The organism is Oricola nitratireducens (genome assembly GCF_014904745.1).
In the GTDB taxonomy this organism is placed as follows: domain Bacteria; phylum Pseudomonadota; class Alphaproteobacteria; order Rhizobiales; family Rhizobiaceae; genus Oricola; species Oricola nitratireducens.
Window position 1 is genome coordinate 1 of sequence record NZ_JACZCS010000052.1, and the last position, 104,640, is coordinate 104,640.

86 protein-coding genes are annotated in these 104,640 nt (G+C 60.9%); 45 read left to right on the top strand and 41 right to left on the bottom strand.

Annotated elements, in window-relative coordinates; genetic code table 11:
- The 5 genes from IG169_RS22745 to IG169_RS22765 all read right to left on the bottom strand — a co-directional run.
- A partial coding sequence (locus IG169_RS22745; RefSeq protein WP_193178569.1) for a 2-dehydro-3-deoxygalactonokinase occupies nucleotides 1–935 on the bottom strand: 935 nt, incomplete at its 3' end.
- A gap of 67 nt (nucleotides 936–1,002) precedes the next feature.
- Complete coding sequence (locus IG169_RS22750; protein ID WP_193178570.1) at nucleotides 1,003–3,075, bottom strand: alpha-galactosidase; 2,073 nt, start codon at nucleotides 3,073–3,075, stop codon at nucleotides 1,003–1,005.
- Nucleotides 3,076–3,101: 26 nt separating this feature from the next.
- On the bottom strand, nucleotides 3,102–3,950 hold the full coding sequence (locus IG169_RS22755) for a carbohydrate ABC transporter permease (RefSeq protein ID WP_193178571.1): 849 nt from the start codon (nucleotides 3,948–3,950) through the stop codon (nucleotides 3,102–3,104).
- A 3-nt stretch (nucleotides 3,951–3,953) separates the two neighbouring features.
- Complete coding sequence (locus IG169_RS22760) at nucleotides 3,954–4,772, bottom strand: carbohydrate ABC transporter permease (RefSeq protein ID WP_428982281.1); 819 nt, start codon at nucleotides 4,770–4,772, stop codon at nucleotides 3,954–3,956.
- Nucleotides 4,773–4,997: 225 nt separating this feature from the next.
- On the bottom strand, nucleotides 4,998–6,239 hold the full coding sequence (locus IG169_RS22765; protein ID WP_193178573.1) for an ABC transporter substrate-binding protein: 1,242 nt from the start codon (nucleotides 6,237–6,239) through the stop codon (nucleotides 4,998–5,000).
- A 229-nt stretch (nucleotides 6,240–6,468) separates the two neighbouring features.
- Here IG169_RS22765 and IG169_RS22770 point away from each other — a divergent pair, with 229 nt between their 5' ends.
- From IG169_RS22770 to IG169_RS22780, 3 genes are all read left to right on the top strand, one after another.
- The gene (locus tag IG169_RS22770; protein ID WP_193178574.1) at nucleotides 6,469–7,254 is read left to right on the top strand and encodes an IclR family transcriptional regulator; all 786 of its coding nucleotides are present in this window, start codon (nucleotides 6,469–6,471) and stop codon (nucleotides 7,252–7,254) included.
- Between the two features lie 28 nt (nucleotides 7,255–7,282).
- Nucleotides 7,283–8,359 (top strand): ABC transporter ATP-binding protein, encoded by a 1,077-nt coding sequence (locus IG169_RS22775; protein ID WP_193178575.1) that lies wholly within the window; start codon nucleotides 7,283–7,285, stop codon nucleotides 8,357–8,359.
- Between the two features lie 77 nt (nucleotides 8,360–8,436).
- Nucleotides 8,437–9,396 (top strand): LysR family transcriptional regulator, encoded by a 960-nt coding sequence (locus IG169_RS22780; protein WP_193178576.1) that lies wholly within the window; start codon nucleotides 8,437–8,439, stop codon nucleotides 9,394–9,396.
- Here the strand turns inward: IG169_RS22780 and IG169_RS24470 are convergent.
- Nucleotides 9,284–9,514, bottom strand: a complete 231-nt coding sequence (locus tag IG169_RS24470; RefSeq protein WP_428982282.1) for a helix-turn-helix domain-containing protein — start codon at nucleotides 9,512–9,514, stop codon at nucleotides 9,284–9,286. The genes IG169_RS22780 and IG169_RS24470 overlap by 113 nt on opposite strands.
- Between IG169_RS24470 and IG169_RS24160 the strand changes: the two genes are divergently transcribed.
- The 9 genes from IG169_RS24160 to IG169_RS22825 all read left to right on the top strand — a co-directional run bounded on the left by IG169_RS24160 (nucleotide 9,419) and on the right by IG169_RS22825 (nucleotide 19,234).
- A complete protein-coding gene (locus tag IG169_RS24160) occupies nucleotides 9,419–9,634 on the top strand; it encodes a hypothetical protein (protein ID WP_246717533.1) in 216 nt (71 codons plus the stop codon). The two genes, IG169_RS24470 and IG169_RS24160, sit on opposite strands and share 96 nt — an antisense overlap.
- A gap of 112 nt (nucleotides 9,635–9,746) precedes the next feature.
- The gene (gene chvE / locus IG169_RS22790) at nucleotides 9,747–10,811 is read left to right on the top strand and encodes a multiple monosaccharide ABC transporter substrate-binding protein (RefSeq protein ID WP_193178578.1); all 1,065 of its coding nucleotides are present in this window, start codon (nucleotides 9,747–9,749) and stop codon (nucleotides 10,809–10,811) included.
- Between the two features lie 92 nt (nucleotides 10,812–10,903).
- Nucleotides 10,904–12,424, top strand: coding sequence for a multiple monosaccharide ABC transporter ATP-binding protein (gene mmsA / locus IG169_RS22795; RefSeq protein ID WP_193178579.1), 1,521 nt, complete (start codon nucleotides 10,904–10,906; stop codon nucleotides 12,422–12,424).
- A gap of 18 nt (nucleotides 12,425–12,442) precedes the next feature.
- On the top strand, nucleotides 12,443–13,645 hold the full coding sequence (gene mmsB, locus IG169_RS22800) for a multiple monosaccharide ABC transporter permease (protein ID WP_193178580.1): 1,203 nt from the start codon (nucleotides 12,443–12,445) through the stop codon (nucleotides 13,643–13,645).
- A 39-nt stretch (nucleotides 13,646–13,684) separates the two neighbouring features.
- Entirely contained in the window at nucleotides 13,685–15,427 is a 1,743-nt protein-coding gene (araD, locus tag IG169_RS22805; protein ID WP_193178581.1) for an L-arabinonate dehydratase, read from the top strand.
- A complete protein-coding gene (locus tag IG169_RS22810) occupies nucleotides 15,424–16,368 on the top strand; it encodes a Gfo/Idh/MocA family protein (RefSeq protein ID WP_210326169.1) in 945 nt (314 codons plus the stop codon). The genes araD and IG169_RS22810 overlap by 4 nt, the downstream gene beginning before the upstream one ends.
- A gap of 7 nt (nucleotides 16,369–16,375) precedes the next feature.
- Nucleotides 16,376–17,356 (top strand): 2-dehydro-3-deoxygalactonokinase, encoded by a 981-nt coding sequence (locus IG169_RS22815; RefSeq protein ID WP_210326163.1) that lies wholly within the window; start codon nucleotides 16,376–16,378, stop codon nucleotides 17,354–17,356.
- Nucleotide 17,357: 1 nt separating this feature from the next.
- Entirely contained in the window at nucleotides 17,358–18,275 is a 918-nt protein-coding gene (locus IG169_RS22820) for a dihydrodipicolinate synthase family protein (RefSeq protein ID WP_193178583.1), read from the top strand.
- Between the two features lie 32 nt (nucleotides 18,276–18,307).
- Nucleotides 18,308–19,234 carry an SMP-30/gluconolactonase/LRE family protein gene (locus tag IG169_RS22825; RefSeq protein WP_193178641.1) on the top strand — a complete coding sequence of 309 codons (927 nt, stop codon included), beginning with the start codon at nucleotides 18,308–18,310 and terminating at the stop codon, nucleotides 19,232–19,234.
- A gap of 31 nt (nucleotides 19,235–19,265) precedes the next feature.
- On the opposite strand, the gene IG169_RS22830 is transcribed toward IG169_RS22825, so the two are convergent.
- Complete coding sequence (locus IG169_RS22830; RefSeq protein WP_193178584.1) at nucleotides 19,266–20,051, bottom strand: DeoR/GlpR family DNA-binding transcription regulator; 786 nt, start codon at nucleotides 20,049–20,051, stop codon at nucleotides 19,266–19,268.
- A 233-nt stretch (nucleotides 20,052–20,284) separates the two neighbouring features.
- On the opposite strand from IG169_RS22830, the gene IG169_RS22835 reads away from it, so the two are divergent.
- From IG169_RS22835 to IG169_RS24395, 8 genes are all read left to right on the top strand, one after another.
- Nucleotides 20,285–21,259 carry an ABC transporter substrate-binding protein gene (locus IG169_RS22835; RefSeq protein WP_193178585.1) on the top strand — a complete coding sequence of 325 codons (975 nt, stop codon included), beginning with the start codon at nucleotides 20,285–20,287 and terminating at the stop codon, nucleotides 21,257–21,259.
- A 93-nt stretch (nucleotides 21,260–21,352) separates the two neighbouring features.
- Complete coding sequence (locus IG169_RS22840) at nucleotides 21,353–22,372, top strand: quaternary amine ABC transporter ATP-binding protein (protein ID WP_193178586.1); 1,020 nt, start codon at nucleotides 21,353–21,355, stop codon at nucleotides 22,370–22,372.
- 3 nt (nucleotides 22,373–22,375) lie between these two features.
- A complete protein-coding gene (locus tag IG169_RS22845) occupies nucleotides 22,376–24,403 on the top strand; it encodes an ABC transporter permease (protein ID WP_193178587.1) in 2,028 nt (675 codons plus the stop codon).
- Nucleotides 24,400–25,287, top strand: coding sequence for a phosphotransferase (locus tag IG169_RS22850; protein WP_193178588.1), 888 nt, complete (start codon nucleotides 24,400–24,402; stop codon nucleotides 25,285–25,287). Before IG169_RS22845 ends, IG169_RS22850 begins: the two co-directional genes overlap by 4 nt.
- Nucleotides 25,284–27,725: a GcvT family protein gene (locus tag IG169_RS22855; protein WP_193178589.1), complete on the top strand. Its 2,442-nt coding sequence runs from the start codon at nucleotides 25,284–25,286 to the stop codon at nucleotides 27,723–27,725. Before IG169_RS22850 ends, IG169_RS22855 begins: the two co-directional genes overlap by 4 nt.
- A gap of 2 nt (nucleotides 27,726–27,727) precedes the next feature.
- Nucleotides 27,728–30,148 (top strand): GcvT family protein, encoded by a 2,421-nt coding sequence (locus IG169_RS22860; RefSeq protein ID WP_193178590.1) that lies wholly within the window; start codon nucleotides 27,728–27,730, stop codon nucleotides 30,146–30,148.
- Nucleotides 30,145–31,047: a phosphotransferase family protein gene (locus IG169_RS22865; protein WP_193178591.1), complete on the top strand. Its 903-nt coding sequence runs from the start codon at nucleotides 30,145–30,147 to the stop codon at nucleotides 31,045–31,047. Before IG169_RS22860 ends, IG169_RS22865 begins: the two co-directional genes overlap by 4 nt.
- A gap of 606 nt (nucleotides 31,048–31,653) precedes the next feature.
- Nucleotides 31,654–32,343, top strand: coding sequence for a LuxR C-terminal-related transcriptional regulator (locus IG169_RS24395; RefSeq protein WP_193178592.1), 690 nt, complete (start codon nucleotides 31,654–31,656; stop codon nucleotides 32,341–32,343).
- Between the two features lie 18 nt (nucleotides 32,344–32,361).
- Here IG169_RS24395 and IG169_RS22875 read toward each other — a convergent pair whose 3' ends face one another.
- Entirely contained in the window at nucleotides 32,362–32,853 is a 492-nt protein-coding gene (locus tag IG169_RS22875; RefSeq protein ID WP_193178593.1) for a hypothetical protein, read from the bottom strand.
- A 100-nt stretch (nucleotides 32,854–32,953) separates the two neighbouring features.
- Nucleotides 32,954–33,640, bottom strand: a complete 687-nt coding sequence (locus tag IG169_RS22880; protein ID WP_246717540.1) for a helix-turn-helix transcriptional regulator — start codon at nucleotides 33,638–33,640, stop codon at nucleotides 32,954–32,956.
- Nucleotides 33,641–33,991: 351 nt separating this feature from the next.
- Between IG169_RS22880 and IG169_RS22885 the strand changes: the two genes are divergently transcribed.
- The 4 genes from IG169_RS22885 to IG169_RS22900 all read left to right on the top strand — a co-directional run bounded on the left by IG169_RS22885 (nucleotide 33,992) and on the right by IG169_RS22900 (nucleotide 37,848).
- Nucleotides 33,992–34,840 carry a CsgG/HfaB family protein gene (locus IG169_RS22885; protein WP_193178595.1) on the top strand — a complete coding sequence of 283 codons (849 nt, stop codon included), beginning with the start codon at nucleotides 33,992–33,994 and terminating at the stop codon, nucleotides 34,838–34,840.
- Nucleotides 34,837–35,958: a hypothetical protein gene (locus tag IG169_RS22890; RefSeq protein ID WP_193178596.1), complete on the top strand. Its 1,122-nt coding sequence runs from the start codon at nucleotides 34,837–34,839 to the stop codon at nucleotides 35,956–35,958. The genes IG169_RS22885 and IG169_RS22890 overlap by 4 nt, the downstream gene beginning before the upstream one ends.
- Before the next feature lie 109 nt (nucleotides 35,959–36,067).
- Nucleotides 36,068–36,457: a hypothetical protein gene (locus IG169_RS22895; protein ID WP_193178597.1), complete on the top strand. Its 390-nt coding sequence runs from the start codon at nucleotides 36,068–36,070 to the stop codon at nucleotides 36,455–36,457.
- Between the two features lie 230 nt (nucleotides 36,458–36,687).
- Complete coding sequence (locus tag IG169_RS22900) at nucleotides 36,688–37,848, top strand: acyltransferase family protein (RefSeq protein WP_193178598.1); 1,161 nt, start codon at nucleotides 36,688–36,690, stop codon at nucleotides 37,846–37,848.
- Between the two features lie 350 nt (nucleotides 37,849–38,198).
- Here IG169_RS22900 and IG169_RS22905 read toward each other — a convergent pair whose 3' ends face one another.
- The gene (locus IG169_RS22905; protein WP_193178599.1) at nucleotides 38,199–38,339 is read right to left on the bottom strand and encodes a hypothetical protein; all 141 of its coding nucleotides are present in this window, start codon (nucleotides 38,337–38,339) and stop codon (nucleotides 38,199–38,201) included.
- A 19-nt stretch (nucleotides 38,340–38,358) separates the two neighbouring features.
- Between IG169_RS22905 and IG169_RS22910 the strand changes: the two genes are divergently transcribed.
- On the top strand, nucleotides 38,359–39,465 hold the full coding sequence (locus IG169_RS22910) for an acyltransferase family protein (RefSeq protein WP_193178600.1): 1,107 nt from the start codon (nucleotides 38,359–38,361) through the stop codon (nucleotides 39,463–39,465).
- A 182-nt stretch (nucleotides 39,466–39,647) separates the two neighbouring features.
- On the opposite strand, the gene IG169_RS22915 is transcribed toward IG169_RS22910, so the two are convergent.
- Both IG169_RS22915 and IG169_RS22920 read right to left on the bottom strand, forming a co-directional pair.
- On the bottom strand, nucleotides 39,648–41,054 hold the full coding sequence (locus IG169_RS22915) for a polysaccharide biosynthesis/export family protein (protein WP_193178601.1): 1,407 nt from the start codon (nucleotides 41,052–41,054) through the stop codon (nucleotides 39,648–39,650).
- A 14-nt stretch (nucleotides 41,055–41,068) separates the two neighbouring features.
- A complete protein-coding gene (locus IG169_RS22920; protein ID WP_193178602.1) occupies nucleotides 41,069–41,941 on the bottom strand; it encodes a glycosyltransferase family 2 protein in 873 nt (290 codons plus the stop codon).
- Between the two features lie 327 nt (nucleotides 41,942–42,268).
- Here IG169_RS22920 and IG169_RS22925 point away from each other — a divergent pair, with 327 nt between their 5' ends.
- Nucleotides 42,269–43,450, top strand: coding sequence for a glycosyltransferase (locus IG169_RS22925; RefSeq protein ID WP_343225706.1), 1,182 nt, complete (start codon nucleotides 42,269–42,271; stop codon nucleotides 43,448–43,450).
- Here IG169_RS22925 and IG169_RS22930 read toward each other — a convergent pair.
- Complete coding sequence (locus IG169_RS22930; RefSeq protein WP_193178603.1) at nucleotides 43,401–44,585, bottom strand: glycosyltransferase family 4 protein; 1,185 nt, start codon at nucleotides 44,583–44,585, stop codon at nucleotides 43,401–43,403. The genes IG169_RS22925 and IG169_RS22930 overlap by 50 nt on opposite strands.
- Nucleotides 44,586–44,919: 334 nt before the next feature.
- Nucleotides 44,920–46,446 carry an oligosaccharide flippase family protein gene (locus IG169_RS22935; protein ID WP_193178604.1) on the bottom strand — a complete coding sequence of 509 codons (1,527 nt, stop codon included), beginning with the start codon at nucleotides 46,444–46,446 and terminating at the stop codon, nucleotides 44,920–44,922.
- Between the two features lie 701 nt (nucleotides 46,447–47,147).
- Between IG169_RS22935 and IG169_RS22940 the strand changes: the two genes are divergently transcribed.
- Nucleotides 47,148–47,894, top strand: coding sequence for a Crp/Fnr family transcriptional regulator (locus tag IG169_RS22940; RefSeq protein WP_193178605.1), 747 nt, complete (start codon nucleotides 47,148–47,150; stop codon nucleotides 47,892–47,894).
- A gap of 20 nt (nucleotides 47,895–47,914) precedes the next feature.
- On the opposite strand, the gene IG169_RS22945 is transcribed toward IG169_RS22940, so the two are convergent.
- Complete coding sequence (locus IG169_RS22945) at nucleotides 47,915–49,363, bottom strand: O-antigen ligase family protein (RefSeq protein ID WP_193178606.1); 1,449 nt, start codon at nucleotides 49,361–49,363, stop codon at nucleotides 47,915–47,917.
- A gap of 330 nt (nucleotides 49,364–49,693) precedes the next feature.
- On the opposite strand from IG169_RS22945, the gene IG169_RS22950 reads away from it, so the two are divergent.
- On the top strand, nucleotides 49,694–49,960 hold the full coding sequence (locus IG169_RS22950) for a hypothetical protein (RefSeq protein ID WP_193178607.1): 267 nt from the start codon (nucleotides 49,694–49,696) through the stop codon (nucleotides 49,958–49,960).
- Nucleotides 49,961–49,968: 8 nt separating this feature from the next.
- Here the strand turns inward: IG169_RS22950 and IG169_RS22955 are convergent, their stop codons facing one another.
- The 3 genes from IG169_RS22955 to IG169_RS22965 all read right to left on the bottom strand — a co-directional run bounded on the left by IG169_RS22955 (nucleotide 49,969) and on the right by IG169_RS22965 (nucleotide 53,987).
- The gene (locus tag IG169_RS22955) at nucleotides 49,969–50,637 is read right to left on the bottom strand and encodes a sugar transferase (RefSeq protein ID WP_428982283.1); all 669 of its coding nucleotides are present in this window, start codon (nucleotides 50,635–50,637) and stop codon (nucleotides 49,969–49,971) included.
- Nucleotides 50,638–51,115: 478 nt separating this feature from the next.
- On the bottom strand, nucleotides 51,116–53,074 hold the full coding sequence (locus IG169_RS22960; protein WP_193178609.1) for a GumC family protein: 1,959 nt from the start codon (nucleotides 53,072–53,074) through the stop codon (nucleotides 51,116–51,118).
- Nucleotides 53,075–53,678: 604 nt separating this feature from the next.
- A complete protein-coding gene (locus IG169_RS22965; RefSeq protein ID WP_193178610.1) occupies nucleotides 53,679–53,987 on the bottom strand; it encodes a hypothetical protein in 309 nt (102 codons plus the stop codon).
- A gap of 752 nt (nucleotides 53,988–54,739) precedes the next feature.
- Between IG169_RS22965 and IG169_RS22970 the strand changes: the two genes are divergently transcribed.
- Nucleotides 54,740–55,354: a LuxR C-terminal-related transcriptional regulator gene (locus tag IG169_RS22970; RefSeq protein ID WP_343225700.1), complete on the top strand. Its 615-nt coding sequence runs from the start codon at nucleotides 54,740–54,742 to the stop codon at nucleotides 55,352–55,354.
- Between the two features lie 362 nt (nucleotides 55,355–55,716).
- Entirely contained in the window at nucleotides 55,717–56,655 is a 939-nt protein-coding gene (locus IG169_RS22975; protein WP_343225701.1) for a glycoside hydrolase family 16 protein, read from the top strand.
- 99 nt (nucleotides 56,656–56,754) lie between these two features.
- Here IG169_RS22975 and IG169_RS22980 read toward each other — a convergent pair whose 3' ends face one another.
- Nucleotides 56,755–58,092, bottom strand: a complete 1,338-nt coding sequence (locus tag IG169_RS22980) for a glycosyltransferase family 4 protein (protein WP_193178612.1) — start codon at nucleotides 58,090–58,092, stop codon at nucleotides 56,755–56,757.
- Nucleotides 58,092–59,564, bottom strand: coding sequence for a lipopolysaccharide biosynthesis protein (locus tag IG169_RS22985; protein ID WP_193178613.1), 1,473 nt, complete (start codon nucleotides 59,562–59,564; stop codon nucleotides 58,092–58,094). The genes IG169_RS22980 and IG169_RS22985 overlap by 1 nt, the downstream gene beginning before the upstream one ends.
- Nucleotides 59,565–60,505: 941 nt before the next feature.
- Between IG169_RS22985 and IG169_RS22990 the strand changes: the two genes are divergently transcribed.
- Nucleotides 60,506–61,486: a class I SAM-dependent methyltransferase gene (locus IG169_RS22990; RefSeq protein WP_193178644.1), complete on the top strand. Its 981-nt coding sequence runs from the start codon at nucleotides 60,506–60,508 to the stop codon at nucleotides 61,484–61,486.
- The gene (locus tag IG169_RS22995) at nucleotides 61,483–62,469 is read left to right on the top strand and encodes a glycosyltransferase family 2 protein (protein WP_193178614.1); all 987 of its coding nucleotides are present in this window, start codon (nucleotides 61,483–61,485) and stop codon (nucleotides 62,467–62,469) included. The genes IG169_RS22990 and IG169_RS22995 overlap by 4 nt, the downstream gene beginning before the upstream one ends.
- Before the next feature lie 17 nt (nucleotides 62,470–62,486).
- On the opposite strand, the gene IG169_RS23000 is transcribed toward IG169_RS22995, so the two are convergent.
- The 7 genes from IG169_RS23000 to rfbF all read right to left on the bottom strand — a co-directional run bounded on the left by IG169_RS23000 (nucleotide 62,487) and on the right by rfbF (nucleotide 71,131).
- A complete protein-coding gene (locus IG169_RS23000; RefSeq protein ID WP_343225702.1) occupies nucleotides 62,487–64,508 on the bottom strand; it encodes a DNA-binding protein in 2,022 nt (673 codons plus the stop codon).
- A 112-nt stretch (nucleotides 64,509–64,620) separates the two neighbouring features.
- Entirely contained in the window at nucleotides 64,621–65,595 is a 975-nt protein-coding gene (locus IG169_RS23005) for a glycosyltransferase family 2 protein (protein WP_193178615.1), read from the bottom strand.
- Nucleotides 65,592–66,734, bottom strand: coding sequence for a glycosyltransferase family 2 protein (locus tag IG169_RS23010; protein WP_193178616.1), 1,143 nt, complete (start codon nucleotides 66,732–66,734; stop codon nucleotides 65,592–65,594). The genes IG169_RS23005 and IG169_RS23010 overlap by 4 nt, the downstream gene beginning before the upstream one ends.
- 77 nt (nucleotides 66,735–66,811) lie before the next feature.
- Complete coding sequence (locus IG169_RS23015; RefSeq protein WP_246717535.1) at nucleotides 66,812–68,002, bottom strand: class I SAM-dependent methyltransferase; 1,191 nt, start codon at nucleotides 68,000–68,002, stop codon at nucleotides 66,812–66,814.
- Between the two features lie 30 nt (nucleotides 68,003–68,032).
- The gene (locus tag IG169_RS23020) at nucleotides 68,033–69,286 is read right to left on the bottom strand and encodes a class I SAM-dependent methyltransferase (RefSeq protein ID WP_246717536.1); all 1,254 of its coding nucleotides are present in this window, start codon (nucleotides 69,284–69,286) and stop codon (nucleotides 68,033–68,035) included.
- 21 nt (nucleotides 69,287–69,307) lie between these two features.
- Nucleotides 69,308–70,357 carry an NAD-dependent epimerase/dehydratase family protein gene (locus IG169_RS23025; RefSeq protein WP_193178618.1) on the bottom strand — a complete coding sequence of 350 codons (1,050 nt, stop codon included), beginning with the start codon at nucleotides 70,355–70,357 and terminating at the stop codon, nucleotides 69,308–69,310.
- 3 nt (nucleotides 70,358–70,360) lie between these two features.
- Nucleotides 70,361–71,131 (bottom strand): glucose-1-phosphate cytidylyltransferase, encoded by a 771-nt coding sequence (gene rfbF / locus IG169_RS23030; RefSeq protein WP_193178619.1) that lies wholly within the window; start codon nucleotides 71,129–71,131, stop codon nucleotides 70,361–70,363.
- A gap of 68 nt (nucleotides 71,132–71,199) precedes the next feature.
- Here rfbF and IG169_RS23035 point away from each other — a divergent pair, with 68 nt between their 5' ends.
- The 4 genes from IG169_RS23035 (at nucleotide 71,200) to IG169_RS23050 (ending at nucleotide 76,483) form a co-directional block, all read left to right on the top strand.
- Nucleotides 71,200–72,060 (top strand): PIG-L deacetylase family protein, encoded by an 861-nt coding sequence (locus tag IG169_RS23035; RefSeq protein ID WP_246717537.1) that lies wholly within the window; start codon nucleotides 71,200–71,202, stop codon nucleotides 72,058–72,060.
- 40 nt (nucleotides 72,061–72,100) lie between these two features.
- Nucleotides 72,101–74,326: an FG-GAP repeat domain-containing protein gene (locus IG169_RS23040; protein ID WP_210326164.1), complete on the top strand. Its 2,226-nt coding sequence runs from the start codon at nucleotides 72,101–72,103 to the stop codon at nucleotides 74,324–74,326.
- 215 nt (nucleotides 74,327–74,541) lie between these two features.
- Complete coding sequence (locus IG169_RS23045; RefSeq protein WP_246717538.1) at nucleotides 74,542–75,267, top strand: FkbM family methyltransferase; 726 nt, start codon at nucleotides 74,542–74,544, stop codon at nucleotides 75,265–75,267.
- A 154-nt stretch (nucleotides 75,268–75,421) separates the two neighbouring features.
- On the top strand, nucleotides 75,422–76,483 hold the full coding sequence (locus IG169_RS23050; RefSeq protein ID WP_193178621.1) for an acyltransferase family protein: 1,062 nt from the start codon (nucleotides 75,422–75,424) through the stop codon (nucleotides 76,481–76,483).
- Here IG169_RS23050 and IG169_RS23055 read toward each other — a convergent pair.
- Together IG169_RS23055 and IG169_RS23060 are read right to left on the bottom strand one after the other, a co-directional pair.
- On the bottom strand, nucleotides 76,458–77,588 hold the full coding sequence (locus IG169_RS23055; protein ID WP_193178622.1) for an NAD(P)/FAD-dependent oxidoreductase: 1,131 nt from the start codon (nucleotides 77,586–77,588) through the stop codon (nucleotides 76,458–76,460). The two genes, IG169_RS23050 and IG169_RS23055, sit on opposite strands and share 26 nt — an antisense overlap.
- Nucleotides 77,588–78,028: a hypothetical protein gene (locus tag IG169_RS23060; RefSeq protein ID WP_193178623.1), complete on the bottom strand. Its 441-nt coding sequence runs from the start codon at nucleotides 78,026–78,028 to the stop codon at nucleotides 77,588–77,590. Before IG169_RS23060 ends, IG169_RS23055 begins: the two co-directional genes overlap by 1 nt.
- Nucleotides 78,029–78,341: 313 nt before the next feature.
- Between IG169_RS23060 and IG169_RS23065 the strand changes: the two genes are divergently transcribed.
- The gene (locus IG169_RS23065) at nucleotides 78,342–79,583 is read left to right on the top strand and encodes a polysaccharide biosynthesis/export family protein (protein WP_193178624.1); all 1,242 of its coding nucleotides are present in this window, start codon (nucleotides 78,342–78,344) and stop codon (nucleotides 79,581–79,583) included.
- A 72-nt stretch (nucleotides 79,584–79,655) separates the two neighbouring features.
- On the opposite strand, the gene IG169_RS23070 is transcribed toward IG169_RS23065, so the two are convergent.
- From IG169_RS23070 to IG169_RS23110, 9 genes are all read right to left on the bottom strand, one after another.
- Entirely contained in the window at nucleotides 79,656–80,900 is a 1,245-nt protein-coding gene (locus tag IG169_RS23070) for a phenylacetate--CoA ligase family protein (protein ID WP_193178625.1), read from the bottom strand.
- 31 nt (nucleotides 80,901–80,931) lie between these two features.
- Nucleotides 80,932–81,756 (bottom strand): ABC transporter ATP-binding protein, encoded by an 825-nt coding sequence (locus IG169_RS23075; protein WP_193178626.1) that lies wholly within the window; start codon nucleotides 81,754–81,756, stop codon nucleotides 80,932–80,934.
- Between the two features lie 81 nt (nucleotides 81,757–81,837).
- Nucleotides 81,838–83,136, bottom strand: a complete 1,299-nt coding sequence (locus IG169_RS23080) for an ABC transporter substrate-binding protein (protein ID WP_193178627.1) — start codon at nucleotides 83,134–83,136, stop codon at nucleotides 81,838–81,840.
- An 88-nt stretch (nucleotides 83,137–83,224) separates the two neighbouring features.
- Entirely contained in the window at nucleotides 83,225–84,301 is a 1,077-nt protein-coding gene (locus IG169_RS23085; RefSeq protein ID WP_193178628.1) for a branched-chain amino acid ABC transporter permease, read from the bottom strand.
- A gap of 5 nt (nucleotides 84,302–84,306) precedes the next feature.
- Nucleotides 84,307–85,308 carry a branched-chain amino acid ABC transporter permease gene (locus IG169_RS23090; protein WP_343225703.1) on the bottom strand — a complete coding sequence of 334 codons (1,002 nt, stop codon included), beginning with the start codon at nucleotides 85,306–85,308 and terminating at the stop codon, nucleotides 84,307–84,309.
- Between the two features lie 45 nt (nucleotides 85,309–85,353).
- Nucleotides 85,354–86,166: an ABC transporter ATP-binding protein gene (locus IG169_RS23095; RefSeq protein ID WP_246717545.1), complete on the bottom strand. Its 813-nt coding sequence runs from the start codon at nucleotides 86,164–86,166 to the stop codon at nucleotides 85,354–85,356.
- Between the two features lie 20 nt (nucleotides 86,167–86,186).
- Nucleotides 86,187–88,166 carry an AMP-binding protein gene (locus IG169_RS23100; protein ID WP_193178630.1) on the bottom strand — a complete coding sequence of 660 codons (1,980 nt, stop codon included), beginning with the start codon at nucleotides 88,164–88,166 and terminating at the stop codon, nucleotides 86,187–86,189.
- A 223-nt stretch (nucleotides 88,167–88,389) separates the two neighbouring features.
- Nucleotides 88,390–89,106, bottom strand: coding sequence for a response regulator transcription factor (locus IG169_RS23105; protein WP_193178631.1), 717 nt, complete (start codon nucleotides 89,104–89,106; stop codon nucleotides 88,390–88,392).
- Nucleotides 89,103–91,184 carry a PAS-domain containing protein gene (locus IG169_RS23110; protein WP_193178632.1) on the bottom strand — a complete coding sequence of 694 codons (2,082 nt, stop codon included), beginning with the start codon at nucleotides 91,182–91,184 and terminating at the stop codon, nucleotides 89,103–89,105. The genes IG169_RS23105 and IG169_RS23110 overlap by 4 nt, the downstream gene beginning before the upstream one ends.
- Nucleotides 91,185–91,301: 117 nt before the next feature.
- Here IG169_RS23110 and IG169_RS23115 point away from each other — a divergent pair, with 117 nt between their 5' ends.
- Nucleotides 91,302–91,883: a peroxidase-related enzyme gene (locus IG169_RS23115; protein WP_193178633.1), complete on the top strand. Its 582-nt coding sequence runs from the start codon at nucleotides 91,302–91,304 to the stop codon at nucleotides 91,881–91,883.
- 10 nt (nucleotides 91,884–91,893) lie between these two features.
- Here the strand turns inward: IG169_RS23115 and mobB are convergent, their stop codons facing one another.
- Both mobB and mobA read right to left on the bottom strand, forming a co-directional pair.
- A complete protein-coding gene (gene mobB / locus IG169_RS23120) occupies nucleotides 91,894–92,397 on the bottom strand; it encodes a molybdopterin-guanine dinucleotide biosynthesis protein B (RefSeq protein ID WP_343225704.1) in 504 nt (167 codons plus the stop codon).
- Entirely contained in the window at nucleotides 92,385–92,978 is a 594-nt protein-coding gene (gene mobA / locus IG169_RS23125; protein ID WP_343225705.1) for a molybdenum cofactor guanylyltransferase MobA, read from the bottom strand. The genes mobB and mobA overlap by 13 nt, the downstream gene beginning before the upstream one ends.
- 201 nt (nucleotides 92,979–93,179) lie before the next feature.
- On the opposite strand from mobA, the gene IG169_RS23130 reads away from it, so the two are divergent.
- The 6 genes from IG169_RS23130 to IG169_RS23155 all read left to right on the top strand — a co-directional run bounded on the left by IG169_RS23130 (nucleotide 93,180) and on the right by IG169_RS23155 (nucleotide 100,495).
- Nucleotides 93,180–93,695, top strand: a complete 516-nt coding sequence (locus tag IG169_RS23130) for a DUF2478 domain-containing protein (protein WP_193178634.1) — start codon at nucleotides 93,180–93,182, stop codon at nucleotides 93,693–93,695.
- A gap of 335 nt (nucleotides 93,696–94,030) precedes the next feature.
- Nucleotides 94,031–94,711 (top strand): L,D-transpeptidase, encoded by a 681-nt coding sequence (locus tag IG169_RS23135; RefSeq protein WP_210326166.1) that lies wholly within the window; start codon nucleotides 94,031–94,033, stop codon nucleotides 94,709–94,711.
- Between the two features lie 311 nt (nucleotides 94,712–95,022).
- On the top strand, nucleotides 95,023–96,378 hold the full coding sequence (locus IG169_RS23140) for a TolC family protein (protein WP_193178635.1): 1,356 nt from the start codon (nucleotides 95,023–95,025) through the stop codon (nucleotides 96,376–96,378).
- A 32-nt stretch (nucleotides 96,379–96,410) separates the two neighbouring features.
- Nucleotides 96,411–98,579, top strand: a complete 2,169-nt coding sequence (locus IG169_RS23145; protein WP_193178653.1) for a type I secretion system permease/ATPase — start codon at nucleotides 96,411–96,413, stop codon at nucleotides 98,577–98,579.
- Nucleotides 98,576–99,859: an HlyD family type I secretion periplasmic adaptor subunit gene (locus tag IG169_RS23150; RefSeq protein ID WP_193178636.1), complete on the top strand. Its 1,284-nt coding sequence runs from the start codon at nucleotides 98,576–98,578 to the stop codon at nucleotides 99,857–99,859. The genes IG169_RS23145 and IG169_RS23150 overlap by 4 nt, the downstream gene beginning before the upstream one ends.
- Nucleotides 99,860–100,495: a ribbon-helix-helix domain-containing protein gene (locus tag IG169_RS23155; RefSeq protein ID WP_193178637.1), complete on the top strand. Its 636-nt coding sequence runs from the start codon at nucleotides 99,860–99,862 to the stop codon at nucleotides 100,493–100,495.
- Here the strand turns inward: IG169_RS23155 and IG169_RS23160 are convergent.
- Nucleotides 100,488–101,477, bottom strand: a complete 990-nt coding sequence (locus IG169_RS23160; RefSeq protein ID WP_193178638.1) for a transglutaminase-like cysteine peptidase — start codon at nucleotides 101,475–101,477, stop codon at nucleotides 100,488–100,490. The genes IG169_RS23155 and IG169_RS23160 overlap by 8 nt on opposite strands.
- A gap of 264 nt (nucleotides 101,478–101,741) precedes the next feature.
- On the opposite strand from IG169_RS23160, the gene IG169_RS23165 reads away from it, so the two are divergent.
- Nucleotides 101,742–104,640: T1SS-143 repeat domain-containing protein (locus IG169_RS23165; RefSeq protein WP_193178639.1), on the top strand; the 2,899-nt coding region annotated here is incomplete at its 3' end.

Genomic DNA, 104,640 nt, shown 5'->3' on the forward strand with positions numbered 1-104,640 from the left:
ACGGATCTGTTTTTCCAGAGTGCCGAGGCAGCGCCGGTCAGGCCTGCTATCACCAGGGCGTCACCGTCATGCGACCGGTATTGGACACCGGCAATGGCAAGTGCCTCGGCGTAGACGGTGCCCGGCATGTTCCCCGCCACGAGATCGATCTTCTCCGTCGTGGAAAAACGGGGCAGCGCGCCGGCAATTTCCTGGCCAATCAGGCAACCGGACAGCGACGCCCGCGCGTCGGCCGGCGAAAGATTGTGCAGGAGCCCGGCCGCACGGATCGAAAACAGGCGCGCGAGAAAGTCGGCCGGAGAATTCAGGCTCGCCTCGACGGCTGTCTTGAATGCGGATGATTTCGGATCGACGGGACCGGCCGACAATGAATGATGCAGTACCGAATGCGCGGCCATCACCGCATACATGTCGCCGGTGATGAAACTTGCGAAATCGATTACGGACCTGCCTTCCATATGCACCCATTTGGAATGGGTTCCCGGCATGCATACGATGCGTTTCATGTCGTCCGCCACGGGCGAAAGCCGGCTCAGACCGAACAATTGGGTCTCCTCGGAACGCATCACGTCGGGCGCGGCAAGGTCGGTTTTGGAGAGGCCGGGGAGGATGCGAATGTCGCGGGCGACGCCATCGACGGGCGCCGCATTGCCGGGGATGCGGTCGAGCGAGACGGGTACCGGAAGGTAGCCTGCCTCGACCCAGCCCTGACGCGAGCCCACCATGCCGCACATGATGACCGGGATATCCGCGGAGACCGCCAGCGCGTCGAGATGCGTGTCCAGTATGGACTGGAAATGCTCGCGTGGTGTTGCTGCCATACCCTGATCGGAGCGGCGTTCCGCCAGAACCGAGCCGTCGGCGGTCAGAAGCCACACCCGCAAATGTGACGTGCCCCAATCCACTGCGACAAACGCCGCCGATCGATGTGCCATCACCGTGTTCCTCCGCCCGCAATCCGGACGGACGCATCATTCAGGCTTTCCTGGATCTGCCGTCCGGTCATCCCTGCGTCCTGATTCCTTCGACGACGGTCATCGTCGCCGGGAAGGCGTTGGGAAGCGGAAGTCCGGACTGCATCAGCGCGCGGCCGGATAGCGCGAGAGGTTCGCCGCGCATGAAATCGGTTGCCGTATTTCTGTTCAGTATTTCCGGAGTGTCCTCGTGATTTGCGAGCCTGACCGTGTAACGCGCATCGGGATCGAGACCGGCAAGCGCGAAGGGCCGCGCGGCAACAGCGCGCGACGTGCCTGCCTGTCCCTTGAACAGGACAAAACGATCGCGTTTGTCGTCGATGTGAATTTCCGCGAAGACTTCCGGATCGTTGCTTTCGAGCAGGTATTGCCGCGCGGAAAAGAGAAATTCGCGGTTGGCTTTCCACCAGGCCGTGGCCCTTTTCAGAATCGCGGCCTCGTCATCGGTCAGTTCTCGCGGGTCCATTTCGAAGCCCATGTGCCGCTGCGCGGCCACCCAGGCGCGGAACGCCATCGACAGGACGCGCCCGGACGTGTGGCATCGGCGCGGGCCGACATGGCTGCCGACGAATTCCGGCGGCAGGAAACGCGCGGCCTCGTGCTGCATGTGCAATCGCTCCAGCGCATCGTTCGAATCCGAAAGCCATACGCGCGTAGCCCTGGAGAGGATGCCGTAGTCGATACGGCCGCCACCCGACGCGCAGCTTTCGAACTGGACATCGGGATGCGCCTCGCGCAACCGGTCGAGCAGGCCATAGAGCGCGCGCGTCTGGCACGCGGTTCCTCCCGTCAGGATGCGGTTGTGATCCCATTTGACGTAGTCGACCGGATACTCGGACAGGACCGCGCCGATCCTCTCGTAAAGATAGTCGGCGACGCCGGGATGCGCGAGGTCCAGCACATGCTGGTGACGCCCGGACGGCTGCCGCTCCGGCCCGAGGATCCAGTCCGGGTGGGCGCGGCACAGATCACTGTCCTTGTTGACCATTTCCGGCTCGAACCAGATGCCGAAACGCATTCCGAGCCCGGTGACATGGTTGGCGAGCGGATGCAGCCCGTGCGGATACTTGGCCGGATCGACCGTCCAGTCTCCCAGGCTCGTCGTATCGTCGTTGCGGCCCTTGAACCAGCCGTCGTCCAGGACGAAGCGCTCCGCTCCCAGATCGGCGGCGATCGACGCGATCTGTTTCAGCTCTTCCAGATCATGCCGGAAATAGACCGCTTCCCAGCAATTGTAATGCACCGGACGAGGCACCGGCCGGGTGTGCAGGCGGCGGACATGCGCCTGGAAGGCGCGGGCGATTCCGTTCAGCCCATTGTCCGACCAGGCGACCAGCATTTGCGGTGTGTTTCCATCTCCCGGAAACGCGCCGGCCTGGACCTGACGGCGGCCGTCGGGCAGTTCCTCCGCCAGGACGCGGTGTCCGCCCGACCAGGCGAAACTGACGGCGAGCGCGGCGCCGGAATTTTCCCCGCAGGTCTCCTCCATGAAGGTCATCGCCGGAAAATGGGCGTGGCCCGTGCGGCCCTCGCGGCTCTCGCGAACATGGGCCCCGGTGACGAAACGCGTCTCCTGACGCTGGAACTCGCCGCACCAGCGCCCGCCGTGATCCATGATGCGCGGCATCGAGCCCGGCACGGGGACAGCGCCCGCCGCCAGCCAGGCGACCGTCAATCCGGGAGCCGTCTCCGCCCGCATGGAGAGAGCGAGCAGACCGGTGACCGGATCGACTTTCGCCTCGCCGGCGAGCTTCAGATCCCCGTCGGCGGTGGCGCATTTCCAGCGAAGCTCTCCGCCCGCGGCGGCCAGGTCGGCGGCAAGGCGCAGATCGGCGACGATGTCCACGCCTGAGGCGTCGGTCGCGGTGAGTCCCGGATGGCCCTGCCAACCGGTCGACGCGAGAGGGCAGAGCGTCAGTGGAACAAGCGGATCGAGCTGGCCGGCAGAGACACCCGGTATGTTCGCCAGCGCCAGCGTCTGCAGGTCCTCGTCCGGCGGGAGTGCCGGTCCAAACCAGACGAGCGCCGGCACGCCGCGCGCGAACGCGGCAAAGACGGCGCTCCGCCCGCCGCCATCGAGGCGGCAGCAGTCGACTGGCATGAGCTCGGCACCGGGCTGTCTCATCATCAGCCCTTGGTCGCGCCGAGCGTCAGGCCGGCGATGAAATGGCGCTGCATCAGGAAGAACATCAGAACAGGCGGCATCGCCGCGACGATCGAGCCGGCGGAAACGAGCTGCCATTGCGCGATCCACTGGCCGTTGAGCGAATAAAGACCGGCCGTCACCGGCTGCGTCTCGGCGCTTGTGGTCAGCACCGTCGCCCAGAAATAGTCGTTCCAGATGAACGTGAAGATGAGCACCGAAAGCGCGGCAAGCGCGGGCCGCATCAGCGGCAGCACGATGTACCAGAAGATCTTGAACTCCGACACGCCTTCGACGCGTGCCGACTCGATCAGTTCAAAGGGCAGTCCCCTGATGAAATTGCGCATGAACAGCGTGCAGAAGCCGGACTGGAAGGCGATATGGAACAGCGCCAGGCCGGTAATCGTGTTGTAGAGGCCCGTCTGCACCGTCAGGTCGCGAACCGGCACCATGAGGATCTGGAACGGCACGAAATTGCCGGCGACGAACATGAAGAAGACCAGCAGATTGGACCGGAAGCGGTAGACGGCGAGTGCGAAGCCCGAAAGGCAGGAGAGCGCGACGGCGCCGATCACCGTCGGGATCGTCACCTTGAAAGAGTTCAGGATGTAGCTGGCGATCGGCGAATTCCTGAAGACGTCGAGATAGTTCGAGAAAGCGAGATAGCTCGGCGGTCCGAAATAGTTGCCGGCGGCAAGATCGCTCGACGGCTTTAGCGACGTCATGGCGACGCCGAGCAGTGGCAGCAGCCACAGGACAAGCGCAACGGGCAGGGCGACCTTGTAAAGGACCTGGATGGGGGGGGCGGTCTTCTCTATCGGTTTTGGAAACATTGCTCAGCCTCCCTGCTCGTCGCGGACCATCTTCCAGATGAAGCCGGAGATGAAGACCATCATGATGGCGAACAGGACGACCGCGATCGCCGCGCCGTAGCCCATGCGGTATCCGTATTCCGAGAGAGCCTGCTCGTACATGTAGAAGGACAGGACCCGGCTGGAGCCGTAGGGGCCGCCGTCGGTCATGATCGAGACGAGGTCGAAGGAGCGCAGCGCGCCGATGACCGTGACGACGACGGCGATGAAGGTCGCCGGGCGCAACTGCGGCACGATGACGAACCAAAGCATGCGCCAGCCCTTGGCGCCATCGAGGCGGGCGGCCTCGATCTGATCGGGCGAAACGTTGTTTAGGCCGGTCAGATACAGAATCATGCAATAGGCGATCTGCGGCCATAGGCCCGCGGCGATGATGCCGTAGGTGACATAGCGGTCGTCGGCGAGCACGGCGACGCCGGTGCCGGTCAACCACTCGATCAAATGGTAGAACAGGCCAAAATTCGGTGCGTAGAACCACGAAAAGATCAGGCCAACCACGACCTGGCTAATCACGAAGGGAAAGAAAAACAGCGACTTGTAGATGCGGATTCCGCGCACCGTCTGGTTCAGGAACAGGGCGATGAACAGCCCTGCGGGAACCGCCAGCATGTAGAGAACGAGCCAGAGAATGTTGTTTTTCAGCGATGTGTAGAACGCGTCGTCATCGAACAGTTCCCGGTAGTTTTCCAGCCCGATCCAGGCCTTCGCGCCGAGTCCGTCCCAGTCGTAGAAGCTCAGCCACATCGATTCGACGATCGGGTAGATCACGTAGAGCAAAAACATCGCGATGCCGGGAGCGAGAAACAGCCATGGCGCCAGCTTGCGCTGGTTGCGCCTCCAGTAGCTCCGGTTGACACTGGTCGCCTCGGCACTGGCGGCTATCGCTGAATCGGTCATGGTCTCCTCCCGTTCGCATGCCGCCCGGCGGACGGATCGAACCCGTTTCCCGCCGAACCCGCCAGGCAATTCCGGTGCAGCCGGGCGGTCGGAGCCGCCCGGCCGCGATGCTTACTTGTAGATACGCTGGCGCGCCTTTTCGAGCCGGGCGAGGATCGAGTCGACCTTGTCCGGCTTGACCATGAATTCCTGGAAGCCTTCCATGCCGATCTTGGCCATTTCGGCCGGCGCGTCGCGGTCGAAGAACTGGGCGATGCCGCCCGGCGTCGTCGACAGGAGCTTGAACCCGGCCTGGAGGAACGGATCGTCACCGACCGAGGAGCCCGAGTTGATGGGCAATTGCCCCAGCGCCTCGTTCAGCTTGGTCTGCACGTCGGCAGTGGCAAGGTAGGCGAGGAACTTCTTGGCGTCCGCGACGTTCTTGGCGCCCGCCGGAATATGGACCGTGTCGGTCGGCGCTTCCTCGGCGCGCGGTACATCGGGATTGATCGTCGGGAAGGGCATGAAGCCGAGGGTGTCATTGGTCATCCCGCCATCCTTGAAGACGGCGACGGCGAAGTTGCCCATGACGTAATTGGCGGCCTTGCCCTGCACCAGAAGCGATGCGGCGTCCTGCCATTCAAGCGCTGCGTGGTTGGCCGTCACGTAGCCGGGCTCGACGAGCTTGGCCCATTCCGCGAAGGTCGCCTTTACGCGATCGTCGGTCCAGGCGACCTTGCCGGCGGTGAGATCCATGTGGAACTCGTAGCCGTTGGTGCGCATGTTGAGGTAGTCGAAGATGCCGGCTCCCGGCCACAGCGCCTTCGTGCCCGTGGTCACGCAGTCGATACCGGCGGCCTTGAACTTGGCGCAGTTGGATATGAATTCATCCCAGGTAGCAGGCACTTCGACGCCGGCCTTCTTGTAGGCGTCCTTGTTGTAGTAAATGCCCCACTGATAATAGGTATAGGGGATACCCCACTGCTTGCCGTCGATTGTCATCGAGGCGAGCGCCGAGCCGAGCGACTTGTCGAGTCCGTTTTCGGCCCAGACATCCGATATGTCCATGAACTGCCCCGAGTTGACGAAGGGCGCCATCCGGTTGCCGGCATACCAGTTCGCAAGGTCCGGCGCGTCGGCGGTCAGGAAGTTGCGGATCGCCGTCTTGTAGCCCTCGTGGTCGAAATTTTGCAGGACAACATCGATGTCGGGATTGGCTGCCTCGAAATCGGCGATGGCGGCCTCGAAGGCAGCCAGCGGCGCGGGATCGAAGTCGGCGTAGTAATTCAGCGTGCGCTGCTGGGCGATGGCGGTCGATGACATCAGAGCCGCCGTCGCGATGCCCAGCATTGCGGATTTCGAAATTGGTTTCATGGCTTGGTAATCCTCCCGTTGCATGGCGGCCTCCACCGCCGTCGACACATTCCCTGACGCCCGCTTGCGCGGGCACGGGTCGCAGCCCTTGTACAGTCCAGCTGCGAGCGACAAGTCAAAGTTCCATTATATGGAACAGCGTTTGACTATTCAGAACTATTTGTCTATAAGACCCAAAAGTCAAGGGCGTGCGCGTCGCCGGACCGCATGGAGCATCGGCAGGAGGATCATGAGCAAGACGTTAGCCGAAAGCGGAACCGGAACGCTTGGAAAAGCAATGGATGTCCTGGAGGTCGTGGCGAGTGCCAAAAGCCCGTTGCGGTTCAAGGACTTGTTGGCGACCGTCGACCAGCCGCGCGGGACCCTTCACCGCCAGATCACCAACCTGATCGATGAAGGCCTGCTGCAGGTCAACGCTGATCATTCCTATGCCCTTGGCCTTCGGCTTTTAAAATTTGCCTCAAACGCATGGGCGGGAAACCGCTTCCGCGAGATCGCCGAACCGCATCTGCAGATGCTGCACGAAAAGGTCGGAGAGACGATCCATCTCGGCGTGCTCCAGGGCGTTGAGGTGATCTATCTCGATAAAGTGGAATCGCGCCAGTCGGTGCGCATGCACAGCCAGATCGGCAACGCGTCGCCCGCCTTCTGCACCGGCGTCGGAAAGGCAGCGATGTCGCTCTTGTCCGACGAGGAACTCGAGGAGCGAATTGCGCGTGTTCGTTTCCACACCTATACGCCGAACACGCTTCGCGACGCGGACGCCTTTCGGCGCGAAATCGCCGACATACGCGAAAAGGGCTACGCGCTGGACCGCGAGGAACACGAAGCCGGGATCCACTGTATCGCCGCGCCGATCGCCTCGTTGGAGCGCTCATTCTATGCAGGAATTTCGATCACCGCGCCGGTCTACCGGATCTCCATGGACCAGTTGGAGGACTGGGCCGACGACGTGCGCCACGCCGCCGCGGCGATCATGGACGACATGAAGGTGAAGCTCGGCCCGCGCGGCTGACGACCGGTTTTTCAAAGGGAGGATGGCAATGGCAAACGTCGAAGTAAAACAACTCAGGAAGTCCTTTGGCAGCGTCGACGTTATCCATGGCGTCGACCTGTCGATCGACTCTGGAGAATTCGCGGTCTTCGTTGGCCCGTCGGGCTGCGGCAAGTCCACCCTGCTGCGTCTCATCGCCGGCCTCGAAGATGCGACCTCCGGGACTATCCATATCGGTGACGCCGATGTGACCCGTATCGAGCCGGCCGACCGTGGGGTCGCCATGGTGTTCCAGTCCTACGCACTCTATCCGCACATGTCGGTCGAGGAGAACATGGGGTTCGGCTTGCGCATGACCGGCACCGACCGGGCGGTCATCACGGAACGCGTCAACAAGGCGGCTCAGATCCTGCATCTCGACCAGCTCCTCGAACGCAAGCCGAAGCAATTGTCTGGCGGCCAGCGCCAGCGCGTTGCCATCGGCCGGGCCATCGTGCGCGAACCAAAAGTGTTTCTCTTCGACGAGCCGCTGTCGAATCTTGATGCCGAACTGCGGGTGCAGATGCGCCTGGAAATCGCCAAGCTGCACAACGACCTTGGCGCGACGATGATCTATGTCACCCATGACCAGGTCGAAGCGATGACGCTCGCCGACAAGATCGTGGTGCTCCGTTCGGGGCGGATCGAACAGGTTGGCGCGCCGCTGGAGCTCTACGGTGATCCCGACAACATCTTCGTCGCGGGCTTCATTGGCTCGCCGAAGATGAACTTCCTGCCCGCCATTGTTGAAAGCACATCGGGCGATGCGGCAACGGTGCGGCTCAGGGAGCTCGGCAGCGCGCCTTTTTCGGTCCCCGTCCAGGCGCCGGCGGGAGCGGAGGTGATCGTCGGCATCCGGCCAGAACACTTCGACAGCAACGGTACGGCCCATATCGAGGCCAGGATTGACGTGATCGAACATCTTGGTGGCGTGTCTTACGGGTATGCCGCCGCGAGCGGCGACGAACCGTTGACGATTGCGCTTGCGGAAAATACGGCAGCGAAAGCAGGCGCGGTGTTTACAGCCCGCTTTGACCCGGCGCGCGCCTTCCTGTTCGATCCCGAAACGGGGCTGCGAATTCGCTGACGAACCCGGTTTCCGGCAGATTGATCGATGCGAGGAAATACATCCCTGCATCTCGCGAGAGCGGATAGAGTGATAATATGCCCAATCTGGCCAACCGCCTGCAACTCAGGGATTTTCGACTGATCCAGGCCATCCGGGAAACCGGGCAGCTGGCACTGGCGGCCGAGCGCCTGGCGATGACGCAGCCGGCCGCATCGCGCATGCTCGCCGGTATCGAGCGCATGATCGGAACACCGGTCTTCATCCGCCATCCCAAGGGCATGACGCCGACTCCGGTCGGCGAGACACTGGCACGCAATGCCGACGGCCTGCTCAACGGACTGGACCGGACGCTGCGCGAAGTGGAGGCTGTCGGTTCGGGCCGCGCCGGCACCGCCCGCGTCGGTTCTGTGACCGGCGGTGCGGTCGCCTTTGTCGTGCCGGCGATCCAGCGGCTCAAGAAGACCGCTGCGGGCGCCGACATCCATGTCGACGTCGCCCCGAGCGACGCGCTCATCGACGGCCTTGTCCGCGGCGAATACGACTTCGTGCTTTCACGCATCCCGGCGGGAACGGATGCGCGCCAGTTCACGATCCGGCGCGGGCGGGTGGAACTGATCCGTTTCCTCGTGCGCGACGGTCATCCGCTGGCGGGGCGCGGACAGATCAATCTGGGCGACCTGGGCGGCTACGAGTGGGTGATCCAGGCGCCGCACACGCCGATGCGTCAGGCGGTGGAAGAGGCCTTCGTCTTCCAGGGCATTGCGCTGCCGAACGAGATCGTCAACACCACGTCGCTTCTGGTGATGATCGCCTATCTGGCCTCGACAGACGCCATCGCGCCGATCACACGCGAGGTGGCGGACCTGCTCGCTCCCGAGGTAGCCGGCAGCGGTCTGGTGGCACTCGACCCGGAAGAGCCGATTATCATCAACCCGTATCACCTCATTTCGCGCCGGAACCAGTTGATGAGCCCATTGGCGATGCAATTGCGCGAGCTCGTTTTCGCGGGATTGTCGGGCGAAACCGACGAAGCCGGCCGGACACCCGGCATTTGATCGATTCAAGAGTGGGGATGGGATGGCGGATGAAAACCGGTGTGCCGACCATGCGCTCGATACCGGCAAGCATGCGCGATATGCCCGGCTGCGTCATCGCCAGTCGCTCGGTCGCCAGCTGTCCGGTTTCCCGGATGGCCTGGATCAATCGAAAATCCCTGAGTTGCAGGCGGTTGGCCGGATGGGGCATTTCCGACTTATCAATCTTGTTATGCAGCCTGCCAATTTAATCATTTGAATTGCAATCTGCGAAATCCGTAACGTGAGGGCAGGATCAGGAGGATCCGTCACGCGTGTTGCTCGCCTTAAACGGAGGCGACGGCAGCACATCTACCTTTCGGGAGGAATTTATGAGGAAACTGATTTCCGTACTGGCCTCGTTTGCGCTCGGCGCGGGGCTTATGGCCGCACCTGCATTGGCACAGGACAAGGGAACCGTCGGCATCGCGATGCCGACCAAGTCGTCGGCGCGCTGGATTTCCGATGGCAATTCGATGGTCGAGCAGTTCGAGAAGGCGGGTTACGCCACCGATCTGCAATATGCCGAGGACGACATTCCCAACCAGCTCGCGCAGATCGAGAACATGATCACCAAGGGCGTAAACGTCCTCGTGATCGCTGCCATCGACGGCACGACGCTTTCCAATGCGCTTGAAAACGCCGCGGCGTCCGACATCAAAGTCATCGCCTATGACCGGCTTATCCGCGACAGCGGCAATGTCGACTACTACGCGACGTTCGACAACTTCAAGGTCGGCGTGCAGCAGGCGACCTCGCTGGTCAACGGCCTGAAGGAACGCTTCGGCGACGGACCGTACAATGTCGAGCTGTTCGGCGGTTCGCCGGACGACAACAATGCCTACTTCTTCTACAATGGCGCGATGAGCGTGCTGCAGCCGCTGATCGACGATGGCACGGTCGTCATCCAGTCCGGCCAGATGGGCATGGACACCGTCGGCACGCTGCGCTGGGATGGTGCGGTTGCCCAGTCGCGCATGGATAACCTTCTGTCCGCCCACTACACGGACAAGCAGGTCCAGGGCGTGCTTTCGCCCTATGACGGGCTGTCCATCGGAATCCTGTCCTCGCTCAAGGGCGTCGGCTACGGCTCCGGCGATCTGAAGATGCCGATCGTGACCGGTCAGGACGCCGAAATCCCGTCGGTCAAGTCGATCCTTGCGGGCGAGCAATACTCGACCGTCTTCAAGGATACCCGCGAACTGGCGCGCGTGACCGTCGGCATGGTCGACGCCCTGCTGCAGGGCGGCGAACCGGAAATCAACGACACCAAGACCTATGACAACGGCGTCAAGGTCGTCCCGTCCTACCTGCTCGAACCGGTCTCGGTCGACAAGTCGAACTGGGAAGACGTGCTGATCGGTTCCGGCTACTACACGATGGACCAGATCAAGTAAGCTGTCTGCTTCGTGACATTCCCGTCCGCGCCGATCGTGCGCGGGCGGGGTGTTCACCGACCGCGCGATTCACGGCATATCGAGGCACGGCAATGACACCTTTGCTGGAGATGCGCTCCATCACGAAGACCTTTCCGGGCGTCAAGGCGCTCGACGCGGTGAACCTCACCGTCATGGAAGGCGAGATTCACGCGCTTGTCGGCGAGAACGGCGCAGGCAAGTCGACCCTGATGAAGGTCCTGTCCGGCGTCTATCCTGCGGGCAGTTACGACGGCGAAATTCACTATGACGGCAACGTCGCCTCCTTCGGCGGGATCAGCGACAGCGAAGCTGTCGGCGTCATCATCATTCACCAGGAACTGGCGCTCGTGCCGCTTCTGTCGATTGCGGAGAACCTGTTCCTCGGCAATGAATGCGCCAAGGGCGGCGTCGTCAACTGGCGCGAAACCTTCCAGCGCACCGAGGGGCTGCTGAAGAAAGTCGGGCTTTCGGAAGCGCCGTCGGTGCTGGTCGACCGTCTCGGCGTCGGCAAGCAACAACTGGTCGAAATCGCCAAGGCGCTGTCGAAGGACGTGCGCCTGCTGATCCTCGACGAGCCCACGGCGGCCCTGTCGGAAAGCGACAGCCAGGCGCTGCTCGACCTGCTTCTGGAACTCAAGGCCCAGGGCGTCACCTCGATCATCATCAGTCACAAGCTCAACGAGGTGCGCCGGATCGCCGACCGGGTGACCGTCATCCGCGACGGCGCGACGATTTCCAGCATGGATGCGCGCACCGAGGAGATCACCGAAGACCGGATCGTACGCGACATGGTCGGGCGCGACATGGCGCATCGCTATCCGGAGCGCGAACGGCGCGCCGGTGAAATGCTGATGGAAGTGCGCAACTGGAACGTCTGGCATCCGGAACACTCCGAGCGCCAGGTGATCCATGACGCCAACCTGACGGTTCGCGCCGGCGAGGTCGTCGGCATTGCCGGGCTGATGGGCGCCGGGCGCACCGAACTGGCGATGAGCATTTTCGGGCGCAGCTACGGCCGCAAGATTTCCGGCGAGGTGCTGATGCACGGCGCCCCGGTCGACGTGTCGCGCGTCGACAGGGCGATTGCCGCCGGGCTGGCCTATGTCACGGAAGACCGCAAGACGCTTGGCCTGATCCTAGACGACACCGTCGAGCGCAACATCACGCTGGCCAATCTGCCGGCGGTATCATCACGGGGGGTCATCAGCGAGGCCCGGGAGACCGGCGTGGCGGAAAAATACCGCGCGGCGATGAATATCCGCACGCCGTCGGTTTTCCAGAAGACCGTCAACCTGTCGGGCGGCAACCAGCAGAAGGTCGTGCTGTCGAAGTGGCTCTTTGCTGGGCCGGAGGTCCTGATCCTGGACGAGCCGACGCGCGGCATCGATGTCGGTGCGAAGTTCGAGATCTACGGCATCATCAACGAACTGTCCGCAGAGGGCAAAGGGGTCATCATGATCTCGTCCGAGATGCCGGAAATGCTCGGCATGTGCGATCGTATCTACGTCATGAACGAAGGCGTGCTCGTCGGTGAACTCACCGCGGCGGAAGCCAGCCAGGAGCGCATCATGTCGCTCATCGTCACGGATTAGGGGGCGGAGGAAAAACAAATGGAAGTGGCACAGACCAGCACGGGCCGGACCGGGACGATGAACGGGATTGGCGCTTATCTCGCCAGGCACATGCGCGAATACGGGCTGCTGTTCGCGCTCATCGCGATCATGGTGTTTTTCCAGATCGTGACCGACGGTACGCTGCTGCGTCCGGTGAACATCACCAACCTGTTCCTGCAGAACAGCTACATCATCATCATGGCGCTCGGCATGCTGGTCGTCATCGTGTCGGGCAACATCGACCTGTCGGTGGGCTCGGTCATGGGGTTCATCGGCGCCCTGGCTGCGGTGATGATCGTCCACTGGGACTGGTCGGTATACCTTGCGATCCCGGCTTGTCTGCTCGTCGGCATCGGCATCGGCGCCGCTCAGGGCTATTGGGTCGCCTACTGGAAAATACCCTCCTTCATCGTGACCTTGGCCGGCATGCTGGTATTTCGCGGACTGTCGCTCTGGCTGCTGGAAGGCCAGTCCGTCGGACCGTTTCCCAAGGGCTTCCAGGTCCTGTCGACCGGCTTCATTCCCGACTATTTCGGTATCGGGCGGCCGAACGGCACGGCGATCGCGGCCGGTCTGGTCGCCGTGGCGCTCATCATCTGGGTAGGGCTGCGCGACCGGGCGCATAACCGCAAATACGGCATCGAGGGCGAACCGGCCGCGTTCTTCTACGGACGCAACATCATCGTGGCCGGCGCGCTTCTGTTCGTCGCCTACAAGCTGTCGACTTTCCGCGGACTGCCGAACGTCCTGATCTCCATGGTGGTGCTGACCGTCATCTATGCCTTCATCACCGAGAACACGACGCTTGGCCGGCGTATCTACGCGCTGGGCGGCAACGAGAAGGCTGCGAAGCTGTCCGGCATCAAGACCGAACGGCTGACCTTCCTGGCCTTCGTCAATATGGGAATGCTCGCCGCTCTTGCCGGCCTGATCTTCGCCGCTCGCCTCAATACCGCGACGCCGAAGGCCGGATTTGCCGTGGAGCTCGACGTGATCGCAGCCGTCTTCATCGGCGGGGCCTCAATGTCGGGCGGTGTCGGCAAGATCGTCGGCGCGGTCGTCGGCGCCTTTATCATGGGGGTCATGAACAACGGCATGTCGATCATGGGCATCGGTATCGACTATCAACAGGTCATCAAGGGCCTTGTCCTGCTCGCGGCCGTGGTCTTCGACGTCTACAACAAGCAAAAACAGGGCTGATGGCACGCCGTCGAGCCGTTCTCCCTTTGAGGAATTCAAATGAGTTTCAAGCCCGCTAAGTGGCCGCGCAAATTGCGGTCCCAGGAATGGTTCGGCGGAACCGGCCGCGATCAGATCTACCATCGCGGCTGGATGAAGAACCAGGGCTTCCCGCACGACATGTTCGACGGCCGGCCGGTGATCGGCATCCTCAATACATGGTCGGAACTGACGCCCTGCAACGCGCATCTGCGCGATCTCGCCGAGCGGGTGAAGAACGGGATCTACGAGGCGGGCGGCTTCCCGGTCGAGGTGCCGGTCTTCTCGGCGGCGGAAAGTTCGTTCCGTCCGACGGCGATGATGTTTCGCAACCTCGCCGCACTCGCCGTCGAGGAGGCGATGCGCGGCCAGCCGATGGACGGCGCGGTGCTTCTCGTCGGCTGCGACAAGACCACGCCGAGCCTCCTGATGGGCGCGGCGTCGACAGATCTGCCGTCGATCGTGGTGACGGGCGGGCCGATGCTGAACGGGTATTACCGCAACGAGCGCGTCGGCTCCGGCACGCATCTGTGGAAGTTCTCGGAGGCCGTGAAGGCCGGCGAGATGACGGCGGACGAGTTCCTCGAGGCCGAGGCATCGATGTCGCGCTCGCCCGGTTCCTGCAACACGATGGGAACGGCCTCGACCATGGCCTCCATGGCCGAGGCGCTGGGCATGGCGCTTTCCGGCAATGCGGCGATCCCCGCCGTCGACAGCCGGCGCCGCGTGATGGCGCAACTCTCCGGCCGGCGCATCGTCCAGATGGTCAAGGATGATCTGAAACCCTCCGACGTGATGACCAAGCCAGCCTTCGAAAACGCGATCCGCACCAATGGCGCGATCGGCGGCTCGACCAATGCCGTGATCCATCTGCTCGCGATCGCCGGCCGCGTCGGCGTCGACCTGACGCTCGATGACTGGGACCGCTGCGGCCGCGACGTCGCGACGATCGTCAACCTGATGCCGTCGGGCGAATATCTGATGGAGGAATTCTTCTATGCCGGCGGTCTGCCGGTCGTGTTGAAGCGGCTCGGCGAGGCCGGATTGCTGCACAAGGATGCGTTGACGGTTGCTGGCGAACCGATCTGGGACCAGGTCAAGGATGTCGTGAACCACAACGAGGACGTGATCCTGCCCGTCGAAAAGGCGCTCACCGTGCAAGGCGGCATCGCTGTGCTGAAGGGAAATCTCGCGCCCAGCGGCGCGGTGATCAAACCATCGGCGGCCTCGCCGCAACTGATGAAGCATCGCGGCCGTGCCGTGGTCTTCGAGGACATCGACGACTACAAGGCAAAGATCGACGACGATGCGCTGGACGTGGACGAGACATGTGTCCTGGTGTTGAAAAACTGCGGGCCGAAGGGTTATCCGGGCATGGCCGAGGTCGGCAATATGGGCCTGCCGCCCAAGGTCCTGAAGAAGGGGATAACGGACATGGTGCGGATTTCGGATGCGCGCATGTCCGGCACCGCCTACGGAACCGTCGTGCTGCACACCTCGCCGGAAGCGGCGACAGGCGGCCCGCTGGCGGTCGTGCGCGACGGCGACATGATCGAGCTCGACGTTCCGGCACGACGCCTTCATCTCGACATTTCGGATGAGGAACTGGCGGCCCGTCTTGCCGAATGGGCTCCGCAGACCGAACAGCCGACATCCGGCTATGCCTGGTTACACCAGACCCACGTACAGGGCGCCGATACGGGCGCCGACCTCGATTTCCTCAAAGGCTGCCGCGGCGCGCCGGTTGGACGGGATTCGCACTGATGAGCATGAAAATCGCACTCGCCGGCATCGGCAAGATCGCGCGTGACCAGCATGTCCCGTCGATCAATGCGTCGGCCGACTGGGACCTCGCCGCGACCGTCTCGCGCCACGGGACCGTGGATGGCGTGGAGGCTTTCGACGATTTCGCGGCGCTTCTCGCGGCGCGCCCGGATATCAAGGTCGTATCGCTCTGCCTGCCGCCGGTGCCGCGGTTCGATTACGCGGCCGCCGCATTGAAAGCCGGCCGGCATGTGATGCTGGAAAAGCCGCCGGGGGCGACGCTGTCGGAATGCCACGCGCTCGCAGCGATGGCGCGCGAGGCGGGCGTCTCGATCTACGCCACATGGCATTCGCGGGAAGCGGCGCAGGTCGCGGCGGCGAAGGCATGGCTGAAAGGCAAGCGCCTGTACCGCCTCAAGGTCACCTGGAAGGAAGACGTGCGCCGCTGGCATCCGGGGCAGGCATGGATCTGGCAGGCGGGAGGCCTCGGCGTTTTCGATCCGGGTATCAACGCGCTGTCCATCCTGACCGAAATCCTGCCGGATCCTGTCCATCTCACCGGGGCTACGCTGGAGTTTCCGGAAAACCGCGAAACGCCGATCGCGGCCTCCCTGCGCTTCTTTCACCCGCATGGCGGCGATGTCTCTGCGGTCTTCGACTGGCGGCAGGACGGCGACCAGATATGGACCATCGAGGCGGAAACGGACGGCGGCAACCTGCTTCTCGCCGACGGCGGGGCGAAACTCGCCATCGACGGCCATTGGCAGGCGGAGACACATGATGACGGCAATCCGCTGCATGGCGAGTATCCGCGGCTTTATTCCAGAATGGCCGCGCTGGTGCGCTCTGGCGACATCGACATGGACCTGTCGCCGATGACCCATGTCGCGGACGCTTTCCTGCTCGGCAAACGCGTCACTGTCGACCCTTTCGACGAGTGAGGTGGCAGTGAGTGCATACGGGCCCATTGCGGATACGGACTGGATCGCCGTCGACTGGGGCACCAGTTCGCTTCGCGTGTGGGCTGTTGGGCGGGACGGCAGGGTTCTCGCCAAGGCGGCGTCGCAGGACGGAATGGGAACGCTTGCGCCCGATGGTTATGAACACGCGCTTTTGAAACTTGCGGGAAGCTTTCTGCCGGACAATCCGGAAAGGCCCGTGCCGGTGGTCGTCTGCGGCATGGCGGGCGCGAAACAGGCCTGGACGGAAGCAGCCTATCGCGCGGTCCCCTGCGAACCGGTTGCCGCGGGGCAGATGATGCCGGTGCCGACGCGCGATCCGCGACTTTCGGTGTCGATCGTCCCCGGCCTCTGCCAGATGACGCCGGCCAATGTCATGCGTGGCGAGGAAACCCAGCTTGCGGGTCTGGTGTCGCGGCTTGGTGCCGTCGACGCGACCGTCTGCATGCCGGGCACGCATAGCAAATGGGTGCAGCTGGAAGCGGGCAGGGTCGCGTCATTTTCGACTTTCATGACCGGTGAACTGTTCGCGGTCATCTCCGCCGACACCATCCTGTGCAAGACCATCGCCGCGCAGGGAGAGGACAGGGAGGCCTTCCTCGGTGCGGTCAATGAAATGCTGGACAATCCCGGCGGTCTGACCGGTGCGCTGTTTTCGGTCCGCGCGGGCGCACTGCTGACGGGACTGGACGGCGCCGCCGCCCGCTCGCGGCTTTCCGGTCTCCTGATCGGTGCGGAGCTTGCCGCGACGCGGGCGCAGTGGGCGCGCCGGACGGTCCATCTCGTCGGCTCGGGGCCGCTCGCAGAAGCTTATTCGGTCGCGCTGGAATCGGCCGGCGCGAAACCGGTGCAGGAAGACGCGGAGGCACTCACCCTTGCCGGCCTCGCGCAAGTGCGCGGCCTGATGAGCCGAACGATACCGCGGGACAAGACGCAGCGCCTGCCGAGACGATTGAGTGAAAGGACATGAGATGAAACACAGACTTGCCGGCATCCTGCCCGTGGCGCCGACGCCCTTCCATGCCGACGGCCGCGTCGACGAGGAAGGCATGCGCCGGGTCATCGACTGCATGATCGACCAGGGCGTCGACGCCATCTGCATTCTCGCGAACTATTCCGAGCAGTTCCTGCTGTCGGACGAGGAGCGCGCGCTGCTGATGCGCCTCAGCCTCGAGCACGCGGCGGGCCGCGTACCGGTCATCGTCACGATCAGCCATTTCTCGACCGATATCGTCGTGCGCCGCGCCACGGATGCCGAGACGATGGGCGCCTCGATGGTGATGATGATGCCGCCCTATCACGGGTCGGGCCTCTATCCCGCGCCGCAGGGGATCTTCGAGCATTTCGAGGCCGTCGACGCGGCAATCTCGATCCCGGTCATGGTGCAGGATGCGCCGCTGTCAGGTGTGCCGCTTTCGGTCGATCTCCTGGCGCGGATGGCGCGCGAACTGGAAAATGTCAGCTATTTCAAGATCGAATGCCCGTTTGCCGCCGACAAGCTGGCGGCATTGATCGAGGCGGCGGGCGAGCATATCGCCGGGCCGTTCGATGGCGAGGAGGCCGTCACGCTGCTCGCCGATCTCGACGCGGGCGCCACGGGGACGATGACCTCGGCGATGTTCCCGGAAAAGATACGGCCCATCGTGACCGAATACCGCGCGGGCAATACCGATGCGGCGCTGTCGCAGTGGAAATCGTGTCTGCCGCTGATCAATCACGAGAACCGCCAATGCGGGCTGCGGGCGGCAAAAACCATTTTCATGGAAGGCGGCGTCATCGGCAGTGATTTCGTCCGGCACCCCCTGAAGCCGATGTCGGCGCGCACGCGGGGGCGCCTTGTGGAACTCGCGCGCGACCTGGACGTGCTCGCGCTTCAGTGGGGCAAGTGACGTCCGGCAGACGAGGAGCGGCATTCGTGACGATGGCCAAGGCAAGTACGCAGCGACTGCCGGCCGCTCGCTGCGAGTTGGGCGAAGGACCGCATTACGATCGGGCGACCGATACCGCCTGGTGGTTCGACATCGTCGGCCAGAAGCTTTTCGAACACCGCTTCGATACGGACGAGACGCGCATGCACGGCCTGCCGCGCATGGGCTCCGTGGCCGCGCGCATCGACGATGACCGTCAGCTCCTCGGCATGGAGGACGGGCTGTATCTGCGCACGAAAGCGGACGGCGTGCTGGCGCTGCTGGCGCCGCTCGAAGCGGACAATCCGGCGACGCGCTCCAATGATGGCCGCGTACACCCCTCCGGGAGGCTGTGGATCGGCACCATGGGCAAGAACGCCGAACGGCAGGCCGGCGCGATCTACTGGTTCGACGGTTGCACGGTGCGCACGCTTTTTCGCACGGTCACCATCCCGAACTCGATCTGCTTTTCGCCGGATGGCAGAACCGGCTATTTCGCCGACACGGCCGTCAACACGGTCTGGCGCGTGGCACTCGATGCCGCGACGGGTCTGCCGTTGGGCGAACCGGAATCCTTTCTGTCGGCGAAGGACCTGCCGCTGGGCGGCTATTTCGACGGGTCGGTCACGGATGCCGGCGGCGTACTGTGGAACGCGGCCTGGGGCGGCGGATCGGTTTCCGGTTTCGCGCCGGACGGCATGCTGATCCGGACATTCGAAGTGCCTGCCGCCCAGACGAGCTGTCCGTGTTTCGTCGGCCCAAAGCTCGATCGCATGCTGGTGACATCCGCCTGGCAGGGCTATTCCGATGCCGCGCGCGCGGCAGATCCCGGGGCCGGTTTCACCTATGTGATCGACGGCGGTTTCGACGGACATGCCGATTGTGCCTTCCGGCTCGACGCGGAAACCCGATCGGGCGACCCCAAGGACAGGGCGACCTGACCGACAGTCCCCTCAATCGGACTAATCCAGATTAATATTGCGAGGTCCCGGATCGTTTGGACACCGAAACCACCGTCAGTTCGGTTTCCGCGTGCTTCAAGGCCTCGACGATTTCCTCGGGCGGAGCGCTATCGGTGATGAGTTCGTCTATGGCGTCGAAGCCGCAGACGGTGACAAGGCCGCGGCGGCCGAATTTGGTATGGTCGGTGACAACGACCTTGCGCTCGCCGCAGGACAGCACCATCCGGGCAAACTCCGCTTCTTCCAGGTCGAAATCCATGACGCCGTTTTCCCCGACCGCACCGGTGGAGATCACGGCGTGGGCGACGGTGAAGCGGCTGATGAATTCAATCGCGGAAGCGCCGAAGGCGGCGCCGGAGTCGCTGCGCAATTCTCCGCCAGCCATGTAGACGCGGTTGCCGTTGACGGTCGCGAGCGTGCGGGCGACGTCGGAGGAATTGGTCACGACGGTCAGGCGGCGATGGCCCATCAGTTCGCGCGCGACGAAGCTCGTCGTCGTGCCGGTATCGAGCATGACGGAATCGCCGTTGCGGATCGTCGAGGCGAGGTGACGGGCAATCAGCTGCTTCGCGCTCGCGTTTTCGCGCATCCGGCGCTGGAACGGCGCTTCACCGATCTGGCCGGCAAGGCCGACCGCACCGTGAATTTTCAGGACGCTGCCGCTTTCGGTCAGCGGCTTGACGTCGCGGCGCACGGTTTCGAGCGATACGCCGAGCCGGGAAGCGAGCGCCGAGATGGTGACGCTTCCTTCCTCGTTCAGGATACGCAGGATTTCCGCGTGGCGCTTGGAAAGCATGGCGCTTGGCTCCGGATGTTGCCTATTCGATAGGCGCTGTCTGCTGTTTTTGCAATCAAATCCACAAATTCGGTCATAAAGGACACAAAAAACCACAAAACGTGATTGACAGGGCGTGAGTTCTCACGCGTTAATTTCGATCAGGACTAGGGTGTGGAGCAATGGCCGACCTGAAAAGGCCTGCGAATTGCGATCATCACGGGTCCCGGAACAGGGTGCACAGGGAGCTCGACATGAAAGCAATCGGATTCAAGACAAGGACGGTCGCCGCAAGCCTCGCGGTATCGGCAATCGCGATAATGGCCAGCTCGTTTTCGGCCACGGCGCAGGAATCGCAGGACCCCATCAAGCTGACGCTGCACGACTGGACCGGCCAGTTGATCACGACGCAGATCATGGGCGATGTGCTGCAGAAGGCCGGCTATAACGTCGAATATGTCCAGGCGGACTATCTCGCCCAGTTCGCGGGGCTCGAGACCGGCGACCTGGATGTCGCCATGGAAATGTGGGAGACGACCGGCCGCGAAGCGATGGATGCGGCGACGGCCACCGGCAAGGTCGAGAATTTCGGCCCGACCGGCATGAAAGCCAAGGAAGAGTGGTGGTATCCGTCCTACATGAAGGAGAAATGCCCGGGCCTGCCGAACTGGGAAGCATTGAAGGATCCGGCCTGTGCCGAGGCCTTCTCGACGGCGGAGACCGCACCGAAGGGCCGGTATCTCGGCGGCCCCGTCACATGGGGCGGCTTTGACGACGAACGCGTCGAGGCCCTCGACCTGCCGTTCGAGGTTATTCACGCGGGTACCGACGCGGCGCTGTTCGCGGAGCTGGAAAGCGCCTATCAGCGCAAGGCGCCGATCCTGCTGTGGATCTACGCGCCGCACTGGGCGCCGGCGAAATACGAAGGCGAGTGGGTCGATTTCCCCGAATATACGCCCGAGTGCTATAACGATCCGTCCTGGGGCATCAATCCGGACATGGCCTATGACTGCGGCAAGCCGCATGGCGAGATCTGGAAGGTCGGCTGGGCCGGCGTGAAGGACAAGTGGCCAGGCGCCTACGCGGCGATCAAGGCGTTCACCATCAACAATGACGAGATGGGCAAGATGATCACCGACGTCGACCTGAACGGCAAGACCGTGGAAGCGGTGACCGACGACTGGATGGCCGCCAACGAAGACCGCTGGATGACGTGGATCGGCAAGTAGTCTCGCCCCGAGCGAAAGCCGGTTGCGCCGCCGTCGACCTTTTAGCGACGGCGGCGTCCTTCCCCTGATACGATCCCATCTGCCGAGGCTTTGATGTCGCCGCCGGAAGCCAAACTCGTCTGCCGCAATATCTGGAAACTGTTCGGGCACGGCGCCCAGGAGTTTCTGGAGAAGTCCGGCGGCAACCCGACATTCGAACAGCTATCCGACGCGGGGCTCGTCAGCGCGGTGCGCAGCGTCGACCTGAGTGTGCATGAGGGCGAGATCTTCGTCATCATGGGACTGTCCGGGTCCGGCAAGTCGACGCTGGTGCGGTGTCTCTCGCGCCTCATCGAACCGACGGCGGGCGAGATCCTGTTCCATGGCGAGAACCTGCTGGCGGCAAGCGACGCCAAGATGATCGAGATCCGCCGCCACAAGATGGGCATGGTGTTCCAGCATTTCGCGCTGCTGCCGCACATGACGGTGCTCGCCAATGTCGCGTTTCCGCTGGAAGTGCAGGGTGTCGGCCGGGCCGAACGCGAGGAGCGCGCCCGGCAGATGATCTCGCTCGTCGGGCTGAACGGCCGCGAGGAGGCCTATCCGCGGCAATTGTCGGGCGGCCAGCAGCAGCGCGTCGGCATCGCCCGGTCGCTCGCCGTCGAGCCGGAGCTCTGGTTTCTCGACGAACCGTTTTCGGCGCTCGATCCGCTGATCCGCCGCGAGATGCAGGATGAGTTCATTCGCCTGCAATCGGTCCTGAAGAAGACCATCGTCTTCATCACCCACGATTTCGACGAAGCGATCCGCCTGGCCGACAGGATCGCCATCATGAAGGACGGAGAGATCGTCCAGGCCGGCACGCCCGAGGACATCGTGCTCAATCCGGCCACGGACTATGTGCAGGAGTTCACCCGCGCCGTACCGCGGGCCAAGGTCGTGCGCGTTCGGTCGGCGATGCAGCCGGTCGGCGGCGACGCACCGACGGCTGCGGTATCCGCCCATGCGACCATCGCCGAGGCGGCGCCCCTGTTCCTCCAGGGGGCGGAACGGCTGCGGGTGACAGGAGCGGATGGCGAGACGCTGGGTGAATTGCGCCGCGCCGACGTGATCGATCTCGTATTGCAGGGCTGAGCGATGACGGATGTGCCCGCAGCCAGCATAGGAAAGCCGCCCGCCTCGGTCATGCGGCACGGCGCGGTCGCGCTTGGCATCGCATTGGCCGTCTTCATTCTCTTCTGGAAGTTCGGCGAGGACCTCGCGCCCTGGGCGTTCGATTACCCGAAGGCTCAGATCGTTCCGGCGGCACGCTGGATCACCCAGTTCACGAAATGGCTGATCAACGACGCGACGTTCGGCCTGTTCACCTTTACCGACCTGACCCGCTTCATCGCGGCCGTCATCAACTTTCCCTATCAGCTTGTGCTCAGCCTGCTGGAGACCGGCGTCATGTCCGGGCGGGGATCAAATGCGGTGCAGTATCTGCCGCCGGTCTCGTGGATCGCGGTGACGGCCATCGTCACCCTGATGGGGCTTTATGCCGGCGGGCGGCGGCTGGCGGTGATCGTGGCGCTTTGCTTCCTTTTTCTTGCGGTGTTCGGGCAATGGTCGAGCGCCATGGTGACGCTCGCCTCGATCCTCGTCGCGGTGCCGCTGGGCGTCGTTGGCGGCTTGCTGCTCGGCATCGGCGCCTATCGCTGGCGCTGGCTGGAGCGGGCGCTTTTGCCGGTCCTCGACCTGATGCAGACGATCCCGGTTTTCGCCTATCTCGTGCCGATCCTGTTCCTGTTCGGCTTCGGGGCTACCGCCGCCGTCGTGGCGACGCTGATCTACGCCATGCCGCCGATGACGCGCGTCACCATGCTGGCGCTGCGCCAGGTGCCGCCGGACGTGCGCGATCTCGGTAACATGATCGGCTGTACCCGCCATCAGATGACCTGGCGCGTGCTGGTGCCCTCGGCCAAGGACAGCCTGCTGGTCGGCATGAACCAGGTGATCATGCTGTCGCTGAACATGGTCATCATCGCCTCGATGATCGGCGCGGGCGGCTTGGGTTTCGACGTCCTCGCCGCATTGCGCCGGCTCGATTTCGGCGCCGGGCTGGAGTCGGGCTTCGCCATCGTCGCGCTTGCCATCGCGCTCGACCGGTTGAGCCAGGCCTTTGCCAACCGCACCGCGAAGCCGGTGCCGGAAACGAAACCGCGCGGTTTCGTCGCGCGCCATCCCTACCTGCTGGCGGCGCTCGTCTTCGTGGTCATAACGGGCGTCGCCGGCCTTTTCTTTCCAGCGATCCAGGCCTATCCGGAAGGCTTGCAGCTATCGACCGGGACATTCTGGTCGCGCGTCGTCGAATGGATCAACGTCAATTTCTTCGACGCGCTGGAAGCGTTCAAGAACGCGCTGCTGCTCAATGTTCTGATCCCCTTCAAGCGCTTCCTGCTCGGACTGCCCTGGGCGGGCGTGGTCGCGTTTCTGGCGGTCGCCGGCTGGGTGCTGCGCGGACCGGGCCTGGCGCTGCTCGTCGCCGGGCTGACCTTCCTCATCGCCGCCACCGGCCAATGGGAAAAGGCGATGATCACGACCTATCTGTGCGGCATTTCCGTGCTGTTCGCCTCGCTGATCGGCGTTCCGATCGGGATCGCGGCAGCGGAAAAAGACCGGTTGTGGCGCGTTGTGCAGGTCGCCATCGATACGCTGCAGACGCTGCCCTCATTCGTCTACCTGATGCCGGCGGTGATGCTGTTCCGCGTCGGCGACTTCACCGCGATGATCGCGGTCGTTGCCTATTCGATCGTCCCCGCGATCCGCTATTCCGTACTCGGTATCCAGCGTGTCGATCCGCGTCTCGTCGAGGCGGGCAAGGCGATGGGCTGCACGGAATGGCAACTGCTGACGCGCATCAAGCTCAAGCTAGCCATGCCGGAGATCATGCTCGGGCTGAACCAGACGATCATGTTCGCGCTGTCGATGCTTGTGATTACCGCGCTGGTCGGGACGCGCGATCTCGGCCAGGAAGTCTATATCGCATTGACAAAGGCCGATCCCGGCCGCGGTCTCGTCGCCGGCCTCGCCGTCGCCTTCATCGCGATCGTCTCCGACCGCCTGATCTCGGCCGGTGCGGCCCGCACCCGCGCCCGGCTCGGGATTGCGGAGGAAGTGCGATGAGTGCCGTCGACCGGATTGCCGCTCTGCCCTGCTGGACGGGCGGCATCGACATGGAGCCACTCACCGGCGGGTTGTCGAACGAGAGCTGGCTGGTTACCGATGGCGCGGGAAAGCATGTGGTGCGCTTCGGAAAGGATTATCCGTTCCACCATGTCATCCGCGAGCGCGAGATTATGGTCGCCCGCGCCGCCCATGCGGCAGGGTTTTCGCCGGAGGTCGAATATGCCGAGCCAGGTATCATGGTCTCGGCCTTCCTCGATGCACGGACCTGGACGGAAGAGGACATGCGCGCCGAACCGGAGCGCATCGCCCGACTGCTTTTCGATTTCCATCACAGGATGCCGGCGGAAGTGTCCGGTCCCGGTTTCATGTTCTGGGTTTTCCACGTCATCCGCGATTATGCGCGTACGCTCGAGAAAGGCGGCAGCGACCATGTGCCGGACCTGCCGCGCTTTCTCGCGCTGGCCGAAGAGCTGGAGGCGGCGCAGGTGCCGTTGCCGATCGTCTTCGGCCACCACGATCTTCTGCCCGGCAACTTTCTCGATGACGGCAAGCGCCTGTGGCTGATCGACTTCGAATATGCCGGCTTTTCCACCGCGATGTTCGATCTCGCCGGTGCGGCGTCGAATTCCGGCATGGACGACACGACGGCGGAAAGACTGCTCACCACCTATTTCGGCAGGGCTTCCGACGAGGCGCTGAAACGCTCCTTCGACGCGATGCAATGCGCCTCGCTGTTGCGCGAGGCGATGTGGGCGATGGTTTCCGACCTGCATCTCAACGCGCCCGGCGTCGATTATGCCGCCTATGCGCGCGAAAACCTCGCGCGGCTCTCCGCCGCGCTCGACCGCTATCACTCCAAACACGGAAAGACCGCATCATGACGCTTCCCCATCAGGCTCAGATCGTCGTCATCGGCGGCGGCATCATCGGGTGCTCGACAGCCTATCATCTGGCGAAGGATCACAAGGCCGATGTGGTGCTGCTGGAGCAGGGGCAGCTTACCTCCGGCTCGACCTGGCATGCGGCCGGTCTCGTCGGGCAGTTGCGCTCGTCGGCCTCGATCACCCGCGTGCTGAAATATTCAGTCGATCTCTACAAGGGGCTCGAAGCAGAGACCGAACTGGCGACCGGCTGGAAGATGACCGGCTGCCTGCGGCTCGCCACAAACGAGGACCGCTGGACCGAATATCGCAGGCTTGCGACGACGGCGCGCAGCTTCGGCATGGAAATGCACCTGCTTTCGCCGGACGAGGTGAAGGCGATGTGGCCGCTGATGGACACGTCCGACCTCGTCGGCGCGAGTTGGCTGCCGACCGACGGGCAGGCGAGCCCGTCCGACATCACCCAGTCGCTTGCCAAGGGCGCGCGCATGCATGGCGCGAAAATCCACGAGAATGTGCGCGTCACCGGTTTCGCGATGGACGGCAACCGGATCGTGAGCGTGAAGACGAATCTGGGTGACATCGCCTGCGAGAAGGTCGTCAATTGCGCCGGACAGTGGGCGCGCCAGGTCGGCGACATGGTCGGCATCAACGTGCCGCTGCAGCCGGTCAAGCACCAGTATATCATCACCGAGAAGATCCCCGGGCTTTCCGCCGATGCGCCGACGATCCGCGATCCCGACAGGCGAACGTATTTCAAGGAGGAGGTCGGCGGCCTCGTCATGGGCGGTTACGAACCGAACCCGCAGCCCTGGACGACGGGCGACGTCCCCAATGACTGGGAGTTCCGGCTGTTCGACGACGATTTCGATCATTTCGAGCAGCACATGGAACAGGCAATGGCGCGCATTCCCGCGCTTGCCGAGGCCGGCGTCAAGCAGATGATCAACGGGCCGGAGAGCTTCACGCCGGACGGCAATTTCATCCTCGGCACCGCGCCGGAATGTTCGAACATGTATGTCGGCGCCGGTTTCAACGCCTTCGGCATCGCGGCAGGCGGCGGCGCCGGCTGGGTGCTTGCCGAGTGGACCATCTCGGGCGAGGCGCCGCTCGACCTCTGGGTGGTCGACATCCGCCGTTTCTCGGAGATGCATCGCGACCGGCAATGGGTCTGCGACCGGACGCTGGAAGCCTATGGCAAACACTACACGATCGGCTTTCCGCATGAGGAATACGAGAGCGGCCGCCCGCGCATCGTCTCGCCGCTCTACGAACGCCTGAAGGCGCATCGCGCGGTGTTCGGTTCGAAGCTCGGCTGGGAGCGGCCGAACTGGTTCGCGCCCGTGGGCATGGAGGCGCAGGATGTCTATTCCATGGGCCGGCAAAACTGGTTCGGTCCGGTCGGTGAGGAACATGCGCATGTGCGCGAGAAGGTCGGCATTTTCGATCAGTCCTCCTTCGCCAAATACGAACTGACCGGTCCCGACGCAATGAAGGCGCTCGACTGGATTTGCGCCAACGATGTCTCGAAACCTGCCGGGCGGCTGACCTACACGCAATTGCTGAACAGCCGCGGCGGTATCGAAGCCGACCTGACGGTGGCCCGGATCGCCGAGGACCGGTTCTATATCGTCACCGGCACCGGCTTCCGCACGCATGACCTTGCCTGGATCGCTGACCACATTCCGAACGGGTGCGATGCGACGCTCACGGATATCACCGAGGAGTGGGGCACGCTGTCGTTGATGGGACCGAAGGCGCGCGACGTACTGGCCAAGGTGACGGACGCGGATGTCTCCAACGAAGGTTTTCGGTTCGGCCATGTCCGCGAGATCGAGATCGCCGGGCACACGGCGCGGGCGCTGCGTGTCACCTATGTTGGCGAGCTTGGCTGGGAGTTGCATGTGCCGATCGGCGCGACCGGCGAGATCTTCGATGCGCTAATGGTGGCGGGAAAGGCGGAGGGCATCCGCCCGATCGGCTATCGGGCGCTGGAAAGCCTGAGGCTGGAGAAAGGCTACCGTGCCTGGTCGTCCGACATTACGCCGAACGACACGCCGTTCGAGGCCGGCCTCGGATGGGCCGTCAAGCTGAGGAAAAACACGGATTTCATGGGCCGCAAGGCGCTGGAGGCGAAGGCCGGGAAGCCGCTGTCCAAGCGGCTTGCGGGCTTCACGCTGGACGACCCGGACGTGGTGCTGGTCGGTCGCGAGACGATTCTTCGTGACGGCGAGACCGTCGGTTACCTGACCTCCGGCGGTTACGGCTACACGATCGGCAAGAGTGTCGGCTACGGCTATGTGCGCAATTCCGATGGCGTCAGCGATGACTTCCTCGTTTCCGGCTCCTACGAACTCGTCGTCGCCAATGAGCGTGTCCCGGCGAAAATCGGCATGGAGCCCTTTTTCGATCCCTCCAATTCCCGGGTGAAGGCCTGATCATGACATTTGCTGCCGACCGCCATGCGCGCATCGTCATCATCGGGGCAGGCGCCATCGGCTGCTCGCTCGCCTACCATCTTGCCCGCGCCGGCGAAAAAGACGTGCTCGTGCTTGAAAAGGCACAGATCACGCATGGCTGCACGTGGCATGCGGCAGGGCTTGTCGGCCAGTTGCGCGGCAAGAAATCGCTGACCCAGCTGATGCAGAATTCCGTCGCCGTGTTCGACCGGCTGGAGGGTGAGACCGGCCAGGCAACCGACTGGAAGAAGGTCGGTTCGCTGCGGCTGGCCTCGAGCGAGGACCGCTGGAGTGAAATCCGCCGTTCCATGCAGCTTGCCAAGAGCTTCGGCTTCGAGTGCCACAGCCTGGGCGCGGCGGAAGCGCGCGACAGGTTTCCCTTCATCGATCCCGACGGCGTGGTCGGCGCGGCCTTCATTCCGTCGGACGGCTATATCGATCCCTATGCGGTGACGCAGGCGTTTGCCTATGCCGCGCGGCAGAACGGCGCGAAGATCGAGGAGGGCGTGTGCGTCGAGGAGATCGTCGTCGAGAACCGGAGGGCCGTCGGTGTGGTGACGGACCATGGCACGATCGGCTGCGACATCCTCGTCAACTGCGCCGGGCTCTGGGCAAAACGGATCGGGGAGATGGCCGGTGTGGCGCTCGCCGCCGGCGTCGTCGAGCACCAGTATTTCGTCACCGAGAAGGGGCTGGAATATCCCGACGACCTGCCGACGTTGCGTGATCCGGACAAGAATTTTTACCTGAAGCCGGATGTCGGCGGGGCGTTCGCCATAGGCGGCTGGGAAGACGGCACCGAAGGCTGCTGGGAGCAGCGCGCGCCGTTTGACTTCGGCCGCCAGCTCTTCCCGGCCAATATGGATCGGCTGGAACTGTTCGCGCTGCCGGCCGCCGAGCGTCTGCCGGTGCTGAACGAGATCGGTATCCGCACCGTGATCAACGGACCGATTCCAGTCTCCGCTGACGGCGAACCGATCATGGGCTTGGCCCCGGAGCTCGACAATTTCTTCGTCGCCTGCGGCTTCACAGCCGGTATTGCCGCATCCGGCGGGGCTGGCGAGGCGATGGCCAACTGGATTATGCATGGCGATCCCGGGCTCGATCTCTGGCCGTTCGATGTTCGGCGTTTCGGCGCGCCTCATTCCCAGGCGCACTATCTGCAGGAACGCGCGATCGAGGCCTATGGCGCTTACTACAAGATCCATTGGCCGGGCGAAGAGCCGGATGCCGGGCGTGGGCTCAGGCGCTCGCCACTGCACGTGGCACTTGCGGCAAATGGTGCGCAATTCGGCTCGAAATTCGGCTGGGAGCGGCCAAACTGGTTCGCGGTGCCCGGAACGACCTCGATCGAGACGCCGAGCTTTGAGGGCAAGCCCGGCTGGTTTGATGCCGTCGGCGAAGAAACCAAAGCGATCCGCGAGCGGGTGGCGCTGATCGACCAGACCTCGTTTTCGAAATTCGAGATCTCTGGTCCGGGCGCACAGGATGCGCTGAACGCGATTGCCGCCGGCGATCTCTCCGGCGCGCCGGGCAGGGCGGTCTACACCCAGCTCTGCAACGAGAAGGGCGGTGTCGAGGCCGATGTGACGCTAATCCATGTTAATTCTGACTGTTTCATGCTGGTGACCGGCTCCGGCTTCGGCGTGCGTGACTCGGCCTGGGTGCGCAGGCATCTGCCCGACGGCGTCGCGATGCGCGAGTTGACGAACAGCCATGCCGTCATCAACATCTGCGGGCCGAAGGCGCGCGAGGTTCTGCAGTCGGTCACGGTTGACGATGTGTCGAACGCGGCGTTTCCGTTCCTGGCGGCCCGAACGATCGAAATCGGTCTTGCGACGGCGCTGGCGGTGCGCATCGGCTATGTCGGCGAACTGGGTTTCGAACTCTACGTGCCGCAGGAATATGCTGCCCATGTCTACGAGACGCTGAAGGCGGCGGGCGAGCCGCACGGCATCGCCGACGCGGGCTACCGCGCCATCGAGAGCTGCCGGTTGGAGAAAGGTTACCTTTATTGGTCCGCCGACGTGACGCCGGAGACCACGCCGTTCGAGGCCGGGCTCGGTTTCGCCGTGGCGCTCGACAAGGGCGATTTCATCGGCCGCGAGGCATTGCGTGCGGCCAAGGCGGAAGGTGCGAAACGCCGGCTCGTCACCTTTACCGTGGACGGCTTCGCGCCGTTCCTTGGCGGTGAGACTGTGCTGTTCGATGGCAAGTCGGTGGGCTCGCTGTCGAGCGCCGGATACGGTCATCACCTCGGCAAGACGATCGGCTTCGGCTATCTGCCGGTCGAGATCGCCGGCGCCGACGGTTTCACGATCGAGGCTTTCGGCAAGGCCTATGACGCGGCGCCCGGCCCGCGCTGCCTGTACGACGCGAAAATGGAGAGGCTGAAGGCATGACGGACGGACTTGACGAGGCAAGGAAAGTCATCGCGGGCATCCCGATCCTGTCGAATGCGGGAGAGCCGCAACGGCTCGGCGGACTGACCAACCTCGTTTTCCGGATCGGCGACTACTGCCTGCGCATTCCGGGCAAGGGCACTGAGGAATACATCGATCGTGCCAATGAGGCGGTCGCGGCCAAAGAAGCGGCCAGGGCCGGCGTCAGTCCGGAGATGCTGCATTTCGATCCGGAGACCGGCGTGATGGTCACGCGCTTCATAGAAGGTGCCGCGACTATGACGGCGGAGGGCTTCAAGGCGCGCGACGGCGCGCCTGCACGCGCGGGCGAGGCGTTCCGACGGCTGCATCTGTCCGGCGCGCAGTTTCCGTTTCGCTTCGAATTGTTCTCGATGATCGACGATTATCTCGGCATCCTTTCGACCAAGAATGTCGCGCTACCGGATGGCTATCACGATGTGGTCAAGGAAGCCGAAGCGGTTCGCAAAGCGCTGGCTGCCAATCCCGTCCCGCTCGCCGCCTGCCACTGCGATCCGCTGTGCGAGAATTTCCTCGATACCGATGAACGCATGTGGATCGTCGACTGGGAATATTCCGGCATGAACGATCCGATGTGGGATCTTGGCGACCTCTCTGTCGAGGGCGGTTTCGATGCCGCCCAGGACGAAGAAATGCTGACCGCCTATTTTGGCGGCGAAGCGTCGCCGCATGATCGTGGCCGGATGGTGATCTACAAGGCGATGTGCGACCTTCTATGGACGCTGTGGGGGCTGATCCAGCTTGCCAACGACAATCCGGCCGACGATTTTCGCGTCTATGCGGACGGGCGTTTCGCGCGCTGCAAAGCGTTGATGGCGACGCCGGATTTCGCCGGACACCTGAAGGCAGTGGGAGGCTGACTTCATTTTCCGGCGATCTTTGTTCGCACGCGTCACGGGCAAATTTCTGAAGCGCTGAATCCGCTAACACCACCAAAAGCGGTAGGTTCCGGAAAAAACCATTTGCGTTCGAGACTTAGACGGAAAGCGCCGTAAACATGGTGATTTGATTTAAATTTTATCATTGCGAGCGCCGGCAAACTTTGGCAGTTTGACGTAGAGGAAGTCTAACCGGAAAAACCAGGATATTTGCCGCGGGATGCCCACAGGGGCTTGCTTCGGGCGGTTGGCTTTTTCAGGAGGGGAAAATCGGGATCGGGCTGCAAAGCTGCACGCAATCCAAATAAAACAATCTCCTGCTGTTCATGCGCGCTCTTGAAGTAGAGTCCGCGTCGGCGTGCTGATGTCTGCCATTATACTATTTCTATCAAAATACTTATCCACAGAGTTGTTGCCAATTGGCAACAAATGCTTCCCGAGATGATGTCTTTTTCATTCGTCGATAGGAAATCCATTCCCGCCATACTAGGCTGGAATCTTACTAATATAGATTAATATCAGTCGCAGAGGCTTTAATAGATATCCGATCGCAGGCTTGGGGCACAGAGCTAAGGGTGGGGAAGTGACGTGACCAGGACATGCCTTGTAAGCGAGAGCAATCTCTTTCGAGCCGGTCTCAAACATATACTGGCCGAATCCGAATTCGATGTCGCCTTTGAAGCAGGCTCATTGTGCGAACTGGATTTCGACGAGATTTGTGGGAATGGCGCCGAATCCTGCGAAACGCTTGTGCTGGTGCGCAAGCCGCCGGACATCAGAACCATCGAACCCGAAATTGTGCAGTTGAAGCAGAAGCTGACGGATTGCCGGACGGTTATACTCGCCGGGACCCTTGCCACCGAGCAAATGGCGATCAGCTTCGCAGCCGGCGCCGACGGATATCTGCTCGAGGAGATCTCCAGCGAAGCGTTACTGGAGTCGCTGACGCTCGTGATGCTTGGCGAGAAAGTCTTTCCAAGCCGCCTTGCCGCCATGCTCTCGGGCGCATCGCACGCGGCATCGCCCAGCCAGGCTCAATCCATGCCGCTTATCGATAATGACCTGCTGTCGCGACGCGAACTGGAAGTCGTGCGTCGACTGGCAGGCGGCATGTCGAACAAGCTTATCGCCAGGGAGTTGGAAATCTCAGAGGCGACGGTAAAAGTTCACCTGAAAAGCATCCTGAAGAAGCTGGGCGTAACCAATCGGACCCAGGCCGCCATCTGGGCGCTCAACAAGGGCGTGACCGCGCTACCGCAGGTCGTCAGGTTTCAGTGAGCCCGGACGGACCGTCGCTCACCAATAAACCATATCGGTCCATACATCGACCGAGCTTCTGGAGCTAGCAGAGGAACCGCCGAAGACCTGGTTGGTCCAGGCGCTCACGGTATCGGTCGAACTGACGCTCACGTCGAACGAAACGTCGTTGTCACGGGAACCGAAGAAATAGGGATTGAAGGCTCCGGCTTGCCACCCCGTGTCGGCGGTGATGCTCCTGCCGCGATAGCTCGGGATAATTTCGCCGCCCGGCGTCGTCACGATCGCGAGTTCTCCGGGCGCTTTCGAAACGCCCAGAAGGCGGCCGTCCGGGCTCTTGAGGAGTACATCCGGTGTCGATCCGAACAGCTTCTGATTCATGATAGCCTGTTTGCCCGCGACGCTCATACCGGCACCCTGGCCGGGCGAGCCGAATGAATACGGCTTGTTGCTCATTTGCGCCGAAGCGGCGGTGGGCAGCAGGAAAACGGCACTCAGAAGCAGGCAGGCTTTAAAAGTCTTACCGGTCATGGAAAGGGCCTTTTTGCAGACAAAACGATAGTGTTACCACCAAAGGGTAGCACCGTTTCCGTACCACAAATGACCCGGTTCGTGTGACTAATCTGCCCGATTAACTCTCCTTGCGTGTTGGCCCGTCGAAAGGGGTATCCAGTGCCGGATCGTCCGCCAGGAAGGCCGCCGCGAACAATCCGGCGTCGGTCCGGTTGCGGAATCCGAAATGATCGATGATCTGGCGGACGCGTTCCTTGACGTTTGAAACCGTGAGGTTCAGCCGGCTGGCGATCTGGCTGTTGGCGCTGCCGCGGCTCAATTCGACCAGGACCATGCGCTCCCGGTCCTGCAGATCGTTGAGGATCGACAGCTTCTCGTTGACGCAGACATGGCCCAGATCGGCGGGACTGACGATCAGTCCGAGCCGGTATCTGCTGAGTCTGATAATGCTGGGCAGCCGGTGGAGATTCCTGTCGGCAACGGCAAAAGTGTCAGCGGCCATAAGGCTCTGGCGCTGCAAAGGCAGCTCGTCATAATCGAGGATGAGGACGACCGGAATGCGCCGCGACATGTCGGGCCGCAGCTGGCAGCGGTAGTTATGGAACCGCTCCGTGTCCGCCAGGACGCAATAATAATCGCCGCCTGGCCAGTGGCCGGTTTCATTTTGCATCTTCGTGAATCTGATCAGGGCGTAGGAACTCGAACTCAGGGTTCGGCGAATCTCGTCGGTCAGGCCGTCATCCTCAACGGCCATTCCGATCAGTTTTCGATCGGCTGAATCGGCTAATGCATCGTTCGTCGCCATGCCCTGCACCTTCTCGTTCCGGTCATCCGAAACCCGCCAATCACGTCCGTGGTTGAACGAACCCGATGATAGGCGTTCCGACGCCGGATGCAGATAACCAAGGCATCTAAAATCATAGTTATTACGGAGTACCCCTGATTTTCTCTTTATAGCCAATAAGTCAAAAATACCTCCAAAACAATAACTCCTATTGGTTGTTACTATACTTAATATCCAATCCATATACAGAATAGTGACACATCCGCGAAAAGCGGACGGTATGATTTGCCTGCAAAAGAAAAGAAAAAGTATTCAATGCCGTGAGCCGAAAGGTTTGACGGACAAATGAAGCGAGTAGCGAAGGATGGGATCATGCGCTACGTATCTCTAGCAGGCACCGCGCTTGCCGCCATGATGATCGGCGGATGCGCGTCCATACCGCCGGACTACAGTTCGGCCGGCGTCAAGGCTCTGACCAGTTACGCCGTTACCAACAACGAGACCCCCTACAGCCAGTGCCTGGAGGAGCTGAACCGCTTCCAGGTCGAAAAGAAGCCGGTGTTTTCGGTCGGTGAAATCGCCGACAAGACCGGCCAGTGGGATCCGGACAATAACGGGCATGCGCTCAGCCAGGGCGCGTCCGAAATGGTCATGAGCGCGTTCTACAAGACGGGCAAGGCGCATCTCGTCGAGCGCCTCGACCTGCGCATCCCGCTCGCGGAGGTCAAGCTGGCGGAGCAGAAGCGCCTGTCGCGCAGCTCGCAGCAATACGGAAAGCTTCCCGCCAGCGATTTCATCGTCGTCGGCGCCCTGACCGAGCTCAACTACAATATCGTCTCGGGCGGCGCCCGCGTCTTCGTGCAGGGCATCGGCGGCGGCGCGCGCTCGGTGATCATCAATGTCGCGATGGATCTGCGCGTAATCGACGCGCGCAACTTCGCGATCCGCTACGTAACCAGCCTGCAAAAGCAGATCCTCGGTTACGAGGTCGAAGCCAATGTCTTCAAATTCTTCGGGAATACGCTCGTCGAGCTCGACGCCGGCGCGATTCGCAATGAACCGCTCCAGCTTGGCGTGCGTTCCGTCGCTGAGATGGCCGTTTACCAGATCATGACGGACTTCCTCGGTCTCCCCAAAACAGATCACTGCAAACTCGTGGAGACCGACCACCAGGCGTCACAACTGAGCAAGCTCGAAAAACCTAAAGGAGAGCAATCATGAGTATCAGGAAAACAGGGCTTTGGGCGGCTACAGCCGCGGCCGCTCTGATGGCGATGCCGCCGACCGCGGCCTTCGCGTTCGACGAAGTCGACTGGAACTGGGACAAGGATGTCAAAGAAAAGGTCAATATCAACATCGACATCGCCAATCAACTCGTTCCAACCGGCATTGTCGAAATCGAGAAACTCCAGGCGCATTTCGGCGACATCAAGGCCACGTCGACGATTGACGGCGTGACCAATAATCCGCCCGGTGTGACGAGTGACGGCGAGCCATACACCATCGAAGCTGATGTCGGAGGCAATATCCAATGGGAAGACGGAGGCCCTCCTGAATTGAATCCCGTGACAGGTGGCAGCTATAGCCCGGACAATTCGGATGTTGTGGTCACTCCCCTCGACGGCGGAAATGCTGATGAGGCAAACGATGAGGCCGACTTCGGATTCCACGTCGCTGTAACAGTCACGCCGGAAAACCTGCCGGGCATTCAGGACGCGCGTGATCTGCCCTCGGTTGAAAACGCCGCCACGGCGGTCGCCAACAACCAGAGCATAACGAGCGCTTCGGGCGTTTATCTGCATGATGGGCAGTTCGCTGCCGGTGACTTCAATGCGCTCGATTGCGGGGATCCAAACAGTACTGATGGAGGGGCTAGTGCGGGTTGCGCCGATGCGTTCCTCGGTGGTGCCGAGCTGATCGCCGGTGTCGACGGCGAACTCGACGGCACGAATGTCCACACCACGCTGGCGGCTCTCGCCACGCTTGGGGCGGCAACCGGCTTCCTCACGCCGGCGGAAGTCAAGGCGAATGCAACCGTCTACGACATCCTGAATGCAACCGTCGACAATTCGGCGACGGCCGTCACCAACAACATGGCGGTCGAGATCAACGCGGCGAATGCGGCTGATGCCACGATGATCGCCGACATCACGCAGTGGGGTTACGCGAATGTAACGGCGACAGCGTTGCTGGATTCGTGTCATGGCGGGTGCGACAATCCGGCGGTCACGATCGACAACTATGCCAATCTTCGCAAGATTGACGGTCCGATCGTCAGCAACACTGCAACAGCAGTGGGCAACAACCTGAGCATCAAGGTCAATGCACCTGATACCTAATCGCTGTCGTCTGACGACGGCTTAGGCAAGTCAAATGCTTGAGTTGCAAGCCCTCATTGGGGAGGCGGCCCCATCCCGCCTCCCCATACCGAAACCGGAGACGAGTGACATGACGAGAATTTTGAAAACGACGCTGGTCTGCCTGGGTGTCTTCGGCATTGCCGCACCGGCCAGCGCGCAAATGAGCGAAAAGGCCTGGGACTTCAAGAACCAGACGAACCGCGCCGCCATCGCGTCCCTGATCTACCAGGTCGACAATGGGCAGATGGATGGATCATCCGCGGCCGGAACCGGCTCGGCCAACGCCTGCGGCGGCGGCGGAACGTCCACCGCGACAGGCAACTACACCTGCATCATCGTCAACAACTCCACCGCGATGATCGACGCTCTGCAGGATTCGACGGGCGATCAGACCTCAACCGCGGATTCGGACGTGGCCGTGAGCACCTCCGGGGACGAGTCGGGACTTTCCTCGGTGCTGAAAGACCTGACGGACTAGACGGCTGGTCCCGTCGCTACGTGGTGAGGGCGCTGACAATTATCCGCCTCAAACAACTACCGCGCTCGGCAACCGGCCGCCGGGCGCATCGCTTCCCGAGCGGGCCGGAACCGATTTGGTGACCGCACCCTAGTCTTTTAGTCAGGTTCTTCTTCACAGACATTTCGACTACTTAGGCAGTAGCATTCTTTGATGCATCAACCCTGTCCGCCCCGCGGTGGAAAACGCTCATGAAGCATGCCCGGGTAGATTCTATCGACGGCCTGCGTGCGATTGCGATGACCATGGTCGTCGCCTTTCACTGCAATTTGCTTCCGGTCGGCTGGACGGGAGTCTGGCTGTTCTTCGTGATTTCGGGCTATGTGATCTCCCGAAACTTTCTTCAACGCGAATATGTCAATCATACGCCCGCGCTTCAGTACGGAAACTTTATGCGGCGGAGGTTTTTTCGGATCGTTCCGGTCTATTTCGCCTATCTGGTTGTGGGGATTTTTTCCCTGCGATTGTTAGACAGGCCCGATCTTTTGAGCGGATTACCGTATCTTCTGACATTTACATATAATTGGGGGCTGATATCGGAATTCGCTCGCGGGATCGATGTATGGGACTCCTTTGGTCATCTCTGGACCCTGAGTGTCGAAGAGCAGTTCTATCTGTTTTATCCATTGCTGTTTCTGTTTCTGCCGCGAAAGACATACACCAATCTCATCATTGCGCTTGTGATCGCCGGGCCGCTTGTCAGGCTCGTCTATTCGCTTTGGCTTTCGAATTTTACCGACATATCCGGCTGGAACGCGTATTTCGCCGTTTACGCTGCGTCCTTCGCGCAGTTTGACGCGTTCCTGACCGGGTGCCTCGTGGCCAATTTCGAAGACGACATCCTGCAGCGGACGTGGTTCGCATATGCCCTTCTGGCCTTTGCCGTGGCCGCCGCCGCCGCCTATGTCTTCGTCTATTGGATGATCGACAGGGGGCAAGTCGGCGAAACGGGCGGCCGGGTTCATCTCGCCGCGATCATCGGCACGGGGATCTACGGGCAGTTTCGGGAAGTCTTCATTTATTCGGTCGTCAACCTTCTGTCGGTCGCAGTGCTTATCTTCGCGATCCTCAAGAAGCCGTTCACGCGTCCGCTTGCCTGGGGGCCGATTGCTCTTGTGGGACGGATTTCCTACGGCGGCTACCTTTTTCATGCGTTCATAATCTGGTTTATCGGTTTTGCTGTCGCCGGCGACGTGGTGAGGAACCTGCCGCTCGTTGATCGGGTAACGTGGTTTTTCGTCACCTGGCTGGCGACTGTTGCAATCGCGTACTGCTCATTTACGTGGTTCGAGAAACCGGTGATGAACTGGTCACGCAGGAAAGAGACGGAAGCCGTGCGCTATGCGAGTTGAGCCGTGCTCGCATGTCGGTGACGGTTCGCGGATGGCGTCCGACCGACTGGAAAATAGAGGTTATCAGCGGGGCGGATGGCGCCGGTGAGTAAAAAGAGCGCCGGCTAATCCAGGGCGGTTTCTACGCCGTCGGCTGTTCCTTCCGCCGGCATCGATCCAGCGATCATTCGAGGCACCGGCTTCCATATCCCGGCCCCGCCCTTTTGCATCCGCATCCAGATTTCCGACGAACGGGAGGATATGCGGTTCGAAATTCAACCGCCCGGTCCACCAAAGTGTCGTCTTTCGCGCACTTCCGGATGACCGTAGACTTGAAGCCGTGAAATTCCGTCTGTCTGTCCATCAAGGCTTTATGCTGATGGAGGCGCCAGGGAAGGCGTCGAGCCGGAGCGGCCGGCCTTTCGAGAGGTCGATTCGGAGAATTTCGGGCGCGGATCGAGGTCGTCGACCACTTCCAGCGCGGTTTTGAGCGGCGCGGCTTCGGGAAACATGCGCAACAGAGGCGTTCTTATGAACAAGAGCCTTTCGATCTATCTGGATATCTTAAGGTTCGGCGCGGCCCTTGCCGTCTTTATCGGCCATTCGCGGGGATTCATTCTGCCATCGATACCCGGTTTCGCCGCGTCGCATGCGCTGGAGGCCGTTGCGATCTTCTTCGTGTTGTCCGGTTTTGTCATCCAGTATGTTCTTCTGGAGAAGGATAAAACCTGGAAATCCTATGTTGTCGCGAGGTTATCGCGCATATATTCCGTTGTTCCCGTCGCGCTGTTGGCGACATTCGTGGTGGACAAGATCGGAAGTCACGTAAATCCGGGCTATTACGAAACCGTCCCGTTTTATTCGGAAGCCAGTTTCCTCTCTCTGTCGGGAGCGTTGGCTTTCGTAAACGAATTGTGGTTCGCGCACGGCGTGTTCGGCTCGAACGAAGCGTATTGGTCCCTGGGATTTGAAGTTCCGTATTATGTCCTCGCCGGACTGTTGACCTTCCTTCCACGTCGCCGTGCCCTGCCGGCGGCATGCGTTTTTGCGCTGATCCTCGGACCAAAGATCATGCTCTATTCCGCGATCTGGTTCCTCGGGGCGGCCACTTACAGGATGGTTTCGTCGCCGAGGTTTTCCTTGTCCTGGCCGGCGGGAATATTGCTCTTTTTGTTTTCCATTCTTCTCTATGTGCTCATCAGGTTCGGCTTGAACGATCTCAAGCAGGGAATGTACGCTTGGACCGGTGTGGAAAGGACGCTGCTATCTGCGATTTATTTTTTCTGCGTCGGGATCGCGGTGGCGATCAACATCCTTGCATTCAGCCGGATCGTAAGGGCAATCGATCTTTCGATGAAAAGCATCGAAAGCCCGATACGCTGGTTGGCCGGAGCAACGTTCACGATCTACCTGACGCATGAACCGCTCCTTATCGCGTTCAGAGCGTTGTCAAACGGCGTCCCTCCATCTCCGGCCACCGGTTTGGCCGGTATGATTGCGATCTTCTGCCTATGCCTGGTTCTCGCGGAACTTGGAGAGCGGCGAAAAAACCTATATCGGAACTGGATATCGCGCTTGCTGATCCACATCCAGGATATTGCCGGACTCGGTGGCCGCTGGAAGTCGCCGGCACCCTGACAAATCCGGATGCGCGGTCAGGCTTGAGGATGGCACTCGCACATTCGGGCGATCGGCTCCAATCCGTTCAGGCAACGGGGAGGGGAGTGTTGTGCCAGAAGAGGGGGAGCTTCTGCGCAGCCGTCCACGGTGCCGTTCCCTACAAGGCGAGAGCCGGTTTCGTCGGTGGCGGTAGCGGCGGTTTAGCGAAGGTTCGATTGCGGAACTCGCGTTTCCATGTCGTAGGTCAGGTCGCTGCCGGTGGTGCGTCCGGTCCCCTGAAGGCCCGGATTGTCGGTTTCGAGCGGGATCTTGATCTCGAGCACGTCGCCGGGATGTACCGGTTCGGCTTCTCCGGCCACGAATTTCTTCGACACACCGCCGTCGCCGGCGCGTACAATTGTGTAGACCGGAGCGATACTGTCTCCTGAGCCGAGCCGAGCCGCCGCCTGGGGCGCCAGGCTTTCGGATTCGCGAAGGAGCTGGACGGTCGTCGAAGATTTCTGGGCGAGTTCCTCAAGCTGCGACTGCGTATCGCGAAGCTGGGCCCTGACCTCGTTTTTACGGTCTATCTGCAGCTCGAGAATGGATATCTCGGTACGGCTTTTTTCTTGCCGCGCCCGCATCAGGCTGGTTTCCGCGGACAACCGGTCGCTTTGGGCGTTCACCAGCGAACGTTCGACTTCCATCTTGCGCGTTTCGGCGGCGAACCCTTTCTTGACCAAGGCTGAAACGTTTTCCATTTCCTTCTGTGACAAGGCGACCTGGCGATCCTGGAATTCCAGATGCGCCTCAAGCGATGCTGAGGATTTGCCGAGGAAGTCTCTCAGTTCTTCCAAGGCCCTGACCTGCGTTTCCAGTCCTTGCCGGCGGGCGTCGAAAATGGACCGCTCCTGATCCATCAGGACCGCGATGTCGTGATCGTCGGACCTTTCGGCGAGTTCAGGCGGGAAGGTGATGGTGTCCGCTCCCTTCAATTCGGTCTCCAACCGCGCCTTCCTGGCCAGCAGACCTGCGCGAGTCACGTGCTGAAGCGCCAGTTCGCCGCGGCCGGATATAACTTCGCGCTCCATTCTGGAAGCCTGGTCTCCCTTTCTCAATCCGCCGCCAATACTGACCGCCTGAAGCACGTTCAATCCGGGCCGATACGGATATTCGCCCGGCTTTTCGACGTCTCCGACGATGTAAAACGGCCTGAACTGAACGATTTCGGCGGATACGTCCGGGCTCCGCCCCAATCCCATGCGCTGCATCAGTTGAATGCTTACATTTTCGGCCAGTTTGGTCGGCGACAGACCGGCAGCGACAACCTTGCCGGCAAACGGCAGGGACAGCGTGCCGTCGGCCCCGACGGTAAAGTCATCGTTGAGGGCCTTCCACTCGAAGATTTCGTCGCGGCTTGCACGCCATTCGTAGATTTTCAGCCGGACCTTGTCCTGCGGTCCGAGAAGGTACTCATCGGCTTTTGCCGCGGATGTTAGGCAAATGGCTGCAAGAGCCAGGAGAACAAGGAACGAGAAGACATGAAAACCGACCGCACCCGAGCGGTCCTTCAGTGTTCGGGCGATCGGTCGGCCGGGCTTCGAGTTCTTGTTCAGTGCCGGAGACATATGTCTTCTTCCCATCATAGCTCGGAAATATATTCGGGCGCCACGCGGCCTCTGGCCAGGTGCAGCAAACCGAGCAGGTTTCCACGCAGACGTCCGCGCCGGTCGACATAGCTTTCCGGCTTGAGGCTGCGCACCAGATTGGCGGTCAGATTACGCGCGATCTGCGGTAAAAGGTAGTTCGCCGGCACGGTTCCCTTCCTGATCAGGTAGATCGGATTGATCACCTGCGAGTAGCCGAACCGTTCGCCGCTGACGCGGCCCGATTTCACGCCGAGATGAACGCCGAGGATGTCGTTGACCCGAACCACGCGGCCGCGGCTGCGCAACTGGCTGGTGAAATCGGTGTCTTCCTGCCAGCCATAGAGCACCAGACGTTCGTCAAACCGAAGCGACTGCACCATGCCCAAGCGCATCGACATGTTGCATCCGTAAGCGCCGATGCGATCCTCAACCAGGAGCCGGGGCGGTTTCGTGCCTCGCGCGTCGTTGAGCGCCTGAAGACCTTGCCACCAGGTCAATCCCTCGGTCGTCGCGCCGTCCTTGACCACGCGTCCCGTTATGACCGCCCAGTCCGGATTGGCCGCAAACCCCTCCGCAATGCGCTGAAGATAATTGTCCGCCGGAATGAAATCGTCGTCGAAAAACGTGATGATGTCGAAGCGGCCATCGACATAATCGAGGCCGGCATTGCGTTGAATCGTCAGTCCAACATTGCCGAGTACTGTCGTCACCGGAAAGCTGAACGCGCCGAGATCGCCGATGTGAGAAGAATCCGGGGCGGATATCACGACTTCGTCAGGCAGCCGGCTCTGTCCCTCCAAATGCGACAGGAGGGGAAGGATTTGTTCCTTGCGTCCCAATGTTGCGATAACAACGACAAGCTTCATATGGTAACGTCCATAGGCAGTTAGGCGCCGCGCCAAGGCGGCGGGCGCCGGATGTCCGAGATCTTGATCAAGACTATCATCTCCGCGTGTCCCGGCAGCCTAGCAATATGAGCGGCTCCGGACGCCTTTCTACGATTGACGGTGTAGTTCGGATATCGTTGGGGGTAATCATCTCCGCAGTAAGGCGTAGCCTCGCGCGGCGGCGCGCCGCGACTACCCCTGAAAGCGCTCTTGCGACCGCAGCCCGTTCAAAAGCACTTTGCTTCGACAGACACCGGGGTGGAATGCGGAGGCACTGTGCTCAATACCGTTCCCAACAAGCTTCATATCGCGCCGGCGGAGGACCCCCGCGCGCTGCATCTTCCCGATCGTTCGGCGAAGGTGGCAATCGTTCACGACTGGTGCCCGGACTTCAGGGGCGGGGAACGGGTGTTGGCACGGATCAGCGCGCTGTTTCCGAACGCCGAGATCTTCACGATCTTCGATTTTCTGCCCAAGGAGATCAAGGAAGAGTTCTTCAAGGATGTCGCGTTCCACACCTCGTTCGCAAACAAGTTCCCCTTTGTACAAAAATACTACAGGTCGCTGTTTTTCCTCGGTCCCTTCCTGATCGAGCAGTTCGATGTCACCGACTACGACTTCGTGATTTCGTCATCGGCTGCCTTCTCACGGGGCGTCCTGACACGCCCTGACCAGCCGCATATGTGTTACGTGCACAGCCCGGTCCGTTATGCCTGGGACGAACAGTTTTCCTATCTGCAGCAGGCGCGGCTCGGTTTCGGTCCGAAGGGCATGTTGTTCCGCTACATGCTGCACAACATGCGGATGTGGGACACCCGAACCGCCCACGGCCCCGACATGATGATCGCGAACTCGAATTTCGTCCGGTCGCGCATCAGGAACATCTACGGCCGCAACGCCGAGGTCATTCATCCGCCGGTTGCCTGCAGCGAATTCGAATGCGTCACGGACAAGGACGATTATTATGTGTCGGCCTGTTTCCTGGCGCCCTACAAGCGCACCGACCTCGTAGTCCGGGCATTCAACGAAATGCCCGACAAGAAGCTGATCGTCATCGGCGGTGGCCCGCAAGCGAAGGAGCTTCGTTCCATCGCCGGCCCCAATATCGAGTTCGCCGGCCATCTGTCGCGCAGCGACTATATCCGCACGCTCTCGCATGCGCGGGCGATGGTATTCGCCGGTTGCGAGGATTTCGGAATTGCCATGGCCGAAGCGCAGGCCGGAGGAACGCCGCTGCTAGCGTTCGGTCGTGGCGGGGCCCGCGATATCGTCCGCCCGCTTGGCGCGGCCGACGATCCCACGGGCATCCTGTTCAACCGTCAATCGGTCGAAGCGGTCCGGGACGTCGTCGGATTGTTCGAGCGGGACAGGGATCTGATCAGACCGGAAGCCTGCAGCGCGAACGCCGCCAGGTTCTCCGAGGAGCGCTTCGACCAGGCTATTCTGAGAAGCGCCGGATCTGTTCAAGCGGCGTTTGCCGACTACTAGGCTGGACGGAAACGGCCGCGGCGATCTTCTCGGGCGGCGGGATCTCGACGCCGTCCATCTGCGCCATCAGATCGAGATACCGGCGTGCCGTCGCGCTCCATCTGTAGCGGCGCGTCCTCGCCCATCCCCGCATGATCATCTGTTCGCGCAGGCCGGTTTCCCGGCGCAGGCGCATGAAATGCTCAAGCCATTCCTCAGGATTGTAAGGGGAGGCATACAGGGCGGCGTCGCCGCAGACTTCGGGCATGCTCGCCGTATCGGAGACGACCACTGGACATCCGATCGCCATCGCTTCCAGCGGCGGCAACCCGAAGCCTTCGACGAAGGAAGGAAATGCCAGACACAGTGAATCGCGCAGCAGCGCGGCAAACTCGTCGTCGGTGACCCTGCCAAGCCAACTCACATTGGGTGCCCCGGTGTTCAGGTCGCTGTTGTTGTAAACATGCATGTCGATATTGCCGATGACGGCGATCCGGAAACCTGCGCCGCTCAGCTTCCGAGCCATGCCGAGGATCAGGCCGACATTCTTGTGCGGTATGTTGCTGCCCATCAGCACGATCGTATCCGGTCCGGCCGCCGCCCTTGTCGCATCGGAATGGGTTGGCTGCCAGCTAAGGGCATGTTCGTGCCCGTTCGGGGCGACTAGTACCTTGCCGCGTTTGCAGATCCCGTAGCGGTCCAGATCGCCGGCAGAATGGTTCGAGACGGTGGCGATCGCTTGCGCCGACCTGCCCAGGGCCGGCAGCAGCAGGTGGTAGAAGCTCCGGAAGGCGAAAGAATAGCTGTGCGGATAGTTCCGCGTATTGACGTCATGGATGCAGACGATCTGCTTCTTTTTGGCCAGCGGACCCGTGTTGCACAGGCTGATGAGGCCGCCGCGGGCATAGAACGGAAGCGCGAACTGTTCCCATCCATGACCGCTTGATGTGCCGACGGTGCGGGTATGAATGGTTTTCAGGGGGAGCTGGCTCCGCGCGTTCGGTGGCGCCAGCAATTCGACCACGAGATCGTCTCCATGCTTCGGTTGTTCGCTCAACAGGCTGTCCAGAGCCTGGATGACTTCTCGGGCATAGCGCTGGACGCCGCTCGTCGGTTGGCCCAGGAATCTCCCGTTGATTGCCCAATATCGTTCCATTGAAATCCATCGAAGTAACCGACGGGCAAAATGGCCGTCGCGCAGTATATTCACCGCAAGATTTTATAGCATGCGCCGGTGAAGCAGAAAGGTTCGACCAACAGCGACAGCGCTACGACTTTTGAAACAGCTACTCCCTGTCATCCCCCATTCGCCGGTCGGGGGAGGTTGGGAATGCGGCCCGCTACGTCAAAGGAATGACAAGCGCTTCGACTGACCGGGATTGTCGCCTGGTCCAATCCTGCGGTCGGGGGCGAAGCACAGGCAGCGCGGCGCCGTTGCGGAAGAAGGCGCGATACTGCTTGAACGGGCTCTTGTCGTCGCGAGCCGGCAATCAACGGGTCCCTGAGCGACTAACTGAAATCCGCCTGAGCAAAAGACTTCCGATCGGGCCTCTCCGCGGAAGGTGTCGCGCGATTGGCATTGTGCCGATATGTGCGAGAAGGTTATCCAACTCCAGGGCTATCCGATGCCGCGTAAGCCACAATGCGCAAAGCCAGCCGATACCAGCGAGAGCTGTGGCGACAATCATTTCGCCGATTCCAAGCTTGAACGATGCCTCGATGGTTGCCGAATATAGCAACGGTCCGGCAATCGTTGCGATGGTAACGAAGCCGCTGCGCCACATAGCCGCCGCGATTTCTTCCCGGCCGATCGATAGCCGGCGACAGGAGAACAGCATCGAAACAACTCCCCGGAAGGGGAGCAGAAATATCATGCTCAAAGCCGTTGCCATCAGGCCTCCGCTCAGTGCAGCGACGGTAATCACCGTTGCCGTTACCGGAAACACGATCAACGCACGGATGAAGAGGTCTCGAACCGCGCCGACTGCCATGAGAGCGGGATCATCCAAAACCGCATTAAAGGACAGGACCGAAGCAACGGCAAAAATCCGAACCGGACCTACAGCGTCCACCCACTGGGAACCCAGCATGATGTCAACAGCTGGATAGGCAAGGATCGCAAGAACGAGCAACGCCGGCCACTGCAGTGCCGTGACAATTTCGAGGGTCGTGAGATAGGCCTCTTTCACGCTTCTGCCCTCCCGTGACTCCGTCGCGAATACAGGCAAAACAACAGGCTTGGCTCCGCCGATGAAAACCTTTTCCGGAAACTGGCCGATTATGAAGGCACGGTTGTACATCGCTGCGGCGGCGGGAGACGCGACCTTGCCGAGCAGGGCGTAGGGAAGATGCTCAGTCAGCAAATTGAGTACGACGGAAACGCCATTGTAGCCGCCGAAGCGGATTATCGCCGCCGCGCGTTTGAGTGATGGCTTGAACATCCAGAGGTGAGGACGGAACCAGATCGCCAGCGTGCCCGCAACCACGGAAGCCGCAAGCCAACCCCATGCAAAACTCATGTAACTGAAGCCGTGCAACGCCAGCGTGACGGTCGTCACGGATGCGGTGACGGCAAGTGTCGTGTTGATGACCGCGACTCTTCCGAAAGCCATTTCCCGGCGCAATAGCGCGATGACAAATGTGGAGACGGTATCGAGCAGGAGGCAGACGGACATGACCCGGAGATAGTGGGTGAGACCGGGCTGCCCGAACAATTTCGCGAGTGGAGATGCGGTAACGGCGAGGACAAGCACGATGATCAGCGTCAGGACTTGAATGACGCTGAATGCTGCCCGGATATCCTCAGGGTCCAATTCGTGCTGCTGGATCACGAAGGAGGAGCTCGCGAATTCCCTTAACGCCATTGCAATGCCAATGACGGACAGTCCGATCACGGAAACGCCAATTTCGGCGGGCGTGAGAATTCTGGAGACGATTGCAAGCGTTACAAAATTGAAGACTATGGTCAGATAGCGGTCACCGGTGCTCAATATCAGCGCGCGCTTCACGATGGCCATGACCACTCCAAATACCCGTAATGTCGACGTTTTTTCGACGACTGTGCCTAACCTCCCTTTCCAAGTTGTTCCGGAAATTCCCTCCGCCGTCATCCTCCACGATTGTCGGTTACGGCCCCTCTAAAGAGGTAGAAGCGTTTGGGGGCATGAAAGAATGCGAGGTGATGGCGGCGGAGCCCGGCAGGGCTTCATACAACGCGACGCATATGCATAGTCCCACCGGATCCAAAGCGGAATTCCTAGGCGCCCGGCGCCGGAGCGGATAGCCGCTTGCCGGTGGACAAGGACTGGCGTATCGGGTCGGGAGTATCTATCGGATCGCTGTGCCCGTGCCTTGCCTGCAGTGCCGATGAATGCAACCGGGTGTGGGTATTGAATTGCAAAAAAACGATAAAGCGAACGCTATCTTTTTACGAAAACGGTCCCTTCCAATCGTAGAAGCGTGACGCCAACAGAGATATCTGACCCGATTCAGCTCACTCCCTACGCGAGGATATTTAGTATTATATTAGACAATACAGGTCTGATTTCTACCTGTATCAAACTGATACAGTATATCTATTCGATATCTGTCCCAAAATGAAACATTGGTTTTGTGATATAGCCCGTTTACCAAGGGGCTTTAATGCGTTTGACTAAGCGAAAGCAATTTTGTTAACAAAAAATTATCAGAAATATTCTTTCCGGGCGCCTCACTCACGATGAGCCAAGATCACAAGACACATGGTTCCTCAATAGTCCTGACCGAACGCGGTCTGGGCCAGTTGCTGACGGCTTTGGCGCCGCAGCAAACATTGAGCAAAGGCGAGACGAAGGCCATTATCGATCTCGACCCCAGGGTTGCCCAATATGCGCCGCGCACAGTGATCAACAGCCAAGGCGACCAGAACGACACGACCTATTTTGTGTATTCCGGATGGGGGTGCACCTATGTGGATCTACCCGACGGAAGTCGGCAGATCGCGGACTTTCAGTTGAGGGGCGATATAATCGGGCTGCGTGCGGATGGCGCGACGTGGGAGGAATCGTTTCATGCGATTTCCGAAATGATTGTCCTCGAGCTTTCGACCAAAGATATAAACGCGGCGCTGGGCGCAGCCCCGAAACTTGCTATCCGTTTCCTCTTCGCACTCGCCCGCAAGTCGGCTATCCGGGGCGAGCATCTTGTGAACATCGGGCGCAGGAGCGCTTCGGTCCGGCTCTCCCATCTTCTTCTGGAACTGGGCGCAAGGCTTGAGGCTGTCGGCCTGGCAGGTCCCGAGGGTTACGATTGTCCGTTGACCCAGCACGACTTGGCCGATGCGCTAGGGCTGACGGCGATCCATGTCAATCGCATGTTGCGCGAACTACGCCAGTCTGACTTGCTCAGTTTTCGAAACGGAAAGGTCGTTTTTCCGAACCCGGAGGCGGTCGCTTCCTTCGCGCATTTCGACGGCGACTATCTCTAAACACCATATTTTCGCGATATTCAGACGCTTTTCGGCTGCGCCGAGGGCCAGGGCCATCGGGGCATTTGTTGCGGGCTTGCGGCCGCCCTGTTTATGTTTTCCGTGATGTAGACGCGGCTTACCGCGATTATCGCAAGAGTAATGAAGAACACTATTCCGGGATCAGCGGCTCCACCCGCCAGCGCTGCGGACACCAATCCGGCCAGGGTGCTTGCCCGTGCGCTCGCCACCGCCGCGTCGGCCTTGGGCTCCAGCCGTCCGCGAAGGCCACGCATTCCGCGTATGAGCATGCCCGTCTGCAAGCCGACAAGTACAAGGCCAATTATTCCCAGCTGCGATACGACCGCGATCGGCCAACTCGATGCGCGCGAGCTCCCCAATCCCACACCGATTCCGTTTGTATCGACAACTGACTGAAGGCTTTTTTCGTTCCAGTAGGCCCTTTCCTGACCGGATTGGGATTTGCTCTTTTCCAGGATGACGGTGTCGATGAGATTGGCCGCGGGTGTAAGTATCTGCGGCCTGATGACACTGGTCGCCAATATTGCGGTCACCGCGAAGAGGAAGACGAAAATGATAAACAGGTCCGCCCGTCTCGTGGACTGGAACGCAAATTGCCGGATGATGGAAAAAGCGACCGGGATGCACAACAGGGCCAATCCCGCGTAGGCGGTCGTGGATGTCGACGCCAGCAAAAGGAAAAAGGTGATGACGGTCAGCCAGAACGACTGCCGTGTCCGTCGTCTGCGCCAGTAAGTGTAGGAGAATGCCAGGCATGTAAGCGACACTCCGCCAAATGCCGATGCTTCGGAAAACGCTCCGGCGATGCGCGGGAAGCCTGACGTCTCCACGTTGGTAAGCATCGCAAAGTTCCCTGACCGGATCGGAGCCAGCACGTCGCCCAGATGGCCGTATTTTGCGATGAAGTCGATCATTCCCATGCCGGCATTGAGCCAGCCCCAAAGAAAAAAGCCGCGCGTGATGTCATCCAACCTGAACCGGCGTGTGAGCAAGAGGCTGACGGCAAAGAAGGTCAGGCAGTTTAAAACGAGATATCCCGCCTGGGATATGTTTCCGGATACGGGTGCCAGCGGTACTTCGAACACGCCTCCTTGCTCGCGTGAGGCAACGAATACATTCGTGGCCCCGACAAAGAGGCGGGGGAAAACAAGCGCGCTGAACGTGGCATAAATCATGAAGGCGAGAACGATCCACGCCGTCGTGATGCTCTTGAATATGTGGCCCAGCGCTTTGAAGACGTCGCGGTTCAGGAAGGCGGCGGCAAACACACCAGCCTCGAAAACGACGTAGATAAGCGGCGACGCTCCACCCAGGAACCCGATTGTGACGATTGCCGTGGATCCGAAGGCCAGTGAACCGAGCAGGGCGGCAAGAGGTCCCGCCCGCAGGTAAATGACAACAAATACCAGCGCGATCGAGACCGCTATTCCTATGACGGAAATCTGCATCTTCTTCGGTCGATCTCCCGGACCGGTTCGCAAACACGCGGTCTCGTGCGAAATTTACGCGGTTCACACGTCGACGGGCCGGCAGTTTCGCAGAGCCGCCAAGTTAAATCTTCCGCGCAACATCTGCCACGCCCGCACTAAACGTCAATTGCCCCAAATGGATAACGCGATGCGCCCCATGCTGAAACGCGATCCGCCGCTGTCCAAGACAGGCATGCGAGACACCGTTTTGCCGGATTTCAGATATTTAAGACATTATCCGGATAGTAACCAGTTGGATACCGGGCGTTGGATAGAATTCTCCCTGCATTTAGGATGGAGTTCCGAATCATGCGGGAATTGCCGGAGGCAATATTGCTATCAAGCCTGTTGATCGTTGGTGCGGCAGGTGTCGTTGGTGGATTCTTTCTGCGCGTTCCGGGAGTGATTTTCGCGACCGCGATCGTCATCGCGATCATTGTCGCCGTATCGATTTCCGGTCATGCGTCGCTCACTGAGATACTTATTTCCGTCGTGCTGCATGTCGGTGTACTTCAGGTCGCATATCTGACGACTGTTCTGGCCGTGTCCTCCTGGACGCGCGCCGGACATCGCTAGCGCGGCACCTATGACGTCTCGTCCATCCGTATTACTGCGAAGATCGTTTTGAAGAGGATGAGAATGTCGCGTCCCAGCGACCACTGCGTAATGTAGGCACTGTCCAAAGCTACCCGATCCTCATAGCTGAGGCGGCTACGGCCGCTTGTTTGCCACAGCCCGGTTAGTCCCGGGCGCGTCTGGAGGTAGAGGGCGGATTGGGGGCCATATCGGTCTAGTTCGTCTGCGGTGACCGGCCGAGGCCCGACGCAACTCATGTCTCCCCTGAGGATATTGAACAGTTGCGGTAGTTCGTCGATGCTCGACCGGCGCAGCGCATGGCCGAACAGAGTGACCCGGGGATCGTTCCTCAACTTTTGCGATTGTTGCCATTCGGAGCGTGCATCGGGATTGGCGGCGAGGAACGCCTGCAAGGCCTGCTCGGGATTGACGACCATCGAGCGGAATTTAAGGCACCCGAACTTCTTGCCGCGGTAGCCGATCCTTTCGTGAGCAAAAAACACGGGTCCCCCGGACATCCAAAGGATCGCTGCGACTATCAACATCAAAGGCGAGGCCAGGATGAGCGCGGTGATGGATACGGCGAGGTCAAGCACGCGTTTCGGGATGCCCCCTAGCGGTTTCGACGGTATCGGTGACAATTCGGCATATTCGGCCCCGTCCTGATAGCTCGTAATTTCGCGCTGGCCCTTTTTGCCCAGGTGAAAGTCCGCCAACTTGGTCGGCAGGACCACCGGTCTGTTGTCAATTCCGGCAGATCGCGCCCATTCCGGATTCCTGGCATAGTCTGTTGTATTCGACACGTTCCGTCTCATGATTTTGGGCGGGTTCGATCAATCCTGTATGTCAGATTGTTACAATGCCTTTTTCGCGTCGCAAGAACCGCAAAAGGCGTAGTTTTGGACCAAATGGACCCCGCTTGCGAGGGCGGTCGGACTTCATCCGGTCCTGCCGTGTGAAGGGGGCGGCCGAAAACGCGATCAATCGCGTTTTTCTACTCTCTACGAGGGTGGGGATACCACTAACTACCGAGATCGGACATGCGGGTCGGCGCGGCTTCACACTAACGTCGAGACGCGGCAGAAAGGTTTATCCATGTCAGGATGTTTCCAGCATCGGGCGAAAGGCTATGCCGGTAGGCCCGTCGCGTAACCCTCAACGAAACTTTTTCGCAACGGAAACAGGAAGCCGGTTGTAGCTTCTTCTCGACCGGGCGTGGACGTTCATGATGACCGCTCCGAGGACCGACACTCGCATCGCCATCAGCGAATTAAGCAGGTCCGCGAGGGCATCGACGCGGCTTTTGCCATATTCGGCAACGATCACGACCCCATCCAGCACGGACTCCATCGGGAATGCGTCGACGCCAAGGGTGGTCGGCGGCAGCTCGACGATGACCATCTTGTAGGACTTCAATTGATCCAGCGCGGAGTCATCTTCCCCGGATTTCATCAATTGCGCGTGCAGCGATGTACCGCTTGGCAGGTAATCGAAAGACTGCCCCGCGACAGCCCGGATGCCGCTCTTGGCGGATTTGGTTTCGTTGTCGTCGCCAACCGGCTTCAGCAGGAAGGATGTCTGAAGCCCGTTGGTGAGAGAGGAATTGGCCGGATCCGCGTTTACGACAAGCGTGTTCAAGCCCTTGCGTTCATACATCGCGGCCAAGTGGCAGGCGAACTCCCCCTTGCGGGAGTCCAACTCGGCGGACGCGACCCCGATGAATCTCAGCGGCGTGTTTCCTTCCAGCAACCGAAGCGTCGTCCCGAGCGACATCAAGGCCTTGACATATGCCGATCGAGGGTAGCGCGTGATAACATCAAGCCGCTGTTTCCCGAGCCATTGGTGCGGCGGGGAGGGCAGATCGCCTAGGCAATTCAGGCCGACCTCGTTCCAAAGCTGTTGCGGGGATATGATGCGATCGTCAAGCATCTGGCGCGCGAACGCGAAGGCAACTCCGAACATAATCCCGCCGAAAGCCCCGAATGCGAGCACGAGCTTCTTTCTCGGGAGGCTTGATGCAAGCGGCGGTGATGCGGCCGTGATTACGCGGGCGTCCGCTGACGGATATGACTGCTGGCTCACCGAGCCCATGTAGGCCTGGAGCACGCTTTCATAGATTTTCCTGTAGGTGTCGGCGGTGACTTCGAGCTCCTCAAGCGTCGGCCCCTTCAGGCGATCCTGCAGGATTTCGCTGAAATCCTTTCCGGGAACGACGCCTGCGTTATTTGTTTCAGCGCCGATGCGATAGTCGTGCCTAGCGCGAAATGACTGGGCGGCCTGTGTCGCAAGGTTCATCTGATTCCGTAGTTCCTGCAGCCGCTTTTCCAGCCACAGACTGCCTTCTTTCGCACCGCGTGACTTGCTGTCGATCTGCTCGCGCAAGAAAGATTGTGCAACGGCGTTGGCGACATCGGCGGCTAGAGCCGGACTATGGGCACTGAATGCGATCTCGATGGCATAGGAGACGCCTTCCCGGCGTACCGTCAAGCGTCTCTCGAGCAGCTCGATCGTCGATCGGTAACGCTCGTAGTTCATCGCATCCGGCGAACCATCGGCTAACTCTGCGTTCTTGACCGGGGGGGCTTGCGTCACGCCACCAGAGTCCTGCGGGACGCTGTCGGGCACCTGCTTGGCACTATCAGACGCCTGCATGGCGTTATCGTCCGTCTCTGGTGCGGCGGCCGGATCCGATCCGCTCAGCAGCGCGAACAATTTGTGCGCCCTGGCAGCCAGAGACGTGTTGGCGGATTCAAGAAAGGCGTCGTTTTCCGCAAGGTTCAGTTGATCGACCACCATCGCAGCAATTCGTTCGGACTTCAAAACCGCGATCTGGCTTTCGAGCTGCGACGTATCGAGAGACAGGTTGATGTCGGAAACCGGCTGCTGGAGTTGATGCAACTTGGGCTCGATAAGAATTTCCGTTCTGGCCCAGTACAGCTTGTCGGAGGTCAATATATACAGACTGGCGATCAGGATGCCGACGATGGTCGAAACCGTTATCGAAATCGAATAGCGCTTGATGAAGTCGACTATGCTTCTCAGGTCGATGAAATCGGCGAACGCACCGTCGTTCGACGACTCGATCTGCTCCGGGATGATGCGTACCGTATTCATGGCAAATTCAATCTATTCGTCTATCTGTCAGTCTTCTTAAAGGCGTCGGCGACCATGCATCGGGAGAAACTGCATCAAGATGATATCGGCTGAATGGCGCACGCAAGATCTCGCCCATCGACCGGGACCGAATAGGCGGGTGACCTGATAGAGAGGGCCGAGTTTCTGCTTGCAAGCTTTGCGGCTTTCCTGGTTTTGACGGGCGACCCGCCGCTGCGGCGTAATTCGCGCATTCCGACACAATACCAGATCGTCGATCTGCCACGACAGGGTAATTGCGCATGCGGTTCGGGAAAACCTCGCCAATCGGCTTACTGCTTAGATCCGAAAGGTCGGGTTGGACATTGCAAGCATCGATTTGGCGGCTCTCCATGCGACCGGAAAAGCCTGCCGCCGTTAGCCGGATTTCCCGACTGTCGCCGTCTGCATCGTGCCTTGGTTGCCGGATGGTGTTCCTTTGGCTGATCCTTGCGCATAGAACGTCTTTCTCATGGATCAGGTCAGCCCGGATGATGCGCAGCGGAGCGAATGCCGCCGTGTCTTTCGGAGTTCCCACCGTTTGGCTCGCGGACACGAAAACAGGATCTGCCTATATCGCCGAAAACTACGCGTAGGGATCGGGACTGGCCGCAAGACCGCGCCGAACGTCGACTTCCCTGGTCGTTTGCATGGCCAGGTCCGAATATTTCGACACAAGTCTCATCGCAGAATCGCGCAGGGGCGTCTCACATTCGGCGATCGCCAATCCTATCAATATATTCCGCATTTCCTCGGCCTGGGCTTCAAGATAACGGGAGGTATGCGCCGCGATCTCCGGCGATATCCAAGCTATGCATTCAGAGATATCCAAAGATATCCTTGTGGCGTGATCCGCCTTTTTTCTCATCGTCTTAACAAGTTCGACCGGCACCATGGCTGTTCCCGTGGAATTCTTCATGATTGGGATGAAGCCATTTGGGAGAGCCGATTGCCGGACGAGCTGAAAGCACTTGATTTCAAGTCGCCTGGATCACGAAGTCCCAAGATGCCCCCCTCATTTCGCATCGCGCCCGAAAAGTATGGGCTGGGCAAAACCGTGTCCACACGTCTGTACGGCTTAGGGGAGCGCCAAACGTGATGCTAAATGTCACCCCTGTGCACAAAAAACCATCCGTCGGCCTTATTAAACCCATCGGTGGATTGAATGTGATCAGACCTACGCCTTTTTGCCGATGGCTCCACCAAACGAGCGACCGAACTTGCACGTTTTTTTAATGATTCCACGACGTTGTGCACAGAACTTAGCGCGTCGCTATTATTAACCCCCGATTCTTTAGGGTACGTTAATTTAAATTAGCTCGCGTGGATTAACTTTCGACTAACGTAACGGCGCGGAGGCAGTAAATTCGTTACGACTGCAACCGTTTAGTGGAGTGGGTGCAACCGGTAGGGTAGCCGGTTTTGTGGGGTTCGTGGGGCACCTTGCGCATCCTTTCAGAGGTCACGGTGCAATGCACCGTATGTTTAAGGGCTGGAGAAAGGACTATGACGTCTACATGCGTAACTGATTCTTCTAATACGAGAAGAGCGAACGGATCCGCTGTCGATGCGCCGAAGGCTATTTCGATGCAACAGACACGATCCCTGATAATCTTGGACAGGCGTGCCCTGAACCGGGAATGCTTCGTGAAAGTCTTGGATGCCCATCAACTCGGTTTGCAGCCATTCGCATTCGAGTCGATGGACGACTGGAAGAAAGAAAAGGACTCACTTCCGCCTGCGGGTGCCGTTCTCGTCAGTGTCGGCGGCAGTGAGGTCGGCAGCGAAGCTTTCTTAACAGAACTGACTGAAATTGCGGCCGAACTGACAGGGACGCCGGTTATCGTCCTCTCCGACAGCGATGATCTCTCCTGCATCTTGCAAGTCATCGACTGCGGCACCCAGGGATATATACCGACATCTCTCGGAATGGCGGTTTGTGCGGAAGCCATTCGTCTTGCGATGGTGGGTGGCACGTTCGTTCCGGCCAGTGCCGTAATGACGATGCGGCACAAGTTTAAAGCTCGTCCAGAGGAGGAAAGGCCGATGACCAGCCTTTTCACCCAAAGGCAGGTAGAAGTCGCCCAGGCTCTGAGGCGCGGAAAGGCGAACAAGATCATCGCCTATGAACTCAATCTCCGCGAAAGCACCGTCAAGGTGCATATCCGCAATATCATGAAAAAGCTGAAGGCGACCAACCGTACCGAGGTTGCCTTTAAGATCAACCAGTTGATGTCGGATCAGAACCGGACGTTCCAATAATCTGTTTCGTTACTGACCGAATTGAGATCTGGAGCCGGGAGGCGCGCCGACGAAAGTCCAGCGCTTTCCGGTTTTTTATCGCGGTCACATGTGCTTTTTCGCTATCCGCGGACATCGGGGTTGTTATCCAATTTACCGCGTTGCGCCTTATTGCCGATGAGGGCGACTGAGCCGGGATCGATGCATTTGCATGCCATTCGAAGCGACAGGAGAGCGATGGCAGTCATGTTTCGGGATCGCGCATTGTCGGATATCCGGTGTTGGGCCTTACGCCCATAAAGTAGGGCCTATGATACCTATGAGACTGCCTTGCTCCAATTTGCCGCGCCGGGTCGAACAAATTTGTACGGTGATGAAATCCGGTGGCGTTTGAATTCGGCAGCCAAACGTATTTGTATGTGCCACCGGCTTTCCATCACGCCTCATTGGGCGCAAGCCGGCGCAGGATCGCGACACAAGGTCTGTGGTTCTTCCCCGACAGAAGAGACGTAACACAAGGAGAGCATGTCGTGCGGAGTTTGGGTAAGGCGTGGGTCGTTGCCGTTAGTTTGGTGGTTTTCGCGGTCTCGCATTGCCGCGCCGAGGAAATCGATCTCAGCAACTACAAGCTGACATTCTCGGAAGAGTTCACCGAACTCGATGTTTCCGCGTGGGGCGACAACGGGTCACGCTGGATCGCGCACACGCCGTGGCATGGCGATTTCGGAGACGCCCGTTTCGCGGATCCGGAGCCCGGCTTTCCGTTTGTTACACAGGCCGGCGTTTTGCGTATCGAAGCCCGCAAGGATGCCGATGGCCAATGGAAATCCGGCCTGCTGTCCGGCGTCAACGGCGACTGGAAGGGATTTACGGCGCGAGAGGGCTATTTCGAAGCGAGAATCAAACTTCCTCCGGGCGACGGAGTGTGGCCGGCCTTCTGGCTGAATTCGAAGGCGGGCATAGAACTCGACGCGATGGAATATTACGGTCACGACGATACCCGGTTTTCCTCCGCATGGCACCACTGGGGCGATGGCGCCAAGGACGGTCATGAATCGGATTTACACTGGACGTCGGTCACCCCCGGCTCTCTGACCAGTGGATTCAACACATACGGCGTTCTGATCGAGAAGGATTTCGTCACTTTCTATTTCAATCGAGAGCCGGTCTGGCGCCTTCCGATCCCTTGGGACAAGAGCGTCGATCCGGAATTCTTCCCGCTGGTGAATCTGGCATTGGGATCGGGCTGGCCGATCGACGAGACTCCGAATCCGTCATTCATGTATGTCGACTACATTCACGTTTACGAGCCGGCAGAGTAGGTCTTTCCAAAACCAGAGCGGCCATAGCGAGGGCAGGGCGCCCGCGGGAAGAGACCTTGGCATTCGTCTCAACTGGGCTGTTGAATGGAGGTGTAGCCGTCAATCGGCCAGGTTTTCCGAAGCCGCCGTATTTCCGGCCTTCCGGCCATCATGGACGGGTGGAACGCGATGCCTGATGGCATTTCTAGACTGTCGCAATGAGCGCGCCTCGCGATGGATATCGTGGGTCAATCGAGCGATCCGCGCCCAGGAATAGAGATCGCTGGCGCGCTCCGCGCCACGTATGCCGACTTCCCTGCAGGTTTCGGGATTTTGGAGATAGGCGATCATGGCGTCGGAAAGCGCATCCGGATCGTTTTTCCCAACGAGCGTGCCACCGCCAGTCGCCTCGATTATCTCCGTCATGCCGCCAACCCGCGTGGCGACGACCGGAGTGCCGTGCATCAGCGCTTCGACGAGGCTCATGCCGAAGGACTCGCTGAGTGAAGGATTGACCACAAGCGACGCCCCGGCGTAGCGCTCGACCACGCGTTCGTAGGGTTGCCCTCCAGCGAAAGTGACGGTGTGGCCGAACTCTGGCGCTATCATCTCCTGCAAGGCAGCAAGATAAGTTCCCCTGTGGGCGCTGCCGCCGCGATAGAAGCGGGAAAGCTCTCGCACGTCGGGGTCGTCGCTGAGGTCGATCAAAAACTCCCGTGCGGTTTCGCCGTTGGCGCCGACGAGTTCCAGGCGGGCTTCGGGACAGGCCGCGATCACCCGTGGCCATGCTTCGAGCAGCGTGTGAAGCCCTTTTTCCGGCGAAAGACGACCGACGAAGAGGACCTTTCCCGGCTCGCGGGCTGTCGCGGGAAGGTCGCGCCGGATATCGGGGGCGCCATTCGGCAGGACGGAGAACTGCGCCTGCGAGTCGGGGAAGCGATCCCGGGCCGCATCCACGACATGTCCGGAACAGCCGACGACCAGGTCGGTCGCCTTCAGGCATCGTGCCATGGCATCGTGGTCGAGCTCGGAGAGCCAGTTGCAATGCATGTGCAAAACGATCGCCGCATTCGGCGCGGCGCGGCGGAAAACCGGCGCATAGTTCGGGAAGTTCTGGAGATGGATCACATCCGGCTGCAACAGGCGGATCTTACGGACCGCTTGGACCAGATAGTCGAGAGCATAAAAGCTTTTCGTAAAGAGCGGGGTCCTCGGAAAGGTGCGGTCCCACAGTTTTGACGCCTTTCCCCAGACACCCTGCGGCAGGCAAGTCAGCAGTTCCATCGTCGCGCCGTCGATTTCCGCGCGGGCCGGTTGTTCGCGAGAGCGGCGGGAAATAACGGTAACCTCGTTCTCGCCGGCAAGCCGACGCGATACTTCATAGGTCCAGATTCCGAGGGAGTTCTGGTCCGGGGGAAGGACCGAGTCGAAGTGCTGGGAAATGAACGCGACCCTCATCAGCCCAGTTCCCGAGTTGGCGCCTGCATCCGCCGAAACGGTTTTGCAAGCAGGTCACGTGCATCGAGCAAATCCCTGCGCAGGAGGATCACGGCGGCTGCGACATAGACCACGGCACCGATCACGATCCCGCCTATCAGCACGAGTTCCTGCGGGGTGCCGCCCGGCGCCCCGGCGAGCCACGCGCTTACCGCTGCAAACATTGCCGCCGTTGCGATCGCAAGTCGCGGATAGACGGCGAGCGGCCTCATCACGTCGATGCCGGCGATGCGTTGGGCGTAATACAGAAAAACCGGCAGGAGAAGGAAGTTGCCGGCCGCAAGCGCCGCGATTGTCGCCTCGAGATTGAACTGGGCGGCAATTGTCATCAGGGCTCCGGCAATGAAGGTGTAGGCGACGTCGAAACGCAGGATCAGGCGCGAATGGCCGAGGGCAAGGATGGTGAATGCGCAGATGCCGTCGATCGTGCGTTGCAGCCCGACCAGCATAATGATTTGGACGGCGAGAACGCCGTTGACCCATTGTTCGCCGAACACGAGCGGAATCGCCACCGGCGCGATGGCGGCAAATCCCATGAAGGCCGGAAAGCCGACGATACCGGTCGTGCGTATGGCGGCGTTGAAAAATGTGTCGATCTTGTCCGGTTCGTTCTGGATCCGTGCGACCGCCGGCATCGTCACCGTAACCATCGGTCCGACGAATGCTTCGACCAGAAGGTCGAGCGGACGGCGGGCGAGCGCGTAGATGCCGACCGCGGAGGGACCCAGAAATGTGCCGAGGATGATTTTTGGCATTTCGTTGTTTGCCAAGGACCACAGGGACTGGGCGACGATCGGGGCCGCGAATGGAAACAATTCGCGGCAATGGGCATAGGAAAATTTCAGGCGTGGATGCCAAGCGCTGCCGAGAAGGATGACCGTCGTCTCCACGGCGGCCTTGGATATTTGCATCGACACGATGCTCCACATGCCGAACCCGGCTATCGCCATGGCGATGCCGACCGTCCCGCCGACGGCCGTGCCGGTCAGCGTGCGCAGAGCGAACAGGCGGAATTGAAGGTTGCGTTTGAGAACTGCGGCCGGAACCGCCGCGAGAGCCTGAATCACCACGATGAGACTGCCCCACCGGATCAGCCCGACGATCTCCGGCTGACCGAAGGCATCGGCGAGAACACCGGAAAAGGCCCAGACGAGCGAAGCGAGAGCGGCGCCCACGGCGGCCAGGAACCAGAATGCGGAGTCGAGATGGAGAGGGTCGATTTCCTGGCGCTGTATGAGCGCTTCGGGTATCCCCCTCGTAACCGGAACGGCAAGAATGATCGGCGCGACCATCGCCAAGGTCGCAAGGCCGATCGCCTCCGGGCCAAGGTGGCGGGCCAGAATGACGAATACGGCCAGCATCGTCAGATGGCGGCCCCATGTCTCGAAGGTTGACCAGGCAGCACCGCTGACGATTTTTCTGGTCAGCGACATGGTGTACCGGACTCCTGCTCGGTTTTGGCGACGAAAATTGCCCGGCGCATTTTCACGTCACGGCACCGAGGCGTACGCTCCCGAATGTCCGGGCATGTCGTGCCCAGCATGGCGGTCCTGTCCATAAGCGCTTCGTCACCTTGTTCGACTTCGTGAAGGATTGGCTGCCAACCTACGCGCTCGCGCCAAGCGGGCATATGCTCCAATAATGAGGAGGCCATACAGTCTCTTACACCTTTCGGCGGTCTTTTCCGGGCTTCGCTCGAAGGCATGGTAGGCGGATCTGCCGTTGCGCCGGATCCGGACCGCAGCGGTTCCCGGCTTACTGCGCAATCCGCTTTTCCCGCGTATGGTAAGCTTGCACCTTGGAAGTACCAGGGGAGCATTTGCACAAGCCTTTCGGATGAAGACGGCGGCTGGTCAACGGCCAATGCCGGTCTTTGCCTGTACCAAAGTCCGTGGTGACTTGGGCCCGGGATTCGTCGACATTTGAGCATCGCAAAGTCGGTCTTCAGGTAGACTCGGTTTCTAAACATCCTGGACTTGGCATCCGCGCTCATATCGGGTGAGGGCATTTTATTTTTTGCGAGTAGAAGGGGGGCTACGACAATGAACAAAGAGCGCGTGCATCGCGCCACGAACTGTATTCACGGTCGGCACATGCCGGCGCTATTCCATCTCGAACTCCAGCTAGTAAAATGCTTGATACGCCCGACCTGAAAACCGACCATAAACACAGTGCTTCAAAAACACCGGTTCGCTGCCCTTGCTGCGCCGAGGACGTCACGGAGACGATCTATCACGTCCCATCGATACCGGTGCACAGTTGCGTCCTGCTCGCTTCTGTCGAAGAGGCCCTTGCCTTTCCTCGCCGCGACCTGACGCTGGCATTTTGCGATGCCTGCGGATTCCTGTTCAACCGGGATTTCGACGAAGACGTTATGAGGTACTCGACCGATTTCGAGGAATCCCAGCATTTTTCCGGAACATTCAACTCGTTTGCACGGGAACTCGCCAAGGAAGTCGCCGACAGATGCTCGGTCTCGGGAAAGCACGTGCTCGAGATAGGTTGTGGCAAAGGGGAATTCCTGGCCGAACTTTGCAAGCTCGGCGGCGCCACCGGACTCGGCATCGATCCCGGATACAGGCCGGATGAGGGGCGCGGTACGCAGGACGAGGCTCTTGAATTCATCGTCGATCACTTCGGGCCGAAATACGAACATCTCAGTGCCGACGTCGTCTTGTGCCGGCATACGCTCGAACACATCCCGCATGTAGCGGATTTCATCCGCGCAATCCGTGGAATGACGGATTCGGACGAGACATGGGTCGTCTTCGAAACGCCCGACGCGAAGCGTGTGCTCGACGAAGCCGCGTTCTGGGACATCTACTACGAACATTGCTCGTATTTCAGTCCGGGGGCCCATGCGCGCCTGTTCCGCCAGGAAGGCTTCGAGGTCACGGATTTGCAGCTGGTCTATGACCACCAATATATCGTGCAGTATGCAAAACCGGCGCCCGGGCCGACGGGGCCGGCCTTACCGCTGGAGGATGACCTTGCCGAAATGCGGCAATTGCGGAAGAGCTTCCCTGAACGCGTCCGCAAGCTCCAGGAGCAATGGCGCGACCGCATCCGCGCCGCTCACGCCGCCGGTCGCAAGGTGTATCTGTGGGGTGGCGGCTCCAAGGCCGTATCGTTCCTCACGACGCTGGGTCTCGGCGAAGAAGTGCAAGGTGCCGTGGACATCAATCCCTACAAGCAGGGCAAATTCACGCCCGGCACGGGCCATCCGGTCATTGCTCCCGAAACACTGCTGGATAATCCTCCGGATCTGGTCATCGTCATGAATCCCATCTATGTCCGGGAAATCGGACAAACACTGAGTTCGCTTGGTCTCGATCCTGAAGTCGTGGCCGTATGACCGCGAAGCCGGACAATGGCATTCCGCCGCGCGTCTCTCTCGGCTTGCCCGTCTACAATGGCGAGAAGTATGTGGCGACGGCTATCGAATCCGTTCTCGCCCAGGACTTCGAAGATTTCGAGCTCGTGATTACCGACAATGCGTCGACCGACAGGACGGAAGAGATCTGCCGAACTTTCGCTGCCAGCGACGAGCGGATCCGGTATCATAGGAACGAACGCAATCTCGGGGCTTGCGCCAATTTCAACCGATGCTTTGAACTGAGCTCGGGGGAGTTTTTCAAGTGGTGCGCCTGTGACGATTACCTGAGCCCGAACTTCGTTGGCGCGTGCGTGCGTACGCTCGATACAAACCCCAAGGCGGTTCTCGCCTATGCAACAACGCAAAGCATCGACCAGGATGGCAATCCTATTCCGCTGGTCGGCAAGACGATGGGCGAAAAGACAGATCTTCGCCCGGCCAGGAGATATCGGGACATCCTCTATAACAAGGGGACCTGTTTCGAGATTTTCGGATTGTTTCGCAGTGAAGCGCTGAAGCGATCGTCGTTGCACCGTCCCTATTATGGCTCCGATTTCGCTCTAATCGCCGAGATTGCGCTTCTCGGACAGCTCGTCCACGTTTCGGAGGCGATTTTCTATAATCGCGAGCATGCGGACAGATCGATCAATATTGCCGACAAGATGGCCCGCGTCGCCTGGCACAGGGGCGATGCCAACAGAAAGAGTTCGCGCGAACATACGATGTTGCTGGCGCATCTTTTCGAGATTGCCTTTCGGCACCGCAAGGAGGCGCCGTTGGGCAGCATGTTGCTGTACACCGCCGCCTTTGCCATGACGCCGGTTCAATTGTCCAGATATGCGCTAGAGACGATCGGCATCCTCCTTCCGGGCGCGTCAGACCGGCTGCGCAGGATCGGATGGTCCGCGGTGGACATGTTTCACGGTCATGGGGGATCTGTTCGCCGCCAAGGCCACAAATGAGGCCGCGTTCGGGCGCTTCAGCGACGGGCCGTAAACCTGTTGATCGTCGAGCCGGTGTCGGTGCCCCATTCCCAGTTGATCGCGATGCCGACGCGGGTAATGCGTAGCGGCGGATCGTCAGGGTAGAGGTCGGTCAACGCGCGTTGCATGATCGGCTCATCGTCGATGTAGATGTTGAAGTGGTCGCCGTCGAACGCCACCCGGAGGCGGAATTCCTTGCCCCAGACGATCTTGTCGGCGACGTTTGTCCACACCGCGTCGTAGAGCTCCTCGAAGCCCCACCGCTTGGTGAACACCGACATCGAAGCGCCTCCGTAGATGTCATCCAGCCATGTGGAGATGGACAGGTAGTTGTCCTTGTCCTGCCAGAATGCAAGACCGACGCGGCAGCGGTGCTGTTGTCCGCGACAGGTTCCCGGGGGCGTGACCGCCACTTCGAGATCGGCAAAGTCGGGATCGCTCCAGGGTAGCGTGTAGAATGCGCGATTTGGAAATGGCTCCTCGACGGTCGCCTGCACCTTTGCTCCAGAGTGGCCGTCCAGTTCGACGGAACCGATTCCCAGCGTCCGTTCCCAGGAAACACTGCCGCCTTGCGGGACATGTTCCGCTAGATTTTCCTGCGCTCCGGCGAAATCGTCCTCGTATACGGTTTGCCCGCCGAACCGGCTCCATGGTGGATCGAAACGGATTGCCTCCGGTATCGGGACCGCGCGCGGATGCGCTTCGAATTCGCGCATGCGCAGACCCGCTGCGACGGGATTGCCGCCCAGCCACAGCCCCACGCCGGTTGCGCCTTCTAGGTGATCGTCTTCGATCCAGGCATCGAAAAGATGGTCGCCATTCAGATAGCAGCCGATCTGGCCATGGGAGTCCAGGATCTGAAGCGAATGCTCGGCATTGGCTCCAAGCCGATGTCGCGCATCGCTTGCCACCACCGTCTCGACGCCTGCGGTCACCCTTACCAGCTTGCAGTCATCCGACGAAACCCGGCAGAGCCAGTAGTTGTCACGGTCGACGACGCGCCACGCCAGGCCGGCGGCGGTTGGTGCGTCACCGGTATCGATCATGGCATGGACGAGGCCGGAAATCGCACCCGGATCCGCGATCGCGAGGGCGTCGCTGGCGCCGTTAACGGCACCCGATCCCGTTCGAATGATACTGCCTTTCAGGATATGCCATTCCGGGTTGGGGTGGTCTCCATCCTCGATCGGGCCGTTTCCCGTCAGCGGATCGCCGGCATGCGCCGTTCCGAACGGTGAAGCCAACTCGGGCAATTGCAGAATGCGAACGCCATGAACCCGCGTGTCGACACGGAACCCGATTTGGCCGAGCGCGCTCTGATGGATGCCGGGATAAAGGATCTCGTCGTCGTTGAACGGATCGATGGCGACTGGTCTCATCATCGGGAAGGCGGCCATTCCATGGGCGCCTTGCGAGGCGGCGGCGTAGTACACGGCACCGCGTTCGCGCAGGACTACGACATACTGGACCTGGAGGTTCATCAGGCGACGAAACGCGCTCAAGCACCGGTTGCCGACGCGGGCCCACAGCTCACCGTTTTCGCCCTCCGCGGCATGCATGATGAAGCCGCATCCGTCTTTGGGGGGATCGGCCGGCGCTTTGGTCGTGAACCAACCCAGCGCCAGGTTCTCGTTCAGGTCCGGCATGCCGAAGGTTCTCGATGTGCTGCGCATCCACCAGAGAATGCGCCGCAACGTGCCTTTCTTCCGCGGCCCCAGCGCCCACGCCAGGGCCCGTGCCGGCCATGGATCGGCGTTGGGTCCTTTACCCCAGCGGTAGATCCGCTTGATGAAACTGTCCGGGTTGGGCGTGCCCTGCGAGGTATTGTGTCCGTTCGTTATCGATACGGCGAAAACGAGCCCGTTTTCACGCCGGAACGGGCCGTAGGCGATCCCCTGGCGTCCCCAACCGGGCCTGGTGAGCGGCTGGAACCGGAGTGCGCCGCGACTGATCGCGATCTGGCGTTCGACGTCGGTACCGAGCCGCGTGGCGCCGCCGCTTGCGCGCGTGCCGATCACCTTGCCCGCCGGGCGTTCGTCCGAAAAGCAATCCTCGATCGGCGTGGTCTCGCATTCTGTCGGCGCGGTCGGGCCCGTCCTGAGTGGCGCCGTCATCGGAACTCCATCAATTCTACCACTTCTTGATGGCTTTTCCGGAGTGCGTCTTGCCACCAATCAATCGTCTCAGGTTGATCAGGATTTCCCGTATCAGCGTCCGGCCTTCGTGCCGGCTCCGCAGATAGTAGGATATCATCTCGGCGATACACGCCAATCGCTGATGACCGGGCAGGGGAGACCGCATGACAGCAGCCAAGCGTCCGCCGAATACCCTCCACATCGGGAACAGGAAGCGCGCGGTGTGGTTGCGGCCGGTGAACCAGACGATCCGGCTGTCATATGCCTCGCTGGCGCGCATCGAACGTCCTGGATGATCGCGCTTGTAGAAAAGGACTTCGTCAACTTCGACGAACCGGCCGAACATCAGGAGCTCCTCAAGCAGCACGGTGTCGGAAGAAATATAGCTGCCGATCAACCCGGTTTTTTCGAGCAGATCCCTGCGCATCAGTCCGTAAACGGGAATCCACAGGCCTTCTCCAACATTCTCGTCCCATGTGCCGCTGCGGTCGAATTCGAGGATGTAGTCATGAAAGCGATGCAGGCGGGCGGAAGCCGTGCCCCGGTCCAGGCCCAAATTATGGAACAGCGGCACCATTTGCCGGCCGGTCGCGTCGATCATCATCGAACGCGTATAGGCGAGCACGGCGTCCGGCGATTTGCCGACAGCTTCCAGACATCGCTCGAGATAGTTTTCGCCCCAGAGATCGTCGTGATTTGCCCAGGCGAAATATTGGCCTCGCGATAGTTGGAAAGCCTTGTTGAAGTTCGCCGCCGCACCGATATTCTGATCGTTTCTGAAATATCTAACGCGTTCATCGCGCACAGCAAATTGTCTGCAGATCCTCTCGGTTCCGTCGCTTGAACAATTATCCGAGATAATCAGCTCGAAATCACGAAAACTCTGCTGGAGGAGCGATGTAATCGCGCGCTCCAGATACTCCTCTCCGTTGTAAACGGGCAAGCCGACCGAAATAGACGGGTGCATCATATCACCTTCCCTGCGGTTTCGGAGGCGCGGTTCGATCGTGGATGGCGGGCGGGCAGGGAACCGAGTTCGGCGGGAGCCGGCACCGTTCGGATTTCGGACCGATCCTTTGTCGCAACAGGTGCAAGCCGTCCGGAATTCCGTGCAAGCAATCCGCTGACGTCGCGTATCAGACCGAGTTCGACGAGCTGTTCCGCTCCTTCGAATTTCAAGCTTCCGCCATAAGTCAGGTAGATCCGGTCTTCCCGGTCAATCGCGTTGGCATAACGCATGTATTCGGCTCCGCGCCGGTAGTGCTCGCCGCGCAATGCCTCAATCCTCACGCGCGCGGCGAAATCCGCCAGGAACTTGAAATGGCCGAATACGCAATTTTCGCGGAAGAAGGTTGCCCCGACGACGTTGTGATTGTTTTCGTATTCAACCCCGTTTCCGGAAAGAACCAGAGGGGCCTTGGAAAGGGCAGGCATTTGTTGTGGCATGAGCCGGACCAGCAGCGGCAGTAGACGTTCCGGGACAATCGGGATGAAACGATCGATCTGTCCACGGACGAAATGGGAAAACCACGTGGTGGATATTTCCCGACGGTAGGACGAGAGCATTCTCATCCGCGGGCCGCCGACGACCTCGATACCGACGATCGGTGGCGCCCAGGGTTTGCGGGGCGGGGCTCGGAAGTGATATTCGCCGTCGAAGCAGGGGGCGACGGCGAAGGGATCGGCGTCCTCTCGAAGCGTGGCTTCCTCGAGCGGGCCTTTTGGGTACATGTCGAGCATGAATCCGAAAACCGCATTGCACCCCTCATCTGCCGCTTGCTGGACAAAGGTTGCCACGGGAACGTTCGGCCAATCCCGATAGACCAAAAACTCGTCGGCATCCGCGAAAAGTACCCAGGTCGACGGCGTGACGCGCTTGTGAAACTCGTTCAGCCAATGAACCCCGAAAGCAACCGATGAGAAGCTCTCAGTCAGCCTGGTCATAACAACATCGGGCTGTTCCGACAGGTATTCCGCGGTTCCATCAGTCGATCCGTTGTCGATGATCGCGAACGCCCGCACGCCCATCGCGCGATAGTGGCGAAGCCAGGCACGAATGCGCAGGTTTTCGTTCCGCATGACGCCGAAAACGACTACCTTCTCATTCATGCTATTGATTTCGTTTATAAACGCGAGAGGCAGCATGATCGTCCTACCCGGTGTAACGGCGACGGGATTCCAAACCGTCAAGCCACCTGTACGTCCGCGGACAAGCCCAAAGCCCGCGCTGATGCTTCGATCTCGCCGCGATAAAGCGGGTTCATGATAATTATCGACTGGATCGGCATGTCACGCAACGCCTCAGGAGAAAGAACCGGAGTGCCCGTGCCCGGAGCGAAGCGACCCTGCTTGTGCGGATTCACGTCGATGATCGCGCGGATACGCTCCGCGCCCGGGACAGTGTTCACGAATGTTATTCCCTTCGATCCTCCGCCCCAGATGACCGTCATTTGGGGATCGCGCTCAGCGAGGTAATTTCGCCAGTGCGCGACCTTGTCGCGATAGGAGCGGTCGAAATCATCGACGAGCGTCGTGATCTTGCCGCCGTCGACAAGCGCCCCGGTCCGAGGCGTAGCACTCGGCTTCACCTCGACGTAGAGATACTGTTCTCCGAACGAGGTGCCCGCATCCAGGATATCGAATCCTGCGGCCTCGCATGCTGCGCGCAAAGAAAGCGGTGTAAAATAGGATACGTGCTCATAGATGAGATCCCAGATACCGAGGTCACGCAGTGTGTAGAGGGCGTTGGGCACTTCGAAATAGAACACGGTGTCCGGTCCGACGCCGGGGTGTGAGCGGAGTCCCCGCAGGAACCGGACCGGTTCGGCGATGTGCTCGACGACATGGCGGCACGAAATGAAGTCCGGTTTCAAATCCGGATAGTCGTCGCCGAACCAGTCGTTGACGAAACGCACGCCGGGAATGTCGTCGCCGCGGTTTTGTTCGAAGCTCTTGTCGAAACCGATCCCCGTCGCGCCGCTTATCGCGCAAAGCCGCTTGAGGAAATCCCCTTTGCCGCAACCGATGTCGACAACCGTCTTGCCGGCAAGCGCATAGGTGTCGCTTAGCCGCTGCGTCAAATCCTCAACGAAAGCGACGAAACGCGGCGAATAGTGCAACGAATTTTCGTAGCTCTGCGTATAGCCGATCCGGTCTTCGTCGAAGGCGGCGTTAAAGACATGCGTGCAATGGCGGCAGAAGGTCGTCGCAAAGCGGCCGGTGTTTGCTGCCCGCGCTGATGTCGCATCCGGGTGCAACGCGTTGCAAAGCGCGGGTACCGCGTCGGAGGCGACCGAGTGCATCAGGTCGCGACTGCCGCACACCGGGCAATCATCGCGTTCTGCGTCGAGCGGCGCGATGGCCTCAGCTGCTTGCATGCGTGTCATTGCTTCGCCTTTCAGGGCTCGTCAAACGATCCGCGGTACGGGAACCGGAACGATGAACTTTCCGCCGCGTGCGCGGTACTCGGATTGCTGTTCGAGGATTTCGTCGACGAAATTCCAGGCCAGCAGGAGGACGTAGTCTGGCTGTGCCTCGAGGAGCGCTTCCGCCGGACGGATCGGCAGATGCTGGCCGGGCATGTATTTGCCGTGCTTGTGGATGTTGCGGTCGACGACGAAATCTACCAAATCGGGCCCGATGCCGACGGTATTGATCAGCGTGGCGCCTTTGGCTGCGGCGCCGTAGGCGGCGATCGAGGCGCCCTCGGACTTAAGCCGGTGCAGGAGCGCCGACAGGTCTCGCTTCAGCGTGTCGACCTTTGTCGAGAAGTCACGGAAATAGCCGATCGAGTCAATGCCACGGGCGGCTTCGTGAGCGAGCTGGTCCTTTACGCTCTCCCCGGTGCGCTCCCGCGGTTCGACAAAGAGCCGCAATGAGCCGCCGTGAATCGGCAAGTGCTTGATCTCGTTGAGATACAGGCCATGACGGCGGAACAGCTTGTCGAGCGCCGTGACCGAGAAATAGCACAAATGCTCATGATAGATCGTATCGAACTCGCAATGTTCGATCAGCGGTTCGATATAGGGAGCCTCGATGACCGCAACACCGTCGTCTTTCAGAAGCCGGGCAATACCCGCGACGAAGTCGTTCGTGTCAGCGACGTGGGCGAGCACGTTGTTGGCGTGAATGACGTCCGCCTGAATTCCGTTGCGCTGCAGCTCATCGGCCAGGCTGAGAGTGAAAAACGAACAGGACGTCGGCACTCCGATCTTTTCGGCGGCCGCCGCCGGGCCGTCGGCGGGGTCGATCCCGAGGACCTGGATGCCGGCTTCGACATAATTTTTCAGCAGGTAGCCGTCGTTGCTCGCCAGTTCGATGACGAAACTTTCGGGGCCGAGGTTGCGGCGCGCGATGAGATCGAGGGCGTTTTCACGCGAGTGTTTCAACAACGCCGGCGAGAAAGACGAGTAATAGGGATAGGCGTCGGCGAACAGGATCTCCGGACTGACCGTCTCGGTGATTTGCGGAAGCCCGCAATCCGCACAAAATGCCACCTCGAGTGGGAACAACAGCTCCGGCTTCTGGAGATCCGCATCCGTCAGGAGGCGATCGGCGAGCGGGGTGTGGCCGAGATCAAGAAAGGTCTCGATCTTGCTGCTGCCGCAAGACCGACAGGTCTGTTCGGTCACGGAATTGGCATTCACACGCATCATGTTCATCGTCGTTCTCCAGGCCTGAACTCAGACTGCGATCGCCTCGGCTCGCTCGGGAACACGGCGGAGATCTTCATCGAGTTCACCGTCGCGGATCAGTTTCTTTACATGGGAAATCCGCTTGAAGCGCTCGCCCTCGAACTCATCCAGGGAGAGGTTGCTGTCGCAGAACGCTTCATAAAGCTGTTCCACGCCGCGGCGCGCCGTCCATTGCGGTTTGAAGCCGTGCAGCTTGCGGGCGATATAGTTGCAGTCGACCCTGTAGCACCGTACGTCCGGGCTGGCGTCCGGCGCGTACTCGACATGGCTGTTGGGGACAATCGCCTTCACGATCTCGGCGAGTTCACGGATCTGGTAGTTTTCCGTCGTGAGGCCGACATTGAACGCTTCGTTGTGGACGATATCGCGATCGGCTTCGAGGGCTGCCGTGTAAGCCCGCGCGATGTCCTCGACATGAACGATCGGGCGCCAGGGCGAACCGTCGCTCTTCAGATAGACCTGACCCGTCGTGTAGGCCCAGGCGGTCAGGTTGTTGACGACAAGGTCGAAGCGAATGCGCGGCGACATGCCGTAAGCGGTCGAGGCACGCAGGAAGGTCGGGCTGAACTTCTCGTCCGCCATCGGCGAGACGGCGCGCTCGACATTCACCTTCGAGACGCCGTACGGCGTAACCGGATTGAAAGCCGCATTCTCGTCAAGAAAATCCTGGCCGGCTGCACCGTAATTGCTACAGGACGACGCATACAAGAAACGCTTTACGCCAGCCCGTTTGGCGAGCGCGGCCAGGTTCACGGAAGCCTTGTCATTGATCTCTACGGTGAGATTGGGCTGGTAATCACCGAGGGGATCATTGGAAAGGCCCGCAAGATGGATAATCGCATCGAAACCGACGACGTCGTCGATGGTGACATCGCGAATGTCTTTCTCGATTGTCGGCGTTTCCGCAAGTGTTCCGGTGAAGGTACAGGACCGGAAGACGTCACTGTCGAGACCGGTAACGTCATGGCCGCGCTCGAGGAGCATTGGTGTCAGGATTGCGCCGATATAGCCACGATGGCCAGTCACGAGTACCTTCATAAATCAACTCCACGTTTTCCAGGGTGCATCGCCGCTTTCCCACAGCGTCTGCAGAAGATGTTTCTCACGCAGCGTGTCCATGCATTGCCAAAAGGACTCGTGCCGGTAGGCCATCAGCTGGCCGTCGGCCGCAAGCCGCCGCATGGGGGCGTGTTCGAACATGACGTCGTCGCCGTCGATGTAGTCGCCAATTCCGGGTTCAAGCACGAAGAAGGCGCCATTGATCCAGCCTTCGGAGGCCTGGGGCTTTTCCGTGAATTCGACCACGCGGTCGCCGTCGAATTCGAGATGGCCGTAGCGGGCGGACGGACGTACTGCTGTCATCGTGGCGAGCTTGCCGTGCGACTTGTGATAGGCGAGAAGCTTGTCCAGATCCACGTCGGACACGCCGTCGCCCCATGTCAGCATGAAGGTTTCGTCGCCCATCCAGTCGAGCAGCCGCTTGATGCGGCCGCCTGTCAGCGTCTTGAGCCCTGTTTCGACCAGATCGACGGACCAGTCCGGAATGGAATTGGAGTGACGTTTGACGTCGCCTGTCGCGGAATTGATCGTCAGGCTGCCGTTTAGGGCGATGTAATCGGTAAACCACCGCTTTATGTACTCGCCCTTGTAGCCGAGCGCGATGGCGAAATCGCGATGGCCGTAGCGGTAGTAGTGCATCATGATGTGCCACAGGATCGGCATTGATCCGATCTCGACCATCGGCTTTGGCCGGAGTTCTGTTTCCTCCGCCAACCGCGTTCCGAAACCACCTGCTAGGATGCCTACTTTCATGAAGTCTTCCCACTCGAATACACAGGGTCTTCACTGACCATAATTTCAGTTATCATGCGATATCAGCGTTGAACAACGCTAGCGAACGGATGATGAAAGCGCCGATGTGGAACTTCAGACGGACCATTTGCACTATGCTCGACAATCGCATGCAAGAGCGGCTTAAGCCGTTTGAGGTAGACGATTGGAAATCCTCAGCCGTAATATTTGCGCCACATCCGGATGACGAAACTCTCGGCTGCGGCGGCGTCGCTGCCAAGAAGATTGCCGCAGGCGCGCAGGTCCGGTTTGTTTTCGTTACCGATGGCGCCGCATCCCATCCCGGCCTTATGACTCGCGAGGATTTGCGGAATACCAGGGAGGCGGAAGCGCAGGAAGCCGTCCGTCGCCTCGGGGGGGCATCCGAAGATGTTACGTTCCTGCGTTTTCCCGACGGAGAGGCGAGCCAGCACATCGACGAGATGGCCGAAGCGATCGCTTTACTGCTTGACTCATGGCAGCCGCGAAGCGTGTTTGTAACGCACGCCAAGGAGCCGCCGCCGGACCACATCGCCGTCAACGCAGCCGTCGGGGCTGCGCTTCGCGAGCATGGTCGTCCCGTGACGGTTTACGAGTATCCCGTCTGGTACTGGTATCACTGGCCGTGGACAAGCATGTCGGGCGACATGCCGTATATGCAGCGTCTGACACTGAAGCAGACGATCAAGACCGCGGCCGGTTGTCGTGCGCTCACCACGCTCAACAGGGTGGCGTATGTCGGCGATGTGATCGAGGTGAAGCGTGACGCTCTGGCGGCGCATGCGTCTCAAACGGAACGTCCGGAGAATCAGGATGACTGGCAGACACTCTCGGATTTGTCCGGCGGCGATTTCGTCAGGCGGTTGCTGGCCGACCACGAAATGTTCACTTGCTACGACGTCAACGTCTAGCGCGTCCGGCGCTTTCGGGCGCTTGGTCTTCCTCTTGGCGATGGCACTCCTTACGGCAAGCTGCGACGTTGCCCATGGCGACGCGGACGGCGTGGAAAATGTCGATACAGGGCTGATTTTCGAAAGGAAGGAAATCGCCGATCAGGCCGGAGACGTGAAGCTGGTCGGAGACATGGATGGCGACGGGCTGCTCGATCTCGTTCTCGGCGGCAGGCCATCGGAACCGCTGTCCTGGTGGCGCTGGCCCGATCTGCGCCGGACCACGATCGCAACCGCGGCGGTCGAGTTCACGACTGACGGAGTGTTGTCCGATGTCGACAGGGATGGCGATCCCGACATCGTGACCGCCGACGGGCCGGACGGCGTCAACCTTCTCTGGTTCGAGAATCCCGGCCCCGACAGAGACCCATCCGATGGTTCCGCCTGGAAGCGCCATGAAATCGGAACGATCGGGAGTTGGGGCAAAGACATCAAAGCGGCCGATTTCGATGGCGATGGACTGCCGGACATCGTCGTGCGGGCACCGGACGCGGTGATGATCTTCTATCAGGAGGCGGGCGGGGGCTGGACCCGCATTGGCTTGCCCCCATTCGACCTGGGCGAGGAAGGAATGGCGATCGGCGACATCGATGGCGACAGCGACACCGATCTGGTCCTGCACGGCGTTTGGGCGAAGAATCCCGGCGGAATTACAGCCCGCGACCCTGTCCGGTGGAGCAGCTACCGGATCGGGGATTTCAATCCCGCATTCAAGGCATTTGTCACCGACATCGATCAGGACGGTCGGGCCGACGTCCTGACCTCAAGTTCGGAGCATACCGCGGACGTGACCTGGTTCCAGTCAGTGAAGGGACCGGAAGGAGACTGGGTCGGCCATGTGATCGAACCCTCGGTGCCGGGCGCCCATACGCTTCAGGCCGCTGACATGGACCGGGATGGCGACACGGATGTGGTGGTCGGCCAGATGCACACGACCGACAAGCGCGAGCTTGCGGTCCTCTTTAATGTCGATGGACGGGGAACGCGGTGGGTGCGACAGGTCATCGACAATGTCGGTCTCCACAATGGTGTTGTCGCCGACGTCGACGGGGATGGCGATTACGACATCTACGGTGCGAATTGGACAGGCAATCCGCCCGCCAGGATCTGGATCAATCAACTGAACCCTTCCGCGAAGGCAATTCGGATAGACCGCTGGACGCATCAACAGATTACGGACAAGCATGTCCGGTCCTTCGGACTTTCCTTCGCGGACATGAACGGTGACGGCCGGATCGACATCGTCTCGGGGCCGTACTGGTACAGGCAGCCGGCCGGTAGCTGGAACGTCGAGTGGGAACAGCACAAGATTGCCGAAGCTGTAGATTCAATTGCGGTTCTCGATCTGAACAAGGACGGTCACCCGGAGGTCGTCGCACAGCGAGGCGCGGAGAGTGGGCTGGATTTCCTGTGGCTCGAGGCAGGGGATGAAGAAGGAGGCACCGTCAAAGAGCATCTCGTCGGCGAGGTGCCGGCCGCCAGTCACTCACTGGGATCGCAAGGGCGGGCGCTGGCGCAGATCGTGAAAGGCGGATTGCCGGAACTCGCCGTCTCGAGTGGCGGCGGCGTGTTCTATTTCGAGGTTCCTGACGATCCCGCAGCGGGGCCGGGGCCACGAATCCGGATCTGCGCCGAAGCCTCCGACGAGGGGATCGCCTTTGGCGACATGGATGGCGACGGGCTGCTCGATCTTGTCGCGACGACAGGCGAGGCGAAAGAGGTCGCGTGGTGGCGCAATCCCGGCGACGGTTCGCCCGACTGGGAGCGCCGAGAGATCGGAAAGGTCCCTGAAATGGTCTTTCCGGACCGGGTGGCGATCGCCGATTTCGACGATGACGGCAATATCGACGTCGTTGTCACCGAAGAGAACGGCAATCCGGACGGTGCCAGGGCCTATTGGTGGCGCAACCCCGGCGACGCCTCGTCCGGCTGGATACAGCATGAAATCACGTCACGCGGCTCCCTCAACAGCCTCTCGGTGGCCGACATGACCGGTGACGGCAGGCCAGATATCGTGATGGGTGAACATCGCGGCGAATTGCGTTTTTCGATCTGGCACAATCTCGGTGGAGGCCGGTTTGTCGAACAGCAGGTTGGCAAAGGTTTCGAGAGTCATCTTGGTGCCCAAGCCGTCGACCTCGACGGCGACGGAAATCTCGATATCGTCTCGATTGCGTGGGACGCGCCCGAGGCCATCCACGTCTGGCACAATGACGCGCGCCGCTGAGCAGCCCTGAGGCCCGCGATGCTTCATCCATGAGGCGTGGAACAGCACCGATTGGAGTACTCGCCGGTCCGGAGATCGGGATTGCCTCCGTCCTATGACCGGGTGGATCGTAAACGCAGGGTTTGCGATGCTGACAAGCATGTTCGGGCCGCGTTTCGGGTCTATGCAGCGAATGAAGGATGAGCCGCGTGGGAATCGGGACAAGGCTTCGCAGTATGTTTTCGGATACGCAGGTCGTTTCCGGGGGCGATGCCGCCGGTCTGAAACTGGTTGCGCGAGGTGCCGATCCCAATTTCGCGCGCGGGACCTATGAGCTTCCGGTCCAGCATGCGATCACATCGCAAGTGATGCCAGGCGACGTTTTTTTCGACATTGGCGCCAATATCGGATTCTTCTCCATTCTTGCCGCACGTTGCGCTGGGACAAGCGGGCAAGTCTACGCCTATGAACCGGTGAAGCGTAACGCCGATGCCATTGTCCGCAGCGCCGCGCTCAACGGGCTGGACACGATCCGGGTATTCAATGAAGCCGTCGGCGCGATGACAGGGCGCGCGGACCTGTTGCTGACGCGCCATATCGGTGGCGCGGCGCTCGCTTCCGCGGACGTACCGCCCGACATGACCGGACGTCTGGAAGTCGATGTGACGACTCTCGACGACTCCATTTCCCGGCATGGGCTGAGGCCGCCGTCGCTGGTCAAGATCGACGTTGAAGGCGCCGAAATCGACGTTTTACGCGGCATGACCGGAGTCCTGCGCGCGCACAGGCCGGCGGTTCTCTACGAAGTCGACGATGCTACGCGCGAAGGCCTGGATAGCAAGGCGCGTCAGATCGCATCATTTATGGAATCGGCCGGCTACGCTCTAACCCATATGCCGGCTGCATATGCGGACAGTGACTGGCAGGTCGTTCACATATTCGCGCAGCCGGAAACCCCATGAGAGTCGTTTCGGCAAAGGCTTTGTGGCCACGGCGGGCGAGGGCGTGTTGCCCGCTGCGGGGCGTGTGCCAAGCGGAGACGAGGGCGGGACTGGTGCCTGTTCTGTCGATACGGCGGGCTCATAGAGCGATTGCGGCTTAACGGCGGTTGAGGAGGTGGCTATCCGACGGGACGATCATTATGCCGCGCTTGACGGTCTGAGGGGAATTGCAGCTCTATCGGTCATGATGTTTCATATCGGTCGCTGGCTTGGCGTGCCCGGACTGGCGACCAACAGTTACCTGGCGGTCGATTTCTTTTTCTGCCTCAGCGGTTTCGTTTTGACATTGGCTTATCAGCGCCGTTTCGACAGCGGCATGACAACCATTCATTTCATGATTGTTCGACTTAACCGCCTAATGCCCCTCGTCGTACTCGCGACGCTGATCAGCGCAATCTATGTCATGCTGCGTAGCGTCGTGCTGCTCGATTCGATCTCCTTCTCGGAACTCGGTATCGCGACAAGCCTTGGACTCCTTGGAATACCTTTTCTCGGGGCATCGGAGTCGATCGGCGGGCCTCAGGTGTTTCCGCTTAACGGACCCCAATACACGCTGTTTCTGGAGTTCGTCGTCAACTTTTTCTGGGTGGCGACCGGAGGTGTCAGGCGCCTTCTGCCGGCTCTGGCAATTGCTGCCCTTGGGCTGTCTGGCCTTGTCTGGTTCGGCATTCTGGCCGGAGACATCGGGGAAACCTTCCTGACCGGCTTTCCTCGCGTTCTCTTTTCGTTTTATTTGGGGATCTGTGTCTTCTACGTCGATAGACATGTCGGAAGGACATGGCGGCGCGATACGCTTTTCTGGGCGAGCTGCGCGGTAACGGTTGGCATTTTCTTCATTCCCGTAACATTGCCATTTCCCATGCAATTGCTCTGGGTTGCGACCCTGTCGCCTACGATTGTTTTCGCAGGCGCGGGCATATCCCTAAATCCGCGCGTCGCGCGCCCCGCGTTGTTGCTCGGCGCTCTTTCCTATCCGATCTACATCCTTCATTATCCGGTATTTTGCTGGGTGAACGGGATTTACCAGGTCGTGATGAAGCGCCCCGATGCACTGATCGAAAGCATTCTCTTGTTTGTAGCCGTTCCCGTCGCCGGTTTTATCGCGCTGCAGGTGTTCGATGAACCTGTCCGCCGTGCGCTGAATGTCAGGTTTAGTCAACGGCGGCAGGAAGCCTAGGGATCGTTCCACAGGCCATCTGCCGGCACAGCGCTCCGACGTGTTCCGCGATTGCCAGCGACGACGTCAGCCCCGGTGACTCGATGCCGAAGAGATTGATCAATCCCGGCGTCGACGTGTCGATCACGAAGTCGGACGGGTCGAGACCGACGATTTTGGTTCGAATGCCCGAATAGTCGGGATAAAGCGAACCGTCCGGCAGATCCGGCCAGTAACGCCTGACTGCGGCGTAGAACGGGTCCGCGCGGGTTTCGTCGACGGTGTAGTCGATCTCGTCCACCCATTCGACATCAGGGCCGAAGCGGGCGCGCCCGGCAAGATCGTAGGTCAGATGCACGCCGAGACCGCCCTGTTCGGGAACGGGATAGATCAGCCGCGAGAATGGCGCCTTGCCCGCCAGTCCGAAATAGTTTCCCTTCGCGTAGCGGATGGCTGGCAGGGCGCCTGGATCCATGCCGTTGATCGATGCCGCGATTTTGTGTGCGTTGAGACCGCCGGCGTTGATGACTTGGCGCGCATGAACCGTCACCGGATCGGCGCCGCCAATGTGCAGCGTCACGCCTTTTTCGTCGATCTCGCCACCGGCGACGGGGGAGCGGAACGCGAACATCGCCCCATGCGCCTCGGCATCCGCCTGCAACGAGACCATGTAGCTGTGCGAATCCAGAATGCCGGTGCTCGGTGATAGAAGCGCCGCGGTTGCCGCCAGAGCCGGTTCCAGCTTCTGGACGGAAGAGGCCTCAAGAACTTCGAGGTCGTCCGCGCCGTTTGTTTCGGCACGACGGGCGATCTCCTCAAGGACGCCGCGCTCGCGCTCGCTGGTCGCAACCACCAGCTTGCCGATCCTGCGGTGCGGCACCGCCCGTTTCGCGCAGTAGTCATAAAGAAGGCGACGACCGGCTTCGCAGAAACGGGCCTTGGCGCTTCCCGGCGCGTAATAGAGGCCGGCGTGGATGACTTCGCTGTTCCGGCTCGATGTTTCGCTGCCGATGGCTGACCCGGCTTCAAGGACGATGACGTCGCGCCCGGCCATGGCGAGCGTTCGCGCGATTGCCAGACCGGTCACGCCGGCGCCGATAACAACGCAGTCCAGATTGTCCGGCATCAGTGCTCCGACAGGCGTTTTTCCTTCGAGAGGGGTTGTACGATGCCCGCCGCGGCGTCGGAAGCCTCCTTTTCCAGTCGCCTGAACCAGGCGGCCTGCGCTTCAAGGATATCCTTCCGCTCGGAGTAGCGCATGATGGTGTCCGTCAGATCGTTGATCCGCGTGGAGGAATTGTCGCTTGGGCCTTCGTTTTCCTCCGCCTGGCATGCGAAAGCGGCATCTGCTTCGGCCTGTTCGTAGCGTGTTTGCAGTCCCTGTATTTCGCTTTCGGCCTCGGCTGCGAGTTCCCTGATCAATTCCAGAAGCCGTCCGAAGCGCGCCTCGTCGGTGTTGCGGTCGCGCTGGCGGTTTCGCACCCTGAAATTCGTGAAGAGATTCATCGCGTTGCCTTCATACTGGTTCGTTCCGGGCGATGCCGCGCAAAGCTCATGCTCCGTCATCGACCGGCAATCCAAGGAAATTGAACGATTTTCGCTGCAATCGCAAAATGACGAATAGGCGTAGACGTCGTGTGGCCCTCACCTGCGACGCCGTTCTTCTCCGATCGGTATTGCCTGGCGTTTCCGGATGCCGTTGGCCCGCTTGCGATATGCCATAAGGCGTAAGCCTCGCACAAAAGCGGTGCATTCATCCGGCCGGCTCGACCTTTTCCCGGATTGCCGGTCATGGACACGGCTGGCACGATGGCCGCGATCAGGGGGGAGAGACATGTCCCATTTTTTGCGGATGGCCCTGCGAAATCCATCATGGCGAATGCTGGCTGTCACGAGCGCGATCGCATCCGGCGTTCTCGCGTTGCTGGCCTGTGCGTCTGCCGCCTATGCCGGCGGCAACCGGACGGCTCCGGTTGGCCCGGGAGACATGCTCCAGATCGCCGTGTTCGGGGAGGAGAACGTGTCGAACGCGCTGTCGGGGCGATTCCCGGTCGAGCAGGACGGTACGATCTACTATCCGCTGCTCGGAACGATCGATGTTTCGGGCAAAAATGCGATCGAGATCGGCGATATTCTGGAGAAACGCCTCGAAGGCCAGCTTCCCGTCAATCTGTCCTCGGTCACGATCGCCGAGTTTGCGCCGGTTTACCTGATGGGCGAGACTGTCTCGACCGGGGCGTTTGCCTACGAGCCGGACATGACCGTCTTCGATCTTGTTCTTCGGGCGGGCGGCGTATCGCGCCAGGAAGCGTCGGAAAACGCCCGGCTGTCGCTGATGCAGGAGACGAAGTCGCTCGAACTCACCGGGTTCTCTCTCGACGTACAGAAAGCGCGGCTCACGGCGGAACTGAACAGCAAGGAATTCGATCCCGCTCCATTCGCCGATGCGTCTCTGCCGGGCGCTGACAGCATCGTGGCGGCCGAAGCATCGATTTTCGATGTTCACAAGCGCGCCTGGGAAGCGCGCCAAAGTACATATGAAGCGCAGAAAAAGGGCTACGATCAGGAGATCGTCTCGGTCGGCAAGGGCATCGAATTGCATGACGAGGAAGTGCGTCTGCTCGAAGATCAGCTGGATGCACGCAAGACCCTGGCTGACAAGGGATTCGCGGCGAATTCCACTCTGACCGAGCTGAAGCGCCAGCTGACCGCCGCGCGGCGCGATTCACTTGAGTTCCAGACGGCTCTCTTCCGCGCCCGGCAAAACCGCATAACAGCCGATCGGGATTTCTCCGAAGCGAAGATCCTGCTCGACACGCAAAACGTGGAAAAACTGCGCGAGGCCGAGGTTGCGCTTGAGCAAAACAAGATCGCGCTGGCATCCGCGAAGAAACGTCTCGCGCAATTCGAAACTACGGCGAACGCGGCCCAAAACGCGCTTGGGCGCAACCCGATCTACACGCTAATCCGGCACAAGGGCTCCGATTACATATCCAGTTCCGTCGATAGCTTCGCGAAGCTGGAGCGCGGCGACATCATCCGCGTATCGTTTGCGGAAACAGGGAGCAGCGTAATACAGGCCGGGGATCCGGTTCAGCCGACCGCGCGGTTGACCCAGTAATTTTCTGCCAAGCGGCGGACACCGCCGTGGCCATGCCGCAGTTCTCCGGGATTGGCCCGGTTTCGGCACCCGTTATTTGGAATAATCCCGCCGGTCGTCGATCACTTTGCCGTCGTTAGGCAGCGAGGAGGAAATCTCGACGGCGCCCTTCAGCTTGGTGTGGGCGATCAGCGCGGCGTTGAGCGCCTGCGTGTCCGGCGCCGCGCCATCCGACGGCTCGATCATCAGCGTCATCGCGTCGCTGTCGCCGGCGCGGTCGACGACGAGGCGGGCGCGCGCGATACCGGGCACCGACTTGACGATGGCATCGACCTGCTTGGGATCGACGAACATGCCCTTGACCTTGGTGCGCTGGTCGGCGCGGCCCATCCATCCCTTGATGCGCATGTTCGTGCGCCCGCAGGGCGACGGTTCGTCGAGCACGGCGGAAAGATCGCCGGTGCCGAAACGGATCAGCGGATAGGCCGTGTTGAAGGAGGTGACGACCAGTTCACCGACCTCGCCCGCCGGCACCGGATCGCCGGTTCCCGGACGCACGATTTCGACAATTATGTTCTCGCTGACGATCATGCCCGGCAGGGCGGCGCCGTCATGGGCGCTTTCATAGGCGATGACGCCGAGATCGGCGGTCGCATAGGCCTGCATGACGTTGACGCCGCGCTCGGCGTATTCGGCGCGCATCGACGGGAACAGCGCGCCGCCCGAAACGATCGCCTTTCTGATCGACGACAGGTCGTGGCCGGTCTCGACCGCCTTGTCGAGCATCACCTTCAGGAAGTCAGGCGTGCCGGCATAGGCATCGGGCTTCAGGAAAGCCGCAGCCTCGACCTGTTGTTCGGTATTGCCGACGCCGGCCGGAAACACGCGGGCGCCCATCGCGCGGGCGCCTTCGTCGAGGATGAAGCCGCCAGGCGTCATGTGATAGGCGAGCGAATTGTGGACGAGATCGCCTCTGCGGATGCCCGCCGCGTGAAACGCCCGTGCCGCATGCCAAGGGTCGATGCCGGGGGGCTGCGGTTCCCATACCGGGCCGGGCGACATGAAGACGCGGCTGCCGTCGAGGCCTGCCGGATCGGCGAAGCCGCCGAAGGGTGGCTCGGCAGCCTGTGCCTCCATCAGTTCGGGTTTGCGCAGCACCGGAACGTCGGCGAGCGCCGTGCGCGAGGTGAGGGCGCGCGGATCGACGCCGGCAAGCCGCTTGCGCCATCCGGGGGCCTCGGCGACGGCGTGCGCAAGGAAATCCGGTAGCCGCGCGAACAACGCCTTTTCCCTTGCGGCGGGATCGCGCGTTTCCAGTTCGTCGAAATGCTCGCTCATCGTCTTGTCCGTCGCTGAGATATCTTGGTTGTCATGCCAGCCAGCGCTTGCGGCGCTTGTAGTGTTTGACGTCCCGGAACGACTTCCGGCCTTCGCCGGCGATGCCGAGATAGAACTCCTTCACATCCTCGTTCTCGCGCAATTCCTTCGCATCGCCGTCCATCACCACGCGGCCCGATTCCAGGATGTAACCATAGGTGGCGTAGCGCAGCGCGATATTGGTGTTCTGCTCGGCGAGCAGGAAAGTGACACCCTCCTGGGCGTTGAGATTGCGCACGATCTCGAAGATCTCCTCGACCAGTTGCGGTGCAAGCCCCATCGAGGGTTCATCGAGCAGGATCGTCGTCGGCCGCGACATCAGCGCGCGTCCGATTGCGCACATCTGCTGCTCGCCGCCCGACGTGTAGCCCGCCTGGCTCTTGCGGCGCTCTTTTAGCCGCGGGAAATAGGTGTAGACCTTCTCGAGGTCGCGGTTGATCGCGGTGCGCCCGTCCGTCCGGGTAAAGGCGCCGGTCATCAGGTTTTCCTCGATGGTGAGGTGGCCGAAGCAGTGACGGCCTTCCATTACCTGGATGCAGCCCCGCTTCACGAGTTCCGACGGCGAAAGATTCTGGATTTCGTCGCCCTCGAAGGTGATCGATCCTTTCGTCACCTCGCCGCGTTCGGCGCGCAGCAGGTTGGAGATCGCTTTAAGGGTCGTCGTCTTGCCGGCGCCGTTCGCGCCGAGGATCGCGACAATGCCGCCCCGGGGCACGCTGAGCGACACGCCCTTCAGCACGAGGATCACGTGATTGTAGATCACCTCGATATTGTTGACCGTGAGAAGCGGTGCGGTGTCGTCGACCTTCTGAAGCATGTCGGTATTCCGGCCTTGCTGTTGAGCCTTGTTGGAGAGGCCCGGCGGCGAACCGCCGGGCCGGGTTTCGTCACGCGCGGATTACTTGCACTCGCGCGGGGTGATGTTGTTTTCCTTGGCGAAGGCCTCGGAGTCTTCCATCGCCAGCTTGGTGACGAGGTCGCGGTTGGACGGGATGAAGTCGGTGATCGCATTCCACTTCTTGGCTTTTGCGTCCCACTGCTGGACGAGCGCCGCACCAGAACCGCCATGGTTTTCGCAGGTGACGTGGACTTCCGGACCGAATTTCGGCATGCCGAGCGCTTCCAGCGTGGCGTTGGTCACGTCGAGCGCCTCCATGCCGTCACGCATTTCCGCGGCGGTGATGTCGTTGTGGCCCGACAGTTCCTGCGCTTTCTTTGCAGCCTCAACGGCCAGCATCGCCGCGTACATGCCGCGGTTGTACTGAACCGTGCCGAGGTTGGTGCCGTCACCGGCGGCCTTGCCGGCATCGACGACATACTTCTTGATGTCAGCGAAGACAGGGTATTCGGTGCCGACGCCGGTAAAGTTCAGCGACTTGTAGCCGTCTGCGCCGTCACCGGCCGGCAGCACGTCCTGCTCGGAGCCCGACCACCAGATACCGATGAAATGATCCATCGGGTAGCGGATATTGGCGGCTTCCTGGATGGCGACGGAGTTCATGACGCCCCAGCCCCACATGAAGACGTAGTCGGGTCGCTCGCGGCGGATCTGCAGCCACTGCGACTTCTGCTCCTGGCCAGGATGGTCGACCGGGATGAGCGTCAGCTTGAAGCCCATTTCCTTCGACATCTCCTCAAGTGTGCGGATCGGTTCCTTGCCGTAGGCGGAGTTGTGATAGACGAGCGCGATCGACTTGCCGTCGAGGCTGCCGCCTTCCATGTCGGCCGCATGTTTCACCGCGATGGTCGCGCCATCCCAGTAGTTGGCCGGATAGTTGAACACCCACTTGAAGATCTTGCCGTTCATTGCCGAGGTACGGCCATAGGCCATGGAGTGCAGCGGAATGCCGTCGGCGGTCACCTTCGGGATCAGCTGGTAGGTGATGCCGGTCGACAACGGCTGGTAGATCAGCGCGCCGGTGCCGATGTTCTTGGTAGACTCGTAGCACTCGACGCCTTTTTCCGTGTTGTAGCCGGTTTCGCATTCCGGATTGTCGATCTTTACGCCGCCGATGCCGCCGTCGCGCTCGTTGATCAGCGTCAGGTAGTCGGCATAACCGTCGGCGAACGGGATGCCGTTCGGCGCATAGGGACCGGTACGGTAGCTGAGCGACGGGAACACCAGATCGGCCATGGCCGGCCCGGCGCTCACGACGGCAGCGACGGCTGCGGCCATTGCAATTTTCGTCAGTTTCATGTCGTTCCTCCTCCGATTAGTCGACATATTTCCCGGGGATCCGGGCTCCTCCCTTTCGAAAAAGGGTTTGCGCGTTGTTGCCTGCCCGTCAGTAGGGGAAAGGCCACAGGCGCAATTTCTCCTTCGCCAGCCGCCAGAGCTGCGCGAGCCCGTGCGGTTCAACGATCAGGAAAAACACGATCAATCCGCCGATCAGCATGATCTGGATGTGGGCGGCGACATCGGTCGGCCAACCAAGCGATCCGACGAACAGGTTCTTGAGCAGGACCGGCAGCAGCACCAGAAAAGCGGCACCGAGAAACGAGCCGAGGATCGAGCCCAGGCCGCCGATGATGACCATGAACAGCGCCAGGAAGGACTTGTCGATCCCGAACGCTTCGGTGACTTCCGCCGCGCCGAGATAGACCGAAAAGAACAGCGCGCCCGCGACGCCGATATAGAAGGACGAGACCGCGAAGGCCGACAGTTTTGTTTTCAACGGTTCGACGCCGATGATCTCGGCGGCGATGTCCATGTCGCGGATCGCCATCCAGGACCGGCCGACGCGCCCGCGCGTCAGGTTGCGCGCAAACCAGGCGAAGATGAACAGGATTGTCAGACAGAACAGATAGGTCGCCCAGGGCGCGGCATTCGGACCGGTGACGGCGATGCCGAACACGGCGCGTTCGGGCGCGGTGATCTGGCCCGACGCGGAATAGTTGTAGAACCATGCGAACTTGTTGAAGACCCAGATCAGGAAGAATTGCGCGGCAAGCGTCGCGACGGCGAGATAGAAACCCTTGATGCGCAGCGACGGCAGACCGAAGATCATGCCGACCAGCGCGGTCACGCAGCCCGACAGCAGTACGACGAAGAAAATGTTGAGATCCGGGAAGGCGGTCATCAGCTTGTAGCAGGCGAATGCGCCCACCGCCATGAAACCGCCCGTGCCGAGCGAAACCTGGCCGCAATACCCTGTCAGGATGTTGAGGCCGAGTGCCACCAGCGCCCACACCAGCAAGGGCACCAGAACGGACTTTTCCCAATAGGAATCAATGAAGAAGGGCACGACGAGGAAGGCGAACGCCATTGCTGCCCAGAACAGGATGCGTTCCGACTTGATCGGAAAGGTCTGATTGTCTTCCCGGTACGTCGTCTTGAAATCACCGGCCTCGCGGTAAAGCATGGACGTCAAATCCTCTCGATGATCTTTTCGCCGTAAAGACCCTGCGGGCGGAACAGCAGGAAGGCGAGCGCCAGCATGTAGGCGAACCAGTTTTCGATCGCGCCGCCGACCAGCGGGCCGATGTAGGCTTCTGCGAGTTTCTCGCCGACGCCGATGATGAGGCCGCCGACAATGGCGCCAGGGATGGAGGTGAAGCCGCCGAGGATCAGCACGGGCAGGGCTTTCAGCGCGATCAGGGAGAGCGAGAACTGCACGCCCGACTTGGCGCCCCACAGGATGCCCGCCACCAGCGCGACGAAGCCGGCCAGCGACCAGACGATGACCCAGATTCGGCGCAGCGAAATGCCGACCGAGAGGGCGGCCTGGTGGTCATCGGCCACAGCGCGCAGGGCGCGGCCGGTGGCGGTGTATTGCGAGAACAGGGACAGCGCCACGACCAGCGCCACCGCGATGATCGCCGCCGACACGTCGAGCGTGTCGATATACATCCCGTAATAATCGCTGCCTTGCGCCGCCCATGTCGCGGTGAGGTCTTCCCACCAGAACGAACCGCCCGACGGCAGGCCGACATCCATCGGCTTGATGTCGGCGCCCCACATCAGGTCGCCGAGGCCCTCCAGGAACCAGGCAAGGCCGATCGTCGCCATGAACAGGATGATCGGCGCCTGGTTCACGAGATGCTTGAGCACCAGCCTCTCGATCAGGAACGCCAGCGCTACCATGACGCCCATGGTGAGGATTAACGCCAGGATGGTCGGCATGCCGGCGCCCCAGTGCAGTATCTCGACACCAAAGATCGCTCTTATGAGATGGGCGAACGGAACCTGTCCGGTCTGGAAGCCGACGAGCGTGAGCGCGGCGAAAAGCGCCATCACCCCTTGCGCGAAGTTGAAGATGCCGGATGCCTTGAAAATCAGCACAAAACCGAGCGCCACAAGCGAGTACATCACGCCGGCCATCAGGCCGTTGAGGAAGGTCTCTATGAAATTGAGGAAATCCGGGCTCACGGCGTCTTGCTCCCGTCGGTCAATGAAAGGGCAGGCGCTTGCTTCCTATTCATGCGGCACCCCCAGATAGGCATCGATGACGTCCTGGTTGTTACGGACCTCGTCGGGCGGGCCGTCGCCGATCTTGCGGCCGTAATCGAGCACCACGACCCGGTCGGACAGGTCCATGACGACGCCCATGTCGTGCTCGATCAGAGCGATGGTCGTGCCGAATTGCTGGTTCACGTCGAGGATGAAGCGGCTCATGTCCTCCTTTTCCTCGAGGTTCATACCTGCCATCGGCTCATCGAGCAGCAGCAGCGCCGGTTCCGCGGCAAGCGCGCGGCCGAGCTCGACGCGTTTCTGCAGGCCGTAGGGCAGGCTGCCGACCGGTGTCTTGCGAATGTGCTCGATCTCGAGGAAATCGATGATCCCTTCGACCGCTTCGCGATGCTCGATCTCCTCGCGTTCGGCGGGACCGGCCCACAGGCCGTGCCAGAACATGTTGCGTTTCTGCAGCGTGATACGGCCGGTCATGATGTTGTCGAGGGTCGACATGCCCTTGAACAGCGCGATGTTCTGGAAGGTGCGCGCGATACCCTGGCGCGCAGCCTCGTGGGGACGCATGCGGCTGCGGGTCTTGCCGCGAAACGTGATGACGCCTTCTTGCGGGTGGTAGAAACCGTTGATCACGTTCAGCATCGAGGTCTTGCCGGCGCCGTTCGGCCCGATGATCGCCCGGATTTCACCCTTCCTGACATCGAACGAGATGTCGCTGATCGCCTTCACGCCACCGAAGGACAGCGAGATGTTATCGACTTTGAGCAGGTCGCCGCCCGTTGCGATTCCATCGTCGGCGCGCAGCGTGTGCCGCGACATGTCTTCGCGAATATGCACATTCATTCGGCGGCCTCCTTATGCGCGGAATTCACCGGTATGAGTTCCATGTCGCGGATTTCCACGGTGGCCGTAATCTTGCCCTTGCGGCCGTCCTCGAAGGTGACTTCGGTCTCCACGTATTTTTCCTTCGAACCGTCATAGAGCGCCTCGATCAGCGGCGCGTAACGCTCGGCGATGAAGGACCGGCGGACCTTCTGGGTGCGGGTCAGTTCGCCGTCGTCGGCGTCGAGCTCCTTGTGCAGGACGAGGAAGCGGGCGATCTGCGAACCGGCGACCATTTCCTCGTTGGCAAGATCACGATTCACCTGCGCGACATGCTCCTCCATCATCGCGTAAACGCGCGGATGCTGCGCCAGTTCCTGGTATGACGCGTAGGAAATGTTGTTTCGCTCCGCCCAGCTGCCGAGTGCGGTCAGGTCGATATTCAGGAACACGGCGCAGAAGTCGCGTCCGTCGCCGAAGGCCACCGCCTCCTTGACGTTGGGGAAGAACTTGAGCTTGTTCTCGATATATTTCGGCGCGAACAGGCTGCCGTCGTTCAGTTTGCCGACGTCCTTGGCGCGGTCGATGATCCTGAGATGACCCTCATGGTCGAAGAAACCGGCGTCACCGGTATGGACCCAGTTGTCGTTGGTCTTGGTCGATCGCGTCGCCTCGTCGTTGAGGTAGTAGCCGACGAAGACGCCCGGCGAGCGGTACATGACCTCGCCGCTCTCTTCGATGCGGATTTCGACGCCGGGCGAGGGGCGTCCGACCGTATCGGCGCGGATCTCGCCGTCGGGCTGGGCGCTGATATAGACCGAGGCTTCGGTCTGGCCGTAAAGCTGTTTCAGGTTGAGGCCGAGCGAACGGTAGAAGCGGAAGATTTCGGGGCCGATGGCCTCGCCAGCGGTATAGCCGACGCGCATGCGCGAGAAGCCCATGCGGTTTTTCAGCGGGCCGTAGACCAGCAATTCGCCGATCCAGTATTTCGTCCGGTCCCAGAGCGCGACCTTCTCGCCGTTGAGGATCGGTTCGCCGACGCGGCGTGCATGCTCCATGAAATAGTCGAACATGCGCTTCTTGAGAGGGCTCGCGTCTTCCATGCGCACGATTACCGCGGTCAGCATCGTCTCGAAGACGCGCGGCGGCGCGAAGAAATAGGACGGCGCGATCTCGCGGCGGTCGCTGTTGACCGTTTCCGGGCTTTCGGGACAGCAGACGCAATAACCGGCGACATATGCCTGCGCATAGGTGAATACGTGGTCGCCGACCCAGGCAAGCGGCAGATAAGCGAGAATGGTGTCGTTTTCGGTCAGGTGATCGAAGGAGTTGCCATTGCGCGCCGAGATGACGAGGTTGTCGTAGGACAGCATCACGCCCTTGGGCTTGCCGGTCGTTCCCGAGGTGTAGAGCATGACCGCGATATCGTCGCCCTTGCCGGCCACGACGTTTCTGTTCCATTCGGCGTCACCCTCGGCGGCGAGCAGTTCGCGCCCCGCATTCTGGATCGCGTCGATCGAATGCAGGTTCGTGTGATCGTAGTCGCGCATCCCGCGCGGCTCGTCATAGACGACCTTGTGCAGGTCCTTCAGGTCGTCGGTCATCGACAGGACCTTGTCGACCTGCTCCTGGTCCTGGCACACCGCGAAACGGACGCCGGCATGGTTAAGCACATAGACCATCTCTTCGGCGACCGAATCCGCGTAAACGGGGATGGGAATGCCTCCGAGCGCCTGAACGGCGGCGAACGACCAGTAGAGGCGCGGCCGGTTCTGGCCGACGATGGCGACCTTGTCGCCAGCCTTTAGGCCGATCGCCTTGAGCCCCATAGAGAAAGCGCGAATCTCATTGGCCAGATCGGCCCAGGTCCAGCTTTTCCAGATGCCATGGTCCTTGTGCCGCATGGCAGTCCGCGTTGTGAAGCGTTCCGCATTGAGCAGCAGATATTGCGGAAAGGTCTCAGGGGCGTGCGCCCCCGTCCGGTCCGAAGACGGCATGTAACTTATATCCTCCCTTGCCCCGGACACTATCCTCCTGTGTCCGGGAACCGGCTGGCGAATGGATCGCGCTCCTCAACGCGCATCCGCTAGCCGGTAGCAGTCAAGTCCAAAGCATGGCCTTGTTCAACTGCGACTTTAGCTAGCACCGGATAATTGCGGGAGTTTTTCCGGATTGTTACGAATTGTTTCAGAAATGCTGCGCTGCGCAACGAATACTGCGTCAGGTCCATTCGACCTGGGCGGCCATCAGGTATCCGGCGCCATAGACCGTCTTGATAAACCGGGGATTGCGAGGGTCTTCTTCCAACTTCGCGCGCAACCGCGAAATCCGCACGTCGATGGACCGGTCGAAATTGGTATCGGCGTCGATGCCGAGCCGGTCCATCAGGTCGGCACGGGTCAACAGGCGGTTGGCGGATTCCAGGAATATCCGCAGCACGCTCGCTTCGCCGCCGGACAGGCTGCTTCGTTCGCCCGACGGCGAAACGAGTTCGAAGACGCCGAAATCCGCAGTCCAGCCGGCAAAACTTGCGACCCGGCGTTTCGTTTCCTGGCTGGACACGCCATTGAGCCGGCGCAGGACAGAGCGCACCCGCGCGACGATCTCCTTGTCCTCGAACGGCTTGACGATGTAATCGTCCGCGCCGAGTTCGAGACCGACCAGCTTGGTGTCGAGTTCCTGGCGTCCGCTGACGATGATCGAGGCGATGTGAGGCCGGCTGCGCAGTTCGGCGACGATCGACAGCCCGTCGCGGTCGGGGAGGGACAGGTCGATCAGGCACAGATGCGGTTCGCGCCGCGCCAGCGACCGGATGAAGGAAGAGCCGCTGTCGAAACTTTCGGTTTCGTAGCCCGCTCGGCCAAGCGCCACCGCGAGGATTTCGGCGATATCGCGGTCGTCTTCGACGATGGCGATATAAGGAGAGGTTTCGGTCATGCGGTTATCGCCACGGCCGGCTCATCGGCAAAGAGGTCGTCGACGGCGGCGACGAAAGCTTCCTCGCCGAAAGGTTTCTTGAGCAGGTGAAACTCGCTTTCCGCTTCGTCCAGGGCCGGATGGGTGCTTGCCAGTCCGCTGATCAGCAGGCAGGGCGTCTCGGGCCGGATTTCCTTTGCCTTCCGGCCGACGTCGATCCCGGTCATCGGTCCCGACATCATGATGTCACTGACAAGCAGCGCCACCTTCGGCAGGTTGGCGAGCAATTCCAGCGCCTCGTCGCCGGTCGAGGCCTCGATGACCTGGAATCCCGATTTGAGCAGATAACCGCGCACCAGCTCGCGGATTTCCGTCTCGTCGTCGAGGACGATCGCCATGCCGCCGGGGCGCGTGCTGCGTCTACGGGTTGCCCGTTCGGGGAACTGGTCGGGCGCGATGCCCGCCGCAAGCGGCAACTCCATGGTTATTGCCGCTCCCTTGCCGGGTTCGCTGACGATCCCGAGGCCGCCGCCGGAACGGCGCAGAAAGCGGCGGACCATGGAAAGCCCGAGGCCGCGGCCGCGGCCGGCCTGTTTGGTGGAGAAGAAGGCGTCACACGCCTTTTCGATCGTGCCTTCGGAAAAGCCGCAACCGTCGTCACGCACCGTGACCGTCGCGCTCCTTCCTTTATCCGACGTTGCTTCCGCGATCTCGACGGCGATCGAGCCCGTCTGGCCGATCGCGTCGCGCGCGTTCAGGAGGAGATTGAGTAGCGCGTCCTGGAATGCCCGTTCGTCCATCAGCACCGAGAGCGTTTTGCCGCTATCGGTGACGGCGATCGAGACGCACGGATCAAGCGACGCCGAAAAGAGGTGTACGAGATCTTCGGCAATGCGGTTCACATTGCACAATGTCGGCATCAGGTCCTCGTTGCGCGAGAAGCTCATGAGCTGATCCGTGACGCGCCCGCCGCGTTCGACAGCGCGTCGCGTCGCCTGCAAGATGCGCTGACGTTCCTCGCCGACCATCGCCGGGTCCGAGAGCCGGTTCAAGTTTCCCATGATGATGGTCATGATATTGGAGAAATCATGCACCACGCCGGACGTGAGCGCGATGGCCGCCTCCATTCGTTTCGAATGGACGATGAGGTCCATGGCCCGCTTTTCCTCGGTCACGTCGAGCGAGAGGATATAGGCGCCGACAACCTCGCCATGGGTGCCCGTGTCGGGCACGAGCGACGTCCTGATATGATGGCGCGTGCCGCTCGCGTCCACGGGATGGAAATCGACGGAACAGGGCCTGCCTGCGAGCGCGCCTTCGATCGCCGGCAACAGCACCTCGACTACGTCGGGTTCGAACACCTCGTCGACCCGTCTGCCCTGAAGGTGGATGTCGTCGAACCCCAGCATGTCGGCGAGCTTGTTGTTGGAAAAGAGGTAGACGCGCTCACGGTCGATATAGGCGATATGCGCCGGCACCGAATGGGTGATCATGCGCAGGCGGTTCTCTGACTCTGTCAGCCTGCGGCTGACTTCTTCCAGCGCCCGGTTGGCGGCGTTGAGTTCGCGGTTGGTCGCTTCCAGTTGCTCGGATCGTTCGAGCAGGCTGTGCGACAGCTGGTCCGCGCGTTCGCGCAGGAGTACTTCCGACTTCTTCTTGGACGTGATGTCGGTATAGACGGCTACCCAGCCGCCATCTGCCAGGGCATGGCCCTCCACCGCGATGACCATGCCGTTCGGGCGGACGCGTTCCAAATAGTGATCCTCGAAAGCCTGCGCGCGCTTGACCCGCTCGCGCACAAGTTCTTCGACATCGCCGGGGCCGAAATCGCCTTTTTCGGCGAGAAAACGATTGATCGCCTCGAAGGTTGTGCCGGGCGCGGCAAAGGCGTCGGGGAGGTCGTAGAGACGCAGGAAGGTGCGATTGGCGTGAACCAGCCGCAGCTTGGCGTCGAAAATGGTGATGCCCTGTTCGAGCAGGTTCAGGCCTGAGACGAGCCACTCCATCGAACCTTCGGGCGAATGGGCGACTGCCTTGCCGCCCTTGAGGCGCGCGTGGCGAAAGATTTCGGGCAGTTCGTTTGGTCCTGCGCTTTTCATGGTTCTTCGATACGCCAGTTCAGCCATGGACGACAAGGCACGCTGGTGCCGGCAAGGGTGCTTCCGTAATCGATCCGTTTCTCTATGATGCCGCGAAAATTGACGAGGAAATGCCCAATGAGCACCACGACGAAGCCGCCGATCAGCCGTTTTCCGGTTCCGGACCTGCAGGACGTTCCCGACGATATTCGCGAGCGTATGGTCGCGGTTCAGGAAAAGGCGGGGTTCATTCCGAACGTCTTTCTCGGGCTCGCGCATCGGCCGGACGAGTTCCGGGCCTTCATGGCCTATCATGATGCCCTGATGGAGAAGCCGGGCAATCTTACTAAGGCCGAGCGCGAGATGATCGTGGTCGCGACCAGCAATGCCAACCAGTGCCAATACTGCGTCGTCGCGCATGGGGCGATCCTGCGCATCAGGGCCAAGAACCCGCTGGTCGCCGACCAGGTGGCGATCAACTACCGCAAGGCGGACATCACCCACCGCCAGAGGGCGATGCTGGATTTCGCCATGAAGGTGTCTTTCGAGGCCTATGCCATCGGAGACGAGGATTTCGCGGTCCTGGCGGACCACGGCTTCGATCAGGAGGATGCGTGGGATATCGCCGCCATCGCGGCCTTCTTCGGGATGTCGAACCGGATCGCGAATTTCACCAACATGCGTCCGAACGAAGAGTTTTTCACGATGGGACGGACCTAGCGGCCGGAAGTCACAAACCGATTTCGCGCAGGATGAAATCGGTGATCGCGGCCGTGTCATCGAGATGCAATACGGGAATGGACAGGCCTTCGGGGGCGCCGTTGGACGCGACGGCCCGGACCGTCGGGTTATCGCCCGCCAGCAGAGGCTGGCCCGTCTCGACGCGATGTGCCTCGATCTTCGGGTGCGGGGCGCGTTTGTAGCCTTCGACGAGCACCAGATCGACCGGCGTCAGGCGCGCGACAAGGTCTTCGAGCGGTGGCTCGGGATCGCCTCGCAGCTCATGCATCAACGCCCAGCGGGCGGGCGAGGCGACGATCACCTCGCGCGCGCCGGCCTCGCGGTGACGGTAGCTGTCGCGGCCCGGCTGATCGATATCGGTCGCGTGATGGGCGTGCTTGATCGTGGAGACGCGCAGGCCACGCCCGCAAATCTCGTATACCAGTCGTTCCATCAGGCCGGTCTTGCCGGAGTTCTTCCATCCGGTGACGCCGTAAATCCTCATCTGCGACACAGGAACTCCTCCGCCACAACAATATCCTCCGGCGCATTGATGTTGAAGAAGGGGTCGAAAGGCTCCGAAGCGAAAGGCGCTGTTTCGGCATTGTGCCGCTCGGCCCAGAGCATCACCTTGCGCAGGCCGCCGGCCAGGTCTCTGCGCAGATCCTTGCGCAGGGCAACCGGCCACAGCCCGAACGTCGGATGGCGCCGCAATCGGCCCGCCTCGTCCGGGGACGCCGCAAGCGCAAGCCCGGCCGGACCCGCGGCTGCCTGCAACTTGTCCGCCAAATCGAGGGGAAAGAATGGTGTGTCGGAAGCCACGGTCACGACCGCCTCGGCGCCGAGCGTGGCCGCCCAGTCGAGAGCGGCAAGAATGCCCGCCAGCGGCCCCTGATGGCCGCCGATACTGTCTGTCAGCACAGGAAGGCCGAGATCGGCGAAGCGCGCCGGATCGCCGTTGGCGTTGAGCGCGAGAGGGGTGCATTGAGGAGAAAGCCGCGCGATCACGTAATCGATCAGCCGCCGCCCGCCGAGTTCGAGTAGGCCCTTGTCGCCGCCGCCCATGCGCGTGGCACGGCCGCCGGCCAAAATCACGCCGGGAATATCAGTAATCGTCGGCCTCCAATCGAAGCATGATGCCAAGATCTGCGCGGGATCGCGAACGAGGCGAGCGCGTCGCGTCGAACGGCCGGACTGGGTAGAATGGCGGGGCGGGGATCATGATGCGCTTTTCTTCTGGCAAGGCATCTTGTAGTCGGTGCGGGGTAAATTCAAGGGCGGAGACGGCCGGGCCGCATGCTGGGATACGTGACAAGCGACGAACGCGGGGCAGTGGACCGGCTGTTGACGGAGGCTGCACGCGTACTTTCGGAACAGGGTTGGCCGCTGGCCGGCGTCGTCCAGGAAAACTTCGAAGACGCCTCGGGCGGACCATGCGATATGGTTCTGCATGTGCTGGCAACGGACCGCGCAATCCGGATCAGCCAGAACCTCGGCGCAATGGCGCAAGGTTGCCGGCTGGACCCCGTCGGTCTCGAACAGGCGGCGGGTCTGGTCGAAGGGGTTTTGAATGGCGCAGACGGCGTACGGCCCCGGCTCCTGATCATAAACAAGTTCGGAAAACAGGAGATCGAGGGACGCGGGTTTCGCCCCTTGATCGGCCGCGCGCTGAGCGAGGACATTCCGGTTCTTACTGCGGTGAATGCCCTGAACATGCGGTCCTTTCAGGATTTTGCGGCCGGCATGGGGCGGCCCATCGAACCGTCGCTCGGGGAAATCCTGGACTGGGCCAAGGCGACATCGCCGGCATAAACCCGGTAAAAGCCGCGTGCGCAGCATTGCGGTGGCGGCCGGCCCCACATTTCTCGCGGATAAGCCGTTTGGGGTTCACCACATCGCAGCACGGCGCTTTTTCAATTTCAGGATTATCCGTTAAACAAGGTGACAAGAGGTTGGACATGGTGTGCGGTTGCCGTTTGCGCCTGACCAGCGGCAAGCTGCGTTACAGGCTTCTGCCGGTCGCTGGAATGCGCGCAACGCGATTGGCCGGTCCTTTCATGTGACGATATGCGTTTGCGGAGAATGTCCGCTCCCGATAACGGCACGTTGCTCTTCGACGGATTGAAATTCAAACGAGTAAGAAGCGAATGACGATTGTACAGTCACCATCCATAAAGGCGTTGCAGCTCCTGTCGCGGGCGCTGATGTCGCTGGCGATAATTTTCGCTTGCTTGGTCGCAGACGGGTACGGAAACGCGGCCGGTGCCCAAGTCGCCGCCGGCACGGAACTCGTATTCGATCCCGCCCGGAACAAGTGGGTCCGCAAACCGGTGACGAATGGCGGCGTCAAAGCGCGCTACGGCCGCTCGGATGCATCGCCGATCGCCCGGGAGGTGGTGGACTTTCCGGCATCCTATCCCGTCGGCACGATTATTATCGATACCGGGCAGCGTCGTCTTTACCGACTGATCGGCGGCAACAAGGCGATGCGATACGCGATCGGGGTCGGCCGCGAGGGATTTGCCTGGAAGGGCAAGGAACGGATATCGCGCAAGGCGGAATGGCCCAAATGGACACCGCCCGAGGAGATGCGCCTGCGCGAGGCGGCGGAGGGGCGTATCCTTCCGGCGCGCATGGAAGGCGGGCCCGACAATCCGCTCGGCGCCCGCGCGCTTTATCTCGGTTCCACTCTTTACCGCATTCACGGAACCAACCAGCCGTGGACGATCGGGCAGGCGGTTTCGTCAGGCTGCATTCGAATGGCCAATGACGACGTCGTCCAACTTTACGACGTCGCCAAGCCGGGCGACCTAGTCATTGTCCGTTAAAAACACGGTAACTTATGCATGAAAACAGCTTTCGCGGCTATCAACATGATGGCTGTTGCAATATTGCGACAACTCACGGGCTGTTAACTCAACGAGAGTTTCTTCGTTGTGGAGCCAATAGGTAAGATGTTAGAAGCCCTTGGCTTTTGGGTTGGAAACGGCCGTGTCGGATTTTGATATTTGTCGCCGAGCAGTTGGGGGTGGAAGTGTTTGTAACGACTTTTTTTGCGTCGTCGCGTGGTAAGCGTGTTCGGTCGTTGGCGTTTTTTCTATTGGGTACGGTATTTTCGAGCCCAGCACACGCAATATCGATGCAAGAGGCGGTCGCCGTAGCGGTCGAATCAAATCCCGAAATCGGACAGGCGATTGAAAATCGCGAGGCGATCGAATTCGAATTGCGCCAGGCGCGGGGGCTCTATCTTCCTAGTATCGACCTCGAGGCCTCGTCGGGTGTTCGCCGGCTGGACAATCCGTCGCGGCGTCTGGGTAGCATTGACAACGATCCGCTGTACCCGTCGGAGATTTCGACGGTCGCGACACAGAAGCTTTTCGATGGCGGCGGACGCCGGGCCGAGCTCGAGCGCCAGGCTTCGCGGGTGGACGGCGCGTCCTTCCGCATTCTCGAGCGCAGCGAATATATCGGCCTGCAGGTCGTGCGCGAGTATCTTGAATATCTGGTGCAGGCACGGATTGTCTCCGAGAGCGCGGCCAACCTGCGGTTCCATCGCTCGGTTCAGTCCGACATTTCGACAGGTGTCGCCGCCGGAACGCTGACCGAAGCTGACCGGCAGCAGGTCCGCGAGCGGGTTCTTTCAGCGGAAGCGCGGATGAAGGAATCCGAAGAGGAACTCGCCGCGGCAAAAATCAGGTTCCTTACCCTCGTCGGCAAGCCGCTCGACGGCGCGAAAAGCCCGGGATCTGTGGCTTCGCGGTTGCCGCGGTCGCTCGATCAGGCGATCGGGCTTGCCCGCAAGAACAATCCGCGCATCCACATGGCCAATGCGGATATCGACGCTGCCGACGCGGTCGTCGACGGCGCCCGTTCCAAGTATTCTCCGGAAATTTTCCTGGAAGGCCGGGCACGGGGCGGTCAGGATATCGACGGCGCCGACGGCTACACCACGGATTTCCAGGCGCGTGTCGTCGCCAAGTGGAACCTCTACCGTGGCGGCATCGATCGCGCCAACGAACAGGAACAGATCCGGCGCGCGAGCGAGCAGCGCCTCGTCCTGCATCAGATCTACCGCGAAATCGAGGAAGCCGTTCGCACATCCTGGGACCGCCGTCAGCGCCAGTCCAGCCTCGCTGTGACGCTGCGTCGGCAGGCCGCGGAAAACGCGCGCCTGGTCAGTTCCTACCGCGAACAATTCCGGGTCGGTCAGCGGTCTCTTCTCGACGTGCTGGACGCACAGAACACGCGCTACAACGTGGGTGTTCTTGCGGCAACCGCGGAATACGCCTCGCTCTTTGCCGAATATCGCCTCCTCGCATCGACGGGACAGCTTCTTTCCACGCTGAACATCGCTCCGCCGAAGCAGGCCGAAGCCTATGCGCGTAACGAGTTCAACGTTCCCGCGACCGCGCCGACCGAGACCTATGCCCGTCTGCCGTCGCGGCAGGTGAACGAACTGCCGATGGATCTGCTTGCGCCCGTGCGTAAACAGTAGCGGCGGTTATTGCGGAAAATAGCGTGACGGAAATGGGCAACGTGGCGGCCGTCGAAACGGCACCTTCGGGGCAATCCGAGGTGGAGTCCTTCAAACGCTGCCTGCAGGATATCGCCCGCTATTATGGACGGCCCGCTTCGGAAACCGTCTTGTTTTCGGGCGTGCCGCTGCCGGATGACGGCATCGAGCCCGTGCTTGTGGAACGTATCTGCGAACGCATCGGGCTCGATATCGCCGTCCACACCGTGCGCGACGTCGCGGCCGGCAAGATCGAGTTTCCGGCGCTTGTCGAATTCGCCGATGGCCGGTTCGCATTTCTCGACGGAGAAACTTGGCCCGGCATCGACGCCGGGATGGATGCCCGTCAGACCGCGCGCACCGCACTGCAGGCGCTAGCCAGGCAGGGTATCAGGCACGCCTATTCCTTCTCGGTAATCTATCTGAATTCCGCCGAGCGCGCGGAACTCGGCGGTTCTCAGGATATAGAGCGCGGTCACTGGCTTTTCGGGCCCGCCAGCCAGTTCTGGCGGGGCTACGCCAACATTGCGCTTGCTGCCCTGTTCATCAACCTGCTCGGGCTGGCGTCGCCGATCTTCATCATGAATGTCTATGACCGCGTGCTGCCCAACAAGGCAACGTCGAGCCTGCTCGCGCTCGCCGCCGGCGTGGCACTCGCGCTGCTTTTCGATCTGCTATTGAAAACGGCGCGATCGATGATCATCGACCATACCGGCCGGGCGATCGACCTCAAGGTTTCCCACGCGCTGTTCGACAAGGTCCTGCATACCAGCATGGCCGCGCGACCGGCTTCCACGGGCGAATATGCGAACCGCGTCAGCCAGTTCGAGTTCGTGCGCGAATTCTTCACCTCGAATACGGTCGCTACCCTGATCGACGCGTTGTTTGTCTTCGTTTTCCTGTTCGTCATTTTCCTGATATCGGGCTGGCTGTTCGTCATCCCGCTCGCGGCTTTCACGATTGCCGTCACGACGGGCCTGGTCGCGCAATACCGGATCTCCAAGCGAGTGGCGCGCGCAGCCAATGAATCCGCGCAGAGGCAATCGCTTCTGGTCGAGACGATCTCGACCATCGAAACCGTCAAGTCCCTCCGCGCCGAAGCCCCGCTTATCCGCAAATGGAACGAACTTACCAAGAGATCTTCGCGCACCTCCGAGGAGATCAAACAGTTGTCGTCGGGCGCGGCCAATTTCACCCAGTTCGTCCAGCAATCGGTGTCGATTTTCATCGTGATCGCGGGAGCTTACGAATTCGCGCAGGGGCGGATTTCCACCGGCGCGATCATTGCGACGGTGATGCTGTCCGGACGAACGGTTTCACCTATGTCGCAGATCGCGCTCACGCTTGCGCGGATGCGCCAGGCGATGCTGTCGTTGCGCATCCTCGATACGATCATGGCGCAGGAGGAGGATCGCCCGAACACGGTCGGCTTCGTCCACAGGCCCGTGACCGACGGGAGCTTCGCGTTCCAGAATGTCAGCTTCCAGTATCCGGGCAGCGACGCGCCGGTTCTGAGAAATCTCAGTTTCTCGGTGCGTGCCGGCGAACGTATCGGCATCATCGGCAAGATAGGGTCCGGCAAGACCACGCTGGGGCGCCTCCTCGCAAATCTCTACATCGCACAGGAAGGCCGGGTGCTGATCAATGGCGTGGATGTGCGGCAGTATCATCCCGCCGAGGTCCGTTCCGCGGTCGCCTATGCCGGCCAGTCGGCCGATCTGTTTTCGGGCACGCTGAAGGAAAACCTGCAGCTTGCAAACGCCGATGCGACCGACGAGGAAATCGTCGAGGCGGCTAAAAAGACGGGCGTCGATGAATTCGCCGCCCAGCATCCGCGCGGCTATGACCTGGCCGTTGGGGAGCGGGGAAGCAATCTGTCCGGCGGGCAAAAGCAGGCCGTCGCAATTACGCGTCTTCTGCTTTCCAAGCCGAAAATCGTGTTTCTTGACGAGCCTTCCGGCGCCATGGACATGGCGACCGAAAAGCAGTTGATCGGCAGCCTGGCGCGGTCGTTCGATCCCGGCGTCACGCTCGTCATTTCGACACATCGCTACAGCTTGCTCGAACTCGTCGATCGGCTGATCGTTCTCGATCGTGGCGCGATCGTTGCCGATGGTCCGAAAGACAAGGTTCTGGGCGCGCTGGCGGCACGCGCGAATGCCGCGCAGGGGAAGTCCGCATGATCGGCGAGAGACCTCCGCGATCGGCAAGCGTCATCGTTTTTCTCGTGGTCGCCCTGATCGCGAGTTTCGCGGTTTGGGCGTCGCAAACCCGGATCGACGAAATCGCGCGCGGCAACGGGCGCGTCATCCCGGCGACGCGGACCCAGACCATACAGGCCACCGAGCCGGGTGTCGTTAGCGAGATTGCGGTCCAGACCGGCCAGGTCGTCAGCAAGGGCCAGCTCATCGTGCGGCTGGACGATACGACCACCTCTTCGGACCTCGGCGAGGTCGAGGCGCAGGTGCGGGCGTTGAAGACGCGCATTGCGCGGCTCGAAAGCGAGGCGTCCGGTACGGAGGACGTAACCTTCGAATGCCCGCAGGAGGTGATGGAGGTCGCGCCGGGTATCTGCGAAAACGAGGAACGCCTGCTGGCGGCGCGGCGGGATGCGTTTCACAATACGAAAGCCGTTCTGGAGCAGCGTTTGCTGCAGCGCGAAAAGGAGCTCGACGAGGCAAATGCGAACAAGGCGCGCCTCGAGGGCAGCCTCGAAATAAGCAAGCGCGAACTCGAACTGCTCAAGCCGATGGCCGAAAAGCGGCTCGTCGCCGAAACGGAACTGATCCGCGTCCAGCGCGAGGTCAATGACTTCCTGGGGCAGTCAAATGCGCTCAACGAGATGATACCGCGCCTCAAGGGCGCGATCAGCGAGGCGCAGTTACAGATTCGGGAACTCGAACTGCAGTTTCGCCAGGAAGCGCTTACACAAAAGACCGACGCGCTTTCGCAATTGTCTGTGCTGGAGCAATCGGCGCGCGGGGAATCGACGCGCGTCGAGCGCAACGAGATACGATCGCCGGTCGACGGCGTCATAAACACGATGCAGATCAATACGATCGGATCCTTTGTTCAACCAGGAACCGTGATTGCGGAAGTCGTGCCGACATCCGAGGAACTGCTGGTCGAGACCCGCATTTCTCCGCGGGACGTCGCCTTTGTCGTGCCGGGTCAGCATGCGCTGGTGAAGATCACCGCCTACGACTTCTCGATCTATGGAGGTCTCGACGGCGAAGTGGTCAATATCAGTCCGGACAGTATCGTCGACCAGAAGACAGGCGAGCCCTATTTTGAGGTCCGGGTCAAGACGAAGAGCTCGCAGCTCGAGAGGAGCGGCGACGTCTTCCACATCACCCCGGGCATGGTATGTTCGGTCGATATCATGACCGGGCGCAAGACGATCCTTCATTATCTTCTCAAACCGATCAACAAGGCACGCCAAGAGGCGTTCACGGAGCGCTGAATGGGCGGTCCCGCCAAATCGCCGCCGGGACTTGAGGATCTGTTACGCCAGATGGACGCTGCAGGCGCCGAACCGTTCTTCCGGGCGGTAACGGCGGACGGCAAGCGAAGGGGCATGCGCCTCGAACGCGAGTTCTGGACCCTGTTGGAAAAGGTCGGACGCGAGGAGAACGCGACGGTCGGCGAAATTGTGGCGATGATCGAGGCAAGCGGAATCAAGTCGACCAACCTGACCTCGGCGATGCGCGTGTTCGTCGCGCAATGGCTCGAATACCGGCTCGGCGGCTTGCGCGAAAAGATGTCGCCGTCGGTGGTGAACGGCCTGATCAACGCCTGTCCTTCGCCGGCATTCGCGCTTTCGGCGACCCGGCAGTTGCGGTTTCACAACCCGGCGTTTCTGCGTTTCATCCGGATGAACATGCCCAGCGAGGAGATGGACCAGATGGAGCGCAATCTCCGTCTGCAGATCGACATGCACATGGACGACCTGCTGGCGGCCTTGCGGGAGGGCGACCGAACGATGGTTCCGCTGGGTTTCGCGATCGGCGTGAACGAGCGCCGCGTGCGCGGACGTCTCAATGCGGTCCTCGCACCATGCTGGAACGAGGACATGATCATCGGTTACGTGATTACCTGATTTCCGCCGGCCGAAGATCGTCCAACAAATCCGCATACAATTTTTCGGCACGTATACCCGCATCGCTGCTTTCGCCCGGTGCGATCGATCCAAGCGGTACGTCGACGCGCGCTGTGGCGACGGTGTTGCCGGCGGGGACGCCATGAATCCACGAGCGATCCGTGGAGAACGAATAGAGCGGCAGATAATTGCGCGCCTCGATGTCCCGGTAAACTCCGTCATGCACGTTGTCGAGAACGAAATGCCCCTTGTTCGTGCTGATCGCGAGCACCGCGTGGTAGAGATTGCGTGCGGTGTCGCGCAGGATGACGAGCGACATCGACCGGGCCGGGACGCCGATGTCGCGAAGCAGCGTATATTTCAGGATCGCGAAATCCTCGCAGTCGCCAGCGCCCTTGCGGATCGTTTCGGCGCCCGATGCCCAATGGTCGAGCTGACCATAGGTCTTCTGGTCGGGGGCATAGGCGATCGTGCGGTTTACCAGGGTGTTGACCGTCGAGAGCCTGGCAAAGAAGCGCTCGTCCGCGGCCTCGGCGATCGCCGTTTTCGCGGAAGCGAGGCGCAGCCGGCAGGATTGCGAGGCGCAGTCGCCCATTGCCGAGACCGATTCCGCGTTGCGCACGCGGTCCCAATCCTTGCTCGATCCGATCGGCGAAAAGGGAACGGCGACCGTTCCGAAGAAGCCCGACGGCACAGACGCGGTCGTTGCCCGGTCGAGTTCGGGACGCCGTTCGGAAAGGACGGCGAGGCGTCGCGAAACATATTCGATGCCGAGCCGCGACCCGCTGATAAGCGCGCGCAACTGTGTGACACCGGCGAACGGCAACGCGGATGCGAGATAGGTAGCCGAGATCGCTTCCGACGCCATGAAAGCCGGCGTATCCGGTGTTTCCTTGGCCGTTGCCGGCATGGCCGAAAAGGCCATTGCGGCGAGCGCGGCGAGGGCGATCGAAACGCCCAGCGGCCTGTTTTCTTTTGGCATTCTGCCATCCCCTGTTTTTTGGGAAAGGCTAGCGGCGGCGCGTTTAATCCGGCTGAAGAGACGCGGTAAATTCCGGTGCAACGGATTGGTTCAAATTTTACCGGTCCCGAAAATGGCGCATAAGCATATCATGGTATGTATAATTATTAACCAAAGCGAAATTATCGCAATCTAGGCATACCATAATATGTTATTTGTTTAAGAAAGCGTTGCGCGGACCCTCCTGTTTCTGCTCAGTGGGGCGAAATATCGGAGGGCTGGAAAATGGCTATCGAAGACACACGCGGCGGACTGGATGCATTCGACGAAATTCGCGGTGACCGCGCATCGGAAACCGATGCGGCGAGCCGGGATCACGGCATCGCTCAGATGGCGCAGGACGCCACCGGCAATGGCGGGACCGGGGACGACATCGCGCCGGTTGACGCAGGCGGCGCGGCCAGCCCGACCGAAGATGCGATCGCTCAGAAGTTTCCCGCGGAAATCGTTCCGAACATCAGCAACGAAGTGCGGCTCCCTGCGGGTGTCAGCCTGGAGAATGTTGAAATATCCGGGCGCGACCTCATCCTGCATCAGGCCGATGGATCGGACATCGTTATCAAGAATGCGGCGATCAACGTTCCGACCTTCTATATCGACGGCGTCCTGATCCCGCAGGAAGCGCTCGTTGCCGCGCTTGAGGCGAATGACATCAACATTGCTGCGGGGCCGAACGGTACGCTGGTCGCATCATCGGGCGAACTTGCCAGTTCTGGCGGCAATTTCGGCGTCCCGGCGCCCGGCATCGGCGACGCCGATCCGATCCTCGGCCTGCTACCGCCGACCGCGTTGCAGTTCCCGGAACTGGAACGCGAGATCCTCGGTACAATCGACGACAAGCCGACGGTCGGCGAGAATCTCGCCGTGCTGCTCGACGATGACGTGCTCGGCGGCAATCCGGGCGGCCTGGACGACGACCCGGATGCGGAGAACGTGACCGGCATCCTCAGCCATTTCTATGGCATGAACGGCGCCGGCTCGCTGCTGCTGATCGGCGCGGACGTGCCGGCAGGCTTCACCGTCGATGTTTCTCCCGACGGGCTGACGCTGACCATTCTTCAGGACGGCACTGCGGTTCTGCAGGTCACGTTGAGCAATTCTCTCGACGGCGCGTACACCGTCACACAGCTCGCGCCGGTTGCCCATCCGGTGTCTGGAGAATCCGAGGATAACCTCGAATTCTCAATCACTTACCGAGTCAGCGACGTCGATGGTGACCATGCCGACGGCACGTTGGTGGTCAATGTCGACGACGACACGCCGGTAATCGGCGAAACGGGTTCCGCCCAGGTCGACGAGGACGACCTGTCGCTGGCCGGCGGCGACCTCGCAGACGGCAACCACGACAGCCAGGCGGGCGACGATGCCACCGGCACCGACGCGACGCTGGACACGGATGGGGATGCGACGACCGTTGCCGGCAGCCTTGACATCCACTGGGGCGCCGATAGTGCCAACAGCGTTATCGACGGCGGTGCCAGCATCGGCGCGGGCGACCGCGGCGTGACGTTCTCCCCGAGTGCCATCGGTACCCTGGAAGCGCTGGGACTGTTCTCGCAGGGCGAGGCGCTGGGCTATTCTCTGAACGGGGACGGTGACGTCCTGACGGCGACTGCCGGCGGCCGGATTGTCTTCACGGTGGAACTGTCTGACACGGGCAATGGCTCCTTCCTGTTCGATCTGAATGACGCTCTCGACCATCCGGTCGCGGGTACCGAGGACAATCTCAACCTGACGTTCGACTTCACGGCGACGGACAGCGACGGAGACACGGTGTCCTCGAGCTTCTCCGTGGGCATCGATGACGACCTTCCTGTCGCTGGCACGCCGGAACTCTATTCCTTCGGCGACGGGAGTGCGCCGGGTGTGGCGAGTGTCGCCGGTGTTCAGACATTTTCCTCGGGGGATGTCGACCTGCGGATTCCCGCGACGGGAACGGCCGGCATGATTGAATCCACAATCGTGGTGCCGACCGGCGGCACGATCCTCGACCTCAATATCTCGATCAACCTCACCCATACCTATATGGCCGACCTCGAGATCACCCTGGTGGCGCCTGACGGGACGGAGATCGAACTCGTCAACGACAACGGCGGCAGTGGCAATCCCAATGGAGTGATGACCTTCGACGACGAGGCTACCAATCCTTTCCCGAATTCTTCCTCCTCCGCGCCCTTCGTGGGGACCTGGAAGCCGCTGATCGACCAGCTGTCCGATCTTGACGGCAAGGACATGGCTGGCACGTGGACGCTCAGGATCAACGATGATGCCGGCGCCGATAGCGGCACGCTGCGCGACTGGAGCCTCCAGATCGAGACCCTGAGCGGCGTCGACCAGGTCAACGCGATCGTCGACGAAGACGATCTGTCGGCCGCGAACGGCGATCTGGTAACCGGCAACGACGATTCCGCACCGGGCGATAACGCCACCGCGACCGACGGAACGCTCGACACCGACAGCGACGCATCGACGGTCTATGGCGATCTGAACATCAACTGGGGTGCCGATGACGGCAATTCCGTCGTGGACGGCGGTGTCGGTCCCGACGGCGACCGTTCGGTCGTCTTCTCGGCGTCGACCATCGGCGCTCTCGATGCGCTCGGCCTGACCTCGCACGGCGAGACCATCACCTATGCCCTTGCCCAGTCGGCCAATGGTACGGTGCTGACGGCGACGGCCGGCGACAGCGTGGTCTTCACCGTTTCGCTGTCCGATACCGCCAGCGGCTCCTTCCGCTTCGATCTCAACGATTCGATCGACCATCCGACCGGAGAATACGAAAACAACATCATCCTGCCGTTCGGCTATGTCGCGACCGACAGCGACGGCGACTCCTTTACCGCCGGTTTCTCCGTAGGTATCGACGACGACATGCCGGCCGTCTCCAATCCGGACGGCGTCGCGCCGGGCGTGTCGAACGCCATTGTCGACGAGGACGATGTCGCCGCGATCGCCGGCCTGCAGCCTGCGGGCACGGACGGCTCGGACGTTCCGGGCGCATCGGGCTCGCTGAAGGTCGACTTCGGCGCCGACGGCTTCGGCTCGACGGCGTTCTCGGGTGCGTTCAACGTGCCGAACGAGAACAGCGGCTCGATGGTCGCTGGCGGCGCAGGCCTGGATTCCG

Coding starts and splice junctions, on each gene's coding strand:
- IG169_RS22915 (WP_193178601.1), bottom strand. CDS start 41,054: ATGTCTCCGGCACTGAACAAGAACTCGAAGCCCGGCCGACCGATCGCC.
- IG169_RS22835 (WP_193178585.1), top strand. CDS start 20,285: ATGAAAGCAATCGGATTCAAGACAAGGACGGTCGCCGCAAGCCTCGCG.
- IG169_RS22930 (WP_193178603.1), bottom strand. CDS start 44,585: ATGGAACGATATTGGGCAATCAACGGGAGATTCCTGGGCCAACCGACG.
- IG169_RS22935 (WP_193178604.1), bottom strand. CDS start 46,446: ATGGCCATCGTGAAGCGCGCGCTGATATTGAGCACCGGTGACCGCTAT.
- IG169_RS22830 (WP_193178584.1), bottom strand. CDS start 20,051: ATGCTTTCCAAGCGCCACGCGGAAATCCTGCGTATCCTGAACGAGGAA.
- IG169_RS22960 (WP_193178609.1), bottom strand. CDS start 53,074: ATGAATACGGTACGCATCATCCCGGAGCAGATCGAGTCGTCGAACGAC.
- IG169_RS23025 (WP_193178618.1), bottom strand. CDS start 70,357: ATGAAGGTACTCGTGACTGGCCATCGTGGCTATATCGGCGCAATCCTG.
- IG169_RS22850 (WP_193178588.1), top strand. CDS start 24,400: ATGAGTGCCGTCGACCGGATTGCCGCTCTGCCCTGCTGGACGGGCGGC.
- IG169_RS24160 (WP_246717533.1), top strand. CDS start 9,419: ATGGCGGATGAAAACCGGTGTGCCGACCATGCGCTCGATACCGGCAAG.
- IG169_RS22920 (WP_193178602.1), bottom strand. CDS start 41,941: ATGAAGCTTGTCGTTGTTATCGCAACATTGGGACGCAAGGAACAAATC.
- IG169_RS23105 (WP_193178631.1), bottom strand. CDS start 89,106: ATGACCGAAACCTCTCCTTATATCGCCATCGTCGAAGACGACCGCGAT.
- IG169_RS22985 (WP_193178613.1), bottom strand. CDS start 59,564: ATGTCGCTGACCAGAAAAATCGTCAGCGGTGCTGCCTGGTCAACCTTC.
- IG169_RS22990 (WP_193178644.1), top strand. CDS start 60,506: ATGAGGTACTCGACCGATTTCGAGGAATCCCAGCATTTTTCCGGAACA.
- IG169_RS23150 (WP_193178636.1), top strand. CDS start 98,576: ATGATCGGCGAGAGACCTCCGCGATCGGCAAGCGTCATCGTTTTTCTC.
- IG169_RS22905 (WP_193178599.1), bottom strand. CDS start 38,339: ATGTTTCCCGAAGCCGCGCCGCTCAAAACCGCGCTGGAAGTGGTCGAC.
- IG169_RS23145 (WP_193178653.1), top strand. CDS start 96,411: ATGGGCAACGTGGCGGCCGTCGAAACGGCACCTTCGGGGCAATCCGAG.
- IG169_RS22875 (WP_193178593.1), bottom strand. CDS start 32,853: ATGACCGGTAAGACTTTTAAAGCCTGCCTGCTTCTGAGTGCCGTTTTC.
- IG169_RS22840 (WP_193178586.1), top strand. CDS start 21,353: ATGTCGCCGCCGGAAGCCAAACTCGTCTGCCGCAATATCTGGAAACTG.
- IG169_RS22860 (WP_193178590.1), top strand. CDS start 27,728: ATGACATTTGCTGCCGACCGCCATGCGCGCATCGTCATCATCGGGGCA.
- IG169_RS22765 (WP_193178573.1), bottom strand. CDS start 6,239: ATGAAACCAATTTCGAAATCCGCAATGCTGGGCATCGCGACGGCGGCT.
- IG169_RS22845 (WP_193178587.1), top strand. CDS start 22,376: ATGACGGATGTGCCCGCAGCCAGCATAGGAAAGCCGCCCGCCTCGGTC.
- mmsB (WP_193178580.1), top strand. CDS start 12,443: ATGGAAGTGGCACAGACCAGCACGGGCCGGACCGGGACGATGAACGGG.
- IG169_RS22945 (WP_193178606.1), bottom strand. CDS start 49,363: ATGCAGATTTCCGTCATAGGAATAGCGGTCTCGATCGCGCTGGTATTT.
- IG169_RS22825 (WP_193178641.1), top strand. CDS start 18,308: ATGGCCAAGGCAAGTACGCAGCGACTGCCGGCCGCTCGCTGCGAGTTG.
- IG169_RS23020 (WP_246717536.1), bottom strand. CDS start 69,286: ATGAACATGATGCGTGTGAATGCCAATTCCGTGACCGAACAGACCTGT.
- IG169_RS22855 (WP_193178589.1), top strand. CDS start 25,284: ATGACGCTTCCCCATCAGGCTCAGATCGTCGTCATCGGCGGCGGCATC.
- IG169_RS22900 (WP_193178598.1), top strand. CDS start 36,688: ATGAAGCATGCCCGGGTAGATTCTATCGACGGCCTGCGTGCGATTGCG.
- IG169_RS22980 (WP_193178612.1), bottom strand. CDS start 58,092: ATGAGGGTCGCGTTCATTTCCCAGCACTTCGACTCGGTCCTTCCCCCG.
- rfbF (WP_193178619.1), bottom strand. CDS start 71,131: ATGAAAGTAGGCATCCTAGCAGGTGGTTTCGGAACGCGGTTGGCGGAG.
- IG169_RS23045 (WP_246717538.1), top strand. CDS start 74,542: ATGTTTTCGGATACGCAGGTCGTTTCCGGGGGCGATGCCGCCGGTCTG.
- IG169_RS22750 (WP_193178570.1), bottom strand. CDS start 3,075: ATGCCAGTCGACTGCTGCCGCCTCGATGGCGGCGGGCGGAGCGCCGTC.
- IG169_RS23055 (WP_193178622.1), bottom strand. CDS start 77,588: ATGCCGGACAATCTGGACTGCGTTGTTATCGGCGCCGGCGTGACCGGT.
- IG169_RS23140 (WP_193178635.1), top strand. CDS start 95,023: ATGCAAGAGGCGGTCGCCGTAGCGGTCGAATCAAATCCCGAAATCGGA.
- IG169_RS22885 (WP_193178595.1), top strand. CDS start 33,992: ATGCGCTACGTATCTCTAGCAGGCACCGCGCTTGCCGCCATGATGATC.
- IG169_RS23080 (WP_193178627.1), bottom strand. CDS start 83,136: ATGAAACTGACGAAAATTGCAATGGCCGCAGCCGTCGCTGCCGTCGTG.
- IG169_RS22820 (WP_193178583.1), top strand. CDS start 17,358: ATGAAACACAGACTTGCCGGCATCCTGCCCGTGGCGCCGACGCCCTTC.
- IG169_RS23075 (WP_193178626.1), bottom strand. CDS start 81,756: ATGCTTCAGAAGGTCGACGACACCGCACCGCTTCTCACGGTCAACAAT.
- IG169_RS22910 (WP_193178600.1), top strand. CDS start 38,359: ATGAACAAGAGCCTTTCGATCTATCTGGATATCTTAAGGTTCGGCGCG.
- IG169_RS22775 (WP_193178575.1), top strand. CDS start 7,283: ATGGCAAACGTCGAAGTAAAACAACTCAGGAAGTCCTTTGGCAGCGTC.
- IG169_RS23010 (WP_193178616.1), bottom strand. CDS start 66,734: ATGAATGAGAAGGTAGTCGTTTTCGGCGTCATGCGGAACGAAAACCTG.
- IG169_RS23095 (WP_246717545.1), bottom strand. CDS start 86,166: ATGTCGCGGCACACGCTGCGCGCCGACGATGGAATCGCAACGGGCGGC.
- araD (WP_193178581.1), top strand. CDS start 13,685: ATGAGTTTCAAGCCCGCTAAGTGGCCGCGCAAATTGCGGTCCCAGGAA.
- IG169_RS23160 (WP_193178638.1), bottom strand. CDS start 101,477: ATGCCAAAAGAAAACAGGCCGCTGGGCGTTTCGATCGCCCTCGCCGCG.
- IG169_RS22950 (WP_193178607.1), top strand. CDS start 49,694: ATGCGGGAATTGCCGGAGGCAATATTGCTATCAAGCCTGTTGATCGTT.
- IG169_RS22995 (WP_193178614.1), top strand. CDS start 61,483: ATGACCGCGAAGCCGGACAATGGCATTCCGCCGCGCGTCTCTCTCGGC.
- IG169_RS22890 (WP_193178596.1), top strand. CDS start 34,837: ATGAGTATCAGGAAAACAGGGCTTTGGGCGGCTACAGCCGCGGCCGCT.
- IG169_RS22760 (WP_428982281.1), bottom strand. CDS start 4,772: ATGTTTTTGCTCTACGTGATCTACCCGATCGTCGAATCGATGTGGCTG.
- IG169_RS23115 (WP_193178633.1), top strand. CDS start 91,302: ATGAGCACCACGACGAAGCCGCCGATCAGCCGTTTTCCGGTTCCGGAC.
- chvE (WP_193178578.1), top strand. CDS start 9,747: ATGAGGAAACTGATTTCCGTACTGGCCTCGTTTGCGCTCGGCGCGGGG.
- IG169_RS22755 (WP_193178571.1), bottom strand. CDS start 3,950: ATGTTTCCAAAACCGATAGAGAAGACCGCCCCCCCCATCCAGGTCCTT.
- IG169_RS23040 (WP_210326164.1), top strand. CDS start 72,101: ATGGCACTCCTTACGGCAAGCTGCGACGTTGCCCATGGCGACGCGGAC.
- IG169_RS22940 (WP_193178605.1), top strand. CDS start 47,148: ATGAGCCAAGATCACAAGACACATGGTTCCTCAATAGTCCTGACCGAA.
- IG169_RS23060 (WP_193178623.1), bottom strand. CDS start 78,028: ATGACGGAGCATGAGCTTTGCGCGGCATCGCCCGGAACGAACCAGTAT.
- IG169_RS23110 (WP_193178632.1), bottom strand. CDS start 91,184: ATGAAAAGCGCAGGACCAAACGAACTGCCCGAAATCTTTCGCCACGCG.
- mmsA (WP_193178579.1), top strand. CDS start 10,904: ATGACACCTTTGCTGGAGATGCGCTCCATCACGAAGACCTTTCCGGGC.
- IG169_RS23135 (WP_210326166.1), top strand. CDS start 94,031: ATGACGATTGTACAGTCACCATCCATAAAGGCGTTGCAGCTCCTGTCG.
- IG169_RS22895 (WP_193178597.1), top strand. CDS start 36,068: ATGACGAGAATTTTGAAAACGACGCTGGTCTGCCTGGGTGTCTTCGGC.
- IG169_RS23070 (WP_193178625.1), bottom strand. CDS start 80,900: ATGAGCGAGCATTTCGACGAACTGGAAACGCGCGATCCCGCCGCAAGG.
- IG169_RS22880 (WP_246717540.1), bottom strand. CDS start 33,640: ATGGCGACGAACGATGCATTAGCCGATTCAGCCGATCGAAAACTGATC.
- IG169_RS23065 (WP_193178624.1), top strand. CDS start 78,342: ATGCTGGCTGTCACGAGCGCGATCGCATCCGGCGTTCTCGCGTTGCTG.
- IG169_RS23100 (WP_193178630.1), bottom strand. CDS start 88,166: ATGCCGTCTTCGGACCGGACGGGGGCGCACGCCCCTGAGACCTTTCCG.
- IG169_RS22865 (WP_193178591.1), top strand. CDS start 30,145: ATGACGGACGGACTTGACGAGGCAAGGAAAGTCATCGCGGGCATCCCG.
- IG169_RS23155 (WP_193178637.1), top strand. CDS start 99,860: ATGGGCGGTCCCGCCAAATCGCCGCCGGGACTTGAGGATCTGTTACGC.
- IG169_RS23130 (WP_193178634.1), top strand. CDS start 93,180: ATGCTGGGATACGTGACAAGCGACGAACGCGGGGCAGTGGACCGGCTG.
- IG169_RS23085 (WP_193178628.1), bottom strand. CDS start 84,301: ATGCTTTACCGCGAGGCCGGTGATTTCAAGACGACGTACCGGGAAGAC.
- IG169_RS22780 (WP_193178576.1), top strand. CDS start 8,437: ATGCCCAATCTGGCCAACCGCCTGCAACTCAGGGATTTTCGACTGATC.
- IG169_RS22965 (WP_193178610.1), bottom strand. CDS start 53,987: ATGGTGCCGGTCGAACTTGTTAAGACGATGAGAAAAAAGGCGGATCAC.
- IG169_RS22770 (WP_193178574.1), top strand. CDS start 6,469: ATGAGCAAGACGTTAGCCGAAAGCGGAACCGGAACGCTTGGAAAAGCA.
- IG169_RS23015 (WP_246717535.1), bottom strand. CDS start 68,002: ATGCAAGCAGCTGAGGCCATCGCGCCGCTCGACGCAGAACGCGATGAT.
- IG169_RS23005 (WP_193178615.1), bottom strand. CDS start 65,595: ATGATGCACCCGTCTATTTCGGTCGGCTTGCCCGTTTACAACGGAGAG.